Genomic DNA, 111,677 nt, shown 5'->3' with positions numbered 1-111,677 from the left:
GCCACCGTCTACAACGCCCTGGGCGAGCTGGTCGCCCTCGGCGAGGTGGTGGAGCTGTCCACGGACGGCCGCGCCAAGCGGTACGACCCCAACGCGCACCACCCGCACCACCACCTGGTGTGCTCCCGCTGCGGCACCATCCGCGACGTCCACCCCACGGGCGATCCCCTTGCCGGCCTCCCGCCGGAGGAACGCTTCGGCTTCACGGTGTCCAAGGCCGAGGTCACCTACCGCGGACTGTGCCCCTCCTGCGCCTAGTCACCCCGGTCAGGCCAGGGCGATCAGCGCGTACCTCTCGTCGGTCACGGGTCCGCCCCACAACGCGGCGTCGCCGCTGAGCGGTTCGATGCGCAGGCCGGATACGAGGGGACGGACGGCGGCGGCCAGGTCCTCGGCGGTGATACCGCCGTGCCAGGGCAGTGACTCGGCTCCGGCGACGTACGGCACGCCGCTCTGGCCCGCTTCCCGCCACCGCCCTTCGACCAGCACCAGCCGGCCTCCCGGGCCGAGGCGCGCGACCCACTCCCGCAGCGCGGCCTCGGGATCGGGCAGGGTCCACAACAGGTGCCGTGAGAGTACGACGTCGTACCGCTCCTGCCCCGTCGGCGGAGCGGCGGCGTCGCCGACGAGGAACCGGACCGCAAGGCCCGCGGCCGTGAGCTTGGCCCCGGCCTGCTCCACCATCCGGGGCGCCAGGTCCACGCCGGTGACCCGGTGCCCGGCCTCGGCCAGCAACAGCGACAACGACCCGGTACCGCAGCCGACATCGAGCACATCGGCCGGCCCGAGGGGGAACCACGATTTCATGATCCGGGCCCACGCGGTGCGGGTGTGCTCCTGACGCAGGCCGTGATCCGGCTCGTCGTCGAACGCAGCTGCGGCCGCGTCCCAGTACTCGGCAATGGCACGGGTGGTATCAGACACACCAGGGATCATGTCAGCCGCCACTGACAACGCCCCCTGGAATGAAAATCACTGGCCACCGTCCCGTCCACCGGAGAAGCTGCGGATGTGACGCTTCACCACAATGAGGTCCCGATCGACCAGGCGCTCGTCAGGACGCTGCTGGAGGCACAGCGCCCGGAGTGGGCCGGCCTGCCTCTGTCGCCGGCCGGTGCGGGAACGGACAACGTCATGTTCCGGCTCGGCGACGACCTGGTCGTGCGGCTCCCGCGCACCGCCGACAACGCCCGGTCCGTGCACAAGGAACAGGAGTGGCTCCCTCGCCTGGCATCCCGCCTCGCGTTTCCCGTCCCCGAGCCCGTCCACGCCGGGACGCCCACCGATGCCTTCCCGCTCGTCTGGTCCGTCTACCGCTGGTTCGACGGCGACGAAGCAGGTCCGGACACCGTCCGGGACTGGGCCGCCTTCGGAGCCGACCTGGCGGCGGTCGTGCGCGAACTCCACGCCATCGACCTCATGGGGGCGACTCGTACGGATGACCTCAGTTGGTACCGCGGTGGCAGCCTGCAGGCCTGCGACGGATGGTTCGGCAGATCCCTCGACGACTGCCGCGCCACCGTGGGTGCGGAGCTCGACATCGATGCGCTGGAACAGCTGTGGCGCAGCGCGCTCGTGCTGCCCGAGCCCTCCGGGCCCCACGTGTGGCTGCACGGCGACCTCAAGCCCACCAACCTCCTGGTCCGGGAGGGCAGGCTCCACGCGGTCATCGACTTCGGAGCCCTGTCGGTCGGCTTCCCCGACGCCGAGCACGCCACCGTCTGGGACCTGCCGCCCCGAGCCCGACAGGCCTACTGGAACTCCCTGGATCTCGATGAAGCGACCTGGGTCCGCGCCCGCGCCTGGGCGATCGCGGTCGCCGTGAGCGGCATCCCGTACTACTGGCACACCTACCCCGCCTTCGTCGCCGAATGCCGGGCGCGCCTCGAGGCGATTCTGGCCGATGCGTCGGGCCGGACCGGTCGTTAGGGGGTGTCGGTGTCGGTGTCGGTGTCGGTGTCGGTGTCGGTGGCGCTCGCGGTGTGTGGTGAGCGCAGTGGGGGCCGGGCCAGGACCTCCTGCTCGCGCGCAGTGAGTTCAGGGCCGTCGAGCAGGGGCTTGCGGGGACCGAGGGCCGCCGCCAGGAGCACTGCAGGGCCGGCGAGGATGCCGGCCGGCTTCCGCAGGGTCACGACGTCGGTGATCCGTTCGACGATCATGGCGTTGCCCGTGGCCGTATGGGCGAGGCGGTGGACGTACCGTGCGCTCAGCCGGTCCGCCAGGTTCGGCCTCCTGCCGATCGCGCCGGGGTAGAAGCGGTCCTGGCCGACCGCCAGGAGCCACGCCGCAGCCGCCGGCCGCGTCATCGCGCGCTGGGCCCGTGACGTGAAGCCCGCGGAGGCGAACGGCCTCCGAGCGGCCTGGCCGCGCAGGGCGAGGGCGCCGCGGGCCGCGACGGACATGCCGTGCCCGTAGACGGGGTTGAGGCTGGTGGCGGCGTCACCGACCACGACGAATCCCTTGGGGAGCCCGGCCCGCTCGAAGTGGCGTCGGCGGTTCGCGGTGCGCGCGTACGTGCTGACCCCGCTGACCGGCTCCGCGCGGGCGAGGAGATCGGCCACGAGGGGGTGCCGCACGCCGCGGGCGAACTCCTCGAAGAGCTCCTCGCCCGAGGAGGGCTCGCCGCCGCGCGTACCCGAGAGGCTGACGTGCCACTGGCCGTCCTCGATGGGGATGATGGTGGCGAAGAGCCCGGGCCGGGCCTCCCGGGGATCGGCCGGAACGTGCACCACCGGCCAGTCGGTCTCCGTTCCCTCCGGCGCGCGGTATCGGCGGCTGGCGTAGCGGACTCCGGCGTCGACCACCGTCTCCCGCACCTCGGGGCCGCCGATGTCGAGGAGCCACCGGGTGCTCTTCGAGTTGCGGCCGGTCGCGTCGACGACGAGGTCCGCCTCGATCAGGCCCGGGCTCCCGTACGCGTCCTGCCCGGCCTGCTGTCCGTCCTGCGCGGCTTGCCGGCCGTCCTGCCCGGCCTGTTCGGCGTACACGCCCCGAACGCGTGCGCCGTCGCCCGCGAGACCGGTGATCTTCGTACGCGTCCTGAGTTCGACGTTGGGCATCCCCAGGACCCGCCTGCGTACGGCCCAGTCGATCAGGTCGCGGCCGGCGCCGATCAGGTAGTGCGTCGGATCCCATGAGCGGCGGTACCAGCCGGCCGGGGAGAACGAGACCATCCCGTTCGGGATCGGGATGCGGTGGGCGCCGGCCGCGAGCCAGTCGGCCGTGATCCCGGGAAGGAGTTCCTCCATGGCATCGGCCCCGCCGGCCCACAGCGTGTGGGCGTGCGCGGCCTGCGGGAGCCTCGCCCGCGGCGCCGGTGTCTGCGGCAGCGCACTGTCGCGTTCCAGGATCAGGATCTCGCCGACATGGGGGGCGAGGGCCGCCGCGGCGAGAGTGCCCGCCAGTCCGCCGCCGAGCACGACGACGCGGGGTAACGGGGAAGGGCGCGATGTCATGCTGTGCTGCTCGCCACGACGGCGCTCCGCCGGCAGGAACGGACGGTGGCCGACCGGGTCAGCGCCTGGGACATGCGGACCAGTCCCTGAGGGCTGTTCGGCGAGGTCAGGACCGGGCTCGCGGCCCGTGACACCGGCTCTTCCCCGGGCGCGTTCTGCGCGCGGCCCCAGAGGACGACGGCACTCGCCAGAGCGGCGGCGTCGGCGACGGCCGCAGCCTCGTCGGCCGGACGACCGGCTTCCAGTTCCTCCCGGAGCGCCTGTTCCCGTACGCCGGCCTGCAGATAGGGACTGACCGCGAGGATCCCGTCGTGGATGTCCGACTCACGCTGGGTCAGCCGGATCTCGATGGACGTCCAGGCCCCGCCGGCCAGGTCGATGCTGCGCCGTGTCGCCCCCTTGAGTTCCTGGGACAGCGGGCGGAGGCGGCGGTACCGGCGCCACATCCGCCATCGGGCCGTCACGTGCTGGGAGACGAGCGGCAGGACGAACCCGGTCGCGATCAGGAGCGCGGACACGGAGGCGAGGGCCGGTGCGATCTCCGAGCTGAGGGCGTCCCAGTCGTCGCTGCCCGCCCAGTGGGCCCCGATCGCAGTGAACTTGGCGATGTCGTACAGGAGGTTGAGCACGTACCCGCCGGCGATCAGGCCGAGCCCGGAGCGGAGCGCGCCGTGGACCTCGCGCGCCCACCTCCGGCACAGAAGCGTCATGGTGACGGCTGCCGTGGTGTGGGCCGCGAGGTAGAGGAGGATCATCTCCCTGATGTACGGCGTGGACGCGTAGTACGTGTCCAGATCGCGCAGGCGCTCGACGGGGGCGTCACCGAGCGCGAAGAGCACGTTGATGGCCGCGATCACCACAAGGGTGACCGCGTTGCACAGCCGGGACCGCCGGCGTGTCCGCTCGGCGTCCTCCGGGCCGCTGCTCCAGCGGAAGATGAGCACGATGTTGGCCCCGGAGAAGGCCGTGAGCAGCGAGAACACGAGGGGTGCGGCGGCGTTCGGGACTCCGGTGATCCGGTTGACCGCGACGATCGTGGGGATCGCGGTGAACCCGAACACGGCGGTCGCCAGCGCGAGGAGGATGCAGACGGACCGCAGGAGTTCGTCGCGGGGGTTGCGCCAGAGGGCGGGGAGCTTGAGGCCCGCGGCCACGAGCAGCAGGACTCCGGGTATGTAGAAGCCCAGTCCGTTCGAGTCGTTCACGCCGTGTTCCTCAGCGACTGAGGGCGTTGAGATGCCGGTAGACCGCCTCGTGCCCTTGGGGGGTGGGGTGCAGGCCGTCGACGAGCAGTTCGCTTTTCTCGCGCAGAGGCTCCCACATGTCGAGGAAGTCGACGTGGTTGCCGTCGCACCAGGCCCGCAGGGATGCGCGAAGTTCCAGCGCTCGTGCCCGGGTGAATCGCAGGCCCTCGTAGTCGCGGGTGCGTGCTTCGTCGATCCATGTCGGTCCCGCGACGACGAGTCGTGCGTTGTGCCCGAGGGCCGTGGCGGCCAGCGAGCCGAGACGGTCCGCGAGGTGCGCCGGCGCCGGCCCGTCGGCATGCGTCTGCGCGACGGCGAGCGGCAGCGCGCAGTCGTTGATACCGGCGGCGACGAGGAGGGTGTCCGGCAGGCGCGGGCCCAGCAGTGCGGGTGTCTGCTCGCTGACATCCGTGAGGGTGCTGCCGGGTATGGCCAGGTTGAAGAGGCGGTGTTCGGCCTCGTTCGCCGCGATGTGGGCAGCCGCCAGGCGGCCTGCCCATCCTCCCTGCGGATCACAGCGCCCGTAGGCGATGCTGTCGCCCACGATCACGATGCGCTGGGCGGAGCGCAGCGGCTTCGCGTCCAGGTAGGCCCAGGTGCTCTCCCCGGAGGTGAGGACCACCCGTCGGCGGGCGTAGTCGTCGACCTCGTAGGCGTCGGCCGCGGCCAGGTCCTGGTCGGTGAGGTGGAGGACGGCGCCCTCGACCGCCGCGCCGATCTTGCGCTCCAGGATCAGATGGACGTCGAGGCCACTGGCGGCGATCACGTCCGGGTCGGTGATCGGCAGGGGCCGGGTGGTGTAGCCGGCCAGCGACGCCGGGGCAGTCGGCACGGCTCGGCCGAAGAGAGCGGTCTGGACCCTCCCGTCCATCAGCGTGCCGAAGGAGAACAGAGTGTGGGGGCGTGATTCGGTCACTGTGCGCCGCGTGGCCTTTCTGGAAGGAATGATCAACTCACCCTAACGGCCGACCCGGCCACCGAACGAGCCGTCGCCGGTCATCAGGCCACCGGCGAAGGAGGAGATACGGGAACGTGAGCCCGGTCCGCGCGGGCTGGAGTTACGCTCCGAAGATGGAACGTGCAGAGGTCCTCAAGCGAGTCATCGGCATCCTCACGGAAGCCCAGGAGATCCGCCGGGCGGCCGAGGCCGGCGAGGACGACGACGGTCCCGAGACGGAAGCGGGGGTCGTCACCCAGTTGCTGAACGAGATGCTGCCCTCGATCAGCGTGCCGGCCGACTCGTCGCCGCAGCAGGTGGCCCGCCTCGTCGCGGAGGCCCTGGGACCGGCGCTGCACACGATGGTCGCCGGATTCAGCCTGGCCTTCACCAGTCTCGCCATGGCGCACGACGGCGGCCGGACGGACATCTCGTCGATCGAGGTGCTCCAGCAGCTCGCCCTCGAGGTGGAGGCGGGAACGTACGACGAAGGACCCTGACCGGCGCCGGCGGCTATCCCCGGAACGGCTCCCAGTCCTGCTGCGACGGCGACCGCGGATCGTCCCAGAGCAAGGACCGGTGCAGGACACCCGGCACGTCCGTGTCCGTACCGACGCCCCGCCCGTCGTGCAACGCGTCCGCCACGGCGGTCAGGTACGCGGCGAACGACGGCCAGCTCCCCGGCGTGGGTACGTCGGCCTCGGCGTAACTGCCGAGTCCGCCGTACCCCGCGCCGGGGGTGCAATCGGCGAACAGCCCGTAGAACCCGTCCGGGTCCGACGCGACGAAAGCCAGATACCGCTGCTGCGGCTCTTCCTCACGCCCGTACCCGGCCGGTCCGTCGATCCAGTACGTCACCTTCTCCAGCGGCCCGATCCCACCGTCCGGCAGGACGTATCCGCTGGGGTCCTGCTTGGGATCCCACGCGCCTTCGGGGATCGGCAGCGGACCGTCCCAGGTCGGCCACTCGAAGTCGGCGTCGGGGCCGGTGCCGTTGTGGAGCCGGTAGAACGCCCGGACATCGGCGGGGATCACCAGGTCGAGCTCCCGTTCCACAGCCCGGATCTCCTCCTCGGAGGCCGGTGGCGGCAGACGCCGGTGGCTCCGCGGCGCGTACTCCCCGAGCCACGTCTCGATCCTGTGCCAGGCCGTGAGGGTCTGCTCGACCCGTATCCGATCACCGTTCATGGCCGGCACCCTAGTAGGGCTTGGTCAGGTCGGGGCTGGGGTGGGTATGCCGCGTTGACAGGTGGGGCAGACGCCGGTCCATGTCGCGAGGAGGGTCTGTAGCTCGCGGACGATTCGGTAGAGGCTCAGGCCGGCGCCGTGTCTTTTGGGGCTTGGGCCAGTCGTTGCAGGGTGCAGAAGGCATGCGCGACGGAGACGAGGGTGACGTGATGGTGCCAGCCGTTCCAGGTGCGGCCCTCGAAATGGGCCAGGCCCAAGGCCTGCTTCATCTCGCGGTAGTCGTGCTCGATGCGCCAGCGGAGCTTGGCCAGGCGGACCAGGGTGGTCAGCGGGGTGTCTGCGGGCAGGTCGGACAGCCAGAACTGGACCGGCTCGGCCTGGCCGGCGGGCCATTCGGCCAGCAGCCAGCACTCGGGCAGTTCCGGGCCGTCAACGGCCTGCCGGGTCTGGCGCCCGGCAGGCCGGATCCGCAAGGTGACGAACCGCGAGTACATCCGCTTGAAGCCACTGCGGCCCGTGCCGGGCCGGGAGCCCTCACGCCACTGCACCGGTTTCGCTGCCTTCCGGCCCGCCGCGATGACGAGCTGTTTCACCGACCGCGGCGGGTCGGGGTACTTCGCCACCGGCGGGCGCCCGGTCCCGGAGTACGGTTCGGCGACTGGCACGGCTTCGCCGGGCTGGGCGGAGAGGGTGGTGGAGATGCCCACCACGTAGTTGAGGCCGCGGGCCTGCACGCCGTGCCGGAACGCCGCCGCGTCACCGTATCCGGCGTCCGCGATGGCCAGCGGCACCTCGATGCCCCACGAGCGGGTCTCGTCGAGCATGTCGAGTGCGAGCTGCCACTTCTCCACGTGCCCGATGTCGTCGGGAATGCCGCAGGCGGCGCGGCGGGCGACCTTGTCCGGGTCCGCCTTCACGGACTCGGGCGCCCAGTTTTCGGGCAGGAAGAGCCGCCAGTCGACCGCCGCTGAGGCATGGTCGGAGGCCAGGTGCAGGGACACGCCCACCTGGCAGTTGGTGACCTTGCCGGCAGTGCCGGTGTACTGCCGGGACACACACGCCGAGGCGTTGCCGTCCTTGAGGAACCCGGTGTCGTCGACGACCACCGCGGTGGGTCGGATCGCCTTTTCCATCCTCCAGGCCAGCCGGGCCCGCACATGCGCCGGATCCCAGGGGCTCGTAGTCACGAAGTGGGCCAGCGCCTGCCGGTTCCCGTCCTCACCCAGCCGGGCAGCCATCGGCTCGACCGACTTACGCTGCCCGTCAGTGAGGAGACCCCGCAGGTAGACCTGCCCCCACCGACGCTGGTCGTTTCTCGCGAACGGCTCGAAGACCTCTGCCGCGAAGTCCTCCAACTCGGCACGTACGGATGCGATTTCCTCCGGTGTCACACGTCCTCAACGCCACACCAAACCCCCAGGACACGCAACACCAGCCCCGACCTGACCAAGCCCTACTAGCGCGTACGTCCGCCAGTGCCGGGGGATGCCGAGTGCGTGGTCGTGGTCACGGCGTGGCGGAGGGCGCAGTCGCTCGGGGGGCCGTCGCGCCAGCGGGCGCCTATGTGGCCGTCGGGCCGGACGAGAAGTGCTCCGTGGGGGCGGAGGCCGCACAGTTCGAGGTGCTCCTCGGGAAGGGGCTCGACGCGAAGCGACCACGGTCCGTCGGCCTGCAACGGCCACTTCGGAGTCCACCTCGGTGTACGCCTCCGCGTTCGCTCCGGGTATGTCGAACTCCTCCTGCTCACCCTCGGGTTGACGAGGCGTCCGGCCGCCCGGCGGCCGTTAGCCGGCGGCTTCTCTGTGCATGCCGTGGCACAGTGCCCAGATGATGAAGAGGTTGACGGCGACCAGAATCGTGGCCCAGAGGGGGTAGTACGGGATCCACAGGAAGTTGGCGATCGCGCCCAGCCCCGCGACGAATACGCCGAAATAGCGTGCCCACAGGGCTCCGCTGAGCACGGCGCAGCCGGCGAGGACGAGAACGATGCCCACGATGAGGTGGACCCAGCCCCAGCCCGCCAGGCTGAACTCGAACACGTAGTGACGCGTGGCGATGAACAGGGGGTCCTTGACGACGGCCGAGATCCCCTCGAAGATCGCCATCGCCCCGCCGAAGATCATCAGCGCTCCGGCGAGGACGGTCGTTCCGGACGTGGGCGCGTGCCACGGGCTCGGGTTGGCGGCGGCCGCTGTGGGTTGGGTGGAACTGGCCATGTCGGCCTCCTTGCTTGGCAGCGCCGTCCGGTCAGCCGTGCATGCCGGACCGGCGCGATCCCCCGTCTCAGCGTGGCATGGGGGCACCCCGTCGGCATTCCGAAGCCGTGGCGCCGCTGTGACCATCGGAAATGCAGATGCCACCGGGCCTTGGGGGTGGCTGCCCCGCTGGGTCGTTAGTCAAGAATACTTGACATGATGTTGCGACTGTTTGACACTCCCCATGTCTGGTTTTCTTGACATGGGGAGCGGCAGTGGCAGTCGAGGAGAAACGTGCCTGGAGCATGTTGGTGGTCGCGATCGGGTCCTACGCGGTGTACCTGTGGGTCGTGCTGGGGCGCCCCGCAGGAGTGCCGCTGACCCGCGCGCCGTACGCAGGAGCCCTGCTGTGGACGGTCGGCCTGTCGATCGTCGCGTCCATCGCCGCCCACATCGCGATCGCCACCACCTCGCCGAAGGAGGCGAACGTCAAGGACCAGCGCGACCGCGAGATCCACCGATTCGGCGAGTACGTCGGGCAGTCCTTCGTCGTGATCGGCGGCGTGGCGGGCCTGCTGCTCGCGATGGCCGAGGCCGCTCCGTTCTGGATCGCCAACGCCATCTACCTGGCCTTCGTCCTGTCGTCGGTGCTCGGCTCGGTGGTCAAGGTCATCTCGTACCGCTTCGGATTCCACCCGTGGTGAAGGCGACGCGGGTCACCAACACCATCCGGGCCCAGCGTTTCGCCCACGGCGAGATGACCCAGGCCGAACTCGCCCGCCGCATCGGCGTGAGCCGCCAGACGGTCATCGCCATCGAGCAGGGCCGCTACTCGCCCTCGCTGGAGATGGCCTTCCAGATCGCCCGGGTGTTCGGGGTCCCCCTCGACACCGTCTTCCAGTACTCGGCTCCCACCAGCGGCCCGACCGACACCACGACGACCGGCAGCACAGGCAACGAGGGAGACAGCCGATGAGAGCCATCGTCCAGGACGTGTACGGACCGCCCGACGTCCTGCGTCTCGAAGAGACCGAACAGCCCGTCCCCGGGCCGGGCGAGGTGCTCCTGCGCGTGCAGGCGGCCGGTCTCGACCAGGGGGTCTGGCACCTCATGACGGGCACGCCCTACGCGGTCCGCGCGGCGGGCTTCGGCCTGCGGGCCCCCAAACAGCGGATCCGCGGTCTGGACGTCGCGGGCCGCGTGGAGGCCGTCGGACCGGGCGTCGGCCGCTTCCGGCCGGGCGACGAGGTGTACGGCACGTGTACCGGCTCCTTCGCGGAGTACGCCTGCGCCAAGGAGGACGAGTTGGCTCCGCGGCCGGCCCGGCTCACGCCCGAAGAAGCGGCGGTCGTCACGATCTCGGCGACCACCGCCCTCCAGGCCCTGCGCACCGGCCGCCTGAAGCCCGGTCAGCGGGTCCTGGTGATCGGCGCCGCGGGCGGGGTCGGGACCTACGCCGTGCAACTGGCCAAGGCGCTGGGGGCCGCACACGTCACCGCGGTGTGCAGCGGCCCCAAGGCGGACCTGGTCCGCTCCCTCGGCGCCGACGAGGCCGTCGACTACGCCCGCGAGGATCCCACCGACGGGGTCCACCGCTACGACCTCGTCATCGACATCGCCGGCAACCGGCCCCTCCACCGGCTGCGCCGGGCCCTGACCCCACGCGGGACGCTGGTCATCGTCGGCGGCGAGACCGACGGCCGCTGGATCGGCGGCCACGACCGACAGCTGCGGGCCCTGCTGCTTTCGCCCTTCACCCGCCACCGCCTGCGTGGCCTCGCCTCCACGCCCCGCCCCGAGGACCTGCGCGTCCTGGGGGAGCTCCTGGAGTCCGGCGCGCTCACCCCCGTGCTGGACCGTACGTACCCGCTGGCCGAAGTCCCGGACGCGATACGCCGCCTGCGGGAGGGGCACGTACGCGGCAAGATCGCGATCCGCGTCCGCCGCGAACGCGAGGGAGGCCGGGCCGACGAAGCAGGTCCTTCGGGCAAGGACTGAGGGCCCGTCCAGTACGTTGATGTCATGCGCGACAGCAGTCCCACGGGGGAGTTCCTCAGAGCACGGCGCGAAGCCCTCAAGCCGCAGGACATAGGCCTGCCCACGCACGGCCGCAGGCGGGTGCCGGGGCTGCGCCGCGAAGAGGTCGCCCTGCTCGCGGGCGTGAGTCCCGACTACTACATGCGCCTGGAACAGGGTCGGGAGATCAGCCCGTCGCCCCAGGTCGTCGACGCCATCGCCGCCGCCCTGCACCTCGACGGCGAGGCGCTCGACCACCTGCGCAGACTCACCCGGGTGCCCCGTGAGCGCCGCGAGACCCCCGCCGGCCGTTCCCCGGTGAGCCCCCAGCTCCTGCAGTTGCTCGACAGCTGGCCCGACACGCCCGCCTTCGTCCTGGGACCGGCCCTGGACGTCCTGGCGTACAACCCCCTCGCCGCGGCCCTGCACAGCGGGTTCGAGCGGTTCGACAACCTGGCCCGCATGGTCTTCCTCGACCCGGCCGGACGGAGCTTCCACCAGGAGTGGGAGAAGGCCGCGAACTCCTGCGTCGCCGAAATCCGTGCCGCGTACGGCTACGACCCCGGGTCCCCGCGGATCACCGAGGCCGTCGACACGCTGCGCGCGAAGAGCCCGGAATTCGCCGCCCTGTGGGCGCGGCACGAGGTGCGGGGCAAGACCCGGCAGCCCAAGCACCTCGCGCACCCCGAAGTCGGCGCTCTGGAGATCCAGTTCTCGGCCTTCACCGTCAACGGTGCCCCGGACCAGCAGCTGGTCGTCTACCAGGCCGAGGCCGCCAGTGCCACCGCGGCCGCCTTCGCAGAACTCCGTTCCCTGCGGCGCGCGCCGCAGTCAGCAGGGCCGGCGTAGCCCAGCGACGAGGAGCGCGACCAGTCGGCGGGCGTCGTAGCGGGGGTCGCTTTCGGCGCCGATGCAGAGGTTTCCGATGCCGCGCATGAGCGGGTACGCGGCGAGGTCGGAGCGGATCTCGCCCGCGGCGGCGGCAGCGTCGAGCAACTGGGTGCACACCGGCACGAGGCGGTCCAGGAAGTAGGCGTGCAGTGTCTCGAAGCCGGAATGGTCGGCCTGCATCGCGGCGGCGAGGCCGTGTTTGGTGACGAGGAAGTCGACGAAGAGGTCGGCCCACCGTTCGAGGGCGGCGTGCGGTGACGGGCTGGTCTCCAGCAGGGCCGGGCCGGCCTCGGCGCAGGCGTCGACCTGGTGGCGGTAGACGGCGATGACGAGGTCCGCCCGGGTGGGGAAGTGGCGGTAGATCGTGCCCATCCCGACGCCGGCGGCGGCCGCGATGTCCCGTACCGGCGCGTCCACCCCCGAGCTGACGAACACGGCAGCGGCCGCCTCCAGCAGGGTCTGCTGATTGCGCCGCGCGTCCTTGCGTTTGGACCCCGCGGCGCTTCCCGCGCCCTGTCCGCCGTCGTTCACCGCCACGCTCCTTCAGTACGACTTCCCCAGCGGCACGATGCTCCGTATCACTGCCGCGGAGCAAGGTTCCGTTTCGCTCATGATGGCAGACCGGGGGACCGGCGACCAAGCGGCGTGCCCCGCCGCACCCGCTGCACACGATGACACGTCCCCATCCTGGGTGCGCGACACCAGGGAACGCGGCGGCCTGGTTGCCGTGGACGACGCAACCGAGGCTGGGGGCAGAGCCGTTCCGGTCGCCGCCCGGTGCCCGCAGCTCGCTACTTCCCTCTTCGGTGTACGGAAAGAAGTCCTGTCATGCACGAACGAGCCAACGTCTTCGATGCCGTCCTCACGCGGATCCGGCGCCGGCCCGCCGCCCAGCGGCGCATCCTCTTCACCGGCGCGACGATCGTCACCATGGACCCCTCCCTCGGCGTCATCGACCGCGGCGATCTCCTCGTCGAGGGCGACACGATCACCGCGGTCGGCGGCGACATCAGTGGGGGTGACGCCGTCGTCGTCGACGCCACCGGCGCGATCCTCACCCCCGGCTTCGTCGACACCCACCGGCACGCCTGGCAGGCCCAGCTGCGCCGGATCATGCCGGACGTCGACGACCTGGGCGGCTACGTCATGGCCACCCTGGCCGGCCACGCCACCGTCTACCGGCCCGAGGACATGTACATCGGAACCAGGCTGGCCGCCCTGACGGCGATCGACGGCGGTATCACGACCATGCTCGACTTCTCGCACAACTCCCGCACCCGAGAGCACTCCGACGCCGCGATCCAAGCCCTCACCAGCACCGGAATCCGCGGAGTACACGCCTCCATGGGCCCGCACTTCGGCGACTGGGACCGGCAGTGGCCCGGCGATCTCACCCGCATCAAGGACCGCTACTTCAGCAGCGACGACCAGCTGCTGACCCTGCGGCTGGCGGCCTTGGCCACCGACGAGATCGCCGGACCTGCACTCGCCTACGGGCCCGAACTCGCCCGCACGGCCAAAGAATTGGGCATCGGAGTGAGTGTGGACGCCGTCTTCGGCACGGCGTCCTCCGAGGCGGTGCTGCGCTGGGCCGAGGACGGCATCCTCGGCCCCGACGTGACCCTCATCCACTCCACCGGACTCACCCCCGAGGCGTGGAATGCCATGGGTGCGACCGGCGCCACCGTGTCGCTCGCCCCCACCTCCGACGCCCAGATCGGCCTGGAGACCGCGATTCCCGCCGTCGACGAGGCCCTGGCCGCCGGCATCCGTCCCGGCCTCAGCATCGACGTCGAAGTCGCCCTGGTCAGCGACATGTTCACCCAGATGCGGACCCTGCACGCCCTCCAGCGGATGCGCGCGGTCAACGCCGTCTACGGCACCGACCGGGAGCCCTCCCGGATCACCACCCACGACGTCCTGGACTTCGCCACCCTCCAGGGCGCCCGCACCAACGGACTCGCCGGCGTCACCGGCTCGCTCACACCGGGCAAGAAGGCCGACCTCCTGGTCATCCAGGCCGAGGACCTCAACAACATGCCGCTGAACGACCCCATCGGCACCGTCGTCCTGGGTTCCGACCCGCGCAACATCAGCACGGTCCTGATCAACGGCGAACCCCGCAAGTGGAACGGACGAGTCCTCGACGTCGACCTCCCCGCGCTGCGCAGCGCCGTACACGCCTCGCGCACGTACGTGCTGAACACACCGGCCGCCTGACCACGCCCTGCCCCTCGCCCGGCGGATCGGCCGGCCCGCCCCGGATCCCCGGGACCGAGCGCACCCGCGGCAGGCGTGGGGCGGGGTGTACCGGTGCTGTTGTCCGTGGCGGGACCACCGCGTTCCGGCCTACTTCGAACGGTGTCGCGTACGCGGCCGCCGACAGGAACCGGCCCGGCGTGCCGGGCCGCAACTGCATCGGCACCGTCTGCCGTTGCGCCGTCGACGGGCCCGAAAGCCGCTGCGGCCTGCGCAGGTCCTCCTTCAACCGAGCGCTTCGCGCGGCGCGGCGACTGTCGAGTACCGGCCAACGTTTACAGAAACGATGGATTCCGCTGGCTAGCCTGCCCCCGGCATCTTGGGGGAGAGGAGCAACTTGTTCAGCATCGTCGTGGTTCCGGGACCCACCATGTCCCCGGCCGCACAGATCCGCCTGGCGCCGGGGCAGACCCTCCGGTTCGGCCGCGAGAGCGCGGGCGACGGCAGCCTGCACGTCCCGCACGCCGGCGTCTCGCGCTCGGCGGGAGAGATCACCGCCACGGGCACGTACTGGTCGGTCAGCAACCTGAGCCGCGCGTCGACGTACGTGGTCGAGAACCCGGAGGGCGCCGGCGAGCACATCAAGATCGCGCCCGGCCGGCTGGGAGCGCCCGTCCCGTTCGAGTTCGCCCGCCTCGTCCTGCCGGCCGGCTCCGAACTGCTCACCCTGGACGTCTGGGCGCCGCGCCACGACTACGCCGACCCGGACGAACCCGGGGAGCCCGGCGGGGAGCCGACTGCGCTCGCCTTCCCGCTCGACCGCTGCAGCCGGTACTTCCTGGTCCTCACCGCGCTCTGCGAGCCGCGGCTGCGCGGTGAACCGCACGCCCCGCTGCCCACCGTCGAGCAGGTCGTCGAACGGCTGAGGCCGTTGTGGCCGGCTGCGAACCGGGCCGCGGTGCAGTGGAGCATCGACTACCTCGCGGTCAAGCTCCGCCTCAAGCCCGGCCCCGACACGGCGGATCCGGGACCGCGACTGGTCGGCAAGAAGGACACCCTCGTGTCGCTGGCCCTGCGCTTCGACCTGGTCCGCGAGCACGACCTGGCGGCCCTGTCGGCCGCCCCGACCGGTACCGCCCGCTGACCGGGCGGGCCGGGCAGCGGGGCGCCCTCGCGGTCCCGCCGGGCTACCGGATCGGCCCCTGGGTCGTCGGCCACCTGCTCGGAGCCGGCGCCTTCGGCAGCGTGTACGCGGCTCGCCGCGCCCTCCCCGAGCCGGGCCGGCCCGGCCGGGCCGCGCTGAAGGTCCTCCCGACCGGCACCCGTACGCCGCGCCAGCTGCGGCACCTGAGCGAGCTCGCCGAGCGCGAGACCGAGGTACTGCGCCGGGTGCGCACGCCGCGCCTGATCCGGATGTACGAGGTGCTCACGCTCGACGACCCGGGCCGCCCCGAGCTCGACGGCGCCACCGTACTCGTCCTGGAGGAGGCTGAGGGGTCCCTGGACGCCCTGCTCGCCGGCGGAGTGCCGCCCGAGGGGCCCGCCCTCCTCGCCCAGGTCTGCGAGGGGCTCGACCAACTGCACAGGGCGGGCTGGGTGCACGGCGACCTCAAGCCCGGCAACGTCCTGCTGATGCCCGACGGTACGGCGCGGCTCGGCGACTTCAACACGGCGGCAGAGCTGGAGGGCACCCACGCGTACTCGCCCGCGTTCGCGACGCCCGACTACACCCCGCCGGACCTGCTCTGGTCGGAGGTCGGCGAACGGGGGACGAAGATCCGCCCCACGGCCGACATCTGGGCCTTCGGCGTACTGGCCCACGTGGTCCTGACGGGCTCGCTGCCGCTGCCCGGCGGCACCCCCGCCGCCCGCCGGGACGCGGCGCTGCGCTATGCCAGGGGCGAGGAGGAACTGCGGCTGTCGCCGGAACTGCCTGAGCCCTGGCGGGACATCGTGCGCGACTGCCTGGCCCGCAGGCACGAGGACCGGGCCCGGCACACCGCGGCGTCACTGCTGAGCCGGGTGGAGGCGGCGGCCGCGGACCGGGCCGCACCACGGCGCGTACCGGGCATCCTGCGCGCCCTCGATCCGCGACGGCGGTGGCGCCGCGCGGTGATCACGGCCGGGACGGTGGCGCTGGCCGTCCTGGGGGTCGTATGGGGCTCGGGCCTGCTCCCGTTGGGGGGCGCGGCCGAGGCGGGGTACGAACGGTGCCGCCGCGGGGCCGTCTGTTTCTACGCGGAGGAGGACGGCCGGGGCGAGATGTGCTCCTGGGTCGACGGCGACACCGACTGGAGCGACGGCCAGGCCCCCTGTCCGTGGGCGGCCCGGAGCGGGCCACGCTCGGTCTACAACAACGGGTTCGACCTCGCCGAGGGGGCGACCCAGGTCGACGTCCTCTACTACGCCCAGCCCGACCGGCGGGAGCTGCTGGGCTGCGTGAAGGTGCGTACCCGGGCCAACCTCACCGGCGCGGACCGGCCGCGCTCCCACGCCTGGGTCCCGAACTGCTGACCCTCGCAGGTGCGAGGTACTGCCGCAGCGGCTCCTCCACGAGTCTCGAGGCACGTCACACCGCTCTGACAAGGAGTCCACGATGCGCCCCAAGCGTTCCGTTCTCGGCATGGTCGGCGTCACCACGATGCTGCTCACGGCGGCCTTCACCACCGGGTCGGCCGAGGCCGCCGCGCCCTCGGACCAGGGCGCGGGCGCCCGCGTCCTGGTCGCGCCGGCGGCGCCCGCAGACGCCCGGCCGGCGTCCCTCGCAGCTGCCGCGTCCCCGGGGATCTCGCCCGCCGTCCGCACCGGCCACGTGCCGGCGAGTGGCAGCTACGGCTGCGACAGCGGGAACCTCTGCACCCTCGTCTGGGATCCGACGACGTCGGACTGGAAGATCTTCTACCTCTACAACTGCAACCGGTACACGGTGTACAACTGGGAAGGCAACGGCTGGTACTTCGACAACCAGACGGGCAACCCCACCTCGTACTTCTACTACCAGAACGGCGGGGTCGACAAGTCGTTCAAGCCCGGCGGCGGCCAGCAGGGCCAGAACTGGACGCCGATCTACTCCGTCCGCAACTGCTGATCGACCGTCACGCCTGCCGGCCCCCGGTCGCTTCCGACCGGGGGCCGGCAGGCATCAGGACGGAGTCGAGGGTCACGCGGGAACGGATCGCCCTACGGAATGTCCTCGGTGAGGGGCCCGTAGTGATACGTGAGCTCCTGCCAGGTCAGCGCGCCGCCGGGCTGCTCCTCCTGTTCCGGGCGGCTGAACCGTGCCATCCGCCACGCGCCGCGGTTCGGGCCGTCGCCGAGGCGTGTCCACGCGTCGAGGTCGGCATCGAGAACACGCGTCGGTCCGTCGTCCCCGGGATCGGCGTTGTCCACGGGGGACCAGTGGCGCAGGTCGGGGTGCTGTGCCACCCGTTCCTCATAGGCGGCGGCCCGGGCCATGAAGTCGCGTCCGCCGGCCGGGGCACGCTTGACGCGCTCCAGTTCGTAGGCACTGGCGAGGCTGGTGAGCGTGTGGCGCATGTGACCAGCCTAGAAGCTCGCGCCCCGGTCCGGGAGCCGGTTCGGCGACCTGTTGCATTTCGGCCGTCGTGGACCGGTCGAGCGGAGGCCACATCAGGTACCGGTCACGGCCCGCGCCAGACGTTGGCGAACGCCGCCTTCTCGATGGACCGCCTCTGGCGTACGGCTTCCAGTTCCATGACCGCGTCGTTGACGACGGCCAGCACGGTCGTCGCCGCTTCGTTCTCGTCGAGGTTCGGTTCCTCCTCGGACGCCCCCCTCATGATCCCCACGGCTGCAGCGAGGGCGGCCAAGACGGGCTCTTCCGCCTCCCAGCGGCTCAGGGCCTGGCGGCGAGCGGGGGAATCGACCACTTCCAGGCGTTCCGCCCCGAAGAGCGACCGGCCGCTTCGCCCCCGGGCCAGTTGACCGTCCGCCTCGAGGGCGGCCTGGTACGCCGCGGCCAGATCGCGTCCCCTGCGCCACAGCCAGTCCTCGACCTGCTCGTACGGCGCCTGCTGCGCCAGCACCGCGGCTGCCTCGTCCAGCAGGCGGTCATCCAGCGCCGACTGCTGACCGGGCACGATGCTGTCACCGTCCAGGGCGACGGCCTCCGCATCGATGAGATCGATCAGCTCGGCTCCCGCGAGTGCGAGCGACAGGTCACCCTGCCCCACCGAACGGTCCGGCTGCGGGTCCATCGCGATGATGAACAGGTCCTTCGCCGTGGTCATGAACGGCTCCCCTCGTAGTCATCGGCACTGCTGCGGCGTCGGCACTGCTGCGTCCCCACCCGGCCGGCCGAGTCAGCCTTCGTACGTGGATCTTCAGTATCGCCCCCCGCTTCGCGGAACACGCGGTGTCACGGCGGGAAGCCCACGCCCGAACCGGCCCGGCCCCGCAAGCCGCGGGGCCGGGACGAGCGGTCGGCCGTGGTCCGCGCTCAGCGGCCGTAGCGGCGGTTGAAGCGCTCCACGCGGCCCTCGGAGTCCACGATCCGTGAGGTCCCCGTGTACAGCGGGTGGCTCGCCGACGAGATCTCGACGTCGACCAGCGGGTAGGTCTTGCCGTCCTGCCACTCGATCGTCCCCGACGCGTGCGCGGTCGACCTGGTCAGGAACGCGACGTCGGCTGCGCGGTCGCGGAAGACGACGGAGCGGGATTCGGGGTGGATACGGGGCTTCATGCGGTTTCCTTCCTCATGGGCGTGTGCCGAGTGCGTGCCTGCGTGCCGGGCGGCGTCCGGTGGGGCTCAGCGTTCCTCTCGGAAGGCGACGTGCCTGCCGGCCAGCGGGTCGTACTTCCGCAGGACGAGCCGGTCCGGACTGTTCCGGGTGCTCTTCCGCGTCGTATAGGTGGTGCCGGTCCCGGCCGTCGATTTCAGTCGGACGACGGGGCGCGTGACGGTGCGTGCCACGTGGTGCTCCTCTCAGCGACACTGGCCGCGATATTTGACTCGCGCATGCCAGCTGCCTCCTGTAACAGAAGCCTCGGTCGGCGCATTCCCGCCCCGCCCCGCAGCCGGCGAAGCCAAGTCGTCGGACTCACCGCGCGACCGGAGTGGCGCAGACCTACGCTTGCACTGTTGCCTGGGTCCCCGGACGGCAGGAGACCATGCCGTGAAGCCAACCCACCTCCGGTTGCGCCGGGCCTGCGCGGCTGCTGCCGCCGCAGGCGTGCTCATCGTCCCGGTGTTCGCGGGCTCCGCATCCGCGGTGACCGCTCCGGCGCCGTCCACCCCCGTGCCGTCCACCCCCCTCTCCGCCGCCCCCTCCCCGGACGCCGACACGCCCTTCCCGCAGCTCACGCCGGCCGTTGCAGCGCAGCTGGACGCGGCCATCCGGCAGGTCATGCGCCAGACGAAGGTGCCGGGCGTGACCGTGGGCCTGTGGGCCCCCGGCAAGGGGAGCTACGTGAAGACCTTCGGGGTGGCGGACAAGGCGACCGGCGCGCCCATGACCACCGGGCTCCACGTACGCATCGGCAGTGAGACCAAGACGTTCACGGTCACCGCCCTCCTCCAACTGGTCGACCAGCGCAAGATCGGACTGGACGACCCCATCGGCAAGTACGTCAAGGGCGTTCCGAACGGCGACCGCATCACCCTGCGCGAACTGGCGGGCATGCGCAGCGGGCTCTTCAACTACAGCATGGACGAGAACTTCAACAAGAAGCTCCAAGCCGATCCCGAACAGTCCTTCACGCCACAGCAGTTGCTCGACTACGCCTTCAAACACCCCGTTCAGTTCGCGCCGGGCGCGGAGTTCGACTACTCCAACACCAACCTGATCCTGCTCGGGCTGGTGGTGGAGAAGATCACCGGCCGGCCGCTCCACGAGGTCATCGCCAAGGACGTCCTGGCACCGGCCGGGCTCCGCCGTACGGTCTTCCCCACGAGTGCGGCCCTACCGGATCCGTACGCGCACGGGTACACCAACCAGACGGCCTCGGGCAAGATCGAGGACGCGACCCGCTGGAACCCCTCCTGGGCCTGGGCCGCCGGTGAGATGGTCTCCGACCTGGAGGACCTGCGCAGCTGGGCCCGCACCCTCGCCACCGGCAGGCTGCTCACGCCCGCGACCCAGGCCGAACGTCTCAAGACCACCCCGATGAACATCCAGGGCGACGGCTACGGGCTGGGAATCTTCAACGTCCAGGGCTGGATCGGTCACAACGGCTCGATCCCCGGATACGAAGTCCTGCCCGTCTACCTGCCGCAGGCACAGGCGACCATGGTGATCCTCCTCAACACCGATGCAAGCTACAAGGGCCAGGAGCCCAGCACGCTCTTCGGCGAGGCGGTCACCGGCATCGTGACCCCCGATCACGTGTACCCCGGCCACCAGCCGTACGTGCCCGGAAAGGGTTGACGGCAGCCCGGCAGGCGCGGAGGGCGTCATCCGGCCGGTCGGCCACCGCGGGCTTCACCCGGTCAGGGTGTCGGCATGGCGATGAAGTCAGCCCGCGGCTGCGAGTTCGCCACTCAGGGTCTCGTGCAGCCGGGCGCTGGGCCCGTTCAGTCCCGTGATCTCGACGCTCTTGCCGCGCTGCGCGTACCGGTGCTCGATCGCGTCCAGTGCGGCAACCGATGAGGCGTCCCAGATGTGCGCGGCGGACAGGTCGATGACGACCTTGTCGGGATCGTCGGCGTAGTCGAAGCGGCCCACGAGCTCGTTGGAGGAGGCGAAGAACAGCTCACCGGTGACGGCGTACACGACCTGCCCGCCGTCGGGGTCGGTGACCGCCGTGACGTCGGCGAGCCGGGCGACGCGCTTGGCGAAGATGACCATGGCGGTGACGGATCCCGCGACCACGCCGACGGCGAGGTTGTGGGTGGCGACGACGCAGGCCACGGTGACGGCCATGACGGTGATCTCGCCCGCCGGCAACCGCTTGAGCGTCTTCGGGGCCACCGAGTGCCAGTCGAAGGTCGCGAAGCAGACCATGATCATGACGGCCACCAGCGCGGCCATCGGGATGTCGGACACGACCGGCCCGAAGACGATGCACAGCACCATCAGGAACGCACCCGCGAGGAAGGTGGAGAGCCGGGTCCGTGCGCCGGAGACCTTCACGTTGATCATGGTCTGGCCGATCATCGCGCAGCCGCCCATGCCGCCGAGGAAGCCGGTGACGATGTTCGCGATGCCCTGCCCGATGGATTCCCGGGTCTTCGACGAGGGGGTGTCGGTGATCTCGTCGACCAGCTTCGCCGTCATCAGGGACTCCATCAGCCCGACGAGGGCCATGGCGAAGGCATACGGGGCGATGGTGGTCAGCGTGTCGAGGGTGAACGGTACGTCGGGCAGCCCGGGCACCGGCAGCGAGGACGGCAGTGCACCCTTGTCGCCGACGGTCGGTACGGCGATGCCCGCGGCCACGGTGATCACCGTCAGGATGACGATCGAGACCAGCGGGGCCGGGACCGCGCTGGTGATCCTCGGGAACAGCACCATGAGCGCCAGACCGGCCGCGAGCAGCGGGTACACGGCCCACGGCACGTCCCGCAGCTCCTTCACCTGGGCCATGAAGACGAGGATGGCGAGGGAGTTGACGAAGCCGACCATCACCGAGCGCGGGATGAACCGCAGCAGTTTCCCCACCCCCAGCGCGCCGAGGACGATCTGGAACGCCCCGGCCAGGATGACCGCGGCCACCAGGTGGCCGAAGCCGTGCTCGCGGTTCAGCGGTGCGATGACCAGGGCCACGGCCCCGGTGGCGGCGGAGATCATCGCGGGCCGGCCGCCGACGACGGCGATGGTCACGGCCATGGTGAAGGAGGCGAACAGGCCGATCGCCGGATCCACCCCGGCGATGATCGAGAACGAGATCGCCTCCGGGATCAGCGCCAGCGCGACCACCAGCCCGGCCAGTACCTCGGTGCGCAGCACCTTCGGTGACAGCCAGGCCGGCCGGACGTCACGCAGCCGCGCGGAGGGGGAGACAGCGGAGTGAGGCAAGGGGAGCAGACCTGTCAGGCGGGCACACCGCCAACCGGCAGGCGGACGTACGGAGGGACGGAACGACCCTCCAAGGTACCGTGCGGGCTCGTCTGTCCTCGGTCCCGAGTCACACCAGCACCCCGGCGAAGAACATCGACCCCAGAAGGGCGTACTGGATCGAGCAGCATGCCGACAGCGGTACTTGAATCCATCGGGACATGTGCTTGACCAGTACGAGCCCGACAAACATCTGCGCATGATTGCGGTACCACGACATCTCCGCGCCGGCGAAGAACGGCAGCAAGAAGATGGCCACCGTCAGGATCGAGGCGGCCCACTCCTCGGCGCCGAGCCGGCGGTTCCGGACGAGCCGAACCGTGGCCGTCGCCACGACGAGCAGGAGAAAGGCCGCATTCAGCCACAGCTGCGTCCTGTGTGCGGTGAGGCTGTGCTCCACCAGCCACGGCAGGTGTCCCTCGGGCCGGTACCAGTCGCTGAACGGAAAATCGTAGGACTTCCTCATCTCGTCGAAGGGCTGGCGCAGGCCGCCTTGCCGGTAACTGGACTTCTGGATGGTCTCGTACGCGTCCCAGCGGCCCGTCGCCTGCCACATCAGCCATTTGGCCCAGAGCACGCCGCACCCGGCGATGGCTGCTGAGCCCCCGGCCTTCGCGCAGCGTACGGGCCATGTGTCGCGCTGCCATGCGAAGCATGCGCTCGACAGCAGCATGCCGCCGGCGACCGCGCCGACCGGATGGCAGGAAGCCGCCACGAAACCGCCGGCAGCGGCCATGCCCCAGGAACTGCGCTTCACTCCGGCGATACAGGCGAGCAGCGCCAGCGTTCCGGTGGCGATCGGGAACATCGCATGGAAGTAGATGCCGCCCGGGAAAACCACACCGATGGCGAGGGTGAGGCCGGTGGCCCACGTGAGCCGGGCGCCGAGCAGCCACCACAGCACTGCGAACATGCCCAACAAGGACGCTTCAGTGACGACGACGGCGGATGTCTCGTAGGAAAGACCGGTGGCAGAAACCGCCCGGACCGCCATCGGATAACCAGGAAACCAGGCGACGTTTCCGCACAGGACATCGGGAAAGTCCGCGTAACGATCACGGCACCGAAACATCTCGTAGCCGGTCTTCGCGATGGACAGATAGTGATCGGAATCCCAGCGGCGGCGACCGCCCGTGGACCAGTACGCCACCTCGGATCCGTCGCCGGCGACGGAAGCCTTCGCGATCAGCCACGTGATGAGGTTGGTCAGCAGCCATGCGACGACCGGAGGCAGCAGACCCTGCAGCCGACCGAGGCGCGGTGGCCGGATCCGCGCGGACAGGGGCAAGCGGGTCATCCATGGCCCCGCGCCGGAGCTCCGCATCCGCGTAGCACGACGTCCTGTTCGGCGGGCGCGGCGAGGGCGACGACATGCAGCTCGGTCGCGGCGTTGCCGTGGGCCGTGAGCCGGCCGCCGAGACGGCCGAGCAGCCCGCTGGGCCGGCCGAACCCCTTGGTCAGGAGGCGCTCGGTGATGCTCTCCACGCGGTCATGGAACCACGGGCGGAGCCCGGTCACCTGCCGGCTGCCCGCCGGATCGCGTCGAGCGTGCGCGTCACGTCGTCGTCGGTCGTCGACCAGTTGCTCACCGAGATCCGCATGACGCGACGGCCGTGCCAGGTGGAGCCGCTGATCCACGCCGTGCCGTCGTCGAGCAGCCGGGTGAGCACGCGCTCCGTGCGTCCTTCGTCGCCGAACTCGGCGCAGACCTGGGTGAACACCACGTCGTTGAGCACGGTCGCGCCGTCGATCCCGGCGATGCCGGCGGCAAAAGCGGAGGCGTGTCGGCACAGCCGCTCGACGAGGTCGGCCACACCTGACCGGCCTAGGCATCTGAGTGCGGCCCACACGGTGAACGCCCTGCCACGCCGGGAGAGCTCGGGCACCTTGTCGATGGGGTCGCCGTGTTCGTCCTGGATGAGGTAGTCGCCGCGCAGGCCCATGGCCGCCCGCAGCGCGGACGGGTCGCGCACGATGGCGAGCCCGCAGTCGTAGGGGACGTTCAGGGTCTTGTGGGCGTCCGTTGCCCAGGAGTCGGCGTACGTGCAGCCCGCGGTCAGGTGGGCGTACGTCGGAGAAGCGGCTGCCCACAGCCCGAAGGCGCCGTCGACGTGTACCCATGCGTCCGCCTCGCGCGCGGCACGGATCGTCTCGGCGAAGGGGTCGAAGGCGCCGGAGTGGATGTCGCCGGCCTGGAGGATCACGATCGTCGGGCCCCGCCCGCCGCGCGCCAGAGTGCGCCGCAGGGCCTCGGGGTCGATGCGTCCCTGACCGTCCGCGTCGACCAGTTCCGGGCCGCCGAGTCCGAGATAGCGCAGCGCCAGGTCGACGGCCATGTGGCGGTCCTCGCCAGCGACGACGCGTACGGGCGGGCCACCTGCGAGGCCGTCGCGGGCGACGTTCCAGCCGGCGCGGCGCAGCACCGCGTCGCGCCCGGCGGCGAGGCAGGTGAAGTTCGCCGTCGTGGCACCCGTGGTGAAGCCGACGGCGCTGTCGCCGGGCAGCCCGAGAAGGTCGAGCAACCACGTGCCGGCAACGTCCTCCACCGCCGCGTACGCGGGCGAGGCGGCGCGCATCACGCAGTTCTGGTCCCAGGCGCTGACCAGCCAGTCCGCGGCCAGCGCGGCCGGTTCGGTGCCACCGACCACGAACCCGTAGAAGCGACCACCGGGGAAGGCGGTGAGCCCCGGCTCACAGGCCGTGGCCAGGAGGTCGACGACGTCGGCCGGTGCGCTCGGCCCGTCGGGCAGCTCGGCACCGAGCGCACGCACCATCTCGTCGACCGAAGCACGGGCGGGGACCCGGCGGTCGGACAGGCTCGCCAGCCAGCGGGCGGCATGGCCGTACGCCCGTTGGAGCGCCCTCTCGCGCGCGTCCATACCTCGGACTATGGGACCGCCGCCGCTGCCCCGCAAGCCGCGGCCCCGGGCACGCCGCCCCGCCGGGCCGGTGCACCTGCACCACCGACCGGTACGGCCCGGTACCCGGGCGCGCCACCGGGCGGCGCGGGTGGACGGGCCGGCAGTGGGTAGGCGGGTGCGTGGAGGTCGTGCCATGTCCCACTCGGACTGGCTGCTGGATCCCGGAGAGCGCGGGAACCCCGCCACCCGGCTGGAGAAGCGCCGGGCGGACGGAGCGGCCTGCTCCGAGGGCAACGACGCCCGGCCGCTGGTCCACGGAGCGGCGTACTTCGCCGAGCTCCTCGAGCGGATCCGGGGGATGCACGCGGGCGATCTGGTCCTGTTCACCGACTGGCGCGGCGATCCCGACGAGCGGCTGGCCGGAGCCGGTACGGAGATCGCGGCCGTACTCAGCGGGGCTGCGGAGCGCGGCGTCATCGTCAAGGGACTGCTGTGGCGCTCCCACCTCGACGGCTTCCGGTTCAGCGAGGAGGAGAACCTCTCCCTCGGCGAAGACATCGAGGCGGCGGGCGGCGAATGCCTGCTCGACCTGCGCGTGCGGCCCGGCGGCTCGCACCACCAGAAGATGGTGGTGCTGCGCCACCCCGGCCGCCCGGAGCGCGATGTCGCGTACGTCGGCGGGATCGACCTGTGCCACAACCGCAACGACGACGCCGGCCACCCGGGCGACCGCCAGTCCCTGCCCATGGCACCGGCCTACGGTCCGCACCCCCCGTGGCACGACGTCCAGCTCGCGGTCAGCGGGCCGGCCGTCGGGGACGTCGAAGCCGTCTTCCGCGAACGCTGGGAGGACCCGGCGCCGCTCAGCCGCAGCCCCCTGATCCGCCTGCGCGAGCTGTGGGACCGGGAGGACACCGGCGCCGGTGAGCTGCCGCCGCAGGGCGCCGATCCTCCGGCGTGCGGTACGCACGCCGTCCAGGTGCTGCGGACCTACCCGAACCGGCTGCTGCGCGGGTATCCCTTCGCCCCCGACGGCGAGCGCAGCATCGCCCGCGGCTATCTGAAGGCGCTGAGGCGGGCCCGGACGCTGATCTACGTGGAGGACCAGTACCTGTGGTCCCCGCGCGTGGTGGAATGCTTCGCCAGGGCGTTGCGCGCGCACCCGCGGCTGCGGTTGATCGCCGTCATCCCTTCCGTTCCGGAAGAGGACGGCCGGCTCAGTCGGCCCGTGAACCTGATCGGGCGGATCACCGCCCTGGAGGAGCTGCGCCGTGCGGGCGGGGACCGGGTCACGGTCTACGGCCTGGAGAACCGCGCCGGAACCCCGGTATACGTGCATGCCAAGGTCTGCGTGATCGACGACGTATGGGCTGCGGTCGGGTCCGACAACGTCAACCTGCGTTCGTGGACCCACGACTCCGAGCTGAGCTGCGCCGTCCTCGACCGGAGCCTTGATCCGCGGCCGCCGCACGATCCGGGCGGACTGGGTGACGGAGCCCGGCGCTTCGCCCGGGAGCTGCGTCTGGAGCTCATGCGCGAACACCTGGACGCGCAGGCCGGGGCGGAGCCGGGGCTGTGCGATCCGGAGGCCGCATTCGACGCGTTCAAGGAGACCGCCGCGGCACTGGACGCCTGGCACGCGGGCGGCCGTCCCGGACCGCGCCCTGCGGGCAGACTCCGCCGCTATGTCCCGCCGGACCTGCCGGCCGTCCAGCGCCTCCTCGCGGCCCCGCTGCACCGCGCCCTGATCGACCCGGACGGACGCCCCCTCAGGATGCGCTTTCGCAACGGCTTCTGACGGGGGAGCGGTGGCGGGGCGGGGGTTCAGGCCGAACCCCGTCGCGGTGCAGCCTGGCGGGCGTGGTGCCGTACCAGCGCTGGACTGCCCGCCGCAGCGCGTAGCCGCTCCGAGCGGCTGTCGCGTCGATGTCGAGGTCGGTGTCGTGGAGCAGCCGCGTGAAGTGGGCCCGCCGCACGGCCGGGGGTCGGGTCAGTGCGCCATGCCGTCGATCGCATCGCGGCGGCCGGCCGGCTCAGGGGTGCGCGGTGGGGCGGGTGATCGGGCCGTCGTCGACGCCCAGGTCGGCGCGCATCGCGGCGCGGAGATCCTGCCCGCGGCTCCAGAGTTCCTGCAGCTCGTCGTGTATCTCCTGGAAGGAGCCACCCGGCACCGGGTGGCCCTCCTCCAGCCGCATCGTCCGTCCGTACAGTTCGGACAGCGCCGTGGTCATGGTGTCCAGCTCGTCCATCACCGCGGTGGAGGCGATCATCTGAGCCTCGGCGAAGGCGGCGTGGTGCGCATGCCGGGCGGCCTCCATCGCCTGCCGGCCCTCCGGCGTGACCTCGCCCTTCTGCACCAGCCACAGGAAGTTCATCAGCTCGACCCGGTGGCGCCGGTACGCGGCGTTGGCCGCCACATAGCAGTGGCGCCGCCGTTCCTCCTCGGCGATCTGCCGTTCGTGGAGCCGTACGGCGTGGTCCGTCCGCTGCTGGCGGTCGAACTGCTCCGCCTGGGCACGGGCCGTCAGACGCTGGGACAGGACGGGCGCGAGGAGCGTGCCGACCACACCGACGGTCGCGGCCGCCAGCGCGACCAGAGCTGTGCCCACCATGCCTCCACCTGATCCGGGACGGTTCCCCACGACCCTAGCGGCCCGTGGACCGGAGCTCAGACGGACCGCAGGTCGCCTCCCACCGGGGTGCCCGTGGCGGCCACTGCCGCCGGGAGGGGACCACGGCCCGCAGGACTCGGAAGGCGAGGCGGCGCCGCCAGTCGTCCGGCGAGCGGAACTCGGCGATGAACGCGGCGGTCGACCTGCTGATGGAGCCCATCGCCCCGGCGGTGGCCTGCGGATCCGTCAGCCTGTCGCAGTTGAACCAGGCCGTGCCCCGTGCGACCCGGATCCCGTAGCTGGTGAACAGCTCGTCGTCGCCGGTGAACAACCGGTCCAGCGACTGCAGTCGACGGCAGTACCGGGCGGAGGTCTCGTCCTGGACCACGTCGACGGAGGAGGCGAGGAGGTCGTTCATCCGGTGGAAGTCGGCGATGTGGTCGCGGAGTTCCCCACGGCCGGTCCGGGCCAGGGCCCGGAGTGCCAGCGGCAGGTCGTACGACATTGAGTGGAGCGCGTGTCCTTGGCCGAGCGGCTCGAACGGAAATGAACCGCCCGGGCAGTCTGTTGTCCGGGACGTGCCTCATGATCTCGAGCGGTCCGACCGGATCCACCCCCTGCTGGCCGACCGGTTCAGCCCCTACAAGTTCGACCCGTCGGGCCTCGTCGACGACCACGCCCTCGAGCTGCTCCTCGAAGCCGCGAGGTGGTCGCCCTCTGCCGGGAACTCCCAACCGTGGGGGTTCTTTCCCGTCAGGCCGGGCGAGCCGGACCGCGAGCGGGTGCTGCGCCATCTCGCGCCCAGCTCTGCACGGTGGGCGGCCGACGCCGGTCTGCTCGTGGTTGCGCTCACCCGCCGCCATGTCGACGATTCCGGGACCGTCTACTCCGAGTTCGCCGACTACGACCTCGGACAGGCCGTCGCCCACCTGAGCATCCAGGCCCAGGCCATGGGGCTGGCATCCCACCAGTTCCGGGCCTTCGATCTCGAAGCCCTCACCGGGGAGCTCCGGCCGAACCCCGGCTGGTCGATCGTTTCCATGATCGCGGTCGGCCGGGCGGCCGACGAACCCCCGGTGGTGCGGGAGCGGCGCAGCACCGCGGACCTCCGCGCCGCGCCCTGGCGGCCGGTCGGTGATGTCTAGAACGCCGAGTGTGCGAACCAGTGGGCGATCAGGTCCGGGTCGCCGAGCAGGTGGAAGGCGTCGCTCCGGCGGTCCAGGCGGCCGTAGAGGAGCAGGAGCAGGTCCGCAGCCGAACCCTGCACCGTGGCGTCCGCCGTACGGGGCTCGGCGTCGCCGGTCACCAGCGCGAAGCCGTCGGGGCGCAGGCCGACCTGCCAGTCGCCGGCGCCGTCCGTGCAGCTGAAGCGAAGGGTCCGGTCAGGGGCGCGCAGTTGGCCGGTCCCCGGCGCGAAGGAGGATGCGAACGGCAGGTTGGTGAGGAACTCGTCGATGCCGTCGACCGCCAGCACGCGGTCGATGTGCGGATCGATCCCGAGTGCGAGCTCCGCGTCGGCCCGGTGGACGAGGGTCTCGAAGAGCATGCGCCGGACCCAGAAGCGGGCGTGCTGGTCGACTCCCCAGGCCCACATCGGCGCGTCCAGGTCGATGGCGGCGAAGACCTCGGCGGCCTCCGCAGCGCTCTCGGCCAGCCAGTCCGGCAGACCCTCCCGGTCCTCCGGCAGGCGCAGGTCCACGTCACGGCTCGTCGGCGGCTGCTGGATGCGCCGGCGAAGCAGCTCGGTGAACCAGCGGTGCACGCTGCCGACGTGCTGCGTGAGGTCGGCGAGAGTCCAGCCGGGGCAGGTCGGCACCGGCGTGGCGAGGTCGGCCCCCTTGACCGTGGCGACGAATCGGGCGGTCTCGGCTGCGACGGCCGTTCCGTGCTGGGCGGGGTTCATGTCTGTGCCTCTCCTGTGATGCTGCTTCCCCGGGTGGCGAGGATGCTTAAGGTTATCGATGATTCATGACCTTAAGTGCGAACAGCCTGCACCGACGGAGGGACGAGGATTCGATGACGCTGAAAGAAGGCCAGCGGGTGAAGCTGGCCGCGGACACCAGACTGACCGATTGGGTGGCGATGACGGGGGAGCCCGCGACCTCGCCGGGGGCCGTCGCCGGGTCCGTGTATCTGGCAGCAGGCACCGAGGGCACCGTCGAGCGGGTGGTCGAACACCAGCATCAGAGCCACGAGGCCCGCGAGTACGAGCGGCTCAAGTCGCTTCTCGACACCTTCGGCCACGAGATGCCCCCGGGGAGCAGGAGGCAGCTCGAAGAGCAGGTCGGCTCCCTGGAACCCGCCTGGATCGCGTACGAGGAGCAGAGGCACCGCGTGACCGTCCGGGTCCGCCTCGACCTCGGGTTCATCCTCGACGACACCCGCGAGGACGTCTTCACGCCCGTCTGACCACCTGCGGGCCGGTCAGGCCATGCGGTCGCCGAGAGCCGTCACGGCGGCGACCATCCGGTCCCAGAACAGGCCGGCGTCCAGGGTGAGCGCCACCTGCGCGTTCACGGGCCGGTCGAGGTACCGGTGCAGATCCACCACGGTGGCACCCCGGGTGTACCGGCCCTGCAGCTCGACGACCACGTTCGCATCCACGCAGTGCACGATGCACGGGTCGATCACCCGGGCGACCGCGACCGGATCGTGCAGCGGCGGGTCCTGGAACCCCCACAGCCTGCGGTAGGTTGACCCGAAGAACGTCAGCAGCTCGGCGCAGACGTGCCCCAGTTCGGTGCCCAGGCCCTCGAAGCGAGCGACGATCTCGGGCGTGGCGAGCGCTTGGTGCGTGACGTTCAGGCCGCACATGGTGAGCGGAACGCCGCTGCGGAAGACGATGTCCGCGGCTTCCGGGTCGGCTTGGACGTTGAACTCGGCGGCCGGGGTCCGGTTGCCCCGCTCCGTCGATCCGCCCATGAGGACGATCTCCCGGATGCGGGAGGCGGCATCGGGATACCGGGTCAGCAGCAGGGCGATGTTGGTCAACGGCGCCGTCGGTACGAGGGTGACCGGCTCCGCGTGCCGGGTCAGGATCCGGTACATGAGGTCCACCGCGTGCTCGGCGACCACGTCCACGGTGGGTTCGGGGAATCGTGGCCCGTCGAGGCCGGACACGCCGTGGACGTCGTCCGCCACGTTCAGCGCCTGGACCAGCGGCCGGGCGCAGCCTGCAGCGATGGGCACGTCCGTGATGCCCGCGACGGTGCAGACCCGGCGCGCGTTCAGCGTGGTTTTCGCGAGCGTCTGATTGCCCGCGACGGTGGTGATGGCCAGGAGGTCGACCGCGGGGTCACCTGCCGCGAGCATGATCGCGAGGGCGTCGTCGTGCCCGGGGTCGCAGTCGATGATGATCGGTACGCTCACACGCTCTCCTGCCGGGCGGCGCTGACCCGGCCCATTGTGCCGTTCCGGCACCCCCGTGGCGAGGAGGCTTCCGGACCGGCTGCGGGGAACCCCCGGCCGGTGCATCCGGTCGGCCCGCTCCCCGTGGCGTCCTCACGAGCCGAATTCGCCGCCGGGCGGCGGTGGTGCATGATCGGGGGATGTCTGATCGCATCATTGCCGCCTGCGACGGCGCGGCCAAGGGGAACCCCGGACCGGCCGGCTGGGCGTGGGTCGTCGCCGACACACAGGGCCGGCCGGAGCGCTGGGAGGCCGGGCCCCTGGGCCGGGCCACCAACAACGTGGGTGAGCTCACCGCCCTCCAGCGGCTGCTGGAGTCCCTGGCCCCGGGGACCGCCGTCGAGGTCCGTATGGACTCCCAGTACGCCATGAAGGCGGTGACCCAGTGGCTCCCGGCCTGGAAGCGCAACGGGTGGAAGACCGCGGCGGGCAAACCCGTGGCCAACCGGGAGCTCGTCGAGCAGATCGACGCCCTGCTGGCCGAGCGGGACGTGGAATTCCGCTACGTGCCGGCCCACCGCGAGGACGGCGACCATTTGAATGCGATCGCCGACCAGGCCGCCAGTGACGCCGCGGTCACCCAGCAGGCGGCCGGCACGGCACTCGGCAGTGCATCTATTCCCGTACCCGCTCCCGCCCGCACGTCTGCTTCGCGATCGAAGCCCGCAGCCGGAGCCAAAGCCGGAGCCGGAGCCGGAGCAAAGAAGTCCACCCGGAGCCGGGGCGCCATCAAGGCGAAGTTCCCCGGCAGCTGCCCCTGCGGATCGTCGTACGCGGTCGGCGACATGATCACCAAGCTCGACAACCGCTGGGGCCACCAGGCGTGCGGCAGCGCCGAGGAAGCGTAAAAAGTTACCCAAAACGCACGCCCACGTGTGCTAGGCGGGCGGTCGCGGCACGTCTGTACTGCAGGAATGCAAAGTCGAAACGGGGAGTGCGCCTGGCCGTCGGCGAGTCGATGTGGAGTGTCCATATCTCTCAGGAGCGGACATAGCGCTCACATCGCCGTCCGTGACGGATGTCATCGCCATTGCTTGCCGCGAGCGAGTTTGCACATAGTTGCCGACGCTACGTCCCTGTCGGCCGTCTCCGGAGCTGCTCCGGTACGGCAGGCAGGGAGATGTGTCGACCAACGAGTGAAACGGACTTGGCATGGCTCTCCCGCGCGCCCTTCCCGGCCCCTCGACCGCCACCGGCGCCGGCGCGGGACGGCGCAGATGAGGACCGCCCCCGAGCGGCTGCGCGCCGGCCTGGCCGGTGGGGCGGCCGCCGTCGTCCTGCTGTGGGCCGTGCAGGTGCATCCGTCCGCCCGCCCCGACGAGCTCATCGGGGCGGCCGCCCACCTCACCGGGCTCCTCGCGGGCTACGGGATCCTCGCCATGCTCTTCCTGATGGCACGCGTACCGGCGGTCGAGCACGGGGTGGGTGCCGACCGCCTCGCCCGCTGGCACGCCTTCGGCGGGCGCTGGGTTCTGGTCCTGTGCGGCGCCCACGGACTGTTCGCCCTCGTCGTGTACGCCCTGCGCACCGGGACCGACCTGCTGACCGCCACCGGGGCCCTGTTCCGGTACCCGGCCGTCACCGCCGCGTTCGCGGGAGCCGCGCTGCTGGCAGGTGCCGGTCTGTGCTCTGCCCGGGCCGTGCGCCGCCGGGTCTCGCACGAGGCGTGGCGCGGCATCCACCTCCTCACCTACCTCGCCGCCGCGCTCGGCTTCGTCCACCAGCTCGCCGGCCCCGACGTCGCCGTCACCGCCCTCACCACCTGGTTCTGGGCCCTGCTCCACACCGTCGTCGGCGTACTGCTCGCCTGGTACCGCGGGATCGTCCCGGTCCGTCAGGCCCTGCGGCACGGTCTGCGCGTGGCCGCCGTCGACCTGGAGGGCCCCGGCGTCGTCTCCGTCACCATCCAGGGAGGCCGGCTCCGCGAACTCCGGGCCGCGCCGGGTCAGTTCTTCCGCTGGCGATTCCTGACCGGTGGCCTGTGGCACACCGCCCTGCCGTTCTCGCTCTCCGCGCCCGCCCGCGACGACCGCCTCCGCATCACCGTGAAGGCGCTCGGCGGGCACTCGCGGCGCGTCCGCGGGCTCCGGCCGGGCACCAGGGTCCTTGCGACCGGTCCGTTCGGCGCCCTCACCGAGCGGCGGCGCACCCGCTCCAAGGTGTTGCTGATCGCCGGCGGCATCGGGATCACTCCCATGCGCGCCCTCTTCGAGTCGCTGCCGGCAGGCCCGGGTGATCTGACCCTGCTCTACCGGGCGGGCGACGCGGACCAGCTGGTCCTGCGCGATGAGCTGGAGGCCATCGCCGCCGACCGTCAGGCCGCACTGCACTACCTGGTCGGACGCTCCGACGCCGCGTACGACCCCCTCGCGCCCCAGGCCTTGCGTGCGCTCGTCCCCGACCTGTCCGACCGCGACGTCTACCTCTGTGGGCCGCCCGGCATGGCCGATGCGACCACTGCGGCGCTGATCAGGGCGGGCGTCCCCGCGGCGCGCATCCACACGGAGTGCTTCACCTACTGAGCCCGCTGAGCCGCTGAGCCCGCTGAGCCCGCTGAATCCACCGGACCCACCGGACCCACCGGCACGACCGAGGACCCCGATCTGCGATGAACCCCTACCCCGCACCCCAGGAGCCCCGCCGGCAACGCGACACCGCGCCGCACCCGCGCGCCCGCCGCGCGAGCGCCCGGCACCGCAAGCGCTCGCGCCCGGGGTGGCTCGTCGCCGGGCTCACCCTGGCCAGCGTGCTGACCGCAACGGTCATCACGGCGACCGTCGACCCGGCCGCACCGGCTCCGGCTCCGGTGCCGGACGGAAAGCCGAGCCTGCACGCGGAGCACTGACCGACCGCCCGGTCAGCGGCACTCAGGGGCTCGCGTTGAGCTCCGCCACGATCGAGGCGGGTGTGTGGCCGCTGCCGTCCGACAGCCGGTGGAAGTCGACGGAGACGTAGTTCGGGTTGCGGCCCCCGGCCGCGGGCCGGCACTGCTCGGCGATGCGATTGCGCAGCTTGGCGCCGTTGTCCAGGGCCGCCGTCAGGACGGTGGGCACGTTGCGGTGGTGGCTCATCGTGAACAGCCGCCGGAATCCGGGCTCCTGGCGGTCCAGGGGCACATCGGGCCAGCGGGTGACGCAGGCGAGGTCGTTGCCCATGTCCCCGAGGCTCCAGTAGTTGCTCACCGTCCAGGACTTGTCGTACATGACGCCCAGGTGCTCACGGTCGGACCGGTCCGAGAAGATCAGCAGGCGCTTGCCGGCGGTGACGAGGTCGGCCACCTTCGGCCATCCGTGCTGCCGTACCCCCCAGTCGTCGGGGCGCAGCAGCAGCTCCTGCAGCCCCCTGACCCGGCCGAGGGACTGACCCAGCTGGTCGGCGCCCACGTAGTCCTCGAGGAAGACGGTCACGACCTCCTGCGGATGGGAGGCGAGGAAGTCCACCACGGTCTGCATCGTGCCCTGGAACGACTGCCGCGGCAGGGCGTACGTGGCTCCGGCGAAGGTCTTGCAGTCGCCGTGGCACAGGTAGACGTCGCTGGGGTAGCAGTCGCTGCCGAAGCTGATGACGCACAGCCAGGTGCTGCGCTCGTACCAGTGCGTGTCCAGACTCAGACCGCGGACCCCGTTGTCGAGCTGGGCCCGCACCGACTCGGCCTGGTTCACCGAACTCCAGCGGGAGTCGTCGTAGTTGGTGAAGGCGTTGTGGGTGGTCAGGAAGGCGGCCTCGTCGAGGCGGCGGTCGCCCCAGCGGGCCGCCGCGGCTTCCGCCGCGCCCGTACCGGGGGAGACCGAGGCGGCGGAGGCCCCGGCCGGAGCCGAGGCGGACGCTGCCGTCGCCGCGCCCAGGAGGGCCAGCAGGAGGAGGCAGACGAAGGTGCGCCGGCCGGTCCTTCTCATGAGCCGGGAGGGGGCGGTCCACGGGCCGGGCGCAGGTGCGCTGCGAAGGCGCCCACGGAACCTACTTCGGGGCGTGTCCATGTCAACCATGCGCAGGAGGGTAGCGCGCGGGCCGTCGATCCGCTGCCCCGCGGACGGCGGCGGTTCCACCGGGCCGCCGGCGCGCGGGGCCGTCCGCCCCACCGCTGTCGCCTCGGCCTCGTCCGCAGCTGCCTCGGCGACCCCGGCGGTGAGGAGGCCCGCTGCGGCAGCGCTTGTGCACCGCGGTCGCCGACGTACCGCAACCGGAGCTGTCCGCCCGCTACGTGGCCACCTTCGACCGCAGCCGCCGCCGTACCCTGCACCTCACGTACTGTGGGGCGTGCTGCCCGTACATCGTCCACCGCTCCCGCGGTACGACCCGGCCGCCCAGCCCGCAAGGGGGGCAGTAGGCGCGTGAGCCGCCCGCCCGGGGTCAGACCTTGCGCCACCGGGCCATCGCCCAGGAGAACAGCCCGAAGAGCACCAGGCCGACGGCGACCACGACCAGCAGCCACGGCCCCGCCGCCGTCCCGGTGAACGACCTCAACGTGTCGTCGATGCCCTTCGCCTGCGCCGGGTCGTAGCGCACCGCGGCGTACAGGACGAAGCCGCCGGCCGCCGCGAACACGACGCCCCGGGCCAGGCCGCCGGCCACCCCCAGGAAATCGACGGCCTTGCGCCACCCCTCCGAGGCCCCGCCCATGGCGAGGTCCTCGCGGAAGCTGCGCCGCGCCGCCTGTACCGCGATGACCACGCCCGCGACGGCGATCCCGAGCCCGGCCGCACCCACCAGCCACTGGCCGGCGGGTACGTCCAGCGCCTTGGCCGTCACGTCGCGTGACTGCTCGTCTCCGGAGCGTCCACCGCTGCCCATGGCGAAGGACAGCACGGAGAAGGCGACTGCAGCGTAGAAGACGGTCCGGCACGCCGAGGCCAGCCTCTTCATCGGCTTGTCGCCGTCCGGGCCGGCCGCGCCGAACACCGCCTCCAGCAGGCGCCACAGCGTCATGCACACGAACCCGATGCCCACGGCCCAGATGAGGAGGCTGCCCAAGGAGTTTTCCGCGAGCTCCTGGAGGGCGCCCTGGCGATCGGCCTCCTGGCCTCCGGAGTCGCCGAAGGCCACCCGCAGGGCCAGCACCCCGACCATGACGTACAGCACCCCGCGCGCGAGCAGCCCGCAGCGCGACGTGACCTCCCGGAGCCCACCGCCACGGGATGCGGCCCGGACGCCCCGGTTCGCCTCGCCGGTTGTCATCGGGGTCAGACCTCGCCCCGCCAGCCGCCCGTCTCGACACCGCGCGACTCGATGAACAGCTTGAACCTCTTCAGATCGCCGGCGACCTGGCGCCGGACGAAGCCGAGCTTGTCGGCGGCCGTCTCGGCCAGGCCGTCGGGCACCCAGTTCATGTGCAGAACGACCTTGGTCGTGCTCGCGTCGATCGGTTGGAACGTGACCAGCCCGGCCTGACGGGCCTCCCCGTCCACCGTCATCCATGCGACGCGCCGGTCCGGGAGCTGCTCGGTGATCTGCGCGTCGAACTCGCGCTGTACACCGTTCACGTTCGTCACCCAGTGGGTGAGCGTGTCCGTGCGCTGGTCGATGCGTTCGACGCCTTCCATGAAGGCGGGGAACTCCTCGAACTGCGTCCACTGGTTGTAGGCCGTGCGTAGGGGGACGTTGACCTCGACGTACTCCTCGACGTGCGACATGCGCATCCCTTCCGTGTCGTCGGCGGCCCGCACCCCGCGGTGCCGGTCGCCGGCCGTGAGGACCCTTCACAGCCCGGCTACCCCGCCCCCGAGGCGGCATGCACCGGCCGGCGCGGGCCTCCGGCTGCCGGGCCGCCGCCCGGCCGGCTCGTTAGCGCTGTGTCTTCCCGGGTACACGCGCAGCGACCGGTGCGCACCGCCCGGTCCCGGACGATCGGGAAGGAACGACGGCATGGGACACGCAGGGGACATCATCGCCGAACTGACCGCCGACCACCGTGAGGTGGACGGGCTGTTCGCCAGGATCGAGCACACGACCCCGGCGGGCGAGCGGCAGAAGGCGGCCGAACACCTGACCATCGAACTGATCCGGCACGCGGTCGCGGAGGAGGAGCATCTCTACCCGGCGGTCCGGGAGCATTTCCCGGACGGCGACCTCATCGCGGACAAGGAACTGGCCGACCACGCCCGCGTCGAGAAGCTGCTGAAGGACCTCGAGGGACTCGACGCGGCGGGTCCGGAGTTCGACCAGCTCATCGCCGTACTCAAGGCGGAGGTCACCGCCCACGTGCACGACGAGGAGGACAACCTGTTCCCCCGCCTCCGCCAGGCATGCCCGCCGGAATCCCTCGACAAGCTGGGCGACAAGGTGCGGCGGGCCAAGAGGTTCGCGCCGACCCGGCCCCACCCCGGCGCCCTCGCCTCACGGTCCCGCAACCGGCTGCTGTCCGCGGGTACCGGACTGGTCGACCGGGCCCGGGACCTCGCCAGCGGGCGCGGCGAGTAGGCACGCCGTCACTCCGCCGACACCGACCGCTGCCGCCGGCCGTGTCCCGTCTGCCCGGGACACGGCCGGCGGCACGCTCATGTCCTGCCGGTGCCGGGCCAGGGTGTGGACGGGGACCAGGAGGGCGAAGGCGATGACGATCACGTCACCGGCTGCTGGGCCTGCCCGAGGTCAGCCGCGATGCCTCGATCTCGGCCCAGACGGCCTTGCCGTTGTCATGGACGTGGGTGCCCCAGCGATCGGAGAGGCGCTCCACTATGTGGAGGCCGTGGCCGCCGGGGAGTCCGCGCTGCGGGGAGGGGTGGCGGTGGGGCAGTGTCGTCGTGCCGTCGAAGACCTCGATGCGCAGGACCTCGCCGGACGAGACCACGAGTTCGATGCAACCACCCGCGTGCAGTGAGGCGTTGGTGAGCAGCTCGGAGACGAGGAGCAGGGCGTCCTCGGCGGTCGCGTTGCCGTCCCAGCCCCAGTCCTGCAGGGCCCGGCGTGTGAAGTCGCGGCCCTTGGCCACGTGGCCGCGGACGCCCGAGAGGGCGAGCCGACGGCGCTGTGCCACGGCGGAAGGCCCGGCGTGCAGTGGATCGCCGGTTCCCGGTCCGATGGTTTCCACTGTGGTACCTCACCCCCACCGTTGACACTGGTCTCTCTGCTCGCGGGAACCGTTGCGGCCCGCCTCGCCCCGCCTTCATGGTCCCGGGGCCCTGGGCCGTGCGTACGCCCCCGGGCCGAGGTCACCTGAGCAGGCCCGTTCCAGTCTAGGGGACCGCCGGTCTCACGAGGGTTCCATGTGCATCCTCAGAGTGAGGCCGCTGTCCGAGGCGCGGATCTCGACCAGGTCGCACAGCTGATGGATCATCCACAGGCCGCGGCCCCCGTTGGCCGATGCCAGGGAGGGGCGGCGGCGCCCCGCCAGCGGGTCGGCCAGATGACCGCCATCGCGGATCTCGGCCACCACCCCGCCACCGGGCGTGCCCCACATGCGCAGCACGCCCCGCCCGCCGCCGTGGGCGAGGGAGTTCGCGGCGGCCTCGCTGACCGCGATGATGAGATCGCCGCGCCGCGGCGGGCTCAGGGCCGTGCCGCGGGTCCGGGCCTCTGCGTACGCACGCACCTCGCCCAGCTCGCCGCGGGCGTACGCGAACCAGGTCGCACCGCCGTCGGGTTCGGGCAGCGGGCGATCGCAGTCGGCCATGACCGACGAGGCATCCGCGTAGTCCAAGCTGGGCAGGTCCTTGCCCTCCTCCATCAGCATGGGGTGGGTACGCCGGGCGTCGGACACCACTGCGGCCGGCAGGCCCGGTACGTCGTACGGGCACAGGATGGTGGCCCCTCGTCCTGCGAAGGCGGTGTTGATGAGGGCCTCGTGGCGCGTGGCCTCCAGTACCTCCGCCTGCGTGCGTCCGGGCCAGATCGGCTCGCCGACGATCCGGGCCGGCCGGCCCGCGTGCCGGTCGGCGAATTCCTGCAGGGCGGCCAGGATGCGGCCGGGGTTGCGGCCCAGCTGCGTCATGTCCGTCCAGGTGACCTCGGCCGCATCGACGCCGAGGCTGTCGCGCAGAGACTCCAGGCGAGGGGCGGGCACGGCCACGAGCACCGGCTCATCGGCCGCGAGGGCGGCCCGTACGAACCCGCCCACTCCCGCCAGGTACTCCGCCTGGCCCCGGTAGAACAAGGCGGGGTGGACGAAGCCCCCAGGGGCGCTGGACGCAGGAACGCTCGTCATGCAGCGACCTCCAGCGCGGCACACTCCTCCGGGAACATCTTCACTACCTTGCGGAACGAGTATGGCGGGTGGTGGAGCAACAGGCGACGCCCCTGGCCGGCGACTCCGTTGCCTAGACCGAGAGCATTCCGGCGCGCAGCCGGGTCAGGGTCCGCGACAGCAGGCGCGAGACCTGCATCTGGGAGATGCCGAGTTCGGCGCCGATCTCGGCCTGGGTCTTTTCCTGGCCGAAGCGCAGCCGGAGGATCAGCCGGTCGCGTTCGTCCAGCTGCTCCAGCAGGGGGGCCAGGGTGTGGAACTCCTCGAAGAGTTCCATGGCGGGGTCGAGGTCGCCGAGCCGCTCCGCCAGCGGCCGTGTCGTCCGGCTCGAGGAGGTCGCGGGCTCGTCACTGTCGGCGCCGGCGGTGTCCAGGGAGCCGCTCGTGTAGCCGTTGGCGGCGACCAGCCCGTCGATGACCTGTTCCTCGGTCAGTTCGAGGTGCCGGGCGACTTCCCTGACCGTCGGGGCCCGTCCCAGGAGGTCGGTCAGGGTCTCCTGCGCTTTGGCGAGCTCGGAACGCAGTTCCTGCAGACGGCGCGGGACGTGCACGGCCCAGGTGGTGTCGCGGAAGTAGCGTTTGATCTCACCGGTGATGTAGGGGAGGGCGAGCGTGGAGAACTCGACCTCGCGCTCGGGTTCGTAGCGGTCGATGGCCTTGATGAGACCGATGATGCCGACCTGGATGATGTCGTCGATGTCCAGGCCTCCGCCGTGGGCGCGGGCGCGGAAGCGCCGTGCGGCGAACTGCACGAGGGAGAGGTTCATCTCGATCAGGGTGTTGCGGGCGTACTGGTACTCGCGCGTGCCCTCTTCGAGGTCGCGGAGCCTGGCGAAGAACAGCTTCGAGAGCTCACGCGCGTCGGCAGGTGACGTCTCCCGCGGATTCTTCACCTCGGGCAGTGTCACGCCCTGCGGTGGGGCTCCCGTGGTCCCGTCGGCGGGTACAGAGGGCGTGATCTGCACGTCTGTTGCACGAATGGGACTTACCGCGGTGGCCGAGCGAGACATGGTGGCCGTTCCCTCCCGATTGACTGACGGCTGCCCGGGCGCTTATGCCCCGGATCCTCGTTCTCACACGCCCCTGCGGAATGCTTTTGGATCCGGCCACGCCGGGGAGGCGGTGTCAGCCACAGGGGTGCACACGCCGTGGCCTCGGCGTCCTCGTTCTGCCGTACCGGCAGGCATACTCCCTTGTGGACGCTGTACAGGTGACGATCCGGGGAGGCGGACATGACCGGAGCAGGGGACACGCACCACGAAGGCGTGGTCGGGGACGGCTACCCGGCCGGGGCCGGGTGGGTGGTGGCCGCGCACGGGGAGCTCGACCAGGACACGCTGGCCCCTCTCGAGGAGGCGCTCCGCTCGGCCGCGGACGAGCACCGGGTGGTGGTGCTGGACGCCGGCTCCGTCACCTTCGGCGACTCGTCGTTCCTGAACCTGCTGCTGACGCTGAACCAGCTCACCACCTTTCGCATCGCCGCCCCCAGGGAGCAGCTCCGCCGGCTCTTCGCCCTGACGGGCACCGATACCGTCCTCTCCCTGTACCCGAGCGTCGAGGAAGCCGTCGCCGGGTCATGAAAGGCGCGCCGAGCCACCCCGGGCGGCCGGTGTTCCGCCGCCCGGGGCAGGGCTCAGATCCCGGCGACCTTGGCGCTCGCCGACAGTTCGTAGACCAGGGTGACCGTACGGCGGCCGCCGGGTGGGAGTGCGACGTCCCAGCGGACGATGCCCTCGGCGTCGACCCCGTCGGGCGCCGGTGAACAGGCCTCCTTGCGCAGACGCACCTCCACGGCCGAGACCTCGGACACCGGGATCCGCTCCCGCAGGGCGACCACCCGCTCACCCTGCTCCCCGGGGGCGGAGAAGCGGGACAGGTGCAGCTGAACCGTCCGCGTGACCACGGTCCGCTGCGTGATCCCCGCGGTGGTGCGGGTCTCCTCGGCCTGCCGGACCACCGTGTGGTCGTCGCAGCTGCCGAAGGCGAGCTCGACCGGGGCACCCGGAGCGGTGAAGTCCACCGTGCCGCGGCCGCTGAACCCGCTGCTGCGGACCAGGTCCACGGGACCGGCGAGCAGCGCATGCCCGGACACGTTGGCGAACCGCGCGACCTGGGTGATCAGCGGCGACAGCTCCGGTGAGCATGCGTACTCGCTGCTCGCGGCCGTGGTGAAGGCGGACACCGGCATCCGGTGCGCGCGGCCGTCCCCGGGCACGGAGACGGCTGCGGGAACGCTCAGCACCCGCGCCTCGCCGCCGTCGTCCACCCCCGGCAGGCCGAGCACCGGTGCCGGACCGAGGTCCCCGATCTCCTCCTCGCGCAGCTCGACGTCGACCGTGCGGCGCTCCGCGGCGGAGCGGTCCTTGAGCGTCAGCCGGTCCTCGCCCAGTCGCGGCGGCTCGGTGGCCGACGCGGACCGGGCCGTCGACAAGGTCAGCCGTACGTCCGACCAGTCCTCGCCGGTGCGCTGCCAGACCATCGCGGCGGTCTCCAGCGTGAGGGAGTCCCCTTCGAGCACGGCCCGGTAGGCGGGCCGCCACAGCGCACACGGGGTGAGGTGGCTCAGACGCAGCCCGACCGGCCCGGCCGCTGCGGCCTCCACGGTCAGCTCGACATGGCCGACCAGCTCGGCGGGCTCCTCCTCGGAGCGGGCCATGGCCCGCTGGACCGCCCCGAGTTCGGCATCGAGGGTGGCCAGCCGTGCCTCCGCGGCGCGGAGTTGCTCACCGTGCGCGTCGCGCTCTGCGTCCACCCGGTCCAGTTCGCCGGCCCAGCGGGGCCCTTCGGTCTCGCCGTAACCGGCGCCTTCGCCGATCTCCCGCAGGAGATCGGCGGCGAGACGACCGAGCGAGTCGAGGCGGGAACGCAGCCGATCGCGGCGCTGCTCCAGGACGAGCCGCTCCTCCTCGAGGGTGTGCACGCGCCGGCTCAGGGCGGAGTCGTCGGCGGACGGCAGCGGCCCGCGCGGTGTCCAGGTGCGGACGATCCGTACGTCGAGCACGGTCGCGGGGTGATCGGCGGTCAGCTCGGCGTGGAGGGTACGGTCCACCGCCAGCGCAGTGACCGGCCCGAGACGCAGCCGCTGGACTCCGGCGTCGAGGTCGAGCACGACGGCGCGCTCCACGTGGGCGCGGTCCTCCAGGCAGGTGACGGCGGTGACGGGAAGGGCGATCGGCTTCGGGGCCGTGGACATGGTGTGTCAGCTCCTGCGGTTGCCGTCGACCAGGGCCTTGCCGGCCGGGATGCGGATCTCGTAGCCGCCGTCGAGGGCGGCGGTGGCGCCGGCGGGCAGGTCCACCCGCCAGATGCGGGTGCCCGGGGCGTGGTGCTCGGGCCCCGTACCGGCCTCGGGGCTCGTCCAGTCGGCCCGTTCCTCGATCCGGACGTCCTGTTCGGTGGTGACGGGAACCCGCTCGCGGACCTCGACGGTGACGGGCCGCGCGAGCCGGTTGGCCAGCTCCACGTGGACGCGGTGGTCGAGCACGGTGGTGTTGTTGCGCAGGCCCGAGGTGGACTCGTGCAGGTTCGTACGACGGATGACCCGGATGCCCTCGGCCGGTCCGAGGCCCACCCGGCGGACACCGCCGGGGGCGAGCGTGGGCAGTGCGGCGGTCAGCAGGAAATCGCCGTCGACGGTGACTTCCACCGGGCCGGCCAGCAGCGCCTGGTCGGTCGCGTTGGAGAGCAGCAGCGTCGCGTACACGGTCGGCTCGACGGACGGTACGCAGAGGTACTCGGTGCGCAGGCCGACCGGGATCTCGCCGACGGTGACTGTGTGCCAGGTGCCGTCCGACGGGATGTCGGCGCGGGCGGCCGCATCGAAACGGTGGTCGAAGGAACCCGCCGACTCGCGGGGACGCACGGCGTGCCCGGGCAGCGGCAGCGTGGCCACCGCTTCGGCGCGGCGGCGGCACGCGGCCGCCTCCGGGTCGAGCGGAGAGCCGGGGAACAGCCTGCCCCGGCGACCGCCGTGCTCGTCGGGGCCGCACAGGACGAGGGCGGCGTAGTCGAGTTCGGCACCGCTCGGCTGCGGCGGACCGGCCAGAGGCGGCGGAGGCTGCGGTGGCGGGGGCCCGCCGGGAGTCGCGGGAGCCGGCGGAGCCATGCCGGCGGGGGCCGCGCCGAAGCCGCCGCCGCCCGGCCTGCCGGCCGCCCGGGACCGGGAGGGCTGAGCGGGGGCGGGCATGGCGGCGGGCATGGGGGCGCCGAAAACCGCCGGGGCCGCCGCGTCCACACCGCCCGGGACCGGGAACGCGCCGGTCGGCGCACCGTAGCCCTGCGGTGCCGGCGGCATCGGCACCGACGGCGGTGGGGGCGGCGGTGGTACGGGACCGGATGCGGATCCGGCCCGGACGCCCGCAGTTGCCGGGCGCGGGGCCGGCGGGGCCGGGCGCAGGGCAGGCCGGGGGCCGGCCGCCTCGTACCCGGCGAACAGGTCGGCGAGCCCCGCCGGGGGCTCGCGCCAGCCGGAGGGCGCGGTGGCGGGCTGACGGCGTCCGATCCGCATCGAGCGGAGCCTCGGCAGGTCGGTGCGGCGCCGCAGGTCGGCGGTGGCGAAGGCGATGTGCACGCCGGTCCAGTCCTCGCCTGTGCGCTGGGCGACCGAGGCGCGCAGTACCAGCCGGCCGGTGCCGTCGCCCTGACGGTGGGTGAGCCGGTAGGCGGGCACCCAGACGGCGCCGGGCACGGCGTATTCCAGCTCCAGCTCCAGCTCCGTCTGCGCGTTCGACTCTGCCTCCGCGTCACTGGAGGCGTCGAGGGTGAGGGCCGCGGAGACCGTGGTCTCCACGTGTGCCGGCGGTGCGTCGGTGGAGGCGCGGGCGAGCCTGTCCGCGGCGACGGCGAGCTCGTGCTCGGCGCGGCGCAGCGCCTCCTCCAGCTCGACGAGACGGGCGTGCAGTCGTGTCAGCCGCTCCTCGACGAAGTCGGCGAGCCCCAGCCACGCGTCGACCGGGGTGCGGCGGTGCGGGTCGTCGCGCTTGCGGGGCGGCGGCACCGGGTGCAGACCCCTGACCTCCTCGATCAGGCCCAGTTGCCGGTCCCGGCGCCCTTGCGCGGCAGCGTGCTCCTCGCGCAGCCGCTCGACCTCGCGCCGCAGCGTTTCGGGTGCGCCGGTGCCGAGGGGCTCGGCCTCGACCTCCACCCGGGCCTCGGTGACGCACACTGCGGGGGTGGCGCCCAGGACACGGACCCGCAGTGAACCGGGGTCCAGTGAGCGGGGCAGTCCCGTCACCCGCAGCCGGCCGTTCGCAGGCACACTGCCCCGGGCCAGTCGGCGGCAGACCGCGCCCTGCGCGTACACCACGACCGAATCGAGGGTCGACCTCCACGTGTGTGGTGTCTCAGCCGTCATGTATTCCGCCCCCTTGCTGCGCCCGTGCCGAGCGAAGCCTATGCCCGAACCACCCCTCCCCGAACCGGACGGTCTCCACGGCCTCGTGGTTCCCAACCGCGATGGCCGTCTCCACCGTTGACCATGTGGGGGTGGCGGCCTACCGGGCCGCACGGAACCCTTGACGGCCGTCCGAGGCCCTCAGATACTGGCGGCCAAATCGATTTGGCCACCTCGCTTTGGCTCTCCGTCCAGGGCCGGATCACGGCTGAACTCATGCGTGTCGAACGCCGATCGGAGCTCGAACGTGTCCAGTCCCCGCCAGACCATCCCCGGAACGCAGCAGCCACCGACGCCGGAGTCGGCCGACCCCCCGGCCGGCCACCCCGAGGGTCCGCACCCCGAGGGTCCGCACCCCGACGGCGTGCACCCCGGCGGCGTCCACCCCGTCGACGAGTCCCGCCCCTTCGCCCGGATCCTCCTCTTCGGAATCCAGCACGTCCTCGTCATGGCCGCCACCCCGATCTCGGCGATCTTCCTGATGAGCGCCACCCTCCGCCTCGACTCCCACCTCACCGTCGACCTGCTCTCCGCGGCCTTCGTGCTCTCCGGCGTCGGCTCGCTCATCCAGTCGCTCGGACCCTGGAAGTTCGGCCCCCGGCTCCCGTTCGTGATGCTGCCGGGCGGCGCGCCCCTGATCCTCTTCCTCGCCATCGCCGAGCAGCACGGTCTGCGCACGGCCACCGGGGCGGTCGTCCTCACCGCCGCCTTCTCCTTCGTCGTCCTCCCCGTCTTCTCGCGGCTGCTGGCCTTCTTCCCGGCCCTCGTCATCGGCACGATGATCGTCATCGTGGGCGTCAACCTGGTGAAGGTCGGCGCCGTCCTCGTCACCGGCCGCCCCGGTGAACCGGGCTTCGGCGACCCCACCAACCTCGGGCTCGGCGTGGCCACGATCGGGTTCACCGTCGTCTTCTACCTGCTGTTCACCGGCATCCTGCGCCAACTCGCCGTCATGCTGGGCCTGCTCGCCGGCACCGTGCTCGCCGCAGTCCTCGGCGCCGTCGACCTCGGGCGCGCCGCCCAGGACGGCCTGGTCAACGCGCCGCAGCTGCTGCCCTTCGGCTCCCCCCGGTTCAGCCTCGTCGCCGCGCTGCCGCTGATGCTCTACAGCCTCGCCTCCATGGCGGAGGCCACCGGCCAGACCGTCATCAACGCCGAGGCCGTCGGCAAGGAGATCGACCGGCGCACCGCCGTCCCCAAGACCATCAGGGGAGACGCACTCACCTCCCTCGCCGGTGGCTTCTTCGGACTGCCGCTGATGGTGACGAGCGGCGAGAACATCGGGATCGTCCGCGTCACCGGCGTCCGCAGCCGCTTCGTCACCGCCGCGGCCGGCATCGTCCTCATCGTCATCGGCTTCCTCGCGCCCGTGACCCGCGCCATCAGCGTCATCCCGTCCGCCGTCATCGGCGGCACCGCCATGGTCGTGTTCGCCGTCATCACCGTGCTCGGCATACAGATGCTCGGCCGCTCGGACCTCGACCGGCACACCGACACCTTCGTCTGCGCCGTCGCCCTCGCGCTCGGCCTGCTGCCCATCCTGATCCCCGGTGTGTACGCGGCCTTCCCGCCGAACCTCCGGATCCTTCTCGAAAGCGGTGTCGCCGTCGGCGCGTGCGTCGCCGTCGTACTCAACCTCCTCTTCCACCACGTCAGGCCCTGCGTCGTTGCCCGCGCGGCCCGCGCCCGTACGGAAAGCGAAAAGACCGGCCGATGAACCAGCTCATCCGCGACCTCCTCGACGGGCCCGGCCCGCTCCTCCTCGTACCGGACGCCGTGCTGTTGCCCGAAGGCCCGGCCGACGGCATGGCGGTGGTCGTCGCCGACGGCACGTTCCGCGCCGTCGGCCCCGCCGAGGAGCTGGGGCGCACCCACGCGCATCTCGACCCCGTACGACTGCCCGGCCACCTCCTGATGCCCGGCTTCGTCGACGCCCACCACCACCTCACGCAGAGCTTCGGCTCCGCGCTCGCCTACGGGGAGCCGTCGGAGATCTTCCGCCGGGTCTGGGCGCCACTGGAGGGCGCTCTGGACGAGGAATCGGCGTACACATCAGCCAAATTGGCGGCGCTCGAAGCGCTGCGGGGCGGGTTCACCACCGTCGCCGACGCCGGCAACCGCACCGGTGTGGACATCGACGTCGTGGCCTCCGCCACTCGTGACGCCGGCATCCGCTGCGTCCTGGGACTCGTCTGTGACGACGCCGGGACGGGGGACGACGCCGGGACGGGGACGGAGGGCCCCTCCGCACTCGACGGTGCGGGGAAGCACCTGGCCCGGTACGAAGGCGACCCGCTCGTCCATGCCTCGCTCGCCGTGTCCGTCCCCGAGGCGGCCACGGCCGCCACCCTCCGGCGCACCGCCCGGCTCGCCGCGGAAGCCGGGGCCACCGTACAGATCCACGTCAACGAGCACCTGGCCGGCGTCGAACGCTCCCTGGTACGGCACGGCCTGCGCCCGCTCGAGTACCTGCACCACCTCGGCGCACTCGGCCCCCAGCTGCTCGCCGCACACGCCACCCTGCTCACCCCGCGCGAGCTGACCCTGCTCGCCGACACGGGCACCGCCGTGAGCTACAACCCCGTCGCGAGTGCCTGGAAGGGCAACGCCGTCGCCCCGGCCACGGCCATGGCCGAGCGCGGCATCCGCTTCGGGCTCGGCACCGACGGCACCCGGGGGGACGGATTCCGGCTCGCCGAAGCAGCCGAGTTCGCCCAGCGCATCGCCTACGGCCTCACCACCGGCGACTCGTCGTGCGGCGCCGGGTGGACCTGGCTCGAGCACGCCACGCGGGACGGCGCCGACGCCGTCGGCCTGGGCGCCCGTACCGGCACCGTCGCCGAGGGCCTGGCCGCCGACTTCCTCCTCGCCGACGTCACCACCCCCGAACTCGCGCTGTCCTGGGACCTGCCGTGGGAGCTCGTACGACGTGGCAACCGCGACCAGATCACCGCCGTGTTCGTCGCGGGCCGGATGCGCCTGTGGTGCGGCCGGCCCACCGGATGGGACGGCCCCGCGCTCGTACGGCGAGCGGCCGAACTGGCCCGCGCCGCAGTGGAAAGGGCCCCCATCACCCGGGTACACCCCACCTCCACCGCAGCACGCGAGCGGAGCACCGCACGATGAGCCCCGAGACGCTCGCGGTACTCGCCCTCGCCGTGGCCCTCGCCGCGTTCGTCCAGGGCAGCAGCGGACTCGGCTTCGCCCTGATCGTCGCCCCCGTGGCCGGGATCCTCGATCCGGGCCTGCTCCCGGTGTTCGTCCTGGCGTCGATGATCCCGCTGAACCTGTACGTCGCCTGGCGCGAGTGGGGCGCACTCGATCTGCGGGGTGCCGGCTGGATCACCGCCGCCAGGCTCGGCGCCACCCCCGGCGGCCTGGCACTGCTCTGGCTGATCCCGCACCGCAGCCTCGGCCTGTTCGTGGGCATCGCCACCGTGCTGGCGGCCGTGGTGAGCCTCGCCGCTCCCGCTTTCACCCCCGGCCGGGCCGCCTACGTCGGAGCGGGCGCGGTGACGGGGCTGACGGAGACCGCGACCGGCGTGGGCGGCCCACCGCTCGCGCTCGTCTACCAGCACCGGCCGCCGGCCGAGCTCCGTGCCACCGTCGCCGTCTGCTTCCTCGTCGGCGAAGTGGCCTCGCTGATCCTGCTGTTCGCCACCGGGCGGGGGCGCCCGCAGGACCTCGGCTGGGCCCTCGTGCTCCTGCCTGCGATCACTGCCGGAGCGTGGCTGAGCCGCCTGGTGCACCACCGGCTGGACGCACACAGGATGCGCCTGTTCGTGCTGGCCTTCGCGCTGGTCTCCGGGCTGGTCCTCATGCTGGGGGCGTGACCCGCAGCGAAGACGCCCGTACGACCAGCCGGGGCGCGGGCGGCGCGGCCACCCCGACGGTGGCCGCCTCCCCTCCCTGAAGCCGCCCCAGCAAGAGCTCCACCGCGTCGGCCGCTGCCCGGTCCAGGTGCAGGTCGACGGCCGTGAGCAGCGGATCGCAGGTACGGGCGCGCAGTCCGTCGTACCGGGTGACGACCATGACGTCATCCGGTACGGCCCGCCCGCTGTCCCGGATCGCCCGGACCGCACCCACCGCGAAGGCGTCCACCAGCGCACAGACCGCATCGATCCCGGGTTGTTCGGCGAGCAGGGCCGCGCACCGCTCGTAGCCGGCCTGCTCCCCGCCCGCCTCGGGGGCGGTCGCGACGACAGGTGCCCAGCCGTACTCGGCCGCGATGCGCTCGTACGCTTCGCGCGCGTCGACGGAGGAGTGCCGTTCGCCCGAGCCGATGATCAGTGCGGGCTGCGTGGCGCCCTGCGCGTGCAGATGGGCGAGCAGCATTTCGGCGACGAGCCCGCCGTGCAGGTCCACGTACGGGGCCTCCTCGTCCGGCGAGACGGGCCTGCCGAGCGCCACGTACGGCAGCCCGCGCTCCCGCAGCAGGGCAGCCGCCGGGTCGTTCACGTCCGGCTCGACGACGATGGCCCCGTCGATGTCGACCGATTGCAGCCCGGAGCCGGACCGGACGGGCGGTACGAGTACGAGCGCGTAGTCGTGCAGCAGCGCGCTCTCGGCCGCGGCGGCGGCGATCTCCATGTAGAACCCGAGCCGGGACGGCCCGCCGGCCACCGCGAACGGCATGGAAGACGCCAGTGCGATGGCCTTGGCCTGCCCGCGCCGCAACCGCTGCGCCCGGAGGTTGGGCCGGTAGCCGAGCTCGGCGGCAACCTGCTTGATCCGCTCCCGTGTGCGGGGGTCGACCTTGCCGAGCCCGTTGAGGGCATGTGAGACCGTCGTACGCGACACCCCGGCGACGCGCGCGACATCGGCGATCGTCGGTGGCTTGGCGCCGAGACCGGGCGGGGGCATCTGCGCTGACGCTCCTCACGTGTTGGGGACGGGTGACCCCGTCATCCTCGCCGACCCACGTGGCGGCCGCGCTCGCGGGTGGCAGATCGCACCGTAGACGAGTTCCGGGACCGATTCCAGGTCACGGGCTGCGGCCGGGCGGGCAACGTGCTCGTCGATCGCGCCGCGGGCGGTGTGCGGCCGACCTCGGCGTGGGTGTTGTTGTGTCTCCGCTTCGATCGCTCGAGCCGTCGGCCTCGGAATCGACCGCACACAGGCCACGATCCCCACACGAGGGAACACCCGAACTGACCTGCGGGTACTGGGCGCTCGTCAGGTACGCCGCAGGACGCGCACCTGCCCACCCGGACACCGTGCTCTACCGCGCCTCGTCCCCAGCAGGCGAGTATCCGGTATCGCTCAAACCCACACACCTCACAGGTGACCTGGGTAGAGTCCGCAGGCAACACCACCTATCGAGGAGCCCTCATGGCCGCACAGGAGCAAACCCTCAAGTCCCAGTACGTCGAAAAGGTCACCGCCGACCTCGAGCTGAACACCGCCGAGCAGGAGCGGATCCGCAAGGAGATCGCGTCCCTGCAGGAGCACCTGACCGCTCTGGAGCAGGACCAGCAACTCCTCATCGGAATGCGGGCGGCCATCGGCGACACCACGGTTGCGGTGCCCGCCCCGCGCCCCGGAAAGAAGACCGCGACGAAGACCGCGACGAAGGTCGCCACGAAGGCCGCGGGGACGAAGACCGCAACCACCGCCACCGCGAAGAAGGCGACCGCGAAGCGGACCACCGTCAAGAAGGCAACTGCCGTGAAGGCTGCGGCGAAGAAGCCCGTGGCGGAGAAGGCCCCCGCGTCCAAGGAGAAGCCGGTCCCGCTCACGGAGCTCATCCACCAGCACCTGAGCGGCCAGACGGAGCCGAAGACGGCCCGCGAGATCGCCCAGGCCCTCACCACCGCGCACCCGGAGCGCAACCTCAGCGACAATCTCGTGCGCACGACCACCGAGCGTCTGGTGGCCCGCAGCCTTGCGGAGCGCGCCAAGCAGGGCTCCACCGTCTACTACACGGCGATCCAGCACAACAACACGCCCGCCGAAGCCCCGGCCGCGGTACCGGCCCAGGCCGAGAACGAGCCGGTGGCGACCACCGCCTGACCACCGCGTACGTGGCCCGTCCTGCACACCGCCACGACCACGGCGACAAGCACGCGTCAGTGTGGCGTCCCGCCGTCGACGTCCACCCCGCATGCCGTGACGCCGGCCGCCACCGTGAGGTGACGGCCGGCGCGGGGTCTCCCGCACGTCACCGGCGGCGCACCATCTCGGTGATCCAGACGGGTGCGTACGGAGAGGTGCAGCCCGGAGAGGTCGGGTAGTCCTTGAGCACTTCCAGGCGCTCACCGATGTCGAGGGCACGGGCGCGGTACTCGGCGTGGTCGATGCCGATCTGCGCCAGGCAGTGGTTCATCGCCCACTGAAGCCGGTCCGGGGCGTCCTTCATCTCCGCTTCGATGACGTCGAGCAGCCCCGCGAGGTCGAGGCCCTCGGGCTTCTTCGTCACGCGCTCGGTGGTCAGCGCCCAGCCGGCACTGGCGACCACGGGATCCGGATCGGCCGACCACGCGACGCGTAGCTCTTCGGAGTGCGGGTTCTTCTTCACCACGTAGTTCACGAGCCAGTCGTGCACCTTGGGTTGCGCGCCCCGCGCAACATCACGTCCAACTCGTCACGCTCGAACGCCTTCGGGCGGCAGCTCGGCCATCACCTCGGCCACCGTCGTCCCGGCCACCCCGGCCTCCCGTCCCTCACGTCCGGGTTTTCAGCCTACGGCGGGAGCCGGCCTCCCGTGGTGGTTCCTCGTGCAGGCGGTGGCGGTGGACGGGCCGTGGGTGGCGTCGCCGGCGAAGGTGGCGGTGTAGCACGCTTCGTCGTCATACCTGCGCGGTACCTTGCAGAAGGCGTGGCCCCTGCTGTCGGTCGTGTCGGTGCACAGCGAGACGGAGTCGGTGGTGAACTCGATCGGCTTGCCGTCCACGGGCTCGCCTCCGGTGGTCAGCCTGGCCTTCAGGGCGAGGCCGCCGCCGGCCATGACACCCCGCCCGTCCTGGCCCTTCTCCTCCTTCTTCTTCTCCGCCTTCAGCGTCAGCGTGGTCGCAATCCGCGGCTGCTCCAGCACGGGGATGGTCCCGATCGCCACGGCGACGGGGCCGTCGCCGACATTGACGGTGGCGGTGACGGCATTGGCGGCCGAGTCGATCACCGACACCGTGCCCGAGCCGACGTTGGTGACGTAGACGCGGGAGGCATCCGGGATGACCGCCACCCCCTGGGGGAGGGAACCGACGGGGATGGTGGCGGTGACGGTATTGCTGGCGGAGTTGATCACCGACACGGTGCCCGGGGAGGTGGCGTTGGTGACGTAGACGTTGGCGCCACCGACCAGGGCGGCCGCCACTCCCAGCGGGGAGGAGCCGACGGGGATGGTGGCGGCGATGCCGTTGCCGGCGGCGTCGATCACGGACACGGTGCCGTCATTGGTGTTGGTGACGTAGGCGGAGTCCGGATTGACCGCCACACCTTGGGGGAAGGTGCCGACGTCGATGGTGGCGGTGACGGTGTTGGAGGCGATGTCGATCACCGACACGGTGTTCGAGCCGGGATTGGCGACGTAGACGCTGGATCCCACCGCCACACCACGAGGGGCCATGCCGACGGAGACCGTGGCGGTGACGGTGTTGGTGGCGGTACTGATCACCGACACGGTGCCGCTGATGGAGTTGGTGACATAGGCCCGGGTGCCGTCCGGGGTGATCGCCACGCCGCGGGGGCCTCTGCCGACGGTGATGGTGGCCGTGACGGCGTTGGAGGCGGTGCTGATCACCGACACGGTGGTGCCATCGGAGTTGGCGACGTAGACACGGGTGCCGTCCGGAGTGACCGCCACACCCTCGGGGCGACTGCCGACGGGGATGGTGTCGGTGACGGTGTTGGTGGCGGTGTCGATCACCGACACGGTGCCCGAGAAGGCATTGGTGACGTAGGCGAGGGTTCTGGCCTGCGCGGCGGCAGGTGTTGCCGAGGCGAGCGGGACGATCATCCCGGCCAGTACCGCGAGCCCCGCGAACCAGGACCGCAGCAACGTCCACCAGGTACCCCCGCCCCCTCGGCTTCGCACCGTGTTCCGCTGTTCCGGCGCCGCCCATGCCGCGGTACCCGACATCACAACCTCCTGCAGTGCACGACACCGAAGTGGCGTTTCCATGGCGACGAGCGATGCCCCGTGAGGCATGTCCGGGTCCGCCGCGGCGTCGATGGTCGCCGCAGCCGACGCTAACGTCGGCACCCGCCCGCCCCCGCTCAACACCCGTGAAGGCGGGCCGTACGGATGAGTGGATACTCCCTACGGCCTATGTGGGCCTTCACCGTGGGCGAGGTCACCGGCGGTATCGGCGTCCGGCCACCAGCCGGGCGCCGATACCGCTGTCGCGGGTCAGACCCCGCAGAAGGGCATGCTGCGGAGGTATCCGCCGAGGTTCTCGTCGTCGGTGCCGAGGACCGCGTCGGTGGATCCCGGCAGGCACTCCACCCCCTCGATCTTGTACTGCGGGAAGGTCCCGAGCACGGTCGGGGACGCCGCGAGCGTGACACGTACCCGGCCGGACGCCGATACGGTCACCCGGCCCGCCTCGCTCACCGCGGAGTCGAACGGGCCGTCGTCGCCGGCGTCCGCCGCCGAACTCACGATGATCCGGCCGGAGTCGGTCACCGAGATGTCGGAGATGTGCCGCGTCTCGTCGTCGGTCGGGTACGTCGCCCGGTAGGCCCGGCGGGTCACGCTGCCGAACTGCGGCTGCCCCCACGAGGCGAACGTGAGGGGCGCCGAGTACAGCATTGCGGGACGCGCCGCACCTGCTCCGCGGTCAGCCCACAGGGCGGCGAGCTGTCCGTTCTGGGCCACGAGCGCGAAGCTCTCGAAGTCGTCGCCCTCCCCGATCGCCGGCAGCGCGGCGTAGTCCACGACCGTCGCCGTACTGCCGACGACTCTCAGGCGGTAGACGATGCCGCGACCGGCGAGCGCCAGGTACTCCTCCGGCATCTGGGGGATGGCTTCGATGGCCTCCAGGTCGACGGGCTCGGCCCCGTTCCAGGTGATCGGGGAGATGCCGTCCGATCCCTCCCAGTGGGTGATCCGGGACAGGCGCTTCTGCCCCGTCCCCTTGTTGTCGTGCACGACCAGTGCGTGTACGCCGGCTCCGTCCTCGGTACGGCCTTCGAACGCGATGCCGCTGACACCGCTACGGGCGTCGCCGCCCACCTGCTGCCATGGGCCGTCCGCACCGGCGGGGGCGGTGCCGAGCAGTGTCAGCAGCGCGGTCGCCGCGGTGAGCCGGGCCATGCGCTGCAACATCGGGAGTTTCACTGGGGGTCGCTCGCCTTCCCTCCGACAGACGCGAGATCACGCGCCGGTCGGCAGGGTATTGATCATGGTCGGTGCAGCTCAACGACGCTTGCGCCAAGTGGGGGAGCGCGAAGGAGGAAGGGTCTGACCGGCACGGGACGCCTTCGCTGTGCTCCGCCGCCATTGCGGCCGACGTCTGAGTCGAATACGTCAGTTCCGGCACCGGTGTCGTTGATCGAACCCGTAGCGTGCGTGGCTGACACCGCCCGGGCCCCGAGGGTGCAGCCCTGTCCGGGGCCATTCCACGACAGGAGACCCATGCGTAGCGCACTGCTCAAGCACGGGGTGCGAGCGACGGCCGCGGCCGCGCTCGTCCTCGCCACCTCCCTCGGCGGTCCGGCCGTCGCGGACACTGCGGACGACGGCGCCCCCCAGGACCAGGCCGGCCTCGGCCTGCGCGCGCCGAGGCCGGTCGACGTGCGGATCACGGCGTCGGGGATCGAGGCACCGGAGTCCGCGCAGGCGGGCATGGTGTCCTTCCGGGTCAGGACGGACGACCCGAACGGACACTTCCTGCAGGCCTTCCGGCCGCACCCCGGTGTGACGGTGGACCAGGTGCTGGCCGACCTCGCCAAGGCCGTCAGTCACCAGCCCGTTCCCACGGCCGAGGGCATATCCGCGGTGCGCGACGAGGCGGAGCTGTTCGGCGGGGCACAGGTCACACCGTCGGTCCCGGAGACGTTCACCGCTCCGATCACCGCGGGCGAGCTCGTCCTGCTGGACTTCGGGGCCTTCCTCGCGGACCCGGCCCACCCGGTCACGCGCACGCTTCAGCTCCAGGGCCCCAAGAGGTCCGGGAGCCTGACGGACTTCGCCGACGGCCTGGTGATCGAACGGGACACCGCGGACGGCCCCCGCTTCGACGTCCGCGGCCTGGACCGGGCCGTGGGCCGCATCCTGGTGCACAACTCCTCCGGCGAGCTGCACGAGATGGCGGTGCAGCCCGTCGCACCCGGCACCACGGACGCCCAGATCCAAGCCGTCTTCGACCGCACCGCGCCCGGTCCGCTGCCCTACACCGGACGGCCCGTCGGCCTCGGCATGCTCTCTCCCGGCCGCTCCGCGCTGCTGGAGACCCGGAACCTGCCCCCGGGCACGTACGTACTCATGTGCTTCGTCCCGGACGCGAAGACCGGCCTCCCGCATGCGGTCAAGGGCATGCACAAGGTCGTCGTCCTGACCTGACGCCTGACGCCTGACGCCCGGGAATTCGCGCGACCGCAGGGGACGCGGCGCAGCACGGTGCACCACGCCCACGCCCCTGCGAGAGCCCGGCCTACCGGTCCCGGGAGAGCCGCACGAGCTCGGCGAAGGAGCCCTCCAGCCGCACCAGTTCCTCGTACGTGCCCTGCTCCGTGATCCTCCCGGCGTCGAGGACGATGATCCGGTCGGCGAGGCGGCAGTTTTCCATCCGGTGCGTGACGATCACCGTGATCCGGTCGTCCTTCATGTCCCGGAGCCCGGAGAACACCATGTGCTCCCCGCGCGGGTCCATCGCCGACGTCGGCTCGTCCATGACGAGGAGCGCCGGCCGCCGGTGGAAGGCCCTGCCGCACGCCAGACGCTGCCACTGGCCGCCCGAGGGCTCGTGGCCACCCCACAGGGACCGCGCCAGCAGCGTGTCCAGGCCATGGGGGAATTCCTGTACGGCCTCCTTCATTCCGACGGCGGCCAGGGCCTCCCAGACGGCCTCCTCACCGCGGGCGTCGGGCCGGCCGAGGGTGATGTTCTCGCGGGTCGAGAAGGGCCAGTACCCGTACGACTGGGTGACGAGCCCGACGTGGGTCCACGCCGAACGCTGGTCGGCGTCCGACGTCGGCACGCCGTCCCAGGACACGCTGCCCGCCGTCGGGGTCGTCAGAGCCGTCAGGAGCCGGATGAACGTGGACTTGCCGGCGCCGTTCTCCCCGACGAGGGCGACCACCTCCCCGCGGTTCAGGGTGAGGTCGACCGGTCCGAGCGCCGGGGTGTCCTTGCCCGGATACGTGTACGAGGCCCCCTCCATCCGAATCTTCTGCGGGGCGTCGAGCACCTGCGCCCCGCGCGGTACGGACTGCTCGGCCGACTGCGCGATGAAGGCGGCGTAGTCGCCGAGGTAGAGGGCGTGCTGGAACATCGCCGCTCCGTACACGACGAGTTGCGACAGGGCCGCGGTGGACGTCCGCATGGCGACGATGGCGGTGCCGGCCGCGCCCACGGCCATGTAGCCGCCGATCACCAGGGCGCCGAGGGAGAACCAGGTCAGGAGGATGAACAGACCGGACACGGCGGCCGCGGCCAGGTACACGGTCAGGTAGCGCGGGGCGGAGCTGACCATCTTGGAGTCGATCCGCTCGCAGACGGCCGCGTACCAGTGGTGCGCGTACGTCCGCATGCTGTTGCCGCGGAGCTCGTCGGCCAGCTTGGGGGTCGTGAGATGCCAGCGCATCATGTGGCGGATGTTGCGGGAGGCAACCGTCTCGTTGTGGAGGCGGTAGTCGAGGCGTGCGGCGAAGACCGAGCCGAGGCCCCGCGGGATCACCGACAGCAGCAGGAGCGGCAGGAGCAGCGGGTGTACGACGGACAGCACCGACGCCACGGCGAGCATGTCGATCAGGCCGCCGGTGAAGCCGAGCGCGTCCTGCAGCAGCATGGAGGAGCGGGCCGATCCCGTTTCCGCCGCTTCGGAGCGCTCGGTGAAGTCGGGGGCGTCGTAGGCGGCCAGCTCGACGTCCATGTGGGCGTCGACCATGGCCAGGTCGGCGATCGTGGACATGCCGGGGTTCAGGCGCCGGGCGGCGCTGCCCGAGGCGATGGAAGCCAGCGCCCCCAAGGCGGTCATGGCCGCGGTGGCGACCAGGGGCCACGTGGCGGCAGCGATGCGCTGCTCGGCGGTACCGCCGGCGAGCAGAGGTCCCATGGCCCTCGAGACCGCGGCGAGGGAGGCGGCCGTGCACACCCCGCCGAGCAGCTGGGCGCACACGAGCCAGGTGAATGCCGTGCGGTTCACCGCCCAGGCCAGCTTCGCGGTCTGTGTGAGGGCGGCGGGTACGCGGCGGGCCATCTGGGCGAGCGACAGCCGTTCCATCGTCTCGTTGTGCCGGCCCCAGGTGAACTTGAACTCCGGTGGCGCGGGCAGCGCGGTGTCCTTCGGCTTCCCGGCCTTCTGCTGCGTCATTCTGCGGCTCCTCCAACTCGGCTGTGAGGGAACCCGGTTCACCGGCGCAGGGCATGGCGGCGCAGCCCGCCGGCCGAGGCCGGGGGAGGCGCCGCTGCGCTGTCCGGGGAACTGGAGGGAGTGAGTACACAGCAGCGTGAGGGCCGGAGCAGCCGGATCTGGCCGACCTGCTCACGCGGTCGGCTCCGCCCTGTCGGCTGATCGTTCCGGGCACTGGCCGGGTTGCGGGGGTCCCTGGAGGGGAGGTTTGGCTGGATCCGGTGGGTGGGAGCGGGGGGCAGGGGAAATCGCTTGCCTGCCCCCCGATGCTGTGACTGGCAACGTTCGCCGGGTCGTTGCGGACCCGCGGACCCTAGGGGGTGTCGAGCCAGTCCTTGTAGTGGGTGGGGGCCAGGCGTGCGTCCGGGCCTGCGACGAGGACGTCGCCGGAGACGGCCGCGAACATGCCCGCCTGCGCGTCGGTGACGACAGTGCGCCGATCCTGCCGGGCGGACAGGGTGAGGCGGCCGAGCTCGTCCAGCGTGAAGACGTCGGGGCCCGCGACGTCGAGTGTGCCGTCCAGCGGCTTGGCGGTGGCGACGTCGGCCAGCGCCTCGACCACGTCGGCCGTCGCGATGGGCTGGACGGGTGTGGCGGGCAGCCGGACGGTGTGGTCGTCGGCGGTCCAGGACATGACAGCGTCCATGAACTCGAAGAACTGGGTGGCGCGCACGATCGAGTACGGGGTGGGGCCGGTGCGCAGCAGGTCCTCCTGCAGCGTCTTCGCGCGGTAGTAGTCCAGCTGCGGCACCTGGTCGACTCCGACGATGGAGAGGATGACCTGATGGCCGACCCCCGCGCGCTCGCCCGCCGCCAGCAGGTTGCCCATGGTGGTACGGAAGAAGTCCGGGGAGGCTTCGTCGAACGTGGGGGAGTTCGTCACGTTGACGACCGTGTCCGCGCCTTCGAGCGCCTGGTCGAGCCCCGCGCCGGTGAGCAGGTCGACCCCGCTCGAGAGGGATGCGACGACCACCTCGTGTCCGGCCTCGCGGAGCCTGGAGACGAGCTGGGAACCGATCAGTCCGGTGCCGCCGATGACTGTGATCTTCATGGCCGTGCCCTTTCCGTGAGCCGAGTGCCGCGAGCGGCCGCGGTGCAAACTCGGATAAGTCTTGTCCGAGATGATACTCGGATATTCTGGGTCCGAGTCAAACGGGAGGGTGCATGAAGCTGTCCGGTGGCGTGGAGTGGGCGCTGCACTGCTGTGTGGTGCTGACCGCGGCGACCGAGCCGGTCCCGGCGGCCCGGCTGGCGCGGCTGCACGACGTCTCGCCCAGTTACCTCGCCAAGCAGATGCAGGCCCTGTCCCGGGCGGGCCTCGTGACGTCCGTCCAGGGCAAGACGGGCGGGTACGCCCTGACCCGGGCCGCCTCCGAGATCACGGTGCTGGACGTGGTGCAGGCCGTCGACGGGCCCGGCCCGGCCTTCGTGTGCACCGAGATCCGCCAGCGGGGCCCGCTCGGGACCCCGCCCCAGGACTGCACGAAGCCGTGCGCCGTCGCCCGCGTGATGGCCGCTGCCGACACCGCCTGGCGGGCGTCGCTGCAGGGTGTCTCCATCGCCGACCTCGTGGGCTCGGTGGAGCGGGACAGCGGGCCCGGGGCGCTGCCGAGCATCGGGGTCTGGCTGAACCAGTCGAACGCTTCCGGCGGCACCTGACACGCCGGCGGGACTTGATGGGCAAGCCGCCTGCCGCTACAAGTTCCACGATCGGAACACCGAACCCCTTGAGCGCATCGCGACACGGTGGCTCAGGCCCGACACCCGGGGAGCACCCCATGAAGATCCACCGGACGAGTGTCTTCGTCGACGACCAGGAGAAGGCCCTGCGCTTCTACACCGAGGTGCTCGGCTTCGTGAAGAAGCACGACGTCCCGCTGGGCGAGGACCGCTGGCTGACCGTGGTCTCCCCGGAGGCGCCCGACGGGACCGAACTGCTGCTGGAGCCCGCCGGGCACCCTGTGGTGAAGGCGTACCGGGACGGGCTGGCCAAGGAAGGCATCCCGCTCGCGGCCTTCCTCGTGGAGGACGTGCCCGCGGAGTTCGACCGGCTCCGTGAGCTCGGCGTGCGGTTCACCCAGGAGCCGGTCGAGATGGGCGCGGTCACCACTGCGGTTCTGGACGACACCTGCGGCAACCTGATCCAGATCCTGCACAGCAGGTAGGGCGCCCGGCGCGATCTGCTGCCGGTGTGTCGCAAGGGCTGCGCCGAATCGGCCGATCGGAGGAACAAATCCCCCGAACGGGTGACCTACCCTGGATCGGCAACGTGAGATCCGGGGGCCGAGCGCAAAAGGAAGAGCGCGTCCATGGGCATCATCATCAGTTCCGTACGTCGTCGGCGGGCGGGATTCGCCGTGACGGGGGCCGTCCTCGGCCTTCTGGCAGCAGCCGGCACACCGGCGCTCGCCGCTGCGGACGGCCCGGCGGGCCGGTCGCCGGCCAACTCCGGGTCCGCCCAGGGCGCCACCCCGATCCCGCTGGGGATCTCCCGGCTGGCCCAGGGTCCGGGCCACAACGTCGCCATCACCATCGACGACGGTCCGGACCCCCGCTGGACCCCGCAGATCCTCAAGGTGCTGAAGCAGAACCACGTCAAGGCCACCTTCTGCATGATCGGAACCCGGGCGCAGAAGTACCCCGCTCTGGTGCGCGCGGTCGCTGCCGACGGTCACCAGCTGTGCGACCACTCCGTCGACCACGACGTGACGATGGACCACAAGCCCGTCGCCTTCCAGCGGCAGCAGATCCTGGACGGCAAGGCCATGATCGAGAAGGCCGTGCCGGGTGTCGCCGTGAACTACTACCGTGCGCCGGGCGGCGCCTTCACCCCCGACAGCCGTGCGATAGCCGCCGCGAGCGGGATGCGTCCCCTGGGCTGGAGCGTGGACCCCAAGGACTGGAGCCGGCCGGGCCTGCCGGCGATCGTCGCCGCGCTGGAGGGCAAGCTGCCCCGGCAGCCGACCGTCCTGTTCCACGACGGCGGCGGCGACCGCAGCGAGACGGTCGCGGCGCTCAAGGAGTACCTGCCCTGGCTCACCGCACGGGGCTACACCTTCACCTTCCCGGCCCGCACCACCCCGTAGGGACCCCTCCCGGGCTCGGCCCGGGAACCCGTCCACGCCAAACGGACCGCTACGCCTCGCGTACGTACGCCCCCGCACGCGCGGCCACCGCCGCGGCCGTCGCGCAGCGGTCGGCCGTGGCCTCGTCGAGCGGGAGGGCGGTGGTCAGGAGGCGGTAGTACAGCGGGGCGGACACCGCGCGGATCACCTCGTGCGGGTCGGTGCCCTCCGGCACCTCGCCGCGCGCGGCGGCCTGCTCGACACACGGCGCCCATTCCTCGACCCGGGCCGTGTAGAAGCCGTACAGCGCCTCAGCCGCCTTCGGGTCACAGGTGCCGGCCGCGATCACCGCCTTGAACAGGGCACCCTGCCGGGGATCGGCCAGCGTCCGCTGCACCAGACGGGCGTTGGCCCGCAGGTCCCCGAGCAGCGAGCCCGTCTCCGTACGCGGTACGGACTGCTGCGCCATGTCCAGCAGCAGATCGGTCACGAGACCCGAGACCGTGCCCCAGCGGCGGTAGACCGTCGTCTTCCCGACCTCCGCGCGGCGCGCGATGTCGGTCAGGTCCAGATGGGCGAAGCCCCGCTCTGCCAGAACGTCTTCGGCGGCGCGCAGCACCGCCGTGCGCACCCGCGCCGTACGCCCTCCGGGCCGGGTGGTCCCGGGGTCGGCCTCGGCCTCGGCTTCCGCGAATTCCATAACGGGACTCCTGTTCCATTAACCGTCGGGCCTTGTTACGCTGAGGCCATCTTAACGGAACCGCGGCCCCATTAGTTGGGTGCGTGAGAGGGGATTCGTCATGGAGTACAGGCGACTGGGTACGTCCGGGCTTCAGGTACCCGCGCTCAGCTTCGGCGCCGGAACCTTCGGCGGACGGGGACCGCTCTTCGGCGCCTGGGGGCAGACGGGTATGGAAGAGGCGCGCCGCCTCGTGGACATCTGCATCGACGCGGGAATCACCATGTTCGACACCGCCGACGTCTACTCCGACGGCGCGTCGGAGGAGGTGCTGGGGGCCGCCCTCAAGGGGCGCCGCGACCAGGTGCTGATCTCCACCAAGGCCGGTCTGCCCACGGGCGACGGCCCCGGCGACGCGGGCACCTCGCGGTCCCGCCTGATCGCGTCCGTCGACGACGCCCTGCGCCGCCTCGACACCGACTACATCGACCTCTTCCAGCTGCACGCCTACGACGCCGGCACCCCCGTGGAGGAGGTGCTGTCCACCCTGGACGACCTGGTCCGGGCCGGGAAGATCCGTCATCTCGGCGTCTCCAACTTCTCCGGCTGGCAGGCGATGAAATCCCTCGCCACCGCCGACCGCCGCGGTCGGGAGCGCTACGTCGCCCACCAGGTCTACTACTCCCTCATCGGCCGCGACTACGAATGGGAGCTGATGCCGCTCGGCCTCGACCAGGGGCTGGGGGCGATCGTGTGGAGCCCCCTGGGCTGGGGCCGGCTCACCGGCAAGATCCGCCGGGGCCGGACGCTGCCCGCCGGGAGCAGGCTGCACGACACCGCCGATTACGGTCCGCCGGTGGAGGACGAGCACCTCTACCGGGTGGTCGACGCCCTGGACGAGATCGCGGAGGAAACCGGGAAGGCGATCCCGCAGATCGCCCTGCGGTGGCTGTTGCAGCGGCCGACCGTCTCCTCCGTCATCGTCGGCGCCCGCAACGAGGAACAGCTGCGCCAGAACCTCGGAGCCGTGGGCTGGACGCTCACCCCCGAGCAGATGGCCAGGCTCGACGCGGCGAGCAGCCGGACGGCCCCGTACCCGTACTTCCCGTACCACCGGCAGGAGGGCTTCGCGCGGCTCAACCCGCCGGTGGTCTAGGTACGGTTCAGTTGACGATGGGGCCCGAGCGGGGATCGACGCCGACCCAGACCCCGTAGTCGAAGTCGTCGGGGATGCCGCTGGAGGTGCCGGTGTCTCCGCCCGTGGCCGCTCCGGTGCCGCCACCCCCCTTGGGGGGTTCGGTGTCTCCGCCTGCCGCTCCTGTGCTGCCACCCTTCGGGGGCTCGGTGTCGCCACCGGTCGCGCCGCCGCCGGCGGGGACCTTCGTCAGGAGGTCGCCGCCCTTGGAGATCTTCTCGAGCGTGGAGCGCTTGAGGAACTTCACCAGGCCGGGGTCGTCGGCGTCGGTGGTGATGTTGGCGGGTGCGGCGCTGGGGGCCGCGAAGGCGGTGCTGCTCAGCGAGACGCCGCCGGTGGCGAGAGCGGTGGCGACCATGAGGGCGGGAACGATGCGTCGGGTCCTGGTGACGGCCATGGGAGAGGGTCCTTACGGGGTCGAGGGGGCCGGGCTCCGGACGGGCGGGGGTGCTGTCTGCGCCTCCGTGCCGTCGTCCGTGCTTCCATTGCGCCCCGGCCGGGCGCCCCGGTCACGCCACGGAAAGTCGGGGCTTGACAATCCGGCCCCCAGGGCCGCTCAGCCGCCGTGGCCAGTGGACCCCTCGGCAGCCCGACCGATGCCGTCCCCGGCGGCGGTCAGCGCTGTACGTGCGTTCATGTGAGGTCAGCTCTTCGGGCCGATCTCGAACTCCGGCGGTTCGAGGCTGTTCACGCATCCGGTGTTCGGTGCGGCCGGGTGGTCGAAGAACGAGGCGGTGATCTCCTGGGCGCACTTCGAGGTGGCGAACACCACGTGCGGCTCGTAGGGGATCGTGACGACCTTGGCCTTGCTCAGCGTACGGGCGACGTACGGCCCGTTGTCCGCGCCGGTCTGGGAGTCGAAGCTGCCCGAGAGGGCGAGGGTGGGGATGTCGCCGCGTGTGGCGTCCCGGATCGAGGGTGCCGCCGCGGGGACGTTCCAGACGTCGCAGTCCGGACGGAGGGACGTGAGCTGCGGAGCCTGGGCCTGTACCGAGCGGGGGAACGACGGGAATGCTTCCTGTCCGCCTCGGAGCGCCTGTTCCTGGCTCTCGTACGGCGTCCACTCGCTGCAGAAGACGCCGTAGACGAGACCGTGCGCAGTCCTGCCCATGGCCTGGGGGCTGAGCTTGCCGCCGGCGTACTGCTTGGCGATCCGCTGGGGCTTGCCGTGCGCCAGCTCGTCGAGCGCGATGGGTACTTGGGGCGCCACGTGGGTGGCGGAGGTCATCCAGTTCACCAGCGCCCCGCCGTCCAGCACGACTTTCACCGGCTTGTCGCTCCCGGGGAGCGTGACGGTGGTCGTGACCGGCTTCGCTTCGAGGTCGCGTACGAGCTTGTCGAAGGTGGCCGACAGGTTCGGGTAGCGCTCGTTGCACGCGGGCTGGTCCGCGCAGGCCTTGAACAGGCCGTCGATGCCCTGCCGGGCGCTGCTCCAGGTCATGGCCGATCCGCCCTTGGACGGCGGCAGTATGCCGTCGAGGGCCACCGAGCGGAGCCCGTCGGGGTGCAGACGCATGGAGACGAGTGCCAGGTGGGTGCCGTAGGAGATGGCGTACACGTTCCATTGCTTGATGCCGAGCGCGGTGCGCAGGTCGTCGTAGTCGGCGGCGCTCTCGGTGTCGTTGTAGGCGCCGAGGTCGATCCCGCGGGCCGCCAGCTGGTCGCGGCAGGCCTTCGTGGCCGCGACGTGCAGGCGCTCGGTGGACGGAGCGTCGTAGACGAGGCTGACCGCTTGCGCGTTGAACTTGTCGATGTTGGGGCAGAGGACGTTCGGCTCGGCCGAGTACGTGCCGCGCTGGGACATGAGGATCAGGTCGCGGTCGCGGTTCAGGCCGCCGTCGACCGCCATCTTCGCCTCCCCGACCGCGTCGTCACCGGGTCCGCCCGCGAGCCACACGATGGGGTCGGGTTTCGGTGTGGCGGACCGGGCGGGCACGATCGCGACACCGAGTTTGATCGTCTTACCGGTCGGTTTGGCGCGGTTCTCGGGCACGGTGAGGGTTCCGCAACGGGCCCCCTCGAGCGCCTCGATCGGTTCCGGCGTCTTGGGGCAGGGGCCCGGTTCGTAGCTGGCGTCGCCCACCGTTCGGGCGGCCGTCCCGATCGGCGCTTCCGGGCTGGGGCTGGCTTCCGTGCGGGACTGCGCCTGAGCGGGCGCTGCGAGCAGGCCGGTGACGAGGAGACCGGTCGCTATTCCGGCCGACGTGGCCTGCAGTCGCCGCACGGTGCGCCGACGACGGGGCGCGTGCTGGAGCGTCATCTGCCCTCCCGGTCATTTCGGGATGATGGTGAACGGTGCGGGTTCGAGGCCGTCCACGCACGAGGTGTCGGGAGCGGTCGGGCGAGCGAAGAACGACGCCAGTACGCGCTGCGCGCACGGCGACTGCGGGACCACCCAGTGGCCGATTCCGGGAACCAGCACGGAGGTTGAATTGGACAGGTTGTCAGCCACGCCCTTCGCCCAACTCGCCCCGGTCTTCACGTCGAACGTGCCGGAGACGACGAGCGCCGGCACCGCACTGAACGTGGGCACCCGCTGGATCTTCGCACGGTCCGGAACGTTCCAGACCCCGCACACCGGGTACTGGAAGGGCAGTTGCGGCGCCTGGGCCAGGACCGTGTCCGGCCACTCGGGGTAGGCCTTCTGCCCCGCCTTCAGCACGTCGGCTTCCGAGTAGCCCGGAGCCCACTCGCTGCACGCGATCGAGTTCGTCAGGCCGTGCGCGAATTCGCCGGTCTTCTGGACCGAGCCGGCCGCCCGGGCCTGCGCGAAGCGCTCCGGGTTGCCGCGGCTGAGCTCGTCGAGCGCCGCCGGAATGTCCTTGGGCCGGGGGGTGAAGGCGACGATCAGGTTCAGCAGGGCGCCCCCGTCGAGGACGGTCTTGACCGGCTTGCCTCCGCCCTGCGGCGTGACGTTCAGCGTCAGGGGGTTGGCCTCCAGCTTGCGCACCTGCTCCGTCAGCAGGCCGGGGAGGTCCGGGTACCGGTCCTTGCAGGCGGGCTGCGCCGCGCACGCCTGGAAGATGTTGTGGATTCCCTCCGCGGTGCTGCCCCATGTCCACGGCAGGGTCACGAACTGGGAAGGTGCGATCGAGTCGATCGCCACCGAGCGGATTCCCTCGGGGTGCAGGCGCAGGTACGTGAGGGCCAGGTTGGTGCCGTAGGAGTACCCGTAGACGTTCCACCGGGGGATGTCCAGCGCCTTGCGCAGGTCGGCGAAGTCCGCGGCGTTCTCGGTGGTGTTGTAGGCGCTCAGGTCGACGCCGTCGGCCGTCAGGCGGGCCCGGCAGTCCTTCACCGCCTTCAGCATGATGTCTTCCGCCTGCTGCGAGTCGTATCCCAGGCCCACGGCCTGCGCGTTGAACCGGTCGACCTCCGGGCAGGCGAGGTTCGGCCGGTCGTAGAGGTTGCCGCGCTGGGCCATGACGATCAGCTCGCGGTCCTTGTTCAGACCGGAGTCGATGAGGAAGGGAATGTCGTCGAACGTGTCGGCACCGGGACCGCCGGCCATGAACACCACCGGCTCCGCGGCGGGCTTGTCCGCAGCGGCCGGGATCCTCGCCACGGCCAGCTTGATGGTCCGGCTGCCGGGGCGGGAGCGGTTCTCGGGGACCTCCAGGACACCGCACCGGGCTTTGCTCAGCGCCTCGATGGGCTCGGGCGGCTTCGGACAGGCGCCGGGCACGAACCGGGGGGCTGCCGGGCTGGGCCCGGCACCCCGGGCAGCTGCTGAGGGGGCGCTGCCGGGTGTGGGGCCGAGTGCCGCCAGGCAGGCCAGAGCGGCCGCGGCAGCCACCGCGTGGATGCTGTGCTTCGGCATGTGTTCTCGTTCCTCTGCCGACGTCTCCGGCAGCAGCCACTGGCGGGACCAGGCCGCAACGGTTTGGGCGGAACGCGCCCTTTCGACGCTACCGGGTAGCGCGTTCGGGTGCACGCGGAGCGGTCACCACCCGTAACCCCCGGCCCGTCCGACACGATGGACGCGCGCCGCATCACGGGCAGGCCGAGTCCGTTCCCCTTCCCACCTCGTCGGAGTCACCATGGCCGCACCGCCGGACCCGCCCCGCCCCCGCCGCTCCGGGGGGTCGATCCTGCCGGTCCTGCTGCCCATCGCGATCCTGATCGTGGTGGCGGTGGGCGTGGGCTCGTGGCTGCAGTTCACCGAGCGCCAGGCGGGCGACACGGTCCACACCGTCGGATCCTCAGCCGCCGACCGGGTGGACGTGGCAGCCGCCGTCCAACACGTCGACGCCACGGCCAGAGAGCTGGTACTGCGCGTCTGGGTCACCCCGCGAGGGACCCTCGGCGAGACGGAGGGAGCCGCCCCGGTGGCCGATCTCAGTCTCCAGACCTCCGGGGCCACCCTCGGCGACCTGGAGTTCCCGGCGCACGAGCGGCTCGAGACCAGGGACGTGCAGGTCGCACTCGCGGGTGGGTCGATCAGCGACTACCCGTTCGACACCTACGAGACCGCCATCGCGTTCAGGGCGCAGTTGGGAGGCAAGCAGGTGCCGGTGCGCCTGCTGTTCACCAACAACGACACGCTCTTCTCGATCTCCGCGGAACCCGAGCCCTCCCGGCAGGAGGCCGTCGTGGCGCTGAGGCTGTCCCGATCGGGCAGCCTGATCGTCTTCGCGGTCTTCATGATGGTCGTGATGTGGGCGCTGGCGGCGTCCGTGCTCCTGGGCACCTGGTACCTGACGACCCGCACCGAGGGCCTGGTCTGGCCCGCCCTCGCGTGGATGGCCGCCACCCTGTTCGCCCTCTCGGCGTTCCGCAACACGGCCCCCGGCACACCACCGATCGGCTGTGTGCTGGACTGGTTCGCCTTCCTGTGGGCAGAGACCATCATCGCCCTCTGCCTGATCACCGTGGTCGTCACCGGCGTCCGCACCGCCCTCCGCCCGGACGACACCCGGCCCCCGCCGTAAGACGCACGTGCGCGGGTGCGCCCGGCGCAACGGGTCCATCATGGAAGACGCGGGCCGGAGTGCTGTGCGGCCCTTGCTCGTGCGCGCGACGCGCGCGTCAGCCGGGAGGTGATCCCATGGACGTGAACATGGATGAATCGCGCAGGGCTTGGGCGATGATCATCGGAATCCTCTTCGTCATCCTCGCCGACCTCGCGGCGATCGTCCTCATGAACACCGTGGGAAAGTGACCGGCCGGGTTTCACGGGGTCAGGCGGCTTGCGGGGTGAGGCGCTTGTGCCCCTTGCGGTCGTAGTACGTGGTCATGGCGAAGCCGAAGAGCAGGGCGAGGACGACGCCGATCGCGATCATGATCCAGGAACGGGTGAGCCCCGCATCGCCACGGGCGTCGAAGTAGAGGATCGCGCGCACCCCGTCGCTGAGCTGCCGCATGGGCTCGAAGTGGGACAGGAACCGGTAGAAGCCGGGTACGGCCTGGAGCGGCACGGTGGCGCCCGACGAAGGCAGGCCCAGGACGATGAACACGAACATCGACACCAGTTGGCCGATCCCGCCGAACGCGGCATTGATGGCCTGCACGCCCAGGCCGACGGCGAGGGCCGCACAGTACGAGTAGACCCACAGCAGGGGCAGCTGGGACGCGTCCATACCGAGGATGCCGACGCAGGCGACGAGGACCAGCGAGGCACTGACGAGCGTGATGCCCGCGGTCATCACCATCTTCAGCAGCAGCGTCTGGGTGCGGCTGATCGGCACGGTGGGCCGGCGGGTGTGCCACGGGCCGATCTCGTTGTCCGCGTAGCCGAGGGCCGTGTCGACGCCGTTGCTGATCACGTTGCCGCCCATGAACCCGGCCAGCACGAGCAACAGGGTGTAGTAGAAGGCGGTCAGGCCGAGGCCGCTGTGAATGCCGATCGGGTGCCCGACCTGGGTGACGACGTTCACCGGGTCGGCGAGCAGCAGTTTCCCGGTGGGACTCGCCTGGGCGCCGGCCGCTGCCGCGAGCTGCCTGCCGATGGTCTGGGACGCCTGGTGCGCGGCCTTGGTCGTGATCTGACTGGCGAGGGAGGAGCCGAGGCTGCCCTTGCCGGGATTGGTGAGCACGGTGATCGTCGGCGCTCGGGTCGCCCCCGGCGTGGTGAGGGCGGTGACGTCGTCCGTGAAGCCGGCCGGGACGATCAGGGCGCCGTAGACCTTGCCCGAGTCGAGCTGATCCTGGGCCTGGACACGGGTCAGTGTGCGCCACTCGGCCTTGCCGCCCCCGGTGTCGGCTGCGATGGCGGTCGTGACCTGTGTGCCCAGGTTCTCCTGCTGCCCGGGCGGCGGTTTGCCGATGTCGTCGTTGACGAGGGCGATGGGCAGGTCGCGGAGGTCCCGGTTGGGATTGACGATGCCGCCCATGTAAAGGAGGGACAGCAGCAGGGCGAGCAGCCCGGTGAGGACCGTGGGTACCAGCCACAACTGCGGGCGGCGCAGCAGCGTCGCGGCAGTGGCCTGAGGGGCTGCGGGCTCGGCCATGTTTCTCCGGGGGTTCGGGCGGTACGAAGGCCGCGCAGCGGGTGGGGACCGGGCCGAACGGGCGATGCCCGTGGCGACCGTACGAGAGGCCAGCATGCGGCCCGTACCCACGCGCGCCGTCGCACGCCTCGCGCTCCTCCCTCCGTTGCAGTACGGGTACGGCGGCGGGTGTCGCACAATCCCCGGGACCTGGACGGCGCCGGGCAAAATTCCGTGCCGTACCGGTCGGTGTCCGTGCAGACTTGCTCCATGGTGGACATCGGGGCGTTCCGGGACGCGGTCGGCCGCTGGGCGACCGGCGGTCCCGGCGGACCGGCGGGCGATATGGCGGAGCAACTGGGGCTGCGGACGGCGGTTCTGCTGGAAGGGCTGAGTGACCTCGCGGCCGTCGAGGCGCTGGCCACCCTGCGCGGCCGGGACCTCGCGGCCGAAGGGGTGGGCGTCGTGTCGATGGGCGGTGCGATGAGCGTGGGGCGCTACGCAGGCCTTCTCGGGCCGCCCGGGCTCGGCCTGCGCCTGACGGGGTTGTGCGACGAGCGCGAGCAGCGCTACTACGACCGTGCCCTGAATCGGTCCGGGGCGCCGGGCCCGGGTTTCTTCGTGTGCGCGGCGGACCTGGAGGACGAGTTCATCCGCGCGCTGGGACCGGCGAGGGTCGAGGAGATCATCCTGGCCGAGGGCGACCTGCGTGCCTGGCAGACGTTCCTGCGCCAGCCCTCCCACCATGGCCGGCCCCGGCACCAGCAGTTGCGGCGCTTCCTCGGCACGAAGAAGGGCCGCAAGATCCGCTACGGCCGTCTCCTGGTGGAGGCCCTCGACCCCGGACGGGTCCCGGCCCCGCTCGACGACCTCTTCGCGAGCCTTTGACCGTCCTGTCCGCTCCGGTCTGGGGGCAGCGGGCACCAGACCCCCGACCAGGGATTGTCATGCCCTGGCTGTAGGTTTCTTCTCACCCTCTGTGCAAGGAGCACCCACCCGCATGTCCATACCGCCGCAGCCACCTTCGTCCCCCGAGCCGTACCCGCAGCCGGGACCGTACGGACAGCCGGGACAGCCCGGGCCGTACGGCGGCCAGCAAGGCTGGTACGCGCCGCCCCCGATGTCGCAGAAGACCAACACGCTGGCCATCGTGGCCTTCGTCATGTCGGTCGTCTGCGGGATCCCGCTGGTTCCGCTGATCCTCGGCATCATCGCCCTCTCACAGATCCGCGACCGCGGCGAGAGGGGCAAGGGCTTCGCCATCGCGGCCATCGTCATCCACAGCCTGGCCATCGCGTTCTACGCGGTCGTGCTGGTCCTCGGACTCTCCGGAGGACTCGGCGACAGCGCCCCGCCGAAGCGCGACACCAGCGGCCAGGCCACCACCCCGGGCTCCGTCCGCGTGGAGGACATCCGCAAGGGGGACTGCTTCAACACGGGCGGCAAGCTGGCGGAGTACGACGACGAGGAGGGTGGTGACGCCGGCTTCAGGGTGAAGATCGTGCCGTGCGGCGAAGCCCACGAAGGGGAGGCCTACAGCGTCTTCAACCTGGACGGCGGGGCGTACCCGGGCAAGGACAAGGTCATCTCGATCGCCGAGGAGAAGTGCGGCGGCGCGGCGCTCACCGGCTACGTCGGCGCGGACGCGAAGCTCTCGGAGACGCTCGAGGTGTACTACTACTACCCGCAGCCCACCACTTGGATCCGCGGCGACCGGGAGATCACCTGCTTCATCGGCGACACCAGCGGTTCCAGCACCGGCTCCCTCCGCGCCGCCGGTTCCTGACCCGCTGTCGTCGGCCGGGGCTACGGGGTGGTGGGTGCAGGACCCGATCCGGCAGCCCGCTTCCGCAGCAGGCGCTTGTCCGGCTTGCCCCGGTCGGTGAGGGGAAGGGCCGACTCCCAGAAGACGGCGGTCGGCCGGTGGGCCGGTGACAGCGCATCGGCCGCCAGCCGGCACGCCTCGGCGGCCACCGTGCTCGTAGGAGCGTGACCCGGCGCCGCCACCAGGAAGGCGCACACCTCCTCGCCGGTGAGATCGCCGGCCCGGCCCACCACCGCGGCCTCGGCCACGGCGGGGTGCCGGGTCAGGGCCGTCTCGATCGGACCGCAGTAGATGTTCACACCGTCCACGATGACGACGTCCTTGACCCGGTCGTCGAGGTAGAGGTACCCGTCGGCGTCGAAGTGACCGAGGTCCCCGGTCCTGAGCCATCCGCCTCGCATCACCTGGGCCGTGAGCTCGGGCTGGTTCCAGTAGCCGGCCATCATCATCGGGGACCGCACCCACACCTCTCCGGTACGCCCTCGCTCCGACTGCGCCCCGTCCTGGTCGCGCACCTGTACGTCCACGCCGGGCGCTGGACGGCCGACGGAGCTCAGGAGGTGCGGCCGGTCGGTCACCCCCGCGTCGTGATCGGCCGCCGACAGCCTGCAGATCACCCCGGCTTCGTTCATCCCGTAGCCCTGCCGCCACCTCGGCCGCGCACCCCAACGGGTCAGAGCCTGCCGCAGCCGTTCCGGGTGGATGGGAGAGTTCCCGTACGACACCCGGGTGAGCCCCGGCACGCCGTCGGCGGTCGCCGGGTCGTCCAGCAACCGGTACACCATCGAGGGCGTCAGGTACGTGGACACGGGCGCCAGGCGCCGGCAGGCGGCTGCGAACTCCCGCGTGTCGAAGAGCCCGAGGACCTCCACCCGGCCTCCCTCGCGCAGGTGTTCCAGGCACCGGCCCCCGGAACGCTGCGCGAGCGAGGTGACCGACAGATAGACCGGCGCCGCAGGTCCGCCGGCCTTGCCGCGCTGACCGCGCGTGGCGGTCCGGTCCGCCATCGCGGCGAAGGTGGAGGCCACCCCCTTGGGCCTGCCCGTCGTGCCCCCGGTGTACGTCACCCGCGCAACGTCGTCCTCACGGGCCTGGACGGGCACGGGCCGGACTTCCCGGGAGCGGGCCAGCCGCAACAACGTCTCCAGCCCGATGCGCGCAACCCCTGTGTCCGGCACCGGGGTGTCGTTCACCACCACGACCGGCGCGCAGTCGCGCAGCAGGAAGTCCAGGCCATGGGTGGCGGGGCCGACGATCACCTGGGTCAACCGCGCGCCCAGTACGTGCGCGGCCAACCGGACCAGCAGCACCTCGGGCCGGTTGCCGCTCACGCAGGCCAGCCCCGCGCCGCGCCGCACCCCGAGCTCCCCGAGGACGCCCGCCAGCCGGTACGTATCGGCCAGCACCTCGGAAAATCCCGCGACCACGGGCCCGGACCCGATCGCCGGGCGCCCCGCGTTCCGTTCCAGCGCACCGATCAGGTCCGTGACATACCGCGCAGTCATCTCCACCGCCACCGCCTCTGCACCCGTCCCGACCAGTCTCCAACGTGCTCAGCGCAGGACGGGGATCACATCGCGCGTTTCGTCGGCCTCGATGCCCGTGGTCCGGCGGGCGATCGGTTCCGGGGGCGTCTCGTCCGCACAGACGGTGCCCCGCGCAGGCAGCGCCTTGGTGGCGAGGTAGTCCGTGACCAGGGCGCTGACGCAGGCGCTCCGGTTGTAGGCGGTGTGTCCTTCGGCGGCGAAGGTCAGCAGCCGTCCGTTGTCCAGCGTTCCGGCGAGGGCCACGGCGTCCTGGTACGGGGTGTCCGGGTCCCCGGTCGTGCCGAGGACCAGGATCGGGGCGGAACCGGCCGCCCGGTAGGAGCCCTCGTAGCGGCTCGGGCGCTCGGCCGGCCACTGGGCGCAGGTGGGCGCGTGGTTGTGGTCGTACGTGGGCGGCCCGAGGCCGATGGGGGGTCCCAGCAGCGGAGCGGCGGCGACATGGGCGCTGACCAGCCGGCCGAGGAGCAGGCGGCTGGTGGGGTAGACGCGGTCGGCGCACTCGACGGCCATGTTGACGTTGAGGAAGTCGAACGACGCGGGGGAGGGCGGTGACAGCAGGAACGAACCCTGGTGTGCCTGCGCCGCCCGCAGGGCCTGTCCCAGGTAGGGCCAGATCTCCTTGCCGGAGTTGACGTTGAACATCAGCCGGTAGGCGAGGGTGTAGCCGGTGGCCGGGCGCCCGCTCGCGGTGATGACGGGGTCGGCGTCCAGAGAACGCTTGAGTTCCTCGAAGGCCTCCCGCGGCCGGCCCTCGCCGAATCCGCAGGCAGTGGCGTTCTGCGCGCACCAGTCCAGGAACCGGCCGACCGCCGCGTCCAGGGCGACGAACTGCCCGGCGTCGTAGGCGTACGGCACATCGGCGTAGCGCCGCGGATCGTAGGCCCCGTCCAGGACCATGGCGCGCACGCGCCGCGGAAACTGTGCGGCGTACACGGTGCCGACGTAACTGCCGAAGGAACGGCCGTAGAAGGAGAGCGTCTCCTCACCGAGGGCCTGCCGCAGCAGGTCGATGTCCTTGGCGTTCGACCCGGTGCCGACGAACGGTACGAGCTCCCCGGACCGCTCCTGACAGGCGTGGGCGAAGTCGAGGCCCTGCCGGACGGCTGTGTGCAGGGCGCCCGGGCCGGGTCCACCGAGCGCCGCGTCGACGGCGGCGGAGTACTCCTTGTCGTTCCAGCACTCCACCTGCCCGCTGCGCGCCACGCCGCGCATGTCGTACCCGACGACGTCGAAGGCGCCGCGGAGGGAGGCGGGGAGCGCGTCGTAGCTGTTGCGGGCGAAGTCCACACCCGAGTTGCCGGGTCCGCCGGGGTGCAGCAGCAGGACGCCGGTGCGGTGCGCCGGGTCGGCGGCGAGGCGCCGGGTGACCGCGAGCGGGATCGTACGGCCGGTGGGCCGGCGGTAGTCCAGAGGCACCAGGGCGGTCGCGCATTCGAAGCCGTCGCCGGGGTCGTCGGCGTCCGCGCCGTCGCAGGGGCCCCAGGACAGCACGGGAACGGGCGGGGCGGCGAGGGTCGTCGCCGTGGCGGTCCCGGGTGCGCCCCCGAGGAGCGCGGTGACCGTGATCAGGACGAGGGATATCCCCCACACCACTCGTTTGCGGGGGTCATCAGCCAACCGGGTCTGCATGCGCATGCGGCGGTCCTCCGTCATGGGTGTTGCGGAACGGGCGACAACGTAGCCGCTGGCTGCCGCAGGTGTCGGCCCACCAGGAGTTGATTCCTCCCTACCACCACGAGGTGCCCTCTACTCCCCCGGGGGGAAGCGCCGGCTACAACCAGGGTTGTACACACACGGAAAGGGCTCGGGCCGGCGCTCCAACCCGGCCCGGTCCGCTTCCCGTTCCCCGCAGCCCGGCGACGCAGCCGGTCAGCGTGGCCGGAGCCCGTCGAAGACCACCTCGAAGATCCGCTCCCGGGCCGCCGGGTCCGCGCCGAGCTGCTCCAGCATGGTGCCGGTACCGACCAGCAGGGCGAGCAGCTCCGGCAGGCGCAACTCCGGGCGGACGACCCCGGCCTGCTGGGCCTCGGACAGCAGGCCGGCCAGCCGGGTCCGGATCTCCTCGCTCGGCTCGTGCAGCGATGCGTGCACGTCCACCCCGGCCGCGGCGAGCGCCTGGGCGAACTCGTTCTTGCCCGCCGACTGTTCCACCACCAGGCGGAAGCAGGCGAAGAAGGCCTCGGCCGGATCGGCCCGGGCCGCCAGCTGCTCGGTCATGGCCGCGATCGCCTCCAGCCTGCGCACCATCACCGCCTCCAGCAGCGCCTCCTTGGTGGGGAAGTGCCGGAAGAGCGTGCCGACCCCGACTCCGGCGGCCCGGGCGATCTCCTCGGTCGGCACGCCGACGCCGCGGGTGGTGAACACCTCCGTGGCGGCATCGAGCACCCTGGCCCGGTTGCGGGCGGCGTCCGCCCGCAGCGGGCGCTCCTGAGCGCCAGTCATCCCTTTCCGCCTCCTCTGCATGCGGCGAAAGAAGCCCTGGACAACCGGAGTTGCCAGTCCGTATCGTTGAAAACGGAGCCGCTAGTCCGATTCTAGTACTGATCCCGCCGGAGGTTGATCATGCCCAAAACGCTGTCACCACGAGAGGTCTTCCACAAGCTGCTGGAGCGCATCAGTGAGGGGCGGTTCTCGGAGCTGGCCGAACTCTACGCGGGAGACGCTGTCGTGGAGACCGTCTTCGAGCCGGTCGGGCCGCGCCGTTTCGAGGGCCGGGCCGTGCTCGAAGCGCGGTTCGCGCAACTCTCCGCGGGTATGCCCGTAGAGCTGACCCCGGTGAACGTGGTCGTCCGGGAGACCGATGACCCGGAAGTGGTCATTGCCGAGTGGGACTACCGGGTTCGCCACCGGGTGACCGGACGGACCTTCGAAAGCGCCAACATCCAGGTACTGCGGGTCCGTGACGGCCTGATCGCCGGCAGCCGGGACTTCCACGACCACCTTGCCCTCGTGGTGGCGGGCGGCGGCCTGCCGGAGCTGGTGAAGGCGTTGGAAGGCGAGCAGCACGAGTAGGGCCGCCGAGTAACCGTGTGAGCTCCTGCGCGCCCCGTGACGTTCGTTCACCCAACGCAGTGAGAGGGCAGGTCACGCCGCGGGCCGGGGGACGTCGGAGGCTATGGTCGGCGGGTGAGCCACAGCGAAGGGCGTTCCGGGGGAGCGGGACCATTCACCACCCGGCTGACCTGGCGCCCCGTCAAGGGGGGCACGGCGGTCTGGGAGTCGCGCGTGGCACGCAAGCGCGGACTGCTCCTCGTGAGCGCCGCGGGCGAGCACGAGCCGAGTCCCCGCATCGCTGACGGGGTGTCGGTCAGCCGGCTGCGCCGGCTGAACACCGTCGCCGCGCTTGCGTTCACCGTCGGCGGGGCCCTCTTCGCCTTCGGGGCCTGGGTCGCCCAGTTCGGCTCGAGTGATGCAACGGGCGCCTGGATCTACTTCGCCGGGGGCCTGTTCTTCAACACGGGCGGCTACGCCTCACTGCTCCAGGCGATCAACGCTCCCCGCCCGGAGGCGGGAGCGGGCTCACTGGCCACGCGAGCCTGGGCCTGGTGGAGGTACGAGCCCTACCGGATCGACTGGCTGAGCACCTTCGTGCTGTTCATCGGCACCCTCGTGTTCGGCATCAACCTGCTGAGCTCCCTGTTGCAGGGGCTCTCGCTCCAGCAGGTGAACAGGCTGATCTGGGCCCCCGACATGGTCGGGTGCATCCTGTTCCTGGTCTCGGGGCACCTCGCTCTGCTCGAGGTCTGCCATGGCCGGCCGGGCGTGCGCTCCCGCGACCTCAGCTGGTGGATCGTCGCGATCAATCAGCTCGGATCCGTCCTCTTCCTCATCTCGGCTCTGGCGGCCTTCACCCGTCCCGCGACCGGAAGCCTGGTGAACGAGGACATCGCCAACTGGGGCACGCTGACGGGTGCGCTCTGCTTCTCGGCCGGGGGAGTCCTCCAGCTCTTCGAGCGCCCCTGAAGACCGACACCCCGTTGCCGGCGGCCCGGCCCCCTGGCAGGGCCGGGCCGCGTGGTCATGAGGCCGTCGGCCGGCGCAGGCGCCGCCAGTACCCGGCGAGGTCGTCCGTGGCGGCGGTGACCGTGTCCAGGCGCATCGTGGTGCGGGAGTCCCGCTCGTAGCGCTGCCAGTGCGGCATGGCCTGGTGGTTGGGATCGCCGGTGCGGATGAAGGAGATCCACGCCGCGTGCATGGTCGAGGCCAGCCCCTCACTGATCCGCGGGTCGAGCCCCGTCAGGAAGGGCGCCCCCGACCACTTGTCGAAGTTGTCGAAGACGAACGGCAGTTCCAGGCAGTGCGCCGCCGCGAGCCGACCGCCGTGCGCGGGGGTCGGGAGGTCGAACTGGTACGCCCACACCGGACGCTTGCGCGCCGCCGCCCGCCGTTCGGCGAGTGCCAGGCCGGGCATGCGGAACAGGTCGTCGCTGATCAGGTCCATGAGCACGTCCACCGGCCGGGCGCCCGGCCGGGCTTCCTCGTACGCGCCGTATGCCTCGGAAGCCCGGTTCCCGAAGGTGTCCCGCATCCGGGCCAGCACCTGGTCCTTGGTGGCGGCGGCGTACGTCGGGTCGAGCCCGAAGGCGAAGTTGGCCTCCTCCCTGGTGCAGCCGATCAGGATGTCGATGTCCGCCCCGGGGCCGCTGAGCAGCAGGTCGGAGGGGTGGCGGTCCAGCGTCACCTCGTCGAGCACCGGCAGGAACGGCGTCGACCAGTACCCCCACCGACCGGTGCGCTTGAACATCTCGACGGTGGCGCCCATCAGCTGCTGCCAGGGCAGGGTCCGCAGCTGCGCCACGTCTTTGGCCCCGAGGACGTCGAGGAAGGTGGCGCTGCGCTGCAACGACTCCGCACGCGTGGGGATCTGCAGCCCGAGCGGCGGGCTCTGGAGGATGGCGCGTCGGAAGAGCGGACGGCCCTGGGGCCGGGCACCGGCCAGCGCCGCGACCGAGAACGCGCCACCGGACTGGCCGGCGAGCGTGATGTCGTCCGGGTCCCCGCCGAACGCGGCGATGTTGTCCCGTACCCAGTGCAGCGCGGCGAGCTGGTCGGTGAGCCAGAAGTTCCCCCCGGTGCCGTCCTCGCCGAAGTAGAGGTATCCGAGCGGTCCGAGCCGGTAGTTGATGGTCACCACGACGAGGTCGCCGTCGCGCGCGAAGGTCTCGCCGGAGTAGATGGGCAGTGAGCCGGATCCGGAGATGAAGCCGCCGCCGTGGATCCAGACCATCACCGGGCGCTTGTCGTTGTCGGCCCGCGGGGTCCAGACGTTGAGCGTGAGGCAGTCCTCGTCGAAGGGGGGCGAGCCGTGCGTTCCGAGTACCTGGTCGCCCCCTTCCCGGTACAGCTGCGGCGCACTGGGGCCGAACGCGATCGCGTCGCGCGTTCCCGACCAGCCGGGATGGGGCTCGGCCGGGCGCCAGCGCAGGGCGCCGACCGGCGGCGCCGCGTAGGGCACGCCCTTGAAGACGGTGAGACCTCCCTCGACGACTCCGCGCAGCCGGCCCGCGGGCGCGTCCACGACGGGCGGGGGTTCGTCCGCTCGAGGGGCGGCCTGCCCCGCGTGCCCGGCCGGAATCCCGGAGAGCAGTGCGACACCGGCCAACACCGTGCCCTTCTTGAGGACTTTGCGTCGTGATGGATCGTCGGTCATGGTGCTCACTCCCTGACTGATCGCGGGGCCGCCGCCGCATTGATATGGCGGATATTTGACGACCGCAAGTGTTACTGCATGAGCGCGACCGGGGTCAAGAGGTGGGAGGTTCCTGCCGCTTGACATCTCGCGAACTATTGACGGCCGTCTCAATGGCGCGATAAACACGTGTCACCCTCCGCGGCACCCCATCGCCAACACCCGGTCCACAGGACCGGCACGAACGTACGGAGTCTCCATGGCGCGTCGGTTTCGTCCCGTTGCTCTGATCGCCGTCACAACGGGCCTCTTGCTGACCACCGCGTGCGGTGGCGCCAGCCTCGGGACCGGCGACGGCGACCAGCAGGGCGGGCCCGTGAAGATCGGGCTCCTGGTCCCGCAGTCCGGCACGTACAAGGCGCTCGGCGACGACATGAAGCAGGGCTTCGAGCTGTACGTCAAGCAGCACGGCGGCAAACTCGGCGGCCGCGAGGTGCAGATCGTGATCGCCGACGAGGGGGAGACGGCCGACTCCGGCAAGGCGGCGGCCGAGAAGCTCGTCAAGCAGGACCGGGTGCTGGCGGTGAGCGGCGTGGTCAGCTCGGCCACCATCAACGGGGTCAAGGACCTCTTCGAGAACAGCAGGATCCCGCTCGTCGGCTCGAACGCCTCGCCGACGACGCTGACCGGGACCAAGTACATCTGGCGCACGTCGTACGTCAACGACGAGCCGGGCAAGGCGCTGGGCAAGTACATCGCGGAGAAGGCCGGCGGTCCGGTCTTCCTGATCGCCGCGGGCTACCAGGCGGGGAAGGACGAGGTGGAGGGATTCAAGTCCACCTTCCTCCCGGCCGGGGGCAAGCTCGCGGGCGAGGAGGTCTACACCCCGTTCCCGGCGACGAAGAACTTCCAGCCGTACCTGGCACAGATCGAGAACTCCGGTGCGAAGGCGGTCTTCTGCTTCTATGCGGGCGGCGCGGCCGTCGACTTCGTCAAGCAGTACCGGGACTTCGGGCTGGCCGGCAAGATCCCGCTCTACGCGCCCGGCTTCCTCACCGAGGGCGGCGTGCTGAAGGGACAGGGCGAGGCGGCCGACGGCATCCTCACCGCGCTGAACTACAGCGCGGACCTGGACAACGCGGCCAACAAGCAGTTCGCGCCCGCCTACCAGTCCGCCTACGGCGTGCCTGCGACCACCTACGCGATGGCGTCATGGGACGCGGCGCAGGTGCTCGACAAAGCGATCAAGGCGGCCGGTGGCACCGTGACCCCGGAATCGGTCAACGCCGCCATCGCCAAGGTGGGGGACATCGACAGCCCGCGCGGCACCTGGCAGTTCAACAGCGGTGGTACCCCCGTCCAGCCCTGGTACCTGCGCGAGGTCAAGCAGGGGGCCAACACCGCCGTGTCCGAGCTCGGCCGGCTGGGCGGCTGACATGACCGGATGGTTGGACGGCAACCTCGTCAGCGTCGTCGACGGGGTTGCCTTCGGTCTGCTGCTGTTCACGATCGCGGTCGGACTCTCCCTGGTCTTCGGCATGATGGACGTGCTGAACCTGGCCCACGGCACGCTCTACCTCGCCGGAGCGTACGTCGCCTACGCGCTGTCCGACGGGAGCGTGTGGGGTCTTGTCCTCGCGCTGGCGGCCGGCGCCCTGGTGGGCGGCATGGGCGGGGCCGCGCTGACGTTCCTCACCCGGCCGCTGGCCCGGCGCGGGCACCTGGACCAGGCCGTGCTGACGCTCGGCATCACCTTCATCGTCGCGGACCTGCTCGCCGCGGCCTTCGGCGGCGAGGTGCTGCCCACGGACCCGCCGACCGCCCTGCGCGGCACGGTGGACCTCGTCGGCCACGCGTATCCGGTCTACCGGCTGGTGTTCATCGGCGTCGCGGCCGCCCTCGCGCTCCTCGTCCACCTCGTCTTCGAACGCAGCTCGCTCGGGGCACTCGTGCGAGCCGCCGTCGCGGACCGGGACATGGTGCGCGCGCTCGGGGTCGACGTCCGCAAGGTGCTGTACGGGATCTTCGCCTCCGGCGCGGCCCTGGCGGTGGTCGGCGGTGTCCTCGGGGCACCGATTCTGGGCCCCGGTCCGGGCGTCGACGAGAGCGTACTCGTCCTCTCGCTCGTCGTCGTGGTCGTGGGCGGCCTCGGGTCCGTGCGCGGCGCGCTCGCCGGAGCGCTCCTCATCGGCCAGGTGCAGACCCTCGGGGTGGCGCTGCTCCCCGAGTACGCTCCCTTCCTCCTCTTCGGCACGATGCTGCTCGTGCTCGTCGTCCGCCCGAACGGCCTGATCCCCTCGGCGGTGCGCACATGAGCCCGAACAGAGCTGCCCGGAGGGGCGCGCGGCCGCTGTCCGTGACCGCCGTCGTCGTCGCACTCGCCCTGGCCCCCTTCGTCCTCGACCCGTACGCCGTCGGCACCCTGTCGCGGATCCTGGTGTTCGGGCTCCTCGCCATCAGCGTGAACCTGCTCACCGGCCTGACCGGACTGCCGACCCTCGGTCAGTCGGCGTACTTCGGAGTCGGTGCCTACACGGCCGCGATCGTGGCGACGCGACTCACCGACATCGGAGTCCTGCAACTCCTCATCGCCGCCGGCGTCTCCGCGCTGGTGGCGGTGCCGACCGGGTGGCTGGCGGTGAGGGCCCGGGGCGTGGTCTTCCTGATGCTGACACTGGCCATCGGCGAGATCGCGTACAGCGCCGCCGTCAACTGGAAGTCGCTGACGAACGGCACCGACGGCGTATCGGGCATCCCGGCCGTGGTACCGCTGCCCGGCATGCCCGCGCTGGCGCTGGACGGCCTCGTCTACTTCTACGTACTGGCGGTGTTCCTGCTGCTCTTCGCCGCCGTCTCCCGCCTGGGATCGACCCCGTTCGCCCTCGCCCTGCGCGGCGTCCGCGACAACGAGCCACGGATGAGGGCGATCGGCTATCCGACGCAGCGCTACGCCCTGACCGTCTACTGCGGCGCCGGGGCGCTGGCCGGCGCCGCCGGAGCCCTGTGGGTCTCGGTACAGCGCTTCGTCTCGCCCGGCGACGCCGGATTCGAGATCGCCGCCCTGGCGCTGCTGGCCGTCGTCATCGGTGGCTCCGGCTCGATGTGGGGAGCCTGCGCCGGCGCCGCACTCGTCTGGCTCACCCGGGACTACCTCGGAAACCTCGAAGCCGTCGCCGGGCGTGGCCCGTTGCTGCTCGGGGTGCTCTTCGTCGTCGCCGTCTACGCGCTGCCCCGCGGGCTGGCCGGCGTACGGCTGCCGCTCGCGCCGACCCGGAAGAGAACGACGTGACAGACCACGACCACAGCCACCCTCTGCTCGAACTACGGAAGGCGTCCCGGCACTTTGGGTCCTTCCGGGCCCTGGACGAGGTCTCCCTCGCCGTGAGGGCAGGGGCGCGGCACGCGATCATCGGCCCGAACGGCGCGGGCAAGTCGACCTTGTTCGGCCTGATCTCCGGAACGCTGCCGGTCACCGCCGGATCCATCCTCGTCGACGGGAAGGACGTGACCCGGCTGCCCGTGCACCGCCGGGTCGGGCTCGGCGTCGCAGCGACGTTCCAGCACTCCAGTCTCTTCATGCGGGAGTCCGTACTGGAGAACGTCATGCTTGCCGTGTTGCGCCGGGCCGGGAGAGGCCTCGGCGGATGGCGGAAGGTCGGCGCCCGCCCGAAGGAGCTCGCACAGGCGCACGCGCTGCTCGAACGGGTGGGTCTGCCCGCCCGGCACGAGGTCGCAGCGGCCGCGCTCTCGCACGGTGAGCGGCGGCAGCTGGAGGTCGCCGTCGCACTGGCCACCGACCCCCGGCTGCTGCTCCTGGACGAGCCGGCCGCCGGCATGTCTCCCGCGGAGACCGCACGGCTCACCGACCTGATCGCCGCCCTGCCCGGCGAGGTGACCGTACTGCTCATCGAACACGACCTCGACATGGTCTTCGAGCTCGCCGACACGGTCACCGTCATGCACCTCGGCAGACACGTGATGACCGGCTCCCCGGACGAGGTACGGGCCTCCGCCGAAGTCCAGAGCGCCTACCTCGGCACCGTGGAGGTCTCCTCGTGAAATCGTTCTTCAGCGTGCGTGAGCTGCGCTCCGGGTACGCCGGAGGCGTCGTCCTCGGCGGTGTCGACCTCGATCTCGACGCGGGCGGGATCGTCGCCGTCCTCGGGCGCAACGGGGTCGGGAAGACCACCCTGATCTCGACCGTCATGGGGCTCGTCCGGCCGTACGCAGGCAGCGTCACGCTCGGCGGACAGGAGATCGCCGGGTCCCGCGTCGACGTGATCGCCCGAGCCGGGGTCGGCGTCGTCCCGCAGGGGCGCCGGGTGTTCGCCCCGCTGACCGTGGCCGAGCACCTGACGATCGCCTCGCGGCGCCCGGCGACGGGCCCGTGGACGAGGGCCCGCGTCCTCGGCCTGCTGCCGCGGCTGGGGGAGCGGCTCGGCCACCGCGGGGACGAGCTCTCCGGCGGGGAACAGCAGATGCTCGCGATCGCCAGGGCGCTGCTGGGCAATCCGCGTCTGCTGCTGCTCGACGAACCGTCCGACGGCCTCGCTCCCGCGATCGTCGCCCAGGTCGGGGAGGTGATCCGCGAGGTGGGCGCGCAGGGCATGTCGGTCGTGCTCGTCGAGCAGAACCTGGGGCTCGCCTTCTCCGTCGCGCAGGAGGTCGCGGTCATGCAGAAGGGACGCATCGTCCACCGAGCGTCCTGTGCGGAGTTCGCATCCCGTCCCGAGGACCGGCGGCGCCTGCTCGGCGTCGACTGAGCGGGACCGTCCAGCCCGCGCTCACCGCGGTCGCCGCCGCCCTCACCCGCACCGGGACGACGAGAGTCGCCAAGCTGCCTTGCCGGTGACGGACTCGACGGGTCCGTCGTTCCGGAAGCGTCACCCCGACCACGACCGACAGGAGCTCCGCCGTGTCCGACAACGAACCGCTCCCGCACGCCTGGCACATCGAGGACCGCGAGTACCGGCGCCAGGAGGAGCGCCGCGGCCGCCGATTCGCGTACACCAGCCTCGATCCCGCCCGCACCGCGCTGGTGGTGGTCGACATGGTGCCGTTCTTCGTGGAAGCCAACCCGTACTGCCGCGGCATCGTCCCGAACGTCCGGCGTCTGGCCGGCCGACTGCGCACCGCCGGCGGAACGGTCGCCTGGGTACTGCCCGGGCGTACCGAGCGCACCCGGGTCGGCGACGAATTCCACGGCCCCGAGGCGGCCGGGATGTTCCGCAACGCCGGCGGCAGCGGCCCGCTCTCCGATCGCCTGTGGCACGGCTTCACTGTCGGTGCCGACGACGTGCTGGTGGAGAAGACCGCACCCAGCGCCTTCTTCCCCGGCCACTGCCCACTCCCCGAGCGGCTCGAGGCGCGCGGCATCGACACGGTTCTGATCACAGGAACGGTCACCAACGTCTGCTGCGAGTCCTCCGCCCGCGATGCCTCGACGCTCGGCTACCGGGTCGTCATGGTGGCCGATGCCAACGCCACCGGCCGCGATCAGGACCACAACGCCACCCTCCACACGGTCTACCGGTCCTTTGGCGATGTGCGGCCGACAGCGGAGGTCCTCGCGCTGATCGACGGCGGCGCGTTCTGATCGGTCCGTCGTCGCCGTAACGCGCTCGCAGCCCGTACTGCCCGTGGTCTCTGGGATGCTGATGCATGCTCAGGGAGCGGTACCGGGTCGAGGCCCACCGACCGTCAGGGGTCTCGGCCGGGGCCGGGCGCTCGGCGCCGCTGGAAGGGGAGGGCCATGCAGGTCACCGGAAGCACGGGCACGGCCGGTCGGGGTGTCGAGATGACCCGGTTGGGTGGGCGCTGGCGGGTCACCCGCCCGTGGCCTGCCCGATTACGCCCGTTCGTGCACAGCTATGCCGGCTACTGGGAGGCGGCGGGGGCCGTGCCCTACCGGGTGCGATTGGTTCCCACGGGTCGGGCGGTCCTGGTGATCAGCCTGGGGGAGCCGTTCGCCCAGGTCCGCCGGCTGGGGGAGTCGGGTCCGGAGAGCCAGGTGACCGGCTCGCTGGTCGCGGGTCTCGAGGACGGGCCCCGGATGTGTGACCACCCTGGTGGCCAGGAGGCGATCCGGCTCGAGTTGACCCCTCTGGGCGCCTACCGGCTGTTCGCCGTTCCGATGCGCGAGTTGACCAACAGGGTGGTCGGGCTCTGCGACGTCTTCGGCGCCGAGGGCGGAATGCTGGCGGAGCAACTGGCCGCCACGAGCAACTGGGGTGCCCGGTTCGACCTGCTGGACATTGCGTTGGCGGCCCGGATCGAGCGGGGTCCGCGGCCCGCGCCCGAGGTGTGCCACGCCTGGCGACTGCTTTCCCACGCCGGCGGAGCGATCCCGGTCAGCCGCATCGCGGCCGAAGTGGGCTGGAGTCAGGGCTACTTGACCCGCAAGTTCACCGAACAGGTAGGCCTGACGCCCAAGATGTCCGCCCGTGTGCTGCGCTTCCACCGGGCCGTGCGGCTGCTCTCCCGCGGGGGAGCGAGTCTCACTGAAGTGACCGCTGCCTGTGGCTTTTACGACCAGGCCCACCTCAACCGCGAGTTCCGGGCCTTGGCCGAGACCACTCCCGGCCAGGTGGCTGCCGCCCGTGTGGCAGAGGGCGCCCTGGCCCTGTGAGGGGCGAGGTCAAATTTGTCCAAGCCAGGCGCTCTGCACGTCGGTAGTGTCCCGTTCGTAGTTGATCAGGCACCCGAGCACCTGGCGCCCCAGGGCGGACCGGGCAACGGTGAACCTGGCCCAGAAGGGGGAGTGGACCATGGAAGACCTGCTGCGCATCCTCGTGTCCGGCGCGCTCACAGGTGGCTTGATCGGTTTGGCGGGAGCCCTCGGCCGACGCCGCCGCAGGCGTCGGGAGGACGGTGGTGGGGACGGCCGCTGACGTCGGGCCGGTGGGCGTCGTACGTGTGCACGGCCGGGACGCCGTGCGTGCCGACGAGGGCACACCAGCGCCGGTGTACGGGGGTCACCGGCGCTGAAGCCCCCGCAGCGGGCCACCTGCCGGAGCCTGCCGGGCGATCCGGCGCGTCCTGTCAGCCGAGCTCCCCCGTGGCCTCCAAGTGCTGCCAGAAGTCCCGGATCATCCGTTCGTCGACCTCGGGCACGGCCACGCCCAGGCGCTCAAGGGCCCGCAGGGTCAGATCGTTGCGGTAGGTGTCGGACGGGAGATCGGCGGCGTCCACCGCGCCCGCGGCGTTCTCCATCTGCTCGACGTGCTGCTGGAACACGTCGAGGTACGGCAGGAACGGCAGGTCGCGCCCGGCCTCGCTCGCCTGCCTGAGGCGGCGCAGCCACGTGCCGAGCCCCACCGGCTCCGACTGCGTCCCCCGCCACTCGTCGAAGACGCGCAGGAAGGCGTCCGCGCCGGTCTTCCCGGGGTGATGCAGATGGTGCACGGCGGCGGACTCCGGGCCTTCGTCGGTCAGGGCGAGGGCCACGAGGGCGCGGGCCGCGATGTCGACGGGAAGCAGATCGGCCTGCAGCGCCGTGTCCTCCGGGTGGCAGCCGAGGGCGGCGCAGCTGACCAGCAGGCGGCAGAACATGTCGTCCGGGTTGATGGCGCCCCGCTCCGATTCCGCCCAGATGCGGCCGAGCCGGTACACGCGGGCGGACGCACCGCGGGCGACGGCTTCCTTGACCATCATGTCGGCCACCCACTTGCTCGCCAGGTAGCCGTCGGCGGCCATGTGTCGCGCCTCTTCGATCGCAGAGCCTTCGGTGATCAGCCTCGGCGTCGGGCCGTGCCCGAAGATTCCCAGCGTGGACAGGTAGTGGAAGCGCTTCGGCCTGCCCGCGGCCGCGAGCTGCAGCAGCGCCCGCGTGCCCTCCACGTTGGCCGCCTTCAGACGTTCGTACGCCGACAGGTGGTGCACGTACGCGCCCGCATGGACGATCGTGTCCAGCTCGTCCTGCAGCGTGCCCCAGCGGGCCGCGCCGATGCCGAGGCCGTCCTGCGCGAGGTCGCCGGGAACGATGCGCACGCGCTCGGCGTCCGCCCCCACGTCGATGCCGTACGAGTCCAACACGGCGTGCAGGCGCGCGCGTCCGGCCGTCTCCGCATCCGCGCGCACCAGGCAGTGCACCTGCGCGTCGGTCTGCGCGAGGAGCTCCCGCAGCAGGAACGCGCCGACGAACCCGGTGGCGCCGGTGAGCAGTACGTGCCGCGGTGGCGCGCCGAAGCCCCCGGCATCCGGGAAGCGCAGGCCGGGCGCGAGCCGCGCCTCCGACGGCGGCACCACGGCGGGGGAGCCGGGTGCCCGGCCCGCCGTATCGCCGGCGACGAGCCCGGCGAGGTCGCCAGGGCGCGGGGCGGTGAGGAAGTCCCGCACCCCGACGCGCACGTCGAGTTCGGCGTCCATACGGGCGAGCAGGCGCACGATCAGCAGCGAATGACCGCCGAGGGCGAAGAAGTCGTCGTCGATGCCGACCCGCTCCACACCCAGTACCTCCCCGAACAGGGCGCACAGCGTCTCCTCGTGTGCAGTGCGCGGGGCCCGGTACGCGTCCGTGCCCACGGTGGGGTCCGGCGCGGGCAGAGCGGCGCGGTCCAGCTTGCCGTTGGGGGTCAGCGGGAGCCGGTCCAGGACCACGAAGGCCGACGGGACCATGAACTCGGGCAGCCGCGGCGCCACGAACGCGCGCAGCGTCCCGCCGTCGACGGTTGCCCCCGTCACGTAGGCGATCAATTGCCTCCCGGTGGGTGCATCCCTCGCGACGACTGCTGCCCTGGTCACGTCGGGATGGGCGATGAGCGCGGCCTCGACCTCGCCGGGTTCCACGCGGAAGCCGCGGATCTTGATCTGGGTGTCGGTGCGCCCCGCGTACTCCAACTGTCCGTCGCCGTTCCGGCGGGCGAGGTCGCCGGTGCGGTACATGCGGGAGCCGGGCGGGCCGTAGGGGTCGGCGAGGAAGCGTTCGGCGGTCAGGGCCGCCCGGCCGCGATAGCCGCGGGCCAGCTCGCCGGCAACGTACAACTCGCCGACGACGCCCGGGGGAACGGGCTTCAGCCACGGGCCGAGCACGTACGCGCGCACGGCGGGCAGCGGGGTGCCGATGGGTGCGCTGCCCACACCGGTCCGGGTGCCGTCGGTGGTGAAGGTGGTGGCGTAGAAGGACTCCGTCTGACCGTAGGCGTTGACGATCCGGACGCCGGGGAACGCCTCCCGCACCCGCTCCACCAGTGTCGACGGCAGAGCTTCGCCTGCGAAGACGAGCGTGTCGACGGAGGTGGTGGGGGTGATCCGGTCGAGGAGTTCGGCGAAGGCGGAGGGGACGGTGCTGATGAGGCTGCCGGTCCAGGTGTCGCGTTCGGTGAGCTCGAGGACGTCCTGCACGAGGTCGACGGTGGCGCCGTGACAGAGGCTGGTGAAGATCTCGAAGACGGAGACGTCGAAGTTGATGGAGGTGGAGGCCAGCACGCGTGAGCCCGCTCGGATGCCGGTCTGGTGGGCGAGGTGGTGGATGCCGTTGGTGATGGTGGCGTGGTCGAGCAGGACGCCCTTGGGGGTGCCGGTGGAGCCGGAGGTGTACATCACGTATGCCAACGTCCGGGGACCGGTCCCGTCGGTGGTGGCCGGGTTGCCGCCGGGCCGACGGGACACGTCGAGGTCGTCCAAGTGCAGGATCGGGGCCGTGGTCCCGGGCAGTGCGCCGGTCGTCGCCGTGTCGGTCAGGATCAGGGCGGGGGCGGCGTCGCCGAGGATGAAGTCCAGGCGGCTGCTGGGGTACTTGGGGTCGACCGGCAGATAGGCTGCGCCCGCCTTGAGGACCGCGAGCATGGCCACGATCAGTTCGGGGGAGCGTGGTAGCGCGATCGCCACCACGGTTTCCGGGCCCGCGCCCCGGGCGGCGAGTTCCCGGGCCAGGCGGTTGACGCGCGCGTTGATCTCCGCGTACGACAGGGCGGCGCCGTCGTGGACCAGCGCCGTTGCGTCCGGTGTTGTCGCCGCCTGCCGCTCGAAGAGCTGTGGCAGCGTCGCTGCCGGAACCGGCGCCCTCGTGTCCGCGGGACCACTGCGGAAGGGGTCGCGGTCAGCCGGGGCCAGGACGTCGGCCAGAGCCATCGGCGAATCGGGGGCGGTCAGGGCGAGGCGCAGGACGTCCGGCAGGCGCGCAGCGATGTGGTCGACCGTGGCCCGGTCGAGCGCGGACGGCTGGTACTGGAGCGACAGGCACAAGTACGGATCCATGCCCGCCATCAGCGTCAGCGGGTAGTGGGTGCCGGTGAACGGGCGCAGACCGGTGATGGCGATCCCGGCCGCCGTACCGGCGTCGGCGGCCGCGGCCCGGTCGACCGGGTAGGACTCGAACACCACGAGGGTGTCGAAGAGCTCCTTCAGGCCGGTGGCCTGCTGGATCGCGGACAGGCTGTGGTGGTGGTGGTCGAGCAGGGCTGCCTGCCGCTCCTGGAGCGTGGACAGGACCTGCGCGAACGACATTCCCGGAGTGCAACGGACGCGTACCGGAAGGGTGTTGATGAACAGGCCCACCATCGACTCGACACCGGCGACGGCGGGCGGGCGTCCGGAGACGGTGGCCCCGAAGACCACGTCGTCCCGGCCCGTGAGCCCGGCGAGGAGCACCGCCCAGGCGCCCTGGACCAGGGTGTTGACGGTGACACCGAGCTCAGCGGCGCGCCGGGGCAGGGCCTGGGCCTCCTCGGCGGGCAACGCCACGTCGACCTGCCCGATGCCGGGGGCATCGGCGGATCGGTGCTTCTGCGCCGGCCTCGGGCTTTCCTGCGCAGCGGAACGGCCTAACGAACGCAATGAGATCATCCCCCGTGATGCGTGCTGTGTTCGGCGCGGGGTATTCGCAGCTGGGTCGGACTGTCCTCCGCGCGCCCTGGGAGAGCAGTGAACGGCGCTCTCCAAGGGCAGTTAACAGACCGGAAGCGTTTGAGGTCCAGACAAAACAGCCAGGAGCAGCGAAAGCGCGTGAGCCGGACGTGCACGGGGCAAAACGGCGCAGCGCTGTCAGGGCGGGGAGCTGGTGGGGTGTCCCGGCGACGAGACAAGGGCGCCGAAACCGGCGCGTCGCGGAAACCTCGCACCCGCACGGTTCAGAACTTCTCCGCCCGCGAGACGACGACTCCAGGACTTCGTCCGGTCGGCCGGGGAACCCGTTGCCCGCCGTCGTCCTGTGCACTACTCCTGGTCGGATGGATGAGATCGAGTTACAGCCCGCCGACATACGCAGCGCCGACGAGTTCACGGCGGCGTTGCGAGGGCTCAAGGCCCGGTCCGGCCTGACCCTGCGGCAGCTGGAGAGCCGGGCCGTCGCCCGGGGCGACGTCCTGCCCCGAAGCACGGTCGCCGACCTCCTGCGCAGGCGCACTCTGCCCCGCCGCGAGACCGTCGCCGCGTTCGTCCGTGCCTGCGGTGAAGAGGACAGATCGGCGGAGTGGATCGCGGTCTGGGAGCTCCTGGCGAGCGGGGACGCTCCTGCGGATGCCGGTGGCGGCCGCGACACCGGGGAACAGTCTGCGCCAACGGGAACCGGCCACCGGAGGCGGACCGTGATCGTGGTGGCCGCCGTGGCGCTGGCGGGAGCTCTCGCGGCCGGCGCTCTGCTGATCAGGGAGCTCACGACCCCGGACCCACGCGTCACGGGTGCCCCCGCCAACCGCCGAGCTGCGCTCCTCCCCGTGGTCTCCGCCGGGAGCTGGGCCCGCATCCGTCCCGCACCGAACCCGGAGTTGTGCCTCACGGCGGGGAAGGAACGCTCCGGGCGATACCGATCCGAGGTGGCTGTGCAGCGCCCCTGTGCGGACCCTGGCCCGCGCTCGTTCCTGCAGCCCGACGGCGACGACCTGGCCAACATCAAGTGGGAGCATCCGGCGAGCAAGGCGATGGGCTGTCTCACCATCCTCGACAGCGGCCCCGCCAAAGGGCTGGTGGAGCCGCAGGGCAACTGCCTGGCCGACAAGGATGCACAGTTCTTCCGGATCGAGCGGTTCGGCACCACAGCGGAGGGCTACCGCCTGAGGCGCGCGCACACCGGACTCTGCCTGGGAATCGTCGGCGGCGAGACGGCCGCGGGCGCCGAGGCCGTCCAGCAGCCCTGCGGTGACCAACCCGCCCAACGCTTCCTCGTCGACCTGCTGCCTCAGGCAGACGCCCCGAGCTGACGGCAGGTCCGCAACCGGCCGCCCCGTCCTCCTTCCGTCGAGAGCCACCTCGCCCGGCCGCGGCTGCGGGGCCGCCTCTTGCCCGCTGACCGCAGGGTTGACCTTGACCTTGGGGCAGGGTGCACGCTCACTCCATGGCTGCTCGACGGCGCAACGAGAGCTCCCCGGACCGCCGTTGCGCTCTCGAGCCGTGCCGTGCACCTCCCATCATGAGACGAGGAATGACCATGGGCGAGTCCCTCCACACCGCCGAGAACACCGCTGCCGGGCCCCATCGCCCGGAGCTGCAGAAGGCCATCCAGGAGATCGTCGATTCCGGTTTCGCCGGAGTGCAGCTGCGCGTGCACGACGAGCGGGGCCAGTGGGTCGGCAACGCAGGGGTGCGCAAGCTGGGCGAGACCGCCAAGCCGCCGACCGACGGGCACTTCCGGGTCGGCAGCATCACCAAGACCTTCACTGCGGCCCTGGTGCTGCAACTGGTGGCCGAGGGGAGGATCGGGCTGGACACCCCGGCGGACGACCACCTGCCCGAGTTCGGTCTTGACCGACGGATCACGGTCCGGATGCTGCTCCAGCACACCAGCGGGTTGTTCAGCTTCACCGGCGAGGTCTACGACGACGGGACGGTCGTGCCCGGTGGAGTCCCCGGGATGGGCAAGGAGTGGATGGACAATCAGTTCCGCACCTACCAGCCCGAGGAGCTGGTCCGGATGGCGCTGTCCAAGCCTGCGCGGTTCGAGCCGGGGGCGGACTGGAGCTACTCCAACACCAACTATGTGGTGGCCAGGCTGCTGATCGAGAGCGTCACCGGCCGCTCCTACGCCGAGGAGATGCAGCGGCTCGTCCTGGGTCCGCTCGGGCTGACCGGCACCGTGGTGCCGGACGCGTCGCCGGAGATCCCCGAGCCGCACGCCCACGGCTACTACGCGTACGAGGACGCCGGCCAGTGGAAGGTGGCCGACACCACCCGATTCAACCCCTCCTGGATCTCCGCCGCCGGTGACATGATCTCGACCAGCCAGGACCTCCACACGTTCTTCTCCGCGCTGATGAGCGGCAGGCTCCTGCCGGCCCCCCTGCTCGCCGAGATGCGCACGCCGCACCCCAAGATGGGCTACGGCCTGGGGGTGTTCGTGGAGGAGACGGACGACGGGGGCACCATCCTCCAGCACAACGGCGGCTTCTGGGGCTGGGCGGCGCTGATGTACAGCACCCCCGACGGCAGCAAGACCCTGACCGGCTCGCTGACCATGGGGGACGCCGAGCTCGACTTGGCCGCCATGGCCGGGGCGTTCGAGAACGTGAAGCAGAAGATCGTCCAGGAGGTGTTCGGCGGCGGGCAGAGCGAGCCGGCCCGGCCGACGGACTGAGCACTCGGCCCGTACCCCGCACACGTACGTAGATCGCCAAGCAGTAGGCTCGTGCCGCAACACGACGCGAAGGGGAGTTCAGTGGCGCGGGTTGCGGTCATCGGTGGGGGTATCAGCGGGCTGGGGACGGCGCTCATGCTGGGGCGGCGTGGCCACACGGTCACCTTGTTCGAGCAGGACGCGCGACAGGCCGGCGAGGACCTGGACCGGGACTTCTTCCACTGGGACAGGCCCCGAATACCGCAGGCCGTCCAACCCCACTCGCTCCTCGCGCCCGTACGCACCGTATTGCACGCCGAATCCCCAGATGTCTACGCGGATCTGCTGGCACGCGGAGCCCGGGAGTACCACGAGTTCGACTGGTTCGGTGAGCACCCGCCGTATCGGGCCGGCGACGAGGACTTGGTGACCCTGCGGACCCGCCGCATCGTGCTCGAGGCCGCCTTGACCGCGGCCGTGCGGCGGGAACGCACCGTTGAAGTGCGGTCAGGCTGCCGCGTGCGCGCCCTCGTCTTCGGGGAGGGCAGCCCTGCGCGGGTCACCGGCGTGCAGGTGGGCACGGAAACGTACCAGGCGGACCTCGTCGTCGATGCGGCCGGGCGTCGCTCGCCGGTCCCCGCCTGGCTGATCGCGGCCGGCTGCCGCGCGCCCGTGGTCGACAGCCACCGCGCCGGGATCGCCTATCTGTGCCGCTGGTACCGCCTGCGTGCCGACGGCCCGCGTGACCCCGGGCGGGTGAAGACGGGCTCGGCCGCGCCGTTCGCGATCGCCGGCGTCTTTCCGTCCGACAACGACACCTTCGCGGTGAACCTGGTGCTCTCCACGGGTGATCCGACCCGCGGCGCGCTCACCGAGCCGGCCGTGTTCGAGGCCGCCGCACGCCGCTTCCCCGCCACCGCCGCCTGGCTCGACCTGGATCCCGACCCGCAGTCGGACGTCTTGCCGATGGCCGGCCTGGACAACCGCTGGATCGCCCTCGCCGACGACGAGGGGCCTGTCGTCACCGGCCTGGTCAACGCCGGGGACAGCCTCGTCCACACCAACCCCACCTCGGGCCATGGAGTGTCCCTCGGCCTTCGCATCGCCCAGCACATCGCCACTCATGTCGACCAGTTCGCCGAGGACCCCATGGGCTACCACACCTGGACGGCACAGGCCCTCCGCCCGTGGTTCGATGCGCAGGTGACGGCCGACCGCGCCACCGAGCAACGCCTCGCCGAGAGCTCACCGGCCTCGGATCGGCGGGCTGCCGCCCTGGGCGCCTGCGCCTTCGACGATCCCGTCGTCATGAGGGCCCGGGCCCAGGTACGCCATCTCGTGCGACCGGCCGACGAGGCCTACGGCACCGACGAGGTGGACCGACACGTGACCGCCTGGCTGGCTGCCCACCCGGACTTCTCACCGCAGCACGACGGCCCGACACGGGAGGAGTGGGAGGCACTCGTCACCGGCCGATCGCCTGCCCGGCTCTTGACCGCCGCGAAGGCCTGAAGGCAACGGGCGGGCTGTTCGTCCCCTGGTGCCCGGGCCCGGACCACACATGCGCCTGAGCCTCAGCTATCCGGAGGTGGTGCTGAGGTCGGCGCCGGTCAGATCACAGCTTGCGTCCCACAGCCGTGTCGCGACGGACGGGTCGGCCAGGTGGTTCCACACCGGTTCACGTCGGGGCTCGCCGCGCAGGCCGAAGACGCGCGGTCCCCAGAGCTGGCCTCCACGCACGTCCGGGTCGAGCACCGCCCGGACCGCGGGCCATGCGCCGGCGTCCTTGCCCTGGACGAGGAGGGCCGCAGGTGCCGCGCTCAGCCGTGTGGCGGTGGTCCGCACATGGATCGGGGGACGTGACGGGGTCAGGGAGTCCAGCGCGCCGCCGGGATGGACCACCACGCTCGCCACCCTGCTGCCCGCAGCCCGCAGGCGGCGGTCGAGTTCGACGCCGAAGTACATCTGTGCCAGCTTGGAGCGCCCGTAGGTGCGCTTGGGCTGGTAGTCCTTCCGGGACTGCAGGTCGTCGAGGTCGAGCCGCTCGGACTTCGCCGCGAAGCTGCCCATGGTCACGACGCGGGCCGCCGGCGCAGCCGACAGCAGTGGCATCACCCACTGGGTCAAGACGAAGTGCCCGAGGTGGTTCGTGCCGAACATGAGCTCGTGACCGTCCGCGGTCTCCCTGCGCGGCGGGTCGTCGAGCGCGACACCGGCGTTGTGGACCACCGCGTCAAGGCGTTCCACATCCAGTGACTCCACCACTGTCTCGAGCGACGAGAGGTCGGCGAGGTCCAGCCGTACGGCCCGCACCCGTGCCCCGGGGACACGCGCACGGATCGAGGCCGTCGCGACCTGGGCCCTGGCGGGATCGCGGCTGCCGAGTACGACGGTGGCTCCGGTCGCCGACAGCTGCTCCGCGACGAAGTACCCGATGCCGGCGTTGCCGCCGGTGACCAGGAAGACGCGGCCATCGGCACCCGGCAGTCGTCGGACGTTCCAGCGCGGTGTGGACGACATGGCGAGGGGCTCCTTGCTCAGGGCGGTTGCAGCTGCCCCCTTGGGCAACTCGACACCCACGGTTCCAGCAGCCACCGACACATCGCCCATGGATCACCGACAGTCCCGCCGGACGACCGACATCCTGCCGACGCGGCCTTCTCAGGCGGGTGCGGCACCGCCCCGGCGCGCGGTGACCAGGAGGTACTCCCACTCCATCGTCCCGTCCCGGAGCGCGCCGTCCGCCAGTTCGTCGAGGGCCCGGTCCAGGGCAGCGGTCTTCTCCGGGTCGTCGGCGATGTTCCGGTAGACCGCGATCGTCGGTCCGTAGGTGGCCTTGAAGAACTCGCGGAAGTCCTCGGGCCTCTCGAAGAGGTCCACGCGGATGGCCTGCCGACGTGCCTCTACCCCGGTGACACGGTCGCCGAGGAGCGCACGCACGTGATCCTCACGCCCCCACAGCGGCGGCGGCTGCGCCCCCGGCGGCGGAGGCGGCGCGTAGCCCTTCATGGCGGCGAACATCTGCCCGATGAACCCCTCCGGGGTCCAGTTGACCAGCCCGATCGTGCCGCCCGGCCGGCAGACTCGGACGAGTTCGTCGGCGCTCTCCTGGTGGTGCGGGGCGAACATGACCCCGACGCAGGACATGACCGTGTCGAACGCGCCGTCGGCGAAGGGCAGCGCCTCGGCGTCGGCCTCCTGCCAGCGCAGCTCGACGCCGCGCGCCGCGGCCTCCCGCCGCCCCACGTCCAGCAGCTCGGGCGTCAGGTCGGACGCGACCACATCGCCGCCGGCCAATGCGGCCGGAATGGCGGCGTTCCCCGATCCGGCGGCGATGTCGAGCACGCGGTCGCCGGGTTTCACCCCGCAGGCCTCCACCAGCACGGGCCCGAGCGCCGAGACGACCCGGGTGGCGACGGCCGGGTAGTCGCCGAGCGCCCACATCGTCCGGTGCTTCGCCTTGAGCGCACGGTCGGCCTCGCGCGCGTCCGCCGAATCGGTCATACCGTCCGCCTCCATTGCCTGACGCTGTGTCACCGTCTTTCTAGCAGAGGAATCCGGCAGGACCCGGCTGAGCGGCGCCGGACGGGTGAGGAGCACCCAGGAGGTAGGGGGCGTGCGGGATCCGTCCTCGTCTTGACCTTGACACGGTGACAAGGTCTTCACTGCCGTCTAGGAGGTGGTTCCGATGACCACGGCAGAACAGGACACCGATACGGCGAGGGCCCTCCAGGGGCTGGAAGACAGCCGCTCGTCAGTGCGGCTGCGGGCAGCGCTCGCGGCCGGCTCGATCCCGGACGCGCGGTCCGTCGAGAAGCTCGTCGAGCGGTGTGCGATCGAGCCGGAGTTCTACGTGCGCGAGATGCTCACGTGGGCGCTCACCCGTCACCCGGCCTCCCTGACGGTCCCACGGCTCGTCGCCGAGCTCCGCTCCGAGCGGCCGCAGGCACGAAGCCAGGCCTTGCACACGTTGTCCAAGATCGGGGAACGGCAGGCGTGGCCGGCGATCACCAGGGCGCTCCTGTCCGACGGTGACGAAGAGGTGGCGCGGAGCGCCTGGCGGGCCGCTGCTGTGCTCGTGCCCGAAGGCGAGGAGGCCGAGCTGGCCGGAGCGCTGGCGACGCAGCTGGGGCGAGGCGGGCGTGAGACGCAGTTGAGCCTCAGCCGGGCCCTGATCGCCCTCGGCGAGGCCGTCCTGCCGACCCTGCGTGCTGCGATGACGGATCTCGACCCTCGCGTGCGTCACCATGCGGTAGCCACGGAACGGCTGCTGCGCGACCCGGATGCCGGATTCGAGTCGGCGATCGAGGAGGCGAAGCGCGTGGCAGCCCTGCAGGACCGGCCAGGAGGAGCGTAGGCAGTGTTGATCGGTGATGTGGCCAGGCGGTCCGGGGTCAGCGCCCGCATGCTCAGACACTACGACTCGCTCGGCCTGGTGCGGCCGACCGGACGTACCGTGTCCGGGTATCGGGAGTACTCCGGCGAGGACATCCGGCGGATCTTCCACGTCGAGAGCCTGAGGTCGTTGGGATTGTCGCTGCGTGATGTCGCGCGCGCCTTGGACGACCCCGGCTTCAGGCCCTCGGAACTCGTCGACGACCTCATCCGCCAGACGCAGGAACGCATCGCCGTCGAGACGGCACTGCTCACGCGACTCCGCCGGATCGGAGCCGCGGAGCCCGCCGACTGGGAGGACGTTCTCCAGACCGTTGCACTCCTGCATGCGCTGGGCTCGGAGAGCGCCGGGAGACGCCAGCGCGCCGCGTTGTCCTCGGCCGAACAGGTGCCGGTGCCCGTGGAAGCCCTTGTCGAGGCAGCGCTGAGCGAGACGGATCCCAACGTCGCCGGAGCCCTTCGATGGGCGGTGGCGCAATCAGGCGATGGCGCGTTGGAACTGTTGGCGCAGGGCTTGACCTCACCGGCAGCCGAGGTACGGGAACGGGCCGTCCGGTCCATCGCCGAGATTCCGGACGACTCGGCGGTCGCCCTGCTGGAGGGCGCTCTCACGAGCTCGGACACCACGGTCCGCAGGCATGCAGCGCTGGCCCTCGGAGCACGTGGAGTGGCCGACGCGGTCCCGACGCTCATCGAAATGATCGTCGAGGGGACGAACGACGTCGACGCGGCCGATGCACTGAGCGCGTTGGCGAGCAGTCCCGAGTCGGCCGATCGGATCGCCACGCTGCTCGTCGAGCGCCTCCCGCACGGCCCCGACGAATCGGCCGCACGCCGACGACTGGCGCAGGCGTTCGCGGACATCCCGGGAACCACGGCCTCACGTGCCCTGACGGATCTGTCACGTGACGAAGATCCTGCCGTGGCGCTCACCGCGGCGTACATCCTCACGCTGCGCACCGCACGATGACCGATCTTCCAGTGCGCGGGCCGGCGCGCATGCCCGTCGGGAACAGATGGATCAGGACTTGCTGCGGCTCTCGGCCTCGGCGTTGGCTATGGCTTCCGCTTCTGTCTCGGCCAGTGCAATGGCGACGCCGAATGCCTGGGCGATGTGGCCCGCGGCCGACATGACACGTGCTGTGCCCACGACAGGGGCGATCGCGACGAGCACGTCCTGCAGCTGCTCGACGGTGAACTCGGCCTTGACCGCGGGGTTGATGTGGGCCAGGTAGGAGATGGCCGGTGCGTCCATGGCCACGAGGGCGGCGATGCGCGTGATGATGAGTGTCTTCTCGTCCATGTTGCAGTGCTCGATGGAGTCGACGGTCATCGCGGCGAGCGTGTCGAGAACGGGAGCGTCAGACCTGGTGGCCATGTCGGAACCGCCTTTCGCAGCTGGGCTGAGCCGGACGTGCCCCGCGCTGACCGCAGGATCTGGCGGGTGCCGGCGGGTTGCCGTATCAGGGTAGGCGTGCCCGGGGGCCTGCGCCCGTTGGGCTGCCGGATGCCGACCGGAGCCCGGTACGACGCTGGGAGTCCCCCGATGAGCTGCTCGACCGGTTCCACCTGGAGGTCGTGCCCAGCCCGATCGGCGTGACGCACCACCTGTTCTGGCGCCGGTGACCAGCCCCCAGGGTTGGTTAAGGGCAGATCAACTGAACCTTAAGGGTGCCTGTGGCCGCGTCGCCCCCCGCTTGACCCGGACGGTCGAGGTGAATGCGGCACACACGTCGAACCCATCGGCGTTGGGGTGTTGACCTGCTTCTTTGTACGCAGACCATGATCCACGAGCCCGGCGCATGACCCTCATGCAGCGCACCAAACCTCCGCACGGCCGATTTGTGAGGAGGCGACAAGACTGAACTGGCCCGTGACGTCGACCCGTATGCAGGACGTGGGGTGGGAAAAGCGTCCATCGGATCGAGGAGTGCCAGTGTCCAGGAAACGGACTATGAGTCTCAAGAAGAAGCTCGTGCTCTCTGTCGTCGCGGGAGCCCTTGCGACCGGAGGGGTCGTCGCCACGATGGCGACCGGCAATGCCGCCGTCCCCGACGTCGTGTGCCCGGGGTCCACGGTGACGCTGTCGGGTGAGGCGGGTGCGCCGGCGGCGAGCAGTGGGACGTTCCCGGTGGGGACGAAGCTGAAGGTGACCAATCTGGACAACGGTCAGTCGACGACGGTGACGGTGAACGGTCCGTCGGGCAGTTGTGTCCTGCTGAACAATGCGGCCTTCGACAAGGTCCGGGAGCCGGGCAAGAACCTGATCCGCCGCGCACGCATCGAGCGAGTGGCTGGTGGCGCCGGCGCACCGGCCCCTGCGACGGGTGCGTCCGGTGCGGCGGGTGTGAAGGTGCCGCCGGCCACCGGGCAGGTGGTGTGTCCGGGGTCGACGGTGACGCTGTCGGGTGAGGGGGGTGTGCCGGCGGCGAGCAGTGGGACGTTCCCGGTGGGGACGAAGCTGAAGGTGACCAATCTGGACAACGGTCAGTCGACGACGGTGACGGTGAACGGTCCGTCGGGCAGTTGTGTCCTGCTGAACAATGCGGCCTTCGACAAGGTCCGGGAGCCGGGCAAGAACCTGATCCGCCGCGCACGCATCGAACGCGTGAGCTGAGCGGCCAGAGCCGATTCGGGGCCACCGAAGCCATGGCGGGGCACGGGAGTGTGAGTGTGCCGCCCCGCCGTGGCATCGGTTCCCAGGTTCACAACTTGGCTCGCCCCAAGAACTCTTGACAATCGGTCATGCGCCCGACTGCAGTGGCACAGCACCATGGCCACGAACGGCATCACACCCCGAAGGGGGGCGATCAGCGCATGACCAAGCCTGAGAGCGCGGGGTACGACTACGACGTCGTCATCAGCGGAGCCAGCCTCGCCGGGAGCGCCGCGGCGATCCTGCTGGCCCGACGCGGTGTCCGCGTCGCACTGCTGGAACGCCGCTCGGATCCTGAGGCGTACAAGGTGCTGTGCACCCACTCCATCACGGCCAACGCCTACCCGGTACTCGACGAACTCGGCCTCGTCCCCGCTCTGGAGAAGGCGGGAGCCGTCCGCAACGAGGCCCGCTGGTACACCCGCTGGGGATGGATCGAGCCGAGGGCCGCACCGGCGGGCCCCGAGCTGCCCCACGCGTACAACATCCGCCGCAGCACCCTCGACCCGTTGATCAGGTCCCGAGCGGCACGGACCCCTGGCGTCGATCTGCTCCTCGGCCACCAGGTGACCGGGCTGGTCGGGGAAGCCGGGCGAACGGTCGGGGTGCGCGTCTCGACACCGCAGGGCGAGCGTGAGATCCGGGCCCGCCTCGTGGTCGGCGCCGACGGCAAGGACTCGGCCGTGGCGAAGTTCGCCGGGGTGCCCGCCCGGCAGTACGAGAACACGCGGTTCGGCTATCTCGCGCACTTCCGCAACCTTCCGCTGCACGGCGGGATCGGTCAGACCTGGTTCCTCGAGCCCGACATGGCGTACGCGTTTCCCAACGACGACGGGGTGACGGTCCTCGCGGTGCTCCCGGACAAGCAGCGGCTGCCGGCCTTCCGAGAAGACCTGGAAGGCAGCTTCTTCGCGTTCGTACGCGCCCTCCCCGAGGCACCGCCCATCGACTCCGCGGAGCGCGTCTCGAAGATCATCGGCACGGTCGACTACCCGCTCCACAGCCGCAAGCCGACTGCACCGGGCGTCGCGCTCATCGGCGACGCCGCCCTGACCGGCGATCCCCTGTGGGGAGTGGGATGCGGGTGGGCCCTGGAGTCCGCGCGCTGGCTGGCAGACGCGGTCGCCCCGGCCGCAACCGGTCGGGGCGACCTCGACCGGTCACTCGTGGTGTACGCACGCAGACACCAGCGCCGGCTGCGCGGTCACCAGTCCCTGGCCGCCGACTTCGCCAAGGCCCGCCCGTTCAATCCCGTGGAGCGGCTGGTGTTCTCGGCGGCAGCACGCGATGAGGCGCTGGCGCGGCACATGCACCTGTTCGGGCAGCGCCTGATCGGTCCGGTGCGTTTCCTGAACCCGTTGACGCTGGCCAAGGCTTCGGCCGTCAACATCAGGCATCGCCGGACGGCCGTGCCCCGGTCGCCCGGGCCGGGGAGGTGAAGGTGCCCCGCTTACGCCCGCCGACCGGCGTCGGAAATGCCGGCCGGCGGGTCCAGCCGCCCGAGCGGCAGTAGGTACTGGATCGGCTCGTCGAGATCGTCAAGGCCCAGCAGCTCATGCGCCAGGTCGTCGTGCAGGCCACCGAGCGGAATCGTGGCCAGCCCGAACGTCCCGGCCGTGAGCTGCAGGGTCTGGGCCAGGTGTCCGGCCTCCAGCAGGCCCAGCCGCAGCGCCCGCAGCCCGTAGCGGCGGCGGAGCAGCCCGAGGTCCAGGTGGACCGCCAGCACGGCCGGTGCCTCGTCGATCCCGACGGAGTCCGGGTCGTCGGCCGGGCGGGAGAGGTACGAAGACAACGCCTTGAGGTCGGCCAGGTCCGGTGCGGGTCCGAGGGCGACCAGTGACCGCCGCTCCGGCATGCAGTGGTAGGTGCCGGGAGCCAGTCCCGCCACGGCGAGCGCCAGGAGCCGTACCCGGACGCTGTACAGGGCGCCTGCGCTCGGGTACGGGCGGTGGTGCACGGTGCGCTCGGTGCCGTCGGCCAGGGACTGCCGGGAAACATGGCTCGGCGCGTGGGCGTGCCACAGCACCCCGCCCAGCTCCTGCTCGGTGAGCGGCCCCCGCAGCGCCCCGCGCGCCGAGCTGCGGCGGCGCAGCGCCTCGGCGAGGGACAGCTCCGGCAACGAGGCCGCGGGGAGGGGGCGTACGGCCTCCGGCCGGTACTCGGACGGGAGTCCGGGCCGCGCGATGCTCCGTACCGCGGTGTCCTGTGCACGACCGATCTGGAACTTGCTCTGCTCCAGGTACTGGTAGTCGGCCGCGCGCGGGCCGGCGCCGAAGAAGCCGTCCTCGTCCCCCGTCTCCAGCAGAGCGCGGCCCGCGAGCCGGCAGACGGCACGTTCCTCGTCAGGAGTGACTCCCAACCGGTTGAACAGCATGTGGAGTTGTGAGGCCCACACCCACAGCCGGCGGTGCGTCCGCACCGGCGCGCCCGGCCGGTCCGCGGGGAGCACGGCCGTACGCAACCGGGCGTCGGCCGCTCGTACTTGCCGGGTCCACTCCGCGAGCCAGGGCGCGGCGGAGCCGTCGTCCAGCCCCGCCCGGACCGCCCGGGCGCGCAGCCCCAGGTTCGTACGTTGGGCAGCGAACACCGTGTTGACGCGGGTGTGGACAGCGGCTCCGGGTAGCGGCCGCACTTCGGCGGCCCAGCGCCAGGAGGCGGCGTGCCGGCGCAGCCAGCCCGCCGAGGCCAGTTCGTCCAGACCCAGGGCGTACGCCGTGCCGTGGGCGAGGTCCAGGGCGAGCCGCAGCCGGTCGGCCCGTCCGGGTACGGCGCGCAGGGCGGCCACGGCCGCGCGTGTCGAGTGCACGAACACTTCCTCTGTCACCGGGAGCGCGGCCGGCCCGCCGTAGCGCTCGGTCTCCGGTTCGTACGGCACCGCGCGCACCTCCCCGTGCCGGCCGGGCCAGGAGCCGGTCACGGGAGTGGTCCCGGCGGCCAAGAGAGCGAGTTCCGCGGCGAGTTCGGCCGCGTCCTCAGCCGCGTCTCCGGTGGATCCTGCGCCGCGGAACCTGATCCGCAGATGGGGTCCGCCCTCGTGGTAGCGGATGAAGAACCAGGCGCCGCCGTTCGGCCCGTACCGGCCGTCCATCAGCGGGGCGAGCGCCCCCGTGACGAAGGCATCGGTGTCCGCGCCGTCGGTGTGCAAGGTCAGGTGCAGGCTCTGCCAGCCTCCCGCCGGAGCCGGTGCGAGGGCTGCTGTCCCAGCGGCGGGCGCTCCCGCCCCCACGGGGGACGCGGACGCGTACGGGTCTTCGGTCATCGGATCGTCCTCACGGGAACGGGTGCGGGTACAGGGGGAGTTCGTCGTGGCGCAGTGGACGGGCGGTGCGCCCCAGCCGGTGTGGCACCTCCAGCAGCCGGGGCAGCCCGAGCGTGCGGCGGTTGACATGGCCGAACGTCATCGGGAGGGTGCCGGGCACGATCACCTTGGCGCAGTGCAGCCCGAGCCGGTCCCGGATCCCGGGCTCGTCCTGCGTCACGACGACCACTTCCAGCCCCTCGGCGGCCAGTCGCGCGACCGTCTCCGTCAGCAGCCGGGTGAGGTCGGCCACCGGCGTGGGAGCGCCCGGCCACCGTTCCTGCCAGGGGACCTCCCGGAAGCCGGCGAACAGGAACTCCAGCCGGGGCTGCGCCTCCGGCAGGGTGTTCAGGCCCACGTGGTCGTCGAGGTCGACCACCAGCTCGGGCCGCCGGAGCATGGGGCGAAGCCGCTCCGGATCGCGCGGCCCGCCCGGCCCGGCCGGCCGGTGCACGGCGTCCTGGACGTTCGTGACGACCTCCGCCACCGCCGAGCGGATCGCGGCGCGCGGATCGTGGTGGGCTCCGGCGGCCAGGAACGCGCGGGGAGCATCGGGGTGGCTCCCCTCGTAGCGGCAGAGCGCGACCACCGCCGGGATACCGAGGTCGTTGGTGGCGTCCAGCAGGCTCAACCGGTATCCCATCAGCGCGGCGCGCGAGGCCAGGGCGGTCACCAGCCGGTCGTCGGCGGGCAGCGCAATGCCGGCCAGCGGCGTGCGCGCGTACCACGCCATCAGGAAGGCGTCCCGCTCCGCCACCTCGAACAACCCGTAGAGCGCAGCCTCCTGGCGACTGTTTCCGAGCCCGCAGCCATTCGAGGACTCGTAGACCACCCGTGCCCGGCCGGGGCCCTGCGGAAGGTCCCAGTACGCCACGTGCTCGGGCACCGCCCGGGCCCGGCCCTCGGTGAGCGACCAGCCGTACACCCAGTCCAGCTCCAGCTCCGCGTGGTACGGGACGGTCCGGGCGGCAGGGTGCCCCCGGTGGGCAGGGTCGGGCAGGCCGAGCCGGGCGGGGTCCACGGCAGCCTCCGGGCCCAGCTCGGCGAAGGATGCACGCAGGGCGGTACGGCGGCCCAGCGGGCGCATGCCGGCCAGCCGCTCCACGCCCTCGAACAGTGCCACCCGCTCGCTGGTGCGGAAATCGGCGGAGCGCCCGTATCCCCCGTCGTCGAGCAGACGGCCGTCCGTCACCCAGGCGGTGGTGAGGGCGAAGGCGGAGTCCTCGGTGCGGAACAGGCGGCGCACCGGGCCGAACCGCTCGTCGTGCAGCTCGGCCCGCAACCGGTCCGCTTCCGTACGCTCGTTGGAGCCGCGCAGCACCGCCGGGTCGGGCAGTGGCTGTGGCGTGTCGGGAATTGCGGCCGCTGTGGGGGAGTCGGCCGGCAGCGGGCGGCACACCGGGCAGCCGCCGACCGGGCGGACGCGATGGGTGGACCAGGTGGCCCGGTGGCCTTGGACGATGTGGACGGTGGCCGGCTGCGTCCCCGCCTCCGCCTCCCCCTCCGCGGCGGGCCGGGGCTCCAGAAGGGCGGCGGCGAGCAGCAGGGCTGCCTCCGCCAGGGCCGGGGTGCCGGTGCCGCCGAGCGCCAGCCGGGGGCTCTGCCAGGGCACCCTGCCGCCTGCGGTGGCCAGTCGCTGGTACTCGGTGCACGACAGGCACGCCCGCGCCGCGGGCTCCAGAACGGGGCCGATCACGGTCAGCGCACCGTCCTCGCGCACCGGCACCAGGCGTACGGGACGGGCCATCGCGTGGCGGCTGAGCCGCTCCGCCAACTCCAGTGTCCAGGAGGTGAGATGGACGATCGCGGCGCCGTCGGTGGTCTCCAGCGCCGCAGCCGGATCCAGTACGGGTACGGAGCCGGCGGCGGTGGCCACCACCTTCGCGTCAGCAGCCTTCCCGTGCCCCTTCATCGTCATCCCGCTCATCGCGCTCCTCCCCATTCGGCCAGAACCGTGAATCCGCACGCGCGCAGGGCAGCCAGGACCGGCCCGGCGGATCCGGCCGGTCCACCGGCAGCCGGGTCCGCGAGGTCCGCGAGGTCCGCGAGGTCCGCGAGGTCCGCGAGGTCCGCCTCACCCGGCTGCCAGGGGTCGGGGCGCAGCCCGGTCAGCCCGGTCAGCCCGGTCAGCCGGGCCAGCGCCGCACACAGCTCCGGCTCCCGGTGTGCGATGCCGGCCAGCCAGCGGTCGGTCCATCCGTCGTCCGTCCAGGCCGCCGGCTCGACTCCCGCAACGGCGAGCGGTGCCTCGGCGCCGGTGAACGCGGTGTGCACGGCCCCGGCCGGACCGTGCTCGGCGGCCATGGCCCGGGTCACCGCGCCGAGCGCGGCCAGGGCCGCCGCGTCGGCGGGCGTTGCCTCCACCGCACGGGCGGCCACTCCTGCGGTCCCGCCCCGGGCGGCAAGGTTTCGTACGACCGCCAAGTAAGCCCCACCCACCGAGAACTGGTGGACGGTCATCTGCATCGCAAGCCCCAGATGCCGGGTCAGCACGGTCCACCAGTGGCGGGCCTGCGGCTGCTCGCGCCATTCCTCCTCGCGCAGGGCGAGGTCGGGGGGACCCGCGGCGGCGAGGGCGGCCCGGCGCAGGGCGCGTCCCAGGGCGTGCCCGGGTCCCGCGCCGACCGTCACCGGGCCCGGCATCACTTCGTCCAGGTGCAGTTCTGCCGCACGGCACGCCGCGGAGAGCCGGGCCAGGTCCGTCCGGGGAGCCCCGGCCACCAGCGGCCCGGCCACCGAGGTGCAGGCGGCGAGCGCGGCGGGCAACTGGGGCAGACCCCCGGGCCGCGGTGCGTCGAGCACCCCCAGGTACGGATCGCCCAGCGCCCCGACACGACGCAGCGCCTCGGCCAGGCTACCGACGGGGGCGGGGGAGGGGGACGCGGGGTCGGCCGGCCCGCTGACCCAGGGACGGTAGGACGCGTGCGGCGGCCGGGCCACGGCCACCAGTACGGCGGGCCGGTCCGGGAGCAGCTGCAGGTCCTTCTCCCGTCCGGCCGGATCGGGCAGACCGGCGGCGGCGCACAGCAGCCGCTGCGCCGCGGCGCCGGCGAGCAGGGCCGTCAGGGCGGTCAGCGCCGCCGGTGTCGCGGCCGCCGCATCCGCAGGCGCCGAGCCGGTGTCGGCGCCCAGGCGTACCGCGATCGACTCGGCGTCCGTACGCACCCGTTCGGGCTCGGCCGGGGCTGTGACGAAGCCGCCGTCGGAGGTACGGGTCACGGCCACGGCCACCGCCGGAGTGCCCGCGACCGCCACCACGCGATCGGCCGGCAGGCCGGTGTCGCGGTACACCTGCGGCGGACTCCCCGCGCGGTGGAGGGCGCTGATCAGCGCGGTGGCGAGTGGCCCGTCGGGATCGGCTGCCGCGACCACTGGCCGTGTGGCGGCCAGGGCCGCGGCCGCGCGTGCGGGCCGGGGCGCGCAGGCTCCGAGCCAGGCGGCCGGTTCGGCCGCTCCTGGCGGGTACTCGGCGAGCAGATCGTGCGCCTGCAGCTGCGCGGTCAGCGCGGTCAGCGCGGCCACGACCCGGGGATCGGCCGGATCGAGGCGGAGCCCCCCGCTCTCCGGGTCGACGTACTCCTCCTCACCCAGGAGGTCTTCGGGCCCCCGGCCGAACTGCTCGGACAGCAGCTTCCACAGGGCCGGCAGCGCCTTGCTCCCTTCGAGCGTCACGCTCCCGTCCCGGCCGCGCAGGTGCAGGCCGTTGCGCAACGGGGTGACCGCCACCCCGGGCCGCAGCCGCAGACGCGGCGGTTCGGCGGCGGTCACGGCGTCGCCTCCACGGCGGCGATGACCTCGTCGATGCGCTCCTGCCACCGGTGCCCGGTGAGTTCCGGCACGCTGCGTACGACGAGGTGGGCGGCGAGGTAGCGCTCCACGGGCCGGACGTCGCACACGGTGAGGAGCCGGTACAGCCCGTTCGTACAGGCGCGGTAGACGAGGTAGTCGGGGCGGGACCACATCGTGCCCTGCGGGTCCGAGCGGTGCAGCTGCCGGTGGAATTCGCTGTACCGGGTCCGTTCCCTCCGGTCCCAGCGCTCGGCGGTGGCCCGGTCGCCCAGCGCCGCGGCCCGGTCCAGGTACTCGGCCTGCACCCCCGTGAAGTCCGCGCCCGCCCTGAACCGTTCCTCCGTGATCCCCCGGGCCCGGGCGGACCAGTCGGCCCAGGCCCGCTCCCAGCCGGCCGCACCGCCGCCCGCGATCCGGCCCACCAGTGCGGTGATCCGCTCGCCCGCGGCGTCCCAGCGGCGGTCGAAGGCCGCCCGCAGCTGCCCGTCGGGGTCCTCCTGGACGAGGAAGTCCTCCAGGTGGGAGACGTACGAGTAGTGCCCGCCCACCAGTCCTTCGGGGTGCGCGGCCGCATGGGCCGCGAGGGCCGCCACCACGAGTTCGACCCGGGCGGCGGACGTGTTCGCACGCTCGCCGAGGAATGCGGTGCCCGCCGCGAGGGCGGGCAGGCCCAGGGCCAGCAAGTCCTCGCGCAGCCGCACCCCGTCCGGGCCGATCAACGCCGTCAGGGAGGACAGGTCCACCGGCTCCACCCGCACGGTGTTGTCGGGTACGAGCGGACCGTACGGGGGCGGGATCAGCTCCGCCCGCCCTGCCGCCGCGGCCTGCGCCAGCAAGTGCCGAGCGTCGGCGGCGGCCCGCGACGGGTGCGAGGCCGCGCGGGCGCGCAGCTCGGCGGCGGTGCGCTCGGCCGTGGCGGCCACCGCCCCGGGGAGGCCGCGCAGTCGCAGCCGCAGGTGCGGTCCGTGCAGCCAGTGGCGTTCGACGTGGGCGGTCAGCCCGGCCTCGGCGGCCCGTCGGGCGAGGGGCAGCACGGCTTCGTGCAAGAGAGGCGCCTTGACCGGCTCGTAGTGGTAGGCGACCACGTCGAGGGCCGTGGCCGTGGCAGCACTCGAGACGGGCCGGGCGGTGTCCGGGCCGGTGGCCGGGGCGTTCATGGGGTGCCTCCTCGGCGGATGACGGGCGGGGTGGCGGCGGGGCCCGCCGGGACGGGCGGCAGGAACGGCGCGGTCAGTACGCGTGGTTCGGGCGGCACGGAGTGCGCTCAGCCCGACCGGGCCGTGCGGGCAGGCCGGTAGGTCTCGGCGATGAGTTCCACGGCGTGCGCGGGGCGGCTCCGGCCGCCGAAGACGGGCAGCGCCTCCTCCAGCACCACGCCGCGCGGATGGCGGGCCAGCCAGCCGGAGAGGCAGCGCAGGTGCAGGGCGCTGCCCAGGTCGACGGCCTGCGGCTTCGGCGCGCGCAGACTCCGTACGAAGTCCTCGGCGGGCCGGCCGGCAGCAGGCTCCGGCACCGGGTGCAGGAACAACTGCTCGGGCAGCCCCAGCAGGGCCCGCCAACGGGCCGCCGCGGCGGCGGGGACCGCGCCGGGGTCGGCCGCGAGGTCGGCGCGGAGTGCGGCCAGTACCCCTTCGGGCAGGTGCCAGCGCTGCCGGGAGAGCACCGCGTGGGCGTGGCGCAGCCGGGGTGTGCGCCGCACCTCGCCGCCGGGGGCGGTCAGGGTGCGGCGGGGCAGGAGCCGCCGGAAGTCCACGACGCCGGCCGGATGGTCGCAGAGGAACGGCGCGAGGCGCCGCGGCAGCATGACCGGGGCGAGGAAGCCGAGGTAGAGGACGTCGAGGGGCTCGCCGGTGGCCCGCAGCCGAAGCCGGAGCTGGTCGGACACCGGGTCGTGGACCAACTCCACATCCGCCTCGGCGAGCGCGCTGCGGTACCGGTCGGGGCCGATCTCCTCGCCGGCCAGCAGCGGATGGAGATTGGCGTTGAAGCCGCCCACCGGGCGGATCTGGGCGGCCCGGGCGCCGTCGCCGAGGCCGTGGCGGATCGCGCCTGCCACCTGCGCGGCGGCGCCGTGGGGCAGGTGGTCCAGGAAGCGGCTGGTGAAACGGCCCCAGCCACCGTAGACGTGGTTGACGCAGAGCAGGCCGCCGGGGGCGGCGCCGTCCGGGGCGATTGCGGCCGGGGCCGCGCGTTGCACGAACCACGCGTAACTCAGCGGGCGGGCGGCGGTCCAGTCCGGCAGCCGGGCGGCGAGTCCGCGGACCTCCTCGGCGGGCAGGACGACCTCCTCGGCCCAGCCGCCGGGTGCGGCCGCCGAGGCGGTCCGTACGTGCTGCACGAACTCCTCCCGCAGCCCGCCCAGTTCGGCCAGCTCACGGGAGAGCCCCGGGTCGCCGGACGGCCGTACGGAGAGGCGCGCGGCCTCCTCCCAGGCGGCGGCGGTGTCGGCGCCGAACTCCCAGGGGGCCGGGCAGGTCCCACCGCGCCCGTAGCGCGAGACGAAGCGCTCCAGTGCGGCCCGCCGCATCAGGTGCCCGAGGTCGAACAGCTCCGCGAGAGCGTTGAGTTCACCGAGCACGGCCCGGTCCGCGCCGGTCAGCGTGCCCGTGGGGACCGGTTCGCCGGACCCCACGGCGGCGGTGGCCGCCTGTGCGGTGGCGAGCACGTGATCGGCGAGCACGTCCTCGGAGAGCACGCTCAGCGGGGCGGCATCGGCCGGCACGGGCCGGCCGGCGTCGGCCAGCAGGCGGCGCCAGCGGTCCGCCAGGTCGGCGAGCAGGGCGGGCCGCTCCTCGGCCCGGGCGTTCGCGAACCCGGCGGTGTCGGCGGCCATCCGGTCGATCCGATCGCCCAGCGCCGCGTCCTCGGGCCATCGGCTCAACCAGACGGCCAGCGCACGCAACGGGTGCGGGTGCTGAGGGTCGACGGGCTCCACGGGCACCAGCAGGCCACCGTCCGTGAGTTGACCGAGGAAGCGGCCGACGGCGGGGTCCGTGCGGGGGCGACCGAGGGCCGCGCCGAGCCGGACCGCCAGCTCGTCCAGGGTCGCGGGCGGGGCTGCGAGCGCGTCGAGCGCGGTCAGGGCCGGGCGCGCGGCGAGCTCGATCGTCTCCTCGTGGGTGACGAGGTAGCGGCCGCCCGCGAAGACCGTGCGGTCCCGCACGTACAGGGCCCGCCCGTCGGAGGTGTGCCGCGCCCCGCTGGTCATGCGGTGGGCGAGCGCGCGCCGGCGGCGCGGTTCGTCCAGCAGCGCGGCGACGAGCGCCTCGACGAGCGTCCGGTGCTCCCGCACCACGGACCGCAGCGGCGGCAGCCCCGGTACCGGCTCGGCCGACGGATCCGGACCACCGGACCACCCCACAGCGGTGAACCACGACAGCGGACTGGTCTTCGTAGTGGCACGCAGGGCGTGCCGCAGTACCGAAGGTTCCTCCTTGCGGGCCCTGCGCCCGCCTTCGTCCCGGGCGGCCCGGGACACTGCGCGCAGCAGGTCGCCACTGGTGAGCGCGGCGGCCCGGGTGAAGCCGGGGGAGCGGCACACTTCCGCGAGGGCGGAGCGCTCGGCGGTCAGGGCGTCGGGGACGGCCGTGGCCAGATCTGCGAGGAGTGCGTCGCGGAGCTCGCGCAGGTTCAGCCAGGTGCCGAGCCGGGGCACCCGTGTCGGCAGGTCGTCGAGGCGGGCCAGCAGGACGGGGCGGGGGGTGCGGCCGTTGTGCAGCGCCCGGCGCAGCGGGAGCACCACGTGGCGGTGGAACTCCTCGGTGTGTCCTGGCCGGGAGGCGAACAGGTCGTCGCACAGCGCCGGACGCAGTACGTCCTCCTGTGCCGCGAGGGCGGTGAGCCGGTCGAGCAGGAGTCGTACCCGCGCGGCCTTCTCCGGTTGCGCAGGATGCGCCGCCACCGTGGTGCGGACCAGCGCGTACGGGGCGGCCCCGGCGGGCGGACCCGCCGGAGGGAGAGCGGTCCCCGACGCGGGCGCGGCGTGTTGCGGTGCGGCTGGCTGGGCGGGGTGCGGCAAGGCGGGCTCCCGTGGTGCGGTGTGGGCCTGTGAGCTGTCCTGCGGCTCGGGCCGCAGCCCGTGCGGCCGGCCCGGGTGGGCCGGCCGCACGGGAGCGGCCGCTTCACAGCCGTCAGACGACGGGCGTCTCCACCTGCGGCTGGGCGCAGGAGGACGAGCCCTGGCAGGAGCAGGAGCCCCATGAGGCGCCGTTCTCGGGCAGTGCGGCGGTGTCGCTCAGCGCGGTGACGGTCAGCTCGCTGAGGTCCAGGTCCAGGTCCAGATCGAGGTGGTTGTACCCGGTGGTGGCAGAGGCTTCGGACATGCGGATTTCCTCTCGTTCATGAGGGGTTGCGGAACCGCGAAGACGGCGTCGGCTGGCCGGCGCCCGCGGCCGACGGGCGGAGTGCCCCCGGGGAACAGACGGTTCGTGGTCGGGAGCATCCGAATGAGTCGTGGTGCAGCACGAGTGTCTGCGCCGTCACGGACCGTCGGCAACTGCACATGTCATGTCGGCCTGTTGTCCCGTCGTGGTAAGTCACGTCTCCATCCGACGGACGGCCGTGCACAATGGCAGGCATGCGCGCACCCATCGGTTCCTTCGACAACGCCCGCCCGGCGCCGGACTGCCTCGCCGAACTCACCGGGCCGGTGGCCGAGGCGGTCCGCACCTGGCACGGCACTGTCCCGGCCGAGGACATCGTGTACGTCGACACCGATCCGGCCATCGCGGACACCGCCGCCTTCGTCGAGCACTACGGGCAAGAGCTCCTCGCGCAGTCGGCGAACTGCGTGATCGTCTCCGCCAAGCGCGGTGGCGAGTCCACGCTGGCCGCGTGCCTGGTCCCCTCCGGAGCCCGTGCCGATGTCAACGGCGTGGTGCGCCGTCATCTCGCCGCCCGCAAAGTGTCCTTCGCGCCGATGGACACCGCGGTGCAGCTCAGTGGCATGGAGTACGGCGGCATCACCCCCATCGGCCTGCCGTCGGACTGGCCGTTGCTGGTGGACTCCGTCGTGGTCGGGCTGCCGTACGTACTGGTCGGCAGCGGCCGCCGCCGCGGCAAGCTCATCGTTCCCGGGAAGCTGTTCGCGCAGCTCCCGGGCGCTGAAGTGATCGAAGCCCTCGCCGCCTGACCCCTGCCCACCCGCCCGGCGCGCTCGGCACGCGACGGGCCGGGCCCTCGGCTCCTCCTGCGGTCCCCGATCGGGGGATGTGTCGGGCCGGGGCGTCTCGAATCCGGCCGTACGGCGTTACACGACGCGGAGCTTGATCAAAGCCTCGGCGTCCACCGGGGCGCGATACGACGTGCGACCGGGGCGCCGGTGGCCGGGCAGGGGAGCATGATGCCAGACCTCATCGAGGCGTACAGCGGCCGCCGAAGGCTTGCCGCGCGCTGCCGTCACGTATGCGAGAAGCCGGTGTTCTCGCTCGGCGTCATCTCGGTGATCCTGTTGAACGCCGTACTGCTGGGCATCGAGACCTACAGCGGATTGTCGGTGGAGTACGGCGACCTCCTCGATTCGGCCGAACGGTTCTGCGTCGCCGCGTTCAGCCTCGAGATCCTGATCCGCCTGGGCGCGCACATCGACCGGCCGAAAGCTTTCTTCCGGGACCCGTGGAACGTGTTCGACCTGCTGGTGGTCTCTTCGGCCTTCGTCCCCTTCCTGCGGGAAAACACCACCCTCTTGCGCCTCTTGCGGCTGGCGCGGGTACTGCGCACCGCGCAGTTCATGCCGCAGCTACGGGTCCTGCTCGTCGCCGTCGGCCGCAGTCTGCCGGGAACGGTCAGCTTCCTGTTCGTGGGCGCCCTGATCCTGTACGTCTACGCCATGATCGGCTGGATCTGCTTCGCCGGGCACGACCCGGAGCACTACGGTTCCCTCGGCCGGGCCGGACTGACGCTGTTCCTGCTGATGACGCTGGAGGGCCTGGGCGATGCCGTTCACGCCGGACTGGCGGTCTCCCCGTTCAGCATCCTCTTCTACGCCTCGTACGTGCTCCTTGCCTCCTTCGTCCTGGTCAACGTGCTGATCGGGGTCGTACTCAACGCCCTGGAAGAGGCGCGCGAGATGGAAGCGGCGGCGAACCGGACCGAACAGGTCACCGCCTGGCAGCCGCCCGCGGGGCACGCAGCACAGCCGCTCCCGGAGGCCGCCGACGAACTCCGCCTGCGGATTGCAGCGGTCCGCAGCGCCCTCGACGACATGGAGGCCCAGCTCGACCCCACGAGCGGAGCCGCACCCGTCATGACCGCGTCCCCCTCCCCGGCCCGGGCATCGGTCGGCGCCCGGTAGGGCGAACGCCGGAAGGCGGAGTGCCACCGGCCAACGCGGGGCATCCCACCCCGCCCGTCGGCGTGTACGCGCACCTTGCAGCCGTGGAGTGCCGCACGCTTCCTGGAGGCGCCCACGGGCGCGCGCACCCGAGCGCCGAGGGCGCCCGATCGACGGGAGAACCATGAGCGGAGGCGAGATGTCTGGTTCCGGTTCCCCGGCCGCTCCACCCGGAACACACACGGGTTCCGGCCCGGCGCCCGGGCCAACGGAGCCCGAGCGCCGCGGTTACCCCCTGTACGAGTTCGCCC

General features: G+C 71.8%; 103 protein-coding genes and 3 pseudogenes (2 of these 106 running past the window's edge). 53 read left to right on the top strand and 53 right to left on the bottom strand.

Annotated features, from left to right (window positions below):
* Positions 1-258 carry the 3' portion of a Fur family transcriptional regulator gene (locus AB5J51_RS04270; RefSeq protein ID WP_133895739.1) on the top strand. The gene continues 153 nt to the left of window position 1, outside the view, so only the last 258 of its 411 coding nucleotides appear in the window; its start codon lies beyond the left edge, outside the window; its stop codon occupies positions 256-258.
* 9 nt (positions 259-267) lie between these two features.
* On the opposite strand, the gene AB5J51_RS04265 is transcribed toward AB5J51_RS04270, so the two are convergent.
* Positions 268-924 (bottom strand): class I SAM-dependent methyltransferase, encoded by a 657-nt coding sequence (locus tag AB5J51_RS04265; protein ID WP_369776890.1) that lies wholly within the window; start codon positions 922-924, stop codon positions 268-270.
* Between the two features lie 87 nt (positions 925-1,011).
* On the opposite strand from AB5J51_RS04265, the gene AB5J51_RS04260 reads away from it, so the two are divergent.
* On the top strand, positions 1,012-1,929 hold the full coding sequence (locus AB5J51_RS04260) for an aminoglycoside phosphotransferase family protein (protein ID WP_053789310.1): 918 nt from the start codon (positions 1,012-1,014) through the stop codon (positions 1,927-1,929).
* Here AB5J51_RS04260 and AB5J51_RS04255 read toward each other — a convergent pair.
* The 3 genes from AB5J51_RS04255 to AB5J51_RS04245 are packed head-to-tail and all read right to left on the bottom strand — an operon-like array spanning position 1,926 to position 5,615.
* Complete coding sequence (locus tag AB5J51_RS04255) at positions 1,926-3,455, bottom strand: NAD(P)/FAD-dependent oxidoreductase (RefSeq protein WP_369776889.1); 1,530 nt, start codon at positions 3,453-3,455, stop codon at positions 1,926-1,928. The genes AB5J51_RS04260 and AB5J51_RS04255 overlap by 4 nt on opposite strands.
* Entirely contained in the window at positions 3,452-4,660 is a 1,209-nt protein-coding gene (locus AB5J51_RS04250) for an MAB_1171c family putative transporter (protein ID WP_136227003.1), read from the bottom strand. Before AB5J51_RS04250 ends, AB5J51_RS04255 begins: the two co-directional genes overlap by 4 nt.
* Before the next feature lie 10 nt (positions 4,661-4,670).
* Complete coding sequence (locus AB5J51_RS04245; RefSeq protein WP_136227004.1) at positions 4,671-5,615, bottom strand: GDSL-type esterase/lipase family protein; 945 nt, start codon at positions 5,613-5,615, stop codon at positions 4,671-4,673.
* A gap of 155 nt (positions 5,616-5,770) precedes the next feature.
* Between AB5J51_RS04245 and AB5J51_RS04240 the strand changes: the two genes are divergently transcribed.
* Positions 5,771-6,136 (top strand): hypothetical protein, encoded by a 366-nt coding sequence (locus tag AB5J51_RS04240; protein ID WP_053789385.1) that lies wholly within the window; start codon positions 5,771-5,773, stop codon positions 6,134-6,136.
* Positions 6,137-6,149: 13 nt separating this feature from the next.
* On the opposite strand, the gene AB5J51_RS04235 is transcribed toward AB5J51_RS04240, so the two are convergent.
* The 3 genes from AB5J51_RS04235 to AB5J51_RS04225 all read right to left on the bottom strand — a co-directional run bounded on the left by AB5J51_RS04235 (position 6,150) and on the right by AB5J51_RS04225 (position 9,040).
* Positions 6,150-6,824, bottom strand: coding sequence for an SMI1/KNR4 family protein (locus tag AB5J51_RS04235; RefSeq protein ID WP_369776888.1), 675 nt, complete (start codon positions 6,822-6,824; stop codon positions 6,150-6,152).
* Between the two features lie 125 nt (positions 6,825-6,949).
* A complete protein-coding gene (locus AB5J51_RS04230; RefSeq protein WP_369776581.1) occupies positions 6,950-8,215 on the bottom strand; it encodes an IS701 family transposase in 1,266 nt (421 codons plus the stop codon).
* A 393-nt stretch (positions 8,216-8,608) separates the two neighbouring features.
* Complete coding sequence (locus AB5J51_RS04225; RefSeq protein WP_053789314.1) at positions 8,609-9,040, bottom strand: hypothetical protein; 432 nt, start codon at positions 9,038-9,040, stop codon at positions 8,609-8,611.
* A gap of 254 nt (positions 9,041-9,294) precedes the next feature.
* On the opposite strand from AB5J51_RS04225, the gene AB5J51_RS04220 reads away from it, so the two are divergent.
* Genes AB5J51_RS04220 through AB5J51_RS04205 form a run of 4 tightly spaced genes read left to right on the top strand, consistent with a single transcriptional unit; the run spans position 9,295 to position 11,884 of the window.
* Positions 9,295-9,723, top strand: a complete 429-nt coding sequence (locus AB5J51_RS04220; protein WP_199828141.1) for a hypothetical protein — start codon at positions 9,295-9,297, stop codon at positions 9,721-9,723.
* Positions 9,717-9,995, top strand: a complete 279-nt coding sequence (locus AB5J51_RS04215) for a helix-turn-helix transcriptional regulator (RefSeq protein ID WP_053789316.1) — start codon at positions 9,717-9,719, stop codon at positions 9,993-9,995. The genes AB5J51_RS04220 and AB5J51_RS04215 overlap by 7 nt, the downstream gene beginning before the upstream one ends.
* The gene (locus tag AB5J51_RS04210; RefSeq protein ID WP_369776887.1) at positions 9,992-11,017 is read left to right on the top strand and encodes an NAD(P)-dependent alcohol dehydrogenase; all 1,026 of its coding nucleotides are present in this window, start codon (positions 9,992-9,994) and stop codon (positions 11,015-11,017) included. Before AB5J51_RS04215 ends, AB5J51_RS04210 begins: the two co-directional genes overlap by 4 nt.
* 24 nt (positions 11,018-11,041) lie before the next feature.
* Positions 11,042-11,884 carry a helix-turn-helix transcriptional regulator gene (locus AB5J51_RS04205; protein WP_369776886.1) on the top strand — a complete coding sequence of 281 codons (843 nt, stop codon included), beginning with the start codon at positions 11,042-11,044 and terminating at the stop codon, positions 11,882-11,884.
* On the opposite strand, the gene AB5J51_RS04200 is transcribed toward AB5J51_RS04205, so the two are convergent.
* Positions 11,867-12,457 (bottom strand): TetR/AcrR family transcriptional regulator, encoded by a 591-nt coding sequence (locus AB5J51_RS04200; RefSeq protein WP_136227008.1) that lies wholly within the window; start codon positions 12,455-12,457, stop codon positions 11,867-11,869. The two genes, AB5J51_RS04205 and AB5J51_RS04200, sit on opposite strands and share 18 nt — an antisense overlap.
* 297 nt (positions 12,458-12,754) lie before the next feature.
* On the opposite strand from AB5J51_RS04200, the gene AB5J51_RS04195 reads away from it, so the two are divergent.
* From AB5J51_RS04195 to AB5J51_RS04180, 4 genes are all read left to right on the top strand, one after another.
* Positions 12,755-14,146 carry an amidohydrolase family protein gene (locus AB5J51_RS04195; RefSeq protein ID WP_369776885.1) on the top strand — a complete coding sequence of 464 codons (1,392 nt, stop codon included), beginning with the start codon at positions 12,755-12,757 and terminating at the stop codon, positions 14,144-14,146.
* Positions 14,147-14,522: 376 nt separating this feature from the next.
* Positions 14,523-15,269, top strand: coding sequence for an FHA domain-containing protein (locus AB5J51_RS04190; protein ID WP_369776884.1), 747 nt, complete (start codon positions 14,523-14,525; stop codon positions 15,267-15,269).
* Complete coding sequence (locus AB5J51_RS04185) at positions 15,266-16,639, top strand: serine/threonine-protein kinase (protein WP_136227030.1); 1,374 nt, start codon at positions 15,266-15,268, stop codon at positions 16,637-16,639. The genes AB5J51_RS04190 and AB5J51_RS04185 overlap by 4 nt, the downstream gene beginning before the upstream one ends.
* 82 nt (positions 16,640-16,721) lie before the next feature.
* Complete coding sequence (locus tag AB5J51_RS04180) at positions 16,722-17,213, top strand: hypothetical protein (protein WP_053789322.1); 492 nt, start codon at positions 16,722-16,724, stop codon at positions 17,211-17,213.
* Positions 17,214-17,305: 92 nt separating this feature from the next.
* On the opposite strand, the gene AB5J51_RS04175 is transcribed toward AB5J51_RS04180, so the two are convergent.
* The 4 genes from AB5J51_RS04175 to rpmG form a co-directional block, all read right to left on the bottom strand.
* A complete protein-coding gene (locus AB5J51_RS04175) occupies positions 17,306-17,662 on the bottom strand; it encodes a hypothetical protein (RefSeq protein WP_369776883.1) in 357 nt (118 codons plus the stop codon).
* Positions 17,663-17,766: 104 nt separating this feature from the next.
* Positions 17,767-18,375 carry a GPP34 family phosphoprotein gene (locus tag AB5J51_RS04170; protein ID WP_136227010.1) on the bottom strand — a complete coding sequence of 203 codons (609 nt, stop codon included), beginning with the start codon at positions 18,373-18,375 and terminating at the stop codon, positions 17,767-17,769.
* A 209-nt stretch (positions 18,376-18,584) separates the two neighbouring features.
* Positions 18,585-18,827: a type B 50S ribosomal protein L31 gene (locus AB5J51_RS04165; protein ID WP_053789325.1), complete on the bottom strand. Its 243-nt coding sequence runs from the start codon at positions 18,825-18,827 to the stop codon at positions 18,585-18,587.
* Between the two features lie 66 nt (positions 18,828-18,893).
* Positions 18,894-19,058 carry a 50S ribosomal protein L33 gene (gene rpmG / locus AB5J51_RS04160; protein WP_051832208.1) on the bottom strand — a complete coding sequence of 55 codons (165 nt, stop codon included), beginning with the start codon at positions 19,056-19,058 and terminating at the stop codon, positions 18,894-18,896.
* Positions 19,059-19,260: 202 nt separating this feature from the next.
* Here rpmG and AB5J51_RS04155 point away from each other — a divergent pair, with 202 nt between their 5' ends.
* Positions 19,261-20,511 (top strand): serine hydrolase domain-containing protein, encoded by a 1,251-nt coding sequence (locus tag AB5J51_RS04155; protein WP_369776882.1) that lies wholly within the window; start codon positions 19,261-19,263, stop codon positions 20,509-20,511.
* A gap of 87 nt (positions 20,512-20,598) precedes the next feature.
* Here the strand turns inward: AB5J51_RS04155 and AB5J51_RS04150 are convergent, their stop codons facing one another.
* From AB5J51_RS04150 to AB5J51_RS04135, 4 genes are all read right to left on the bottom strand, one after another.
* Entirely contained in the window at positions 20,599-22,101 is a 1,503-nt protein-coding gene (locus AB5J51_RS04150; RefSeq protein WP_369776881.1) for a SulP family inorganic anion transporter, read from the bottom strand.
* A 109-nt stretch (positions 22,102-22,210) separates the two neighbouring features.
* On the bottom strand, positions 22,211-23,437 hold the full coding sequence (locus tag AB5J51_RS04145; RefSeq protein WP_369776880.1) for a hypothetical protein: 1,227 nt from the start codon (positions 23,435-23,437) through the stop codon (positions 22,211-22,213).
* Positions 23,434-23,625, bottom strand: coding sequence for a hypothetical protein (locus AB5J51_RS04140; RefSeq protein WP_369776879.1), 192 nt, complete (start codon positions 23,623-23,625; stop codon positions 23,434-23,436). Before AB5J51_RS04140 ends, AB5J51_RS04145 begins: the two co-directional genes overlap by 4 nt.
* A gap of 29 nt (positions 23,626-23,654) precedes the next feature.
* Entirely contained in the window at positions 23,655-25,019 is a 1,365-nt protein-coding gene (locus AB5J51_RS04135; RefSeq protein WP_369776878.1) for an aspartate aminotransferase family protein, read from the bottom strand.
* Between the two features lie 175 nt (positions 25,020-25,194).
* Between AB5J51_RS04135 and AB5J51_RS04130 the strand changes: the two genes are divergently transcribed.
* Complete coding sequence (locus tag AB5J51_RS04130) at positions 25,195-26,799, top strand: phospholipase D-like domain-containing protein (RefSeq protein ID WP_369776877.1); 1,605 nt, start codon at positions 25,195-25,197, stop codon at positions 26,797-26,799.
* Positions 26,800-27,034: 235 nt separating this feature from the next.
* Here the strand turns inward: AB5J51_RS04130 and AB5J51_RS04125 are convergent, their stop codons facing one another.
* Together AB5J51_RS04125 and AB5J51_RS04120 are read right to left on the bottom strand one after the other, a co-directional pair.
* Complete coding sequence (locus tag AB5J51_RS04125; protein ID WP_053789333.1) at positions 27,035-27,613, bottom strand: hypothetical protein; 579 nt, start codon at positions 27,611-27,613, stop codon at positions 27,035-27,037.
* 34 nt (positions 27,614-27,647) lie between these two features.
* Entirely contained in the window at positions 27,648-28,118 is a 471-nt protein-coding gene (locus tag AB5J51_RS04120) for a DUF5995 family protein (protein ID WP_369776876.1), read from the bottom strand.
* A gap of 73 nt (positions 28,119-28,191) precedes the next feature.
* On the opposite strand from AB5J51_RS04120, the gene AB5J51_RS04115 reads away from it, so the two are divergent.
* Entirely contained in the window at positions 28,192-28,758 is a 567-nt protein-coding gene (locus tag AB5J51_RS04115) for a nitroreductase family protein (RefSeq protein ID WP_369776875.1), read from the top strand.
* Here AB5J51_RS04115 and AB5J51_RS04110 read toward each other — a convergent pair.
* Positions 28,755-29,516, bottom strand: a complete 762-nt coding sequence (locus AB5J51_RS04110) for a maleylpyruvate isomerase family mycothiol-dependent enzyme (RefSeq protein ID WP_136227021.1) — start codon at positions 29,514-29,516, stop codon at positions 28,755-28,757. The genes AB5J51_RS04115 and AB5J51_RS04110 overlap by 4 nt on opposite strands.
* A 113-nt stretch (positions 29,517-29,629) precedes the next feature.
* Here AB5J51_RS04110 and AB5J51_RS04105 point away from each other — a divergent pair, with 113 nt between their 5' ends.
* A complete protein-coding gene (locus AB5J51_RS04105) occupies positions 29,630-30,022 on the top strand; it encodes a hypothetical protein (RefSeq protein WP_369776874.1) in 393 nt (130 codons plus the stop codon).
* Positions 30,023-30,037: 15 nt separating this feature from the next.
* Here the strand turns inward: AB5J51_RS04105 and AB5J51_RS04100 are convergent, their stop codons facing one another.
* A complete protein-coding gene (locus tag AB5J51_RS04100; RefSeq protein ID WP_369776873.1) occupies positions 30,038-30,982 on the bottom strand; it encodes a nucleoside hydrolase in 945 nt (314 codons plus the stop codon).
* Positions 30,983-31,161: 179 nt separating this feature from the next.
* Here AB5J51_RS04100 and AB5J51_RS04095 point away from each other — a divergent pair, with 179 nt between their 5' ends.
* From AB5J51_RS04095 to AB5J51_RS04085, 3 genes are all read left to right on the top strand, one after another.
* Positions 31,162-31,869 (top strand): ribonuclease H, encoded by a 708-nt coding sequence (locus AB5J51_RS04095; protein ID WP_133895713.1) that lies wholly within the window; start codon positions 31,162-31,164, stop codon positions 31,867-31,869.
* Positions 31,870-32,238: 369 nt separating this feature from the next.
* The gene (locus tag AB5J51_RS04090) at positions 32,239-33,543 is read left to right on the top strand and encodes a ferric reductase-like transmembrane domain-containing protein (protein ID WP_133895712.1); all 1,305 of its coding nucleotides are present in this window, start codon (positions 32,239-32,241) and stop codon (positions 33,541-33,543) included.
* Between the two features lie 86 nt (positions 33,544-33,629).
* Positions 33,630-33,866 carry a hypothetical protein gene (locus AB5J51_RS04085; RefSeq protein ID WP_053789341.1) on the top strand — a complete coding sequence of 79 codons (237 nt, stop codon included), beginning with the start codon at positions 33,630-33,632 and terminating at the stop codon, positions 33,864-33,866.
* Between the two features lie 22 nt (positions 33,867-33,888).
* Here the strand turns inward: AB5J51_RS04085 and AB5J51_RS04080 are convergent, their stop codons facing one another.
* The 3 genes from AB5J51_RS04080 to AB5J51_RS04070 form a co-directional block, all read right to left on the bottom strand.
* The gene (locus tag AB5J51_RS04080) at positions 33,889-34,917 is read right to left on the bottom strand and encodes a PI-PLC domain-containing protein (RefSeq protein ID WP_369776872.1); all 1,029 of its coding nucleotides are present in this window, start codon (positions 34,915-34,917) and stop codon (positions 33,889-33,891) included.
* A 454-nt stretch (positions 34,918-35,371) separates the two neighbouring features.
* Entirely contained in the window at positions 35,372-36,196 is an 825-nt protein-coding gene (locus AB5J51_RS04075; protein WP_136227025.1) for a DUF1206 domain-containing protein, read from the bottom strand.
* 5 nt (positions 36,197-36,201) lie between these two features.
* Positions 36,202-36,651, bottom strand: a complete 450-nt coding sequence (locus AB5J51_RS04070; RefSeq protein WP_030293370.1) for an SRPBCC family protein — start codon at positions 36,649-36,651, stop codon at positions 36,202-36,204.
* A gap of 232 nt (positions 36,652-36,883) precedes the next feature.
* Here AB5J51_RS04070 and AB5J51_RS04065 point away from each other — a divergent pair, with 232 nt between their 5' ends.
* Positions 36,884-37,438: a hemerythrin domain-containing protein gene (locus tag AB5J51_RS04065; RefSeq protein ID WP_369776871.1), complete on the top strand. Its 555-nt coding sequence runs from the start codon at positions 36,884-36,886 to the stop codon at positions 37,436-37,438.
* A 145-nt stretch (positions 37,439-37,583) separates the two neighbouring features.
* On the opposite strand, the gene AB5J51_RS04060 is transcribed toward AB5J51_RS04065, so the two are convergent.
* The 3 genes from AB5J51_RS04060 to AB5J51_RS04050 all read right to left on the bottom strand — a co-directional run bounded on the left by AB5J51_RS04060 (position 37,584) and on the right by AB5J51_RS04050 (position 40,209).
* Positions 37,584-37,994 (bottom strand): ATP-binding protein, encoded by a 411-nt coding sequence (locus AB5J51_RS04060; RefSeq protein WP_168724420.1) that lies wholly within the window; start codon positions 37,992-37,994, stop codon positions 37,584-37,586.
* Between the two features lie 216 nt (positions 37,995-38,210).
* Positions 38,211-39,161 (bottom strand): anti-sigma factor RsbA family regulatory protein, encoded by a 951-nt coding sequence (locus tag AB5J51_RS04055; protein WP_369776870.1) that lies wholly within the window; start codon positions 39,159-39,161, stop codon positions 38,211-38,213.
* Positions 39,162-39,273: 112 nt separating this feature from the next.
* On the bottom strand, positions 39,274-40,209 hold the full coding sequence (locus tag AB5J51_RS04050) for a SigB/SigF/SigG family RNA polymerase sigma factor (RefSeq protein WP_369776869.1): 936 nt from the start codon (positions 40,207-40,209) through the stop codon (positions 39,274-39,276).
* A gap of 222 nt (positions 40,210-40,431) precedes the next feature.
* On the opposite strand from AB5J51_RS04050, the gene AB5J51_RS04045 reads away from it, so the two are divergent.
* Positions 40,432-40,779, top strand: a complete 348-nt coding sequence (locus AB5J51_RS04045) for an STAS domain-containing protein (protein WP_136227031.1) — start codon at positions 40,432-40,434, stop codon at positions 40,777-40,779.
* 53 nt (positions 40,780-40,832) lie between these two features.
* Here AB5J51_RS04045 and AB5J51_RS04040 read toward each other — a convergent pair whose 3' ends face one another.
* Together AB5J51_RS04040 and AB5J51_RS04035 are read right to left on the bottom strand one after the other, a co-directional pair.
* Positions 40,833-42,392 carry a DUF4139 domain-containing protein gene (locus tag AB5J51_RS04040; protein ID WP_136227032.1) on the bottom strand — a complete coding sequence of 520 codons (1,560 nt, stop codon included), beginning with the start codon at positions 42,390-42,392 and terminating at the stop codon, positions 40,833-40,835.
* A gap of 6 nt (positions 42,393-42,398) precedes the next feature.
* Positions 42,399-44,552, bottom strand: a complete 2,154-nt coding sequence (locus tag AB5J51_RS04035; protein WP_369776868.1) for a DUF4139 domain-containing protein — start codon at positions 44,550-44,552, stop codon at positions 42,399-42,401.
* A 286-nt stretch (positions 44,553-44,838) separates the two neighbouring features.
* On the opposite strand from AB5J51_RS04035, the gene AB5J51_RS04030 reads away from it, so the two are divergent.
* Genes AB5J51_RS04030 through AB5J51_RS04020 form a run of 3 tightly spaced genes read left to right on the top strand, consistent with a single transcriptional unit; the run spans position 44,839 to position 48,424 of the window.
* Complete coding sequence (locus AB5J51_RS04030) at positions 44,839-46,308, top strand: uracil-xanthine permease family protein (RefSeq protein ID WP_369776867.1); 1,470 nt, start codon at positions 44,839-44,841, stop codon at positions 46,306-46,308.
* Positions 46,305-47,717, top strand: coding sequence for an amidohydrolase family protein (locus tag AB5J51_RS04025; RefSeq protein WP_369776866.1), 1,413 nt, complete (start codon positions 46,305-46,307; stop codon positions 47,715-47,717). Before AB5J51_RS04030 ends, AB5J51_RS04025 begins: the two co-directional genes overlap by 4 nt.
* Complete coding sequence (locus AB5J51_RS04020) at positions 47,714-48,424, top strand: TSUP family transporter (protein ID WP_369776865.1); 711 nt, start codon at positions 47,714-47,716, stop codon at positions 48,422-48,424. The genes AB5J51_RS04025 and AB5J51_RS04020 overlap by 4 nt, the downstream gene beginning before the upstream one ends.
* On the opposite strand, the gene AB5J51_RS04015 is transcribed toward AB5J51_RS04020, so the two are convergent.
* Positions 48,408-49,454 carry a substrate-binding domain-containing protein gene (locus AB5J51_RS04015; RefSeq protein WP_369776864.1) on the bottom strand — a complete coding sequence of 349 codons (1,047 nt, stop codon included), beginning with the start codon at positions 49,452-49,454 and terminating at the stop codon, positions 48,408-48,410. The genes AB5J51_RS04020 and AB5J51_RS04015 overlap by 17 nt on opposite strands.
* Positions 49,455-49,922: 468 nt before the next feature.
* On the opposite strand from AB5J51_RS04015, the gene AB5J51_RS04010 reads away from it, so the two are divergent.
* A complete protein-coding gene (locus AB5J51_RS04010) occupies positions 49,923-50,603 on the top strand; it encodes a hypothetical protein (RefSeq protein WP_369776863.1) in 681 nt (226 codons plus the stop codon).
* Between the two features lie 148 nt (positions 50,604-50,751).
* On the opposite strand, the pseudogene AB5J51_RS04005 reads toward AB5J51_RS04010, so the two are convergent.
* The 3 genes and pseudogenes from AB5J51_RS04005 to AB5J51_RS03995 all read right to left on the bottom strand — a co-directional run.
* A pseudogene (locus AB5J51_RS04005) lies at positions 50,752-51,200 on the bottom strand (DNA alkylation repair protein); the annotation flags it as partial.
* A gap of 67 nt (positions 51,201-51,267) precedes the next feature.
* Positions 51,268-52,668: a beta-propeller fold lactonase family protein gene (locus AB5J51_RS04000; RefSeq protein ID WP_369776862.1), complete on the bottom strand. Its 1,401-nt coding sequence runs from the start codon at positions 52,666-52,668 to the stop codon at positions 51,268-51,270.
* A 270-nt stretch (positions 52,669-52,938) separates the two neighbouring features.
* Entirely contained in the window at positions 52,939-53,844 is a 906-nt protein-coding gene (locus AB5J51_RS03995; protein WP_369776861.1) for a hypothetical protein, read from the bottom strand.
* A 321-nt stretch (positions 53,845-54,165) separates the two neighbouring features.
* Between AB5J51_RS03995 and AB5J51_RS03990 the strand changes: the two genes are divergently transcribed.
* Positions 54,166-55,092 (top strand): hypothetical protein, encoded by a 927-nt coding sequence (locus AB5J51_RS03990; RefSeq protein ID WP_369776860.1) that lies wholly within the window; start codon positions 54,166-54,168, stop codon positions 55,090-55,092.
* 91 nt (positions 55,093-55,183) lie between these two features.
* Here the strand turns inward: AB5J51_RS03990 and AB5J51_RS03985 are convergent, their stop codons facing one another.
* Positions 55,184-57,064 (bottom strand): ATP-binding cassette domain-containing protein, encoded by a 1,881-nt coding sequence (locus tag AB5J51_RS03985; RefSeq protein WP_369776859.1) that lies wholly within the window; start codon positions 57,062-57,064, stop codon positions 55,184-55,186.
* Between the two features lie 352 nt (positions 57,065-57,416).
* Complete coding sequence (locus tag AB5J51_RS03980; protein WP_369776858.1) at positions 57,417-58,154, bottom strand: SDR family oxidoreductase; 738 nt, start codon at positions 58,152-58,154, stop codon at positions 57,417-57,419.
* Between the two features lie 113 nt (positions 58,155-58,267).
* On the opposite strand from AB5J51_RS03980, the gene AB5J51_RS03975 reads away from it, so the two are divergent.
* The 4 genes and pseudogenes from AB5J51_RS03975 to AB5J51_RS03960 all read left to right on the top strand — a co-directional run bounded on the left by AB5J51_RS03975 (position 58,268) and on the right by AB5J51_RS03960 (position 60,189).
* Positions 58,268-58,762: an Rrf2 family transcriptional regulator gene (locus AB5J51_RS03975; protein WP_369776857.1), complete on the top strand. Its 495-nt coding sequence runs from the start codon at positions 58,268-58,270 to the stop codon at positions 58,760-58,762.
* Between the two features lie 34 nt (positions 58,763-58,796).
* Positions 58,797-58,892, top strand: a pseudogene (locus AB5J51_RS03970) (transcriptional regulator); the annotation flags it as partial.
* Positions 58,882-59,268 carry a VOC family protein gene (locus tag AB5J51_RS03965; RefSeq protein WP_136227041.1) on the top strand — a complete coding sequence of 129 codons (387 nt, stop codon included), beginning with the start codon at positions 58,882-58,884 and terminating at the stop codon, positions 59,266-59,268. The pseudogene AB5J51_RS03970 and the gene AB5J51_RS03965, both read left to right, overlap by 11 nt.
* 144 nt (positions 59,269-59,412) lie before the next feature.
* A complete protein-coding gene (locus tag AB5J51_RS03960) occupies positions 59,413-60,189 on the top strand; it encodes a polysaccharide deacetylase family protein (RefSeq protein WP_136227042.1) in 777 nt (258 codons plus the stop codon).
* Positions 60,190-60,238: 49 nt separating this feature from the next.
* Here AB5J51_RS03960 and AB5J51_RS03955 read toward each other — a convergent pair whose 3' ends face one another.
* Positions 60,239-60,868, bottom strand: coding sequence for a TetR/AcrR family transcriptional regulator (locus AB5J51_RS03955; RefSeq protein WP_053788818.1), 630 nt, complete (start codon positions 60,866-60,868; stop codon positions 60,239-60,241).
* Between the two features lie 100 nt (positions 60,869-60,968).
* Between AB5J51_RS03955 and AB5J51_RS03950 the strand changes: the two genes are divergently transcribed.
* Positions 60,969-62,003 (top strand): aldo/keto reductase, encoded by a 1,035-nt coding sequence (locus AB5J51_RS03950; RefSeq protein WP_369776856.1) that lies wholly within the window; start codon positions 60,969-60,971, stop codon positions 62,001-62,003.
* 7 nt (positions 62,004-62,010) lie between these two features.
* Here AB5J51_RS03950 and AB5J51_RS03945 read toward each other — a convergent pair whose 3' ends face one another.
* The 3 genes from AB5J51_RS03945 to AB5J51_RS03935 form a co-directional block, all read right to left on the bottom strand.
* Positions 62,011-62,439: a hypothetical protein gene (locus AB5J51_RS03945; RefSeq protein ID WP_133895696.1), complete on the bottom strand. Its 429-nt coding sequence runs from the start codon at positions 62,437-62,439 to the stop codon at positions 62,011-62,013.
* Between the two features lie 246 nt (positions 62,440-62,685).
* Positions 62,686-64,302, bottom strand: coding sequence for an alpha/beta hydrolase (locus tag AB5J51_RS03940; protein ID WP_369776855.1), 1,617 nt, complete (start codon positions 64,300-64,302; stop codon positions 62,686-62,688).
* A 12-nt stretch (positions 64,303-64,314) separates the two neighbouring features.
* Entirely contained in the window at positions 64,315-65,862 is a 1,548-nt protein-coding gene (locus AB5J51_RS03935; RefSeq protein ID WP_369776854.1) for an alpha/beta fold hydrolase, read from the bottom strand.
* A 220-nt stretch (positions 65,863-66,082) separates the two neighbouring features.
* Here AB5J51_RS03935 and AB5J51_RS03930 point away from each other — a divergent pair, with 220 nt between their 5' ends.
* Positions 66,083-66,973 carry a DUF4436 family protein gene (locus tag AB5J51_RS03930; RefSeq protein ID WP_369776853.1) on the top strand — a complete coding sequence of 297 codons (891 nt, stop codon included), beginning with the start codon at positions 66,083-66,085 and terminating at the stop codon, positions 66,971-66,973.
* 249 nt (positions 66,974-67,222) lie between these two features.
* On the opposite strand, the gene AB5J51_RS03925 is transcribed toward AB5J51_RS03930, so the two are convergent.
* A complete protein-coding gene (locus AB5J51_RS03925; protein ID WP_053788823.1) occupies positions 67,223-68,491 on the bottom strand; it encodes a YhgE/Pip domain-containing protein in 1,269 nt (422 codons plus the stop codon).
* Between the two features lie 249 nt (positions 68,492-68,740).
* On the opposite strand from AB5J51_RS03925, the gene AB5J51_RS03920 reads away from it, so the two are divergent.
* Both AB5J51_RS03920 and AB5J51_RS03915 read left to right on the top strand, forming a co-directional pair.
* A complete protein-coding gene (locus AB5J51_RS03920) occupies positions 68,741-69,358 on the top strand; it encodes a TOPRIM nucleotidyl transferase/hydrolase domain-containing protein (RefSeq protein ID WP_369776852.1) in 618 nt (205 codons plus the stop codon).
* Positions 69,359-69,470: 112 nt separating this feature from the next.
* Positions 69,471-70,256 carry a DUF4190 domain-containing protein gene (locus tag AB5J51_RS03915; RefSeq protein WP_369776851.1) on the top strand — a complete coding sequence of 262 codons (786 nt, stop codon included), beginning with the start codon at positions 69,471-69,473 and terminating at the stop codon, positions 70,254-70,256.
* Positions 70,257-70,276: 20 nt separating this feature from the next.
* Here the strand turns inward: AB5J51_RS03915 and AB5J51_RS03910 are convergent, their stop codons facing one another.
* The 3 genes from AB5J51_RS03910 to AB5J51_RS03900 form a co-directional block, all read right to left on the bottom strand.
* Complete coding sequence (locus AB5J51_RS03910) at positions 70,277-71,800, bottom strand: AMP-binding protein (RefSeq protein WP_369776850.1); 1,524 nt, start codon at positions 71,798-71,800, stop codon at positions 70,277-70,279.
* A gap of 48 nt (positions 71,801-71,848) precedes the next feature.
* Positions 71,849-73,471, bottom strand: coding sequence for an alpha/beta hydrolase (locus AB5J51_RS03905; protein WP_369780213.1), 1,623 nt, complete (start codon positions 73,469-73,471; stop codon positions 71,849-71,851).
* 240 nt (positions 73,472-73,711) lie between these two features.
* On the bottom strand, positions 73,712-74,284 hold the full coding sequence (locus AB5J51_RS03900; RefSeq protein ID WP_053788827.1) for a TetR/AcrR family transcriptional regulator: 573 nt from the start codon (positions 74,282-74,284) through the stop codon (positions 73,712-73,714).
* A gap of 120 nt (positions 74,285-74,404) precedes the next feature.
* On the opposite strand from AB5J51_RS03900, the gene AB5J51_RS03895 reads away from it, so the two are divergent.
* Both AB5J51_RS03895 and AB5J51_RS03890 read left to right on the top strand, forming a co-directional pair.
* Entirely contained in the window at positions 74,405-74,854 is a 450-nt protein-coding gene (locus AB5J51_RS03895) for a nuclear transport factor 2 family protein (protein ID WP_133895689.1), read from the top strand.
* A 114-nt stretch (positions 74,855-74,968) separates the two neighbouring features.
* Positions 74,969-75,805: a hypothetical protein gene (locus AB5J51_RS03890; RefSeq protein WP_369776849.1), complete on the top strand. Its 837-nt coding sequence runs from the start codon at positions 74,969-74,971 to the stop codon at positions 75,803-75,805.
* A 55-nt stretch (positions 75,806-75,860) separates the two neighbouring features.
* Here AB5J51_RS03890 and AB5J51_RS03885 read toward each other — a convergent pair whose 3' ends face one another.
* Positions 75,861-77,492 (bottom strand): carboxylesterase/lipase family protein, encoded by a 1,632-nt coding sequence (locus AB5J51_RS03885; protein ID WP_369776848.1) that lies wholly within the window; start codon positions 77,490-77,492, stop codon positions 75,861-75,863.
* 289 nt (positions 77,493-77,781) lie between these two features.
* On the opposite strand from AB5J51_RS03885, the gene AB5J51_RS03880 reads away from it, so the two are divergent.
* From AB5J51_RS03880 to AB5J51_RS03850, 7 genes are all read left to right on the top strand, one after another.
* Positions 77,782-78,906, top strand: coding sequence for an ABC transporter substrate-binding protein (locus AB5J51_RS03880; protein ID WP_369776847.1), 1,125 nt, complete (start codon positions 77,782-77,784; stop codon positions 78,904-78,906).
* A 1-nt stretch (position 78,907) separates the two neighbouring features.
* A complete protein-coding gene (locus AB5J51_RS03875; protein WP_369776846.1) occupies positions 78,908-79,786 on the top strand; it encodes a branched-chain amino acid ABC transporter permease in 879 nt (292 codons plus the stop codon).
* A complete protein-coding gene (locus AB5J51_RS03870; RefSeq protein ID WP_369776845.1) occupies positions 79,783-80,760 on the top strand; it encodes a branched-chain amino acid ABC transporter permease in 978 nt (325 codons plus the stop codon). Before AB5J51_RS03875 ends, AB5J51_RS03870 begins: the two co-directional genes overlap by 4 nt.
* A complete protein-coding gene (locus AB5J51_RS03865) occupies positions 80,757-81,530 on the top strand; it encodes an ABC transporter ATP-binding protein (RefSeq protein ID WP_369776844.1) in 774 nt (257 codons plus the stop codon). The genes AB5J51_RS03870 and AB5J51_RS03865 overlap by 4 nt, the downstream gene beginning before the upstream one ends.
* Positions 81,527-82,234, top strand: coding sequence for an ABC transporter ATP-binding protein (locus AB5J51_RS03860; protein ID WP_240805649.1), 708 nt, complete (start codon positions 81,527-81,529; stop codon positions 82,232-82,234). The genes AB5J51_RS03865 and AB5J51_RS03860 overlap by 4 nt, the downstream gene beginning before the upstream one ends.
* 152 nt (positions 82,235-82,386) lie before the next feature.
* On the top strand, positions 82,387-83,067 hold the full coding sequence (locus tag AB5J51_RS03855) for an isochorismatase family protein (RefSeq protein WP_369776843.1): 681 nt from the start codon (positions 82,387-82,389) through the stop codon (positions 83,065-83,067).
* A 156-nt stretch (positions 83,068-83,223) separates the two neighbouring features.
* Positions 83,224-84,099, top strand: a complete 876-nt coding sequence (locus AB5J51_RS03850) for a helix-turn-helix domain-containing protein (RefSeq protein WP_369776842.1) — start codon at positions 83,224-83,226, stop codon at positions 84,097-84,099.
* Between the two features lie 413 nt (positions 84,100-84,512).
* On the opposite strand, the gene AB5J51_RS03845 is transcribed toward AB5J51_RS03850, so the two are convergent.
* The gene (locus AB5J51_RS03845; RefSeq protein WP_369776841.1) at positions 84,513-88,154 is read right to left on the bottom strand and encodes an amino acid adenylation domain-containing protein; all 3,642 of its coding nucleotides are present in this window, start codon (positions 88,152-88,154) and stop codon (positions 84,513-84,515) included.
* Between the two features lie 485 nt (positions 88,155-88,639).
* Here AB5J51_RS03845 and AB5J51_RS03840 point away from each other — a divergent pair, with 485 nt between their 5' ends.
* The 3 genes from AB5J51_RS03840 (at position 88,640) to AB5J51_RS03830 (ending at position 92,469) form a co-directional block, all read left to right on the top strand.
* Positions 88,640-89,608 carry an RICIN domain-containing protein gene (locus AB5J51_RS03840; protein WP_369776840.1) on the top strand — a complete coding sequence of 323 codons (969 nt, stop codon included), beginning with the start codon at positions 88,640-88,642 and terminating at the stop codon, positions 89,606-89,608.
* A 227-nt stretch (positions 89,609-89,835) separates the two neighbouring features.
* The gene (locus tag AB5J51_RS03835; protein WP_369776839.1) at positions 89,836-90,978 is read left to right on the top strand and encodes a serine hydrolase domain-containing protein; all 1,143 of its coding nucleotides are present in this window, start codon (positions 89,836-89,838) and stop codon (positions 90,976-90,978) included.
* An 81-nt stretch (positions 90,979-91,059) separates the two neighbouring features.
* A complete protein-coding gene (locus AB5J51_RS03830) occupies positions 91,060-92,469 on the top strand; it encodes an FAD-dependent oxidoreductase (RefSeq protein WP_369776838.1) in 1,410 nt (469 codons plus the stop codon).
* A gap of 66 nt (positions 92,470-92,535) precedes the next feature.
* On the opposite strand, the gene AB5J51_RS03825 is transcribed toward AB5J51_RS03830, so the two are convergent.
* Positions 92,536-93,477, bottom strand: a complete 942-nt coding sequence (locus AB5J51_RS03825) for an SDR family NAD(P)-dependent oxidoreductase (protein WP_369776837.1) — start codon at positions 93,475-93,477, stop codon at positions 92,536-92,538.
* Positions 93,478-93,618: 141 nt separating this feature from the next.
* The gene (locus AB5J51_RS03820; RefSeq protein WP_369776836.1) at positions 93,619-94,461 is read right to left on the bottom strand and encodes a class I SAM-dependent methyltransferase; all 843 of its coding nucleotides are present in this window, start codon (positions 94,459-94,461) and stop codon (positions 93,619-93,621) included.
* A 184-nt stretch (positions 94,462-94,645) separates the two neighbouring features.
* On the opposite strand from AB5J51_RS03820, the gene AB5J51_RS03815 reads away from it, so the two are divergent.
* The gene (locus AB5J51_RS03815; RefSeq protein WP_369776835.1) at positions 94,646-95,314 is read left to right on the top strand and encodes a HEAT repeat domain-containing protein; all 669 of its coding nucleotides are present in this window, start codon (positions 94,646-94,648) and stop codon (positions 95,312-95,314) included.
* Positions 95,315-95,317: 3 nt separating this feature from the next.
* Entirely contained in the window at positions 95,318-96,322 is a 1,005-nt protein-coding gene (locus tag AB5J51_RS03810; protein ID WP_369776834.1) for a HEAT repeat domain-containing protein, read from the top strand.
* A gap of 51 nt (positions 96,323-96,373) precedes the next feature.
* On the opposite strand, the gene AB5J51_RS03805 is transcribed toward AB5J51_RS03810, so the two are convergent.
* Positions 96,374-96,730 carry a hypothetical protein gene (locus tag AB5J51_RS03805; RefSeq protein WP_053788844.1) on the bottom strand — a complete coding sequence of 119 codons (357 nt, stop codon included), beginning with the start codon at positions 96,728-96,730 and terminating at the stop codon, positions 96,374-96,376.
* A gap of 140 nt (positions 96,731-96,870) precedes the next feature.
* On the opposite strand from AB5J51_RS03805, the pseudogene AB5J51_RS03800 reads away from it, so the two are divergent.
* The 3 genes and pseudogenes from AB5J51_RS03800 to AB5J51_RS03790 form a co-directional block, all read left to right on the top strand.
* Positions 96,871-96,978, top strand: a pseudogene (locus tag AB5J51_RS03800) (deaminase); the annotation flags it as partial.
* 328 nt (positions 96,979-97,306) lie between these two features.
* Positions 97,307-97,969: a hypothetical protein gene (locus AB5J51_RS03795; RefSeq protein WP_369776833.1), complete on the top strand. Its 663-nt coding sequence runs from the start codon at positions 97,307-97,309 to the stop codon at positions 97,967-97,969.
* Positions 97,970-98,169: 200 nt separating this feature from the next.
* Positions 98,170-99,447 carry an NAD(P)/FAD-dependent oxidoreductase gene (locus AB5J51_RS03790; RefSeq protein ID WP_369776832.1) on the top strand — a complete coding sequence of 426 codons (1,278 nt, stop codon included), beginning with the start codon at positions 98,170-98,172 and terminating at the stop codon, positions 99,445-99,447.
* An 11-nt stretch (positions 99,448-99,458) separates the two neighbouring features.
* Here AB5J51_RS03790 and AB5J51_RS03785 read toward each other — a convergent pair whose 3' ends face one another.
* The 6 genes from AB5J51_RS03785 to AB5J51_RS03760 form a co-directional block, all read right to left on the bottom strand.
* Positions 99,459-101,267: a thiopeptide-type bacteriocin biosynthesis protein gene (locus AB5J51_RS03785; protein ID WP_369776831.1), complete on the bottom strand. Its 1,809-nt coding sequence runs from the start codon at positions 101,265-101,267 to the stop codon at positions 99,459-99,461.
* Between the two features lie 10 nt (positions 101,268-101,277).
* Positions 101,278-103,233 carry a TOMM precursor leader peptide-binding protein gene (locus AB5J51_RS03780; protein WP_369776830.1) on the bottom strand — a complete coding sequence of 652 codons (1,956 nt, stop codon included), beginning with the start codon at positions 103,231-103,233 and terminating at the stop codon, positions 101,278-101,280.
* Entirely contained in the window at positions 103,230-105,074 is a 1,845-nt protein-coding gene (locus tag AB5J51_RS03775; protein WP_369776829.1) for a hypothetical protein, read from the bottom strand. Before AB5J51_RS03775 ends, AB5J51_RS03780 begins: the two co-directional genes overlap by 4 nt.
* A complete protein-coding gene (locus tag AB5J51_RS03770) occupies positions 105,071-106,252 on the bottom strand; it encodes a lantibiotic dehydratase C-terminal domain-containing protein (RefSeq protein WP_369776828.1) in 1,182 nt (393 codons plus the stop codon). The genes AB5J51_RS03775 and AB5J51_RS03770 overlap by 4 nt, the downstream gene beginning before the upstream one ends.
* Positions 106,253-106,359: 107 nt before the next feature.
* Positions 106,360-109,113 (bottom strand): lantibiotic dehydratase, encoded by a 2,754-nt coding sequence (locus AB5J51_RS03765; RefSeq protein ID WP_369776827.1) that lies wholly within the window; start codon positions 109,111-109,113, stop codon positions 106,360-106,362.
* Between the two features lie 112 nt (positions 109,114-109,225).
* Positions 109,226-109,417 carry a thiazolylpeptide-type bacteriocin gene (locus AB5J51_RS03760; RefSeq protein ID WP_053790562.1) on the bottom strand — a complete coding sequence of 64 codons (192 nt, stop codon included), beginning with the start codon at positions 109,415-109,417 and terminating at the stop codon, positions 109,226-109,228.
* Between the two features lie 254 nt (positions 109,418-109,671).
* Here AB5J51_RS03760 and AB5J51_RS03755 point away from each other — a divergent pair, with 254 nt between their 5' ends.
* The 3 genes from AB5J51_RS03755 to AB5J51_RS03745 form a co-directional block, all read left to right on the top strand.
* Positions 109,672-110,226, top strand: coding sequence for a YbaK/EbsC family protein (locus AB5J51_RS03755; protein WP_053790563.1), 555 nt, complete (start codon positions 109,672-109,674; stop codon positions 110,224-110,226).
* A gap of 210 nt (positions 110,227-110,436) precedes the next feature.
* Entirely contained in the window at positions 110,437-111,387 is a 951-nt protein-coding gene (locus tag AB5J51_RS03750) for an ion transporter (protein ID WP_369780212.1), read from the top strand.
* 178 nt (positions 111,388-111,565) lie between these two features.
* Positions 111,566-111,677, top strand: the beginning of a protein-coding gene (locus tag AB5J51_RS03745) for an MIP/aquaporin family protein (RefSeq protein ID WP_369776826.1). It continues 668 nt past the right edge of the window; the window shows 112 of its 780 coding nt (coding positions 1-112); the start codon lies at positions 111,566-111,568; its stop codon lies off the right edge, out of view.

Source organism: Streptomyces sp. R33, from assembly GCF_041200175.1.
Classification (GTDB): Bacteria; Actinomycetota; Actinomycetes; order Streptomycetales; family Streptomycetaceae; genus Streptomyces; species Streptomyces katrae_B.
The sequence above is the reverse complement of the archived record's forward strand: the minus strand, read 5'-3'. Positions and strand labels throughout refer to the sequence as shown.

Coding starts and splice junctions, on each gene's coding strand:
- AB5J51_RS04255 (WP_369776889.1), bottom strand. CDS start 3,455: ATGACATCGCGCCCTTCCCCGTTACCCCGCGTCGTCGTGCTCGGCGGC.
- AB5J51_RS04240 (WP_053789385.1), top strand. CDS start 5,771: ATGGAACGTGCAGAGGTCCTCAAGCGAGTCATCGGCATCCTCACGGAA.
- AB5J51_RS04235 (WP_369776888.1), bottom strand. CDS start 6,824: ATGAACGGTGATCGGATACGGGTCGAGCAGACCCTCACGGCCTGGCAC.
- AB5J51_RS04225 (WP_053789314.1), bottom strand. CDS start 9,040: ATGGCCAGTTCCACCCAACCCACAGCGGCCGCCGCCAACCCGAGCCCG.
- AB5J51_RS04210 (WP_369776887.1), top strand. CDS start 9,992: ATGAGAGCCATCGTCCAGGACGTGTACGGACCGCCCGACGTCCTGCGT.
- AB5J51_RS04205 (WP_369776886.1), top strand. CDS start 11,042: ATGCGCGACAGCAGTCCCACGGGGGAGTTCCTCAGAGCACGGCGCGAA.
- AB5J51_RS04195 (WP_369776885.1), top strand. CDS start 12,755: ATGCACGAACGAGCCAACGTCTTCGATGCCGTCCTCACGCGGATCCGG.
- AB5J51_RS04180 (WP_053789322.1), top strand. CDS start 16,722: ATGCGCCCCAAGCGTTCCGTTCTCGGCATGGTCGGCGTCACCACGATG.
- AB5J51_RS04175 (WP_369776883.1), bottom strand. CDS start 17,662: ATGCGCCACACGCTCACCAGCCTCGCCAGTGCCTACGAACTGGAGCGC.
- AB5J51_RS04170 (WP_136227010.1), bottom strand. CDS start 18,375: ATGACCACGGCGAAGGACCTGTTCATCATCGCGATGGACCCGCAGCCG.
- AB5J51_RS04165 (WP_053789325.1), bottom strand. CDS start 18,827: ATGAAGCCCCGTATCCACCCCGAATCCCGCTCCGTCGTCTTCCGCGAC.
- AB5J51_RS04145 (WP_369776880.1), bottom strand. CDS start 23,437: ATGACCCGCTTGCCCCTGTCCGCGCGGATCCGGCCACCGCGCCTCGGT.
- AB5J51_RS04135 (WP_369776878.1), bottom strand. CDS start 25,019: ATGGACGCGCGCGAGAGGGCGCTCCAACGGGCGTACGGCCATGCCGCC.
- AB5J51_RS04130 (WP_369776877.1), top strand. CDS start 25,195: ATGTCCCACTCGGACTGGCTGCTGGATCCCGGAGAGCGCGGGAACCCC.
- AB5J51_RS04125 (WP_053789333.1), bottom strand. CDS start 27,613: ATGGTGGGCACAGCTCTGGTCGCGCTGGCGGCCGCGACCGTCGGTGTG.
- AB5J51_RS04120 (WP_369776876.1), bottom strand. CDS start 28,118: ATGTCGTACGACCTGCCGCTGGCACTCCGGGCCCTGGCCCGGACCGGC.
- AB5J51_RS04110 (WP_136227021.1), bottom strand. CDS start 29,516: ATGAACCCCGCCCAGCACGGAACGGCCGTCGCAGCCGAGACCGCCCGA.
- AB5J51_RS04105 (WP_369776874.1), top strand. CDS start 29,630: ATGACGCTGAAAGAAGGCCAGCGGGTGAAGCTGGCCGCGGACACCAGA.
- AB5J51_RS04095 (WP_133895713.1), top strand. CDS start 31,162: ATGTCTGATCGCATCATTGCCGCCTGCGACGGCGCGGCCAAGGGGAAC.
- AB5J51_RS04090 (WP_133895712.1), top strand. CDS start 32,239: ATGAGGACCGCCCCCGAGCGGCTGCGCGCCGGCCTGGCCGGTGGGGCG.
- AB5J51_RS04085 (WP_053789341.1), top strand. CDS start 33,630: ATGAACCCCTACCCCGCACCCCAGGAGCCCCGCCGGCAACGCGACACC.
- AB5J51_RS04080 (WP_369776872.1), bottom strand. CDS start 34,917: ATGAGAAGGACCGGCCGGCGCACCTTCGTCTGCCTCCTCCTGCTGGCC.
- AB5J51_RS04075 (WP_136227025.1), bottom strand. CDS start 36,196: ATGACAACCGGCGAGGCGAACCGGGGCGTCCGGGCCGCATCCCGTGGC.
- AB5J51_RS04070 (WP_030293370.1), bottom strand. CDS start 36,651: ATGTCGCACGTCGAGGAGTACGTCGAGGTCAACGTCCCCCTACGCACG.
- AB5J51_RS04065 (WP_369776871.1), top strand. CDS start 36,884: ATGGGACACGCAGGGGACATCATCGCCGAACTGACCGCCGACCACCGT.
- AB5J51_RS04055 (WP_369776870.1), bottom strand. CDS start 39,161: ATGACGAGCGTTCCTGCGTCCAGCGCCCCTGGGGGCTTCGTCCACCCC.
- AB5J51_RS04050 (WP_369776869.1), bottom strand. CDS start 40,209: ATGTCTCGCTCGGCCACCGCGGTAAGTCCCATTCGTGCAACAGACGTG.
- AB5J51_RS04045 (WP_136227031.1), top strand. CDS start 40,432: ATGACCGGAGCAGGGGACACGCACCACGAAGGCGTGGTCGGGGACGGC.
- AB5J51_RS04040 (WP_136227032.1), bottom strand. CDS start 42,392: ATGTCCACGGCCCCGAAGCCGATCGCCCTTCCCGTCACCGCCGTCACC.
- AB5J51_RS04035 (WP_369776868.1), bottom strand. CDS start 44,552: ATGACGGCTGAGACACCACACACGTGGAGGTCGACCCTCGATTCGGTC.
- AB5J51_RS04025 (WP_369776866.1), top strand. CDS start 46,305: ATGAACCAGCTCATCCGCGACCTCCTCGACGGGCCCGGCCCGCTCCTC.
- AB5J51_RS04020 (WP_369776865.1), top strand. CDS start 47,714: ATGAGCCCCGAGACGCTCGCGGTACTCGCCCTCGCCGTGGCCCTCGCC.
- AB5J51_RS04015 (WP_369776864.1), bottom strand. CDS start 49,454: ATGCCCCCGCCCGGTCTCGGCGCCAAGCCACCGACGATCGCCGATGTC.
- AB5J51_RS04010 (WP_369776863.1), top strand. CDS start 49,923: ATGGCCGCACAGGAGCAAACCCTCAAGTCCCAGTACGTCGAAAAGGTC.
- AB5J51_RS04000 (WP_369776862.1), bottom strand. CDS start 52,668: ATGTCGGGTACCGCGGCATGGGCGGCGCCGGAACAGCGGAACACGGTG.
- AB5J51_RS03995 (WP_369776861.1), bottom strand. CDS start 53,844: ATGGCCCGGCTCACCGCGGCGACCGCGCTGCTGACACTGCTCGGCACC.
- AB5J51_RS03990 (WP_369776860.1), top strand. CDS start 54,166: ATGCGTAGCGCACTGCTCAAGCACGGGGTGCGAGCGACGGCCGCGGCC.
- AB5J51_RS03985 (WP_369776859.1), bottom strand. CDS start 57,064: ATGACGCAGCAGAAGGCCGGGAAGCCGAAGGACACCGCGCTGCCCGCG.
- AB5J51_RS03980 (WP_369776858.1), bottom strand. CDS start 58,154: ATGAAGATCACAGTCATCGGCGGCACCGGACTGATCGGTTCCCAGCTC.
- AB5J51_RS03975 (WP_369776857.1), top strand. CDS start 58,268: ATGAAGCTGTCCGGTGGCGTGGAGTGGGCGCTGCACTGCTGTGTGGTG.
- AB5J51_RS03965 (WP_136227041.1), top strand. CDS start 58,882: ATGAAGATCCACCGGACGAGTGTCTTCGTCGACGACCAGGAGAAGGCC.
- AB5J51_RS03960 (WP_136227042.1), top strand. CDS start 59,413: ATGGGCATCATCATCAGTTCCGTACGTCGTCGGCGGGCGGGATTCGCC.
- AB5J51_RS03955 (WP_053788818.1), bottom strand. CDS start 60,868: ATGGAATTCGCGGAAGCCGAGGCCGAGGCCGACCCCGGGACCACCCGG.
- AB5J51_RS03950 (WP_369776856.1), top strand. CDS start 60,969: ATGGAGTACAGGCGACTGGGTACGTCCGGGCTTCAGGTACCCGCGCTC.
- AB5J51_RS03945 (WP_133895696.1), bottom strand. CDS start 62,439: ATGGCCGTCACCAGGACCCGACGCATCGTTCCCGCCCTCATGGTCGCC.
- AB5J51_RS03940 (WP_369776855.1), bottom strand. CDS start 64,302: ATGACGCTCCAGCACGCGCCCCGTCGTCGGCGCACCGTGCGGCGACTG.
- AB5J51_RS03935 (WP_369776854.1), bottom strand. CDS start 65,862: ATGCCGAAGCACAGCATCCACGCGGTGGCTGCCGCGGCCGCTCTGGCC.
- AB5J51_RS03930 (WP_369776853.1), top strand. CDS start 66,083: ATGGCCGCACCGCCGGACCCGCCCCGCCCCCGCCGCTCCGGGGGGTCG.
- AB5J51_RS03925 (WP_053788823.1), bottom strand. CDS start 68,491: ATGGCCGAGCCCGCAGCCCCTCAGGCCACTGCCGCGACGCTGCTGCGC.
- AB5J51_RS03920 (WP_369776852.1), top strand. CDS start 68,741: ATGGTGGACATCGGGGCGTTCCGGGACGCGGTCGGCCGCTGGGCGACC.
- AB5J51_RS03915 (WP_369776851.1), top strand. CDS start 69,471: ATGTCCATACCGCCGCAGCCACCTTCGTCCCCCGAGCCGTACCCGCAG.
- AB5J51_RS03910 (WP_369776850.1), bottom strand. CDS start 71,800: ATGACTGCGCGGTATGTCACGGACCTGATCGGTGCGCTGGAACGGAAC.
- AB5J51_RS03905 (WP_369780213.1), bottom strand. CDS start 73,471: ATGCAGACCCGGTTGGCTGATGACCCCCGCAAACGAGTGGTGTGGGGG.
- AB5J51_RS03900 (WP_053788827.1), bottom strand. CDS start 74,284: ATGACTGGCGCTCAGGAGCGCCCGCTGCGGGCGGACGCCGCCCGCAAC.
- AB5J51_RS03895 (WP_133895689.1), top strand. CDS start 74,405: ATGCCCAAAACGCTGTCACCACGAGAGGTCTTCCACAAGCTGCTGGAG.
- AB5J51_RS03885 (WP_369776848.1), bottom strand. CDS start 77,492: ATGACCGACGATCCATCACGACGCAAAGTCCTCAAGAAGGGCACGGTG.
- AB5J51_RS03875 (WP_369776846.1), top strand. CDS start 78,908: ATGACCGGATGGTTGGACGGCAACCTCGTCAGCGTCGTCGACGGGGTT.
- AB5J51_RS03870 (WP_369776845.1), top strand. CDS start 79,783: ATGAGCCCGAACAGAGCTGCCCGGAGGGGCGCGCGGCCGCTGTCCGTG.
- AB5J51_RS03850 (WP_369776842.1), top strand. CDS start 83,224: ATGCAGGTCACCGGAAGCACGGGCACGGCCGGTCGGGGTGTCGAGATG.
- AB5J51_RS03840 (WP_369776840.1), top strand. CDS start 88,640: ATGGATGAGATCGAGTTACAGCCCGCCGACATACGCAGCGCCGACGAG.
- AB5J51_RS03835 (WP_369776839.1), top strand. CDS start 89,836: ATGGGCGAGTCCCTCCACACCGCCGAGAACACCGCTGCCGGGCCCCAT.
- AB5J51_RS03825 (WP_369776837.1), bottom strand. CDS start 93,477: ATGTCGTCCACACCGCGCTGGAACGTCCGACGACTGCCGGGTGCCGAT.
- AB5J51_RS03820 (WP_369776836.1), bottom strand. CDS start 94,461: ATGACCGATTCGGCGGACGCGCGCGAGGCCGACCGTGCGCTCAAGGCG.
- AB5J51_RS03815 (WP_369776835.1), top strand. CDS start 94,646: ATGACCACGGCAGAACAGGACACCGATACGGCGAGGGCCCTCCAGGGG.
- AB5J51_RS03805 (WP_053788844.1), bottom strand. CDS start 96,730: ATGGCCACCAGGTCTGACGCTCCCGTTCTCGACACGCTCGCCGCGATG.
- AB5J51_RS03795 (WP_369776833.1), top strand. CDS start 97,307: ATGAGTCTCAAGAAGAAGCTCGTGCTCTCTGTCGTCGCGGGAGCCCTT.
- AB5J51_RS03790 (WP_369776832.1), top strand. CDS start 98,170: ATGACCAAGCCTGAGAGCGCGGGGTACGACTACGACGTCGTCATCAGC.
- AB5J51_RS03785 (WP_369776831.1), bottom strand. CDS start 101,267: ATGACCGAAGACCCGTACGCGTCCGCGTCCCCCGTGGGGGCGGGAGCG.
- AB5J51_RS03780 (WP_369776830.1), bottom strand. CDS start 103,233: ATGAGCGGGATGACGATGAAGGGGCACGGGAAGGCTGCTGACGCGAAG.
- AB5J51_RS03770 (WP_369776828.1), bottom strand. CDS start 106,252: ATGAACGCCCCGGCCACCGGCCCGGACACCGCCCGGCCCGTCTCGAGT.
- AB5J51_RS03760 (WP_053790562.1), bottom strand. CDS start 109,417: ATGTCCGAAGCCTCTGCCACCACCGGGTACAACCACCTCGATCTGGAC.
- AB5J51_RS03755 (WP_053790563.1), top strand. CDS start 109,672: ATGCGCGCACCCATCGGTTCCTTCGACAACGCCCGCCCGGCGCCGGAC.
- AB5J51_RS03750 (WP_369780212.1), top strand. CDS start 110,437: ATGCCAGACCTCATCGAGGCGTACAGCGGCCGCCGAAGGCTTGCCGCG.